The sequence below is a fragment of the Mycobacterium sp. DL440 genome (assembly GCF_011745145.1).
Taxonomy (GTDB): Bacteria; Actinomycetota; Actinomycetes; order Mycobacteriales; family Mycobacteriaceae; genus Mycobacterium.
The window spans coordinates 229338-340649 of sequence record NZ_CP050191.1; the positions used below are offsets into that span (position 1 = coordinate 229338).

General features: G+C 66.1%; 119 protein-coding genes and 4 pseudogenes (2 of these 123 running past the window's edge). 90 read left to right on the forward strand and 33 right to left on the reverse strand.

Annotated features, from left to right (window positions below; genetic code table 11):
• The 3 genes in view from HBE63_RS01075 to HBE63_RS01085 are tightly spaced (at most 14 nt apart) and all read left to right on the forward strand, a layout consistent with a single transcriptional unit that may run on beyond the window.
• Positions 1 to 1744: the 3' portion of an NEW3 domain-containing protein gene (locus HBE63_RS01075; RefSeq protein WP_166902541.1), read on the forward strand. Its footprint begins 2405 nt before the window's first position; the window shows 1744 of its 4149 coding nt (coding positions 2406-4149); the start codon falls outside the window, past its left edge; the stop codon is at positions 1742 to 1744.
• Positions 1741 to 2358, forward strand: a complete 618-nt coding sequence (locus tag HBE63_RS01080; protein WP_166902543.1) for a malonyl CoA-ACP transacylase — start codon at positions 1741 to 1743, stop codon at positions 2356 to 2358. The genes HBE63_RS01075 and HBE63_RS01080 overlap by 4 nt, the downstream gene beginning before the upstream one ends.
• A gap of 14 nt (positions 2359 to 2372) precedes the next feature.
• Positions 2373 to 3278: an ROK family protein gene (locus HBE63_RS01085; RefSeq protein ID WP_166902545.1), complete on the forward strand. Its 906-nt coding sequence runs from the start codon at positions 2373 to 2375 to the stop codon at positions 3276 to 3278.
• On the opposite strand, the gene HBE63_RS01090 is transcribed toward HBE63_RS01085, so the two are convergent.
• Positions 3179 to 3613, reverse strand: a complete 435-nt coding sequence (locus HBE63_RS01090; protein WP_166902547.1) for a helix-turn-helix domain-containing protein — start codon at positions 3611 to 3613, stop codon at positions 3179 to 3181. The genes HBE63_RS01085 and HBE63_RS01090 overlap by 100 nt on opposite strands.
• Before the next feature lie 76 nt (positions 3614 to 3689).
• On the opposite strand from HBE63_RS01090, the gene HBE63_RS01095 reads away from it, so the two are divergent.
• The 13 genes from HBE63_RS01095 (at position 3690) to HBE63_RS01155 (ending at position 22058) form a co-directional block, all read left to right on the forward strand.
• Complete coding sequence (locus HBE63_RS01095) at positions 3690 to 4130, forward strand: DUF1772 domain-containing protein (RefSeq protein ID WP_166902549.1); 441 nt, start codon at positions 3690 to 3692, stop codon at positions 4128 to 4130.
• A 284-nt stretch (positions 4131 to 4414) separates the two neighbouring features.
• Positions 4415 to 4942, forward strand: coding sequence for a 50S ribosomal protein L10 (gene rplJ / locus HBE63_RS01100; protein ID WP_166902551.1), 528 nt, complete (start codon positions 4415 to 4417; stop codon positions 4940 to 4942).
• A gap of 84 nt (positions 4943 to 5026) precedes the next feature.
• The gene (gene rplL / locus HBE63_RS01105) at positions 5027 to 5413 is read left to right on the forward strand and encodes a 50S ribosomal protein L7/L12 (protein ID WP_166902552.1); all 387 of its coding nucleotides are present in this window, start codon (positions 5027 to 5029) and stop codon (positions 5411 to 5413) included.
• Between the two features lie 202 nt (positions 5414 to 5615).
• Positions 5616 to 6701 (forward strand): ABC transporter ATP-binding protein, encoded by a 1086-nt coding sequence (locus HBE63_RS01110; RefSeq protein WP_166902554.1) that lies wholly within the window; start codon positions 5616 to 5618, stop codon positions 6699 to 6701.
• Between the two features lie 69 nt (positions 6702 to 6770).
• Positions 6771 to 7868, forward strand: coding sequence for a hypothetical protein (locus HBE63_RS01115; protein WP_166902556.1), 1098 nt, complete (start codon positions 6771 to 6773; stop codon positions 7866 to 7868).
• A gap of 414 nt (positions 7869 to 8282) precedes the next feature.
• Entirely contained in the window at positions 8283 to 11783 is a 3501-nt protein-coding gene (locus tag HBE63_RS01120) for a DNA-directed RNA polymerase subunit beta (protein ID WP_166902558.1), read from the forward strand.
• A gap of 36 nt (positions 11784 to 11819) precedes the next feature.
• Positions 11820 to 15773: a DNA-directed RNA polymerase subunit beta' gene (locus tag HBE63_RS01125; RefSeq protein WP_166902560.1), complete on the forward strand. Its 3954-nt coding sequence runs from the start codon at positions 11820 to 11822 to the stop codon at positions 15771 to 15773.
• A 132-nt stretch (positions 15774 to 15905) separates the two neighbouring features.
• A complete protein-coding gene (locus HBE63_RS01130) occupies positions 15906 to 16658 on the forward strand; it encodes a deoxyribonuclease IV (RefSeq protein ID WP_166902562.1) in 753 nt (250 codons plus the stop codon).
• 67 nt (positions 16659 to 16725) lie between these two features.
• Entirely contained in the window at positions 16726 to 17847 is a 1122-nt protein-coding gene (locus HBE63_RS01135) for a phosphatase PAP2 family protein (RefSeq protein ID WP_166902563.1), read from the forward strand.
• Positions 17848 to 17914: 67 nt separating this feature from the next.
• Positions 17915 to 19543 (forward strand): acyl-CoA dehydrogenase family protein, encoded by a 1629-nt coding sequence (locus tag HBE63_RS01140; RefSeq protein WP_166902565.1) that lies wholly within the window; start codon positions 17915 to 17917, stop codon positions 19541 to 19543.
• Between the two features lie 100 nt (positions 19544 to 19643).
• Complete coding sequence (locus HBE63_RS01145; protein WP_166902567.1) at positions 19644 to 20564, forward strand: crotonase/enoyl-CoA hydratase family protein; 921 nt, start codon at positions 19644 to 19646, stop codon at positions 20562 to 20564.
• Between the two features lies 1 nt (position 20565).
• A complete protein-coding gene (locus HBE63_RS01150) occupies positions 20566 to 21297 on the forward strand; it encodes a PaaX family transcriptional regulator C-terminal domain-containing protein (RefSeq protein WP_243858426.1) in 732 nt (243 codons plus the stop codon).
• The gene (locus HBE63_RS01155; RefSeq protein WP_166902569.1) at positions 21294 to 22058 is read left to right on the forward strand and encodes a crotonase/enoyl-CoA hydratase family protein; all 765 of its coding nucleotides are present in this window, start codon (positions 21294 to 21296) and stop codon (positions 22056 to 22058) included. Before HBE63_RS01150 ends, HBE63_RS01155 begins: the two co-directional genes overlap by 4 nt.
• A 79-nt stretch (positions 22059 to 22137) precedes the next feature.
• On the opposite strand, the gene HBE63_RS01160 is transcribed toward HBE63_RS01155, so the two are convergent.
• From HBE63_RS01160 to HBE63_RS01175, 4 genes are all read right to left on the reverse strand, one after another.
• Positions 22138 to 23487, reverse strand: coding sequence for a hypothetical protein (locus HBE63_RS01160; RefSeq protein WP_208301273.1), 1350 nt, complete (start codon positions 23485 to 23487; stop codon positions 22138 to 22140).
• 528 nt (positions 23488 to 24015) lie between these two features.
• Positions 24016 to 24450, reverse strand: coding sequence for a MarR family winged helix-turn-helix transcriptional regulator (locus tag HBE63_RS01165; RefSeq protein ID WP_166902572.1), 435 nt, complete (start codon positions 24448 to 24450; stop codon positions 24016 to 24018).
• Between the two features lie 120 nt (positions 24451 to 24570).
• Positions 24571 to 24987, reverse strand: a complete 417-nt coding sequence (locus HBE63_RS01170; RefSeq protein WP_208301274.1) for a DUF3060 domain-containing protein — start codon at positions 24985 to 24987, stop codon at positions 24571 to 24573.
• Positions 24988 to 25019: 32 nt separating this feature from the next.
• Positions 25020 to 25397 carry a DUF3060 domain-containing protein gene (locus tag HBE63_RS01175; RefSeq protein ID WP_166902574.1) on the reverse strand — a complete coding sequence of 126 codons (378 nt, stop codon included), beginning with the start codon at positions 25395 to 25397 and terminating at the stop codon, positions 25020 to 25022.
• Positions 25398 to 25528: 131 nt separating this feature from the next.
• Between HBE63_RS01175 and HBE63_RS01180 the strand changes: the two genes are divergently transcribed.
• From HBE63_RS01180 to HBE63_RS01225, 11 genes and pseudogenes are all read left to right on the forward strand, one after another.
• Positions 25529 to 26107: a DUF3558 domain-containing protein gene (locus tag HBE63_RS01180; RefSeq protein WP_166902576.1), complete on the forward strand. Its 579-nt coding sequence runs from the start codon at positions 25529 to 25531 to the stop codon at positions 26105 to 26107.
• Between the two features lie 53 nt (positions 26108 to 26160).
• Positions 26161 to 26640 carry a DUF3558 domain-containing protein gene (locus HBE63_RS01185; protein WP_371814867.1) on the forward strand — a complete coding sequence of 160 codons (480 nt, stop codon included), beginning with the start codon at positions 26161 to 26163 and terminating at the stop codon, positions 26638 to 26640.
• A gap of 79 nt (positions 26641 to 26719) precedes the next feature.
• The gene (locus HBE63_RS01190; RefSeq protein ID WP_243858428.1) at positions 26720 to 27343 is read left to right on the forward strand and encodes a TetR/AcrR family transcriptional regulator; all 624 of its coding nucleotides are present in this window, start codon (positions 26720 to 26722) and stop codon (positions 27341 to 27343) included.
• Between the two features lie 271 nt (positions 27344 to 27614).
• Positions 27615 to 27989, forward strand: coding sequence for a 30S ribosomal protein S12 (rpsL, locus tag HBE63_RS01195; protein ID WP_003881867.1), 375 nt, complete (start codon positions 27615 to 27617; stop codon positions 27987 to 27989).
• A complete protein-coding gene (gene rpsG, locus HBE63_RS01200; protein WP_155916076.1) occupies positions 27989 to 28459 on the forward strand; it encodes a 30S ribosomal protein S7 in 471 nt (156 codons plus the stop codon). The genes rpsL and rpsG overlap by 1 nt, the downstream gene beginning before the upstream one ends.
• 87 nt (positions 28460 to 28546) lie before the next feature.
• The gene (fusA, locus tag HBE63_RS01205; RefSeq protein WP_166902578.1) at positions 28547 to 30649 is read left to right on the forward strand and encodes an elongation factor G; all 2103 of its coding nucleotides are present in this window, start codon (positions 28547 to 28549) and stop codon (positions 30647 to 30649) included.
• An 87-nt stretch (positions 30650 to 30736) separates the two neighbouring features.
• A complete protein-coding gene (gene tuf / locus HBE63_RS01210; protein WP_166902580.1) occupies positions 30737 to 31927 on the forward strand; it encodes an elongation factor Tu in 1191 nt (396 codons plus the stop codon).
• Between the two features lie 145 nt (positions 31928 to 32072).
• Entirely contained in the window at positions 32073 to 32918 is an 846-nt protein-coding gene (locus HBE63_RS01215; protein WP_166902582.1) for a cutinase family protein, read from the forward strand.
• A 56-nt stretch (positions 32919 to 32974) separates the two neighbouring features.
• The gene (locus HBE63_RS01220; protein WP_166902584.1) at positions 32975 to 33814 is read left to right on the forward strand and encodes an SHOCT domain-containing protein; all 840 of its coding nucleotides are present in this window, start codon (positions 32975 to 32977) and stop codon (positions 33812 to 33814) included.
• Positions 33811 to 33903, forward strand: a pseudogene (locus HBE63_RS31235) (arginine deiminase family protein); the annotation flags it as partial. The gene HBE63_RS01220 and the pseudogene HBE63_RS31235, both read left to right, overlap by 4 nt.
• A gap of 65 nt (positions 33904 to 33968) precedes the next feature.
• Positions 33969 to 34823, forward strand: a complete 855-nt coding sequence (locus HBE63_RS01225) for a mycofactocin-coupled SDR family oxidoreductase (RefSeq protein ID WP_166902586.1) — start codon at positions 33969 to 33971, stop codon at positions 34821 to 34823.
• 14 nt (positions 34824 to 34837) lie between these two features.
• Here HBE63_RS01225 and HBE63_RS01230 read toward each other — a convergent pair whose 3' ends face one another.
• From HBE63_RS01230 to ddaH, 4 genes and pseudogenes are all read right to left on the reverse strand, one after another.
• Positions 34838 to 35719 (reverse strand): universal stress protein, encoded by an 882-nt coding sequence (locus tag HBE63_RS01230; RefSeq protein WP_166902587.1) that lies wholly within the window; start codon positions 35717 to 35719, stop codon positions 34838 to 34840.
• A pseudogene (locus HBE63_RS01235) lies at positions 35716 to 37224 on the reverse strand (amino acid permease). The gene HBE63_RS01230 and the pseudogene HBE63_RS01235 overlap by 4 nt, the downstream one beginning before the upstream one ends.
• A gap of 27 nt (positions 37225 to 37251) precedes the next feature.
• Positions 37252 to 38502 carry an ornithine--oxo-acid transaminase gene (gene rocD, locus HBE63_RS01240; protein ID WP_166902589.1) on the reverse strand — a complete coding sequence of 417 codons (1251 nt, stop codon included), beginning with the start codon at positions 38500 to 38502 and terminating at the stop codon, positions 37252 to 37254.
• Positions 38499 to 39386 (reverse strand): dimethylargininase, encoded by an 888-nt coding sequence (gene ddaH / locus HBE63_RS01245; protein WP_166902591.1) that lies wholly within the window; start codon positions 39384 to 39386, stop codon positions 38499 to 38501. The genes rocD and ddaH overlap by 4 nt, the downstream gene beginning before the upstream one ends.
• Before the next feature lie 113 nt (positions 39387 to 39499).
• Here ddaH and HBE63_RS01250 point away from each other — a divergent pair, with 113 nt between their 5' ends.
• Complete coding sequence (locus HBE63_RS01250; protein WP_166902593.1) at positions 39500 to 39946, forward strand: Lrp/AsnC family transcriptional regulator; 447 nt, start codon at positions 39500 to 39502, stop codon at positions 39944 to 39946.
• A 55-nt stretch (positions 39947 to 40001) separates the two neighbouring features.
• Positions 40002 to 41204, forward strand: a complete 1203-nt coding sequence (locus tag HBE63_RS01255) for an NAD(P)/FAD-dependent oxidoreductase (protein WP_371814869.1) — start codon at positions 40002 to 40004, stop codon at positions 41202 to 41204.
• Between the two features lie 73 nt (positions 41205 to 41277).
• Here HBE63_RS01255 and HBE63_RS01260 read toward each other — a convergent pair whose 3' ends face one another.
• From HBE63_RS01260 to mftR, 3 genes are all read right to left on the reverse strand, one after another.
• Positions 41278 to 42558 carry a VOC family protein gene (locus HBE63_RS01260; RefSeq protein ID WP_208301276.1) on the reverse strand — a complete coding sequence of 427 codons (1281 nt, stop codon included), beginning with the start codon at positions 42556 to 42558 and terminating at the stop codon, positions 41278 to 41280.
• Positions 42555 to 43070 carry an RNA polymerase sigma factor gene (locus HBE63_RS01265; RefSeq protein WP_166902595.1) on the reverse strand — a complete coding sequence of 172 codons (516 nt, stop codon included), beginning with the start codon at positions 43068 to 43070 and terminating at the stop codon, positions 42555 to 42557. Before HBE63_RS01265 ends, HBE63_RS01260 begins: the two co-directional genes overlap by 4 nt.
• Before the next feature lie 89 nt (positions 43071 to 43159).
• The gene (gene mftR, locus HBE63_RS01270) at positions 43160 to 43765 is read right to left on the reverse strand and encodes a mycofactocin system transcriptional regulator (RefSeq protein ID WP_166902597.1); all 606 of its coding nucleotides are present in this window, start codon (positions 43763 to 43765) and stop codon (positions 43160 to 43162) included.
• A 105-nt stretch (positions 43766 to 43870) separates the two neighbouring features.
• Between mftR and mftA the strand changes: the two genes are divergently transcribed.
• From mftA to mftG, 7 genes are all read left to right on the forward strand, one after another.
• Positions 43871 to 43966, forward strand: a complete 96-nt coding sequence (gene mftA, locus HBE63_RS01275) for a mycofactocin precursor MftA (protein WP_166902599.1) — start codon at positions 43871 to 43873, stop codon at positions 43964 to 43966.
• Positions 43967 to 43968: 2 nt separating this feature from the next.
• Positions 43969 to 44283, forward strand: a complete 315-nt coding sequence (gene mftB, locus HBE63_RS01280; RefSeq protein ID WP_166902601.1) for a mycofactocin biosynthesis chaperone MftB — start codon at positions 43969 to 43971, stop codon at positions 44281 to 44283.
• Between the two features lie 14 nt (positions 44284 to 44297).
• On the forward strand, positions 44298 to 45482 hold the full coding sequence (gene mftC, locus HBE63_RS01285; protein WP_208301388.1) for a mycofactocin radical SAM maturase: 1185 nt from the start codon (positions 44298 to 44300) through the stop codon (positions 45480 to 45482).
• Between the two features lie 3 nt (positions 45483 to 45485).
• Positions 45486 to 46676 (forward strand): pre-mycofactocin synthase MftD, encoded by a 1191-nt coding sequence (gene mftD / locus HBE63_RS01290; protein WP_166902604.1) that lies wholly within the window; start codon positions 45486 to 45488, stop codon positions 46674 to 46676.
• Positions 46677 to 46809: 133 nt separating this feature from the next.
• Positions 46810 to 47553, forward strand: a complete 744-nt coding sequence (gene mftE / locus HBE63_RS01295) for a mycofactocin biosynthesis peptidyl-dipeptidase MftE (RefSeq protein WP_166902606.1) — start codon at positions 46810 to 46812, stop codon at positions 47551 to 47553.
• Positions 47550 to 48962, forward strand: a complete 1413-nt coding sequence (gene mftF / locus HBE63_RS01300) for a mycofactocin biosynthesis glycosyltransferase MftF (RefSeq protein ID WP_166902608.1) — start codon at positions 47550 to 47552, stop codon at positions 48960 to 48962. The genes mftE and mftF overlap by 4 nt, the downstream gene beginning before the upstream one ends.
• 6 nt (positions 48963 to 48968) lie before the next feature.
• Positions 48969 to 50387, forward strand: a complete 1419-nt coding sequence (gene mftG, locus HBE63_RS01305; protein ID WP_166902610.1) for a mycofactocin system GMC family oxidoreductase MftG — start codon at positions 48969 to 48971, stop codon at positions 50385 to 50387.
• On the opposite strand, the gene HBE63_RS01310 is transcribed toward mftG, so the two are convergent.
• A complete protein-coding gene (locus HBE63_RS01310) occupies positions 50317 to 51948 on the reverse strand; it encodes an MFS transporter (RefSeq protein WP_166902612.1) in 1632 nt (543 codons plus the stop codon). The two genes, mftG and HBE63_RS01310, sit on opposite strands and share 71 nt — an antisense overlap.
• Before the next feature lie 85 nt (positions 51949 to 52033).
• Here HBE63_RS01310 and HBE63_RS01315 point away from each other — a divergent pair, with 85 nt between their 5' ends.
• Positions 52034 to 52663, forward strand: a complete 630-nt coding sequence (locus tag HBE63_RS01315; protein WP_166902613.1) for a TetR/AcrR family transcriptional regulator — start codon at positions 52034 to 52036, stop codon at positions 52661 to 52663.
• Here HBE63_RS01315 and HBE63_RS01320 read toward each other — a convergent pair.
• Positions 52648 to 53901: a cytochrome P450 gene (locus HBE63_RS01320; RefSeq protein ID WP_166902615.1), complete on the reverse strand. Its 1254-nt coding sequence runs from the start codon at positions 53899 to 53901 to the stop codon at positions 52648 to 52650. The genes HBE63_RS01315 and HBE63_RS01320 overlap by 16 nt on opposite strands.
• A gap of 108 nt (positions 53902 to 54009) precedes the next feature.
• Here HBE63_RS01320 and HBE63_RS01325 point away from each other — a divergent pair, with 108 nt between their 5' ends.
• Positions 54010 to 55635 carry a carboxylesterase/lipase family protein gene (locus tag HBE63_RS01325; RefSeq protein ID WP_166902617.1) on the forward strand — a complete coding sequence of 542 codons (1626 nt, stop codon included), beginning with the start codon at positions 54010 to 54012 and terminating at the stop codon, positions 55633 to 55635.
• 5 nt (positions 55636 to 55640) lie between these two features.
• Positions 55641 to 55994, forward strand: a complete 354-nt coding sequence (locus HBE63_RS01330) for a nuclear transport factor 2 family protein (RefSeq protein ID WP_166902619.1) — start codon at positions 55641 to 55643, stop codon at positions 55992 to 55994.
• Between the two features lie 15 nt (positions 55995 to 56009).
• Here the strand turns inward: HBE63_RS01330 and HBE63_RS01335 are convergent, their stop codons facing one another.
• A complete protein-coding gene (locus HBE63_RS01335) occupies positions 56010 to 56483 on the reverse strand; it encodes a hotdog fold domain-containing protein (RefSeq protein ID WP_166902621.1) in 474 nt (157 codons plus the stop codon).
• 571 nt (positions 56484 to 57054) lie between these two features.
• Between HBE63_RS01335 and rpsJ the strand changes: the two genes are divergently transcribed.
• The 11 genes and pseudogenes from rpsJ (at position 57055) to rpsQ (ending at position 62396) form a co-directional block, all read left to right on the forward strand.
• The gene (rpsJ, locus tag HBE63_RS01340) at positions 57055 to 57360 is read left to right on the forward strand and encodes a 30S ribosomal protein S10 (RefSeq protein WP_003925843.1); all 306 of its coding nucleotides are present in this window, start codon (positions 57055 to 57057) and stop codon (positions 57358 to 57360) included.
• Positions 57361 to 57374: 14 nt separating this feature from the next.
• Positions 57375 to 58025, forward strand: a complete 651-nt coding sequence (rplC, locus tag HBE63_RS01345; protein ID WP_166902623.1) for a 50S ribosomal protein L3 — start codon at positions 57375 to 57377, stop codon at positions 58023 to 58025.
• Positions 58025 to 58681, forward strand: coding sequence for a 50S ribosomal protein L4 (rplD, locus tag HBE63_RS01350; protein ID WP_166902625.1), 657 nt, complete (start codon positions 58025 to 58027; stop codon positions 58679 to 58681). The genes rplC and rplD overlap by 1 nt, the downstream gene beginning before the upstream one ends.
• Positions 58681 to 58983 (forward strand): 50S ribosomal protein L23, encoded by a 303-nt coding sequence (rplW, locus tag HBE63_RS01355; protein ID WP_044516131.1) that lies wholly within the window; start codon positions 58681 to 58683, stop codon positions 58981 to 58983. Before rplD ends, rplW begins: the two co-directional genes overlap by 1 nt.
• A gap of 28 nt (positions 58984 to 59011) precedes the next feature.
• Positions 59012 to 59848: a 50S ribosomal protein L2 gene (rplB, locus tag HBE63_RS01360; RefSeq protein ID WP_166902628.1), complete on the forward strand. Its 837-nt coding sequence runs from the start codon at positions 59012 to 59014 to the stop codon at positions 59846 to 59848.
• Between the two features lie 21 nt (positions 59849 to 59869).
• Positions 59870 to 60151 carry a 30S ribosomal protein S19 gene (gene rpsS / locus HBE63_RS01365; protein WP_044516135.1) on the forward strand — a complete coding sequence of 94 codons (282 nt, stop codon included), beginning with the start codon at positions 59870 to 59872 and terminating at the stop codon, positions 60149 to 60151.
• Positions 60148 to 60597: pseudogene (gene rplV, locus HBE63_RS01370) on the forward strand (50S ribosomal protein L22); the annotation flags it as partial. The gene rpsS and the pseudogene rplV, both read left to right, overlap by 4 nt.
• A 14-nt stretch (positions 60598 to 60611) precedes the next feature.
• A complete protein-coding gene (gene rpsC, locus HBE63_RS01375; protein WP_166902631.1) occupies positions 60612 to 61448 on the forward strand; it encodes a 30S ribosomal protein S3 in 837 nt (278 codons plus the stop codon).
• A gap of 2 nt (positions 61449 to 61450) precedes the next feature.
• On the forward strand, positions 61451 to 61867 hold the full coding sequence (gene rplP, locus HBE63_RS01380; RefSeq protein ID WP_036441254.1) for a 50S ribosomal protein L16: 417 nt from the start codon (positions 61451 to 61453) through the stop codon (positions 61865 to 61867).
• Positions 61867 to 62100: a 50S ribosomal protein L29 gene (gene rpmC / locus HBE63_RS01385; protein WP_166902633.1), complete on the forward strand. Its 234-nt coding sequence runs from the start codon at positions 61867 to 61869 to the stop codon at positions 62098 to 62100. The genes rplP and rpmC overlap by 1 nt, the downstream gene beginning before the upstream one ends.
• A complete protein-coding gene (gene rpsQ, locus HBE63_RS01390; protein ID WP_055109976.1) occupies positions 62100 to 62396 on the forward strand; it encodes a 30S ribosomal protein S17 in 297 nt (98 codons plus the stop codon). The genes rpmC and rpsQ overlap by 1 nt, the downstream gene beginning before the upstream one ends.
• 102 nt (positions 62397 to 62498) lie before the next feature.
• Here rpsQ and HBE63_RS01395 read toward each other — a convergent pair.
• Positions 62499 to 62627 (reverse strand): annotated as a pseudogene (locus tag HBE63_RS01395) (fasciclin domain-containing protein); the annotation flags it as partial.
• Positions 62628 to 62719: 92 nt separating this feature from the next.
• Here HBE63_RS01395 and HBE63_RS01400 point away from each other — a divergent pair.
• From HBE63_RS01400 to HBE63_RS01415, 4 genes are all read left to right on the forward strand, one after another.
• Positions 62720 to 63136 carry an anti-sigma factor gene (locus HBE63_RS01400; protein WP_371814870.1) on the forward strand — a complete coding sequence of 139 codons (417 nt, stop codon included), beginning with the start codon at positions 62720 to 62722 and terminating at the stop codon, positions 63134 to 63136.
• A gap of 157 nt (positions 63137 to 63293) precedes the next feature.
• Complete coding sequence (locus HBE63_RS01405) at positions 63294 to 63818, forward strand: NUDIX domain-containing protein (RefSeq protein WP_166902637.1); 525 nt, start codon at positions 63294 to 63296, stop codon at positions 63816 to 63818.
• Between the two features lie 50 nt (positions 63819 to 63868).
• Positions 63869 to 65293 carry an FAD-binding oxidoreductase gene (locus HBE63_RS01410; protein WP_166902639.1) on the forward strand — a complete coding sequence of 475 codons (1425 nt, stop codon included), beginning with the start codon at positions 63869 to 63871 and terminating at the stop codon, positions 65291 to 65293.
• A gap of 75 nt (positions 65294 to 65368) precedes the next feature.
• Positions 65369 to 66118, forward strand: a complete 750-nt coding sequence (locus HBE63_RS01415; protein WP_166902641.1) for a TetR/AcrR family transcriptional regulator — start codon at positions 65369 to 65371, stop codon at positions 66116 to 66118.
• Between the two features lie 10 nt (positions 66119 to 66128).
• On the opposite strand, the gene HBE63_RS01420 is transcribed toward HBE63_RS01415, so the two are convergent.
• The gene (locus HBE63_RS01420) at positions 66129 to 66830 is read right to left on the reverse strand and encodes a TetR/AcrR family transcriptional regulator (RefSeq protein WP_166902643.1); all 702 of its coding nucleotides are present in this window, start codon (positions 66828 to 66830) and stop codon (positions 66129 to 66131) included.
• 54 nt (positions 66831 to 66884) lie between these two features.
• On the opposite strand from HBE63_RS01420, the gene HBE63_RS01425 reads away from it, so the two are divergent.
• The 14 genes from HBE63_RS01425 (at position 66885) to rplO (ending at position 76038) form a co-directional block, all read left to right on the forward strand.
• On the forward strand, positions 66885 to 67562 hold the full coding sequence (locus HBE63_RS01425; protein ID WP_166902645.1) for a DUF2306 domain-containing protein: 678 nt from the start codon (positions 66885 to 66887) through the stop codon (positions 67560 to 67562).
• A gap of 76 nt (positions 67563 to 67638) precedes the next feature.
• A complete protein-coding gene (locus tag HBE63_RS01430) occupies positions 67639 to 69990 on the forward strand; it encodes an arylsulfatase (protein ID WP_166902647.1) in 2352 nt (783 codons plus the stop codon).
• Positions 69991 to 69993: 3 nt separating this feature from the next.
• A complete protein-coding gene (locus tag HBE63_RS31240) occupies positions 69994 to 70692 on the forward strand; it encodes a hypothetical protein (RefSeq protein WP_243858430.1) in 699 nt (232 codons plus the stop codon).
• Between the two features lie 35 nt (positions 70693 to 70727).
• Complete coding sequence (locus HBE63_RS01440; protein ID WP_166902650.1) at positions 70728 to 71633, forward strand: formylglycine-generating enzyme family protein; 906 nt, start codon at positions 70728 to 70730, stop codon at positions 71631 to 71633.
• 186 nt (positions 71634 to 71819) lie between these two features.
• Positions 71820 to 72188 carry a 50S ribosomal protein L14 gene (rplN, locus tag HBE63_RS01445; protein WP_166902652.1) on the forward strand — a complete coding sequence of 123 codons (369 nt, stop codon included), beginning with the start codon at positions 71820 to 71822 and terminating at the stop codon, positions 72186 to 72188.
• Complete coding sequence (gene rplX, locus HBE63_RS01450; protein ID WP_163664178.1) at positions 72189 to 72506, forward strand: 50S ribosomal protein L24; 318 nt, start codon at positions 72189 to 72191, stop codon at positions 72504 to 72506.
• Entirely contained in the window at positions 72506 to 73069 is a 564-nt protein-coding gene (gene rplE / locus HBE63_RS01455) for a 50S ribosomal protein L5 (protein ID WP_166902654.1), read from the forward strand. Before rplX ends, rplE begins: the two co-directional genes overlap by 1 nt.
• Before the next feature lie 4 nt (positions 73070 to 73073).
• Positions 73074 to 73259, forward strand: coding sequence for a type Z 30S ribosomal protein S14 (locus tag HBE63_RS01460; protein WP_003892855.1), 186 nt, complete (start codon positions 73074 to 73076; stop codon positions 73257 to 73259).
• Between the two features lie 106 nt (positions 73260 to 73365).
• Positions 73366 to 73764, forward strand: a complete 399-nt coding sequence (gene rpsH / locus HBE63_RS01465; RefSeq protein WP_166902656.1) for a 30S ribosomal protein S8 — start codon at positions 73366 to 73368, stop codon at positions 73762 to 73764.
• A gap of 13 nt (positions 73765 to 73777) precedes the next feature.
• Positions 73778 to 74317 carry a 50S ribosomal protein L6 gene (gene rplF / locus HBE63_RS01470; RefSeq protein WP_163664170.1) on the forward strand — a complete coding sequence of 180 codons (540 nt, stop codon included), beginning with the start codon at positions 73778 to 73780 and terminating at the stop codon, positions 74315 to 74317.
• Between the two features lie 3 nt (positions 74318 to 74320).
• Entirely contained in the window at positions 74321 to 74731 is a 411-nt protein-coding gene (gene rplR / locus HBE63_RS01475) for a 50S ribosomal protein L18 (protein ID WP_371814871.1), read from the forward strand.
• A gap of 25 nt (positions 74732 to 74756) precedes the next feature.
• A complete protein-coding gene (gene rpsE / locus HBE63_RS01480) occupies positions 74757 to 75413 on the forward strand; it encodes a 30S ribosomal protein S5 (protein ID WP_084621991.1) in 657 nt (218 codons plus the stop codon).
• Positions 75414 to 75415: 2 nt separating this feature from the next.
• Positions 75416 to 75598 (forward strand): 50S ribosomal protein L30, encoded by a 183-nt coding sequence (rpmD, locus tag HBE63_RS01485; protein ID WP_166902658.1) that lies wholly within the window; start codon positions 75416 to 75418, stop codon positions 75596 to 75598.
• Positions 75595 to 76038 (forward strand): 50S ribosomal protein L15, encoded by a 444-nt coding sequence (rplO, locus tag HBE63_RS01490; RefSeq protein WP_166902660.1) that lies wholly within the window; start codon positions 75595 to 75597, stop codon positions 76036 to 76038. Before rpmD ends, rplO begins: the two co-directional genes overlap by 4 nt.
• Positions 76039 to 76123: 85 nt before the next feature.
• On the opposite strand, the gene HBE63_RS01495 is transcribed toward rplO, so the two are convergent.
• A complete protein-coding gene (locus HBE63_RS01495) occupies positions 76124 to 77047 on the reverse strand; it encodes an LLM class flavin-dependent oxidoreductase (RefSeq protein WP_166902662.1) in 924 nt (307 codons plus the stop codon).
• Between the two features lie 84 nt (positions 77048 to 77131).
• On the opposite strand from HBE63_RS01495, the gene sppA reads away from it, so the two are divergent.
• Entirely contained in the window at positions 77132 to 78916 is a 1785-nt protein-coding gene (gene sppA / locus HBE63_RS01500; protein WP_166902664.1) for a signal peptide peptidase SppA, read from the forward strand.
• 207 nt (positions 78917 to 79123) lie between these two features.
• Positions 79124 to 80551, forward strand: coding sequence for an MFS transporter (locus tag HBE63_RS01505; protein ID WP_166902666.1), 1428 nt, complete (start codon positions 79124 to 79126; stop codon positions 80549 to 80551).
• Here the strand turns inward: HBE63_RS01505 and HBE63_RS01510 are convergent.
• The 3 genes from HBE63_RS01510 to HBE63_RS01520 are packed head-to-tail and all read right to left on the reverse strand — an operon-like array spanning position 80537 to position 82672.
• A complete protein-coding gene (locus tag HBE63_RS01510; protein ID WP_166902668.1) occupies positions 80537 to 81193 on the reverse strand; it encodes a GntR family transcriptional regulator in 657 nt (218 codons plus the stop codon). The two genes, HBE63_RS01505 and HBE63_RS01510, sit on opposite strands and share 15 nt — an antisense overlap.
• A complete protein-coding gene (locus tag HBE63_RS01515; RefSeq protein WP_166902670.1) occupies positions 81190 to 81909 on the reverse strand; it encodes a maleate cis-trans isomerase in 720 nt (239 codons plus the stop codon). The genes HBE63_RS01510 and HBE63_RS01515 overlap by 4 nt, the downstream gene beginning before the upstream one ends.
• A 25-nt stretch (positions 81910 to 81934) precedes the next feature.
• Positions 81935 to 82672, reverse strand: coding sequence for an Asp/Glu racemase (locus tag HBE63_RS01520; protein WP_243858432.1), 738 nt, complete (start codon positions 82670 to 82672; stop codon positions 81935 to 81937).
• A 79-nt stretch (positions 82673 to 82751) separates the two neighbouring features.
• Here HBE63_RS01520 and HBE63_RS01525 point away from each other — a divergent pair, with 79 nt between their 5' ends.
• From HBE63_RS01525 to HBE63_RS01535, 3 genes are read left to right on the forward strand one after another with little or no spacing between them, the layout of a single operon-like run.
• The gene (locus HBE63_RS01525; protein ID WP_243858434.1) at positions 82752 to 83735 is read left to right on the forward strand and encodes a D-2-hydroxyacid dehydrogenase; all 984 of its coding nucleotides are present in this window, start codon (positions 82752 to 82754) and stop codon (positions 83733 to 83735) included.
• Positions 83736 to 83782: 47 nt separating this feature from the next.
• Complete coding sequence (locus HBE63_RS01530; protein ID WP_243858810.1) at positions 83783 to 85141, forward strand: amidase; 1359 nt, start codon at positions 83783 to 83785, stop codon at positions 85139 to 85141.
• Positions 85138 to 85635, forward strand: a complete 498-nt coding sequence (locus tag HBE63_RS01535) for a DUF3830 family protein (RefSeq protein ID WP_166902672.1) — start codon at positions 85138 to 85140, stop codon at positions 85633 to 85635. Before HBE63_RS01530 ends, HBE63_RS01535 begins: the two co-directional genes overlap by 4 nt.
• 3 nt (positions 85636 to 85638) lie before the next feature.
• Here the strand turns inward: HBE63_RS01535 and HBE63_RS01540 are convergent, their stop codons facing one another.
• The 4 genes from HBE63_RS01540 to HBE63_RS01555 are packed head-to-tail and all read right to left on the reverse strand — an operon-like array spanning position 85639 to position 89325.
• Entirely contained in the window at positions 85639 to 86562 is a 924-nt protein-coding gene (locus tag HBE63_RS01540; RefSeq protein ID WP_166902674.1) for a class I SAM-dependent methyltransferase, read from the reverse strand.
• 20 nt (positions 86563 to 86582) lie between these two features.
• The gene (locus HBE63_RS01545) at positions 86583 to 87488 is read right to left on the reverse strand and encodes a class I SAM-dependent methyltransferase (protein ID WP_166902676.1); all 906 of its coding nucleotides are present in this window, start codon (positions 87486 to 87488) and stop codon (positions 86583 to 86585) included.
• Between the two features lie 7 nt (positions 87489 to 87495).
• The gene (locus tag HBE63_RS01550) at positions 87496 to 88398 is read right to left on the reverse strand and encodes a class I SAM-dependent methyltransferase (RefSeq protein WP_166902678.1); all 903 of its coding nucleotides are present in this window, start codon (positions 88396 to 88398) and stop codon (positions 87496 to 87498) included.
• Positions 88399 to 88410: 12 nt separating this feature from the next.
• Positions 88411 to 89325 carry a class I SAM-dependent methyltransferase gene (locus tag HBE63_RS01555; RefSeq protein ID WP_166902679.1) on the reverse strand — a complete coding sequence of 305 codons (915 nt, stop codon included), beginning with the start codon at positions 89323 to 89325 and terminating at the stop codon, positions 88411 to 88413.
• Between the two features lie 310 nt (positions 89326 to 89635).
• Between HBE63_RS01555 and secY the strand changes: the two genes are divergently transcribed.
• The 5 genes from secY (at position 89636) to HBE63_RS01580 (ending at position 93671) form a co-directional block, all read left to right on the forward strand.
• The gene (secY, locus tag HBE63_RS01560) at positions 89636 to 90961 is read left to right on the forward strand and encodes a preprotein translocase subunit SecY (protein ID WP_166902681.1); all 1326 of its coding nucleotides are present in this window, start codon (positions 89636 to 89638) and stop codon (positions 90959 to 90961) included.
• Positions 90958 to 91503, forward strand: a complete 546-nt coding sequence (locus HBE63_RS01565; RefSeq protein ID WP_166902683.1) for an adenylate kinase — start codon at positions 90958 to 90960, stop codon at positions 91501 to 91503. Before secY ends, HBE63_RS01565 begins: the two co-directional genes overlap by 4 nt.
• Positions 91500 to 92297, forward strand: coding sequence for a type I methionyl aminopeptidase (gene map / locus HBE63_RS01570; protein WP_166902685.1), 798 nt, complete (start codon positions 91500 to 91502; stop codon positions 92295 to 92297). Before HBE63_RS01565 ends, map begins: the two co-directional genes overlap by 4 nt.
• Before the next feature lie 115 nt (positions 92298 to 92412).
• Positions 92413 to 92940 carry a sigma-70 family RNA polymerase sigma factor gene (locus HBE63_RS01575; protein ID WP_166902687.1) on the forward strand — a complete coding sequence of 176 codons (528 nt, stop codon included), beginning with the start codon at positions 92413 to 92415 and terminating at the stop codon, positions 92938 to 92940.
• Positions 92937 to 93671, forward strand: a complete 735-nt coding sequence (locus HBE63_RS01580; RefSeq protein ID WP_166902689.1) for an anti-sigma factor — start codon at positions 92937 to 92939, stop codon at positions 93669 to 93671. The genes HBE63_RS01575 and HBE63_RS01580 overlap by 4 nt, the downstream gene beginning before the upstream one ends.
• Positions 93672 to 93752: 81 nt before the next feature.
• Here HBE63_RS01580 and HBE63_RS01585 read toward each other — a convergent pair whose 3' ends face one another.
• Positions 93753 to 94403: a class I SAM-dependent methyltransferase gene (locus tag HBE63_RS01585; protein WP_166902691.1), complete on the reverse strand. Its 651-nt coding sequence runs from the start codon at positions 94401 to 94403 to the stop codon at positions 93753 to 93755.
• A 149-nt stretch (positions 94404 to 94552) separates the two neighbouring features.
• Between HBE63_RS01585 and HBE63_RS01590 the strand changes: the two genes are divergently transcribed.
• The 6 genes from HBE63_RS01590 (at position 94553) to HBE63_RS01615 (ending at position 100105) form a co-directional block, all read left to right on the forward strand.
• A complete protein-coding gene (locus HBE63_RS01590; protein ID WP_166902693.1) occupies positions 94553 to 96304 on the forward strand; it encodes a thiamine pyrophosphate-binding protein in 1752 nt (583 codons plus the stop codon).
• Positions 96285 to 96965: an SRPBCC family protein gene (locus HBE63_RS01595; protein WP_166902695.1), complete on the forward strand. Its 681-nt coding sequence runs from the start codon at positions 96285 to 96287 to the stop codon at positions 96963 to 96965. The genes HBE63_RS01590 and HBE63_RS01595 overlap by 20 nt, the downstream gene beginning before the upstream one ends.
• Positions 96966 to 96974: 9 nt before the next feature.
• A complete protein-coding gene (locus HBE63_RS01600) occupies positions 96975 to 98012 on the forward strand; it encodes a 3-oxoacyl-ACP synthase III family protein (RefSeq protein ID WP_166902697.1) in 1038 nt (345 codons plus the stop codon).
• Entirely contained in the window at positions 98012 to 99043 is a 1032-nt protein-coding gene (locus HBE63_RS01605; protein WP_166902699.1) for a histidinol-phosphate transaminase, read from the forward strand. Before HBE63_RS01600 ends, HBE63_RS01605 begins: the two co-directional genes overlap by 1 nt.
• 57 nt (positions 99044 to 99100) lie before the next feature.
• Entirely contained in the window at positions 99101 to 99604 is a 504-nt protein-coding gene (locus HBE63_RS01610; protein ID WP_166902700.1) for a MarR family winged helix-turn-helix transcriptional regulator, read from the forward strand.
• A gap of 63 nt (positions 99605 to 99667) precedes the next feature.
• The gene (locus HBE63_RS01615) at positions 99668 to 100105 is read left to right on the forward strand and encodes a hypothetical protein (RefSeq protein ID WP_166902702.1); all 438 of its coding nucleotides are present in this window, start codon (positions 99668 to 99670) and stop codon (positions 100103 to 100105) included.
• A gap of 5 nt (positions 100106 to 100110) precedes the next feature.
• Here HBE63_RS01615 and HBE63_RS01620 read toward each other — a convergent pair whose 3' ends face one another.
• Positions 100111 to 100494: a nitroreductase family deazaflavin-dependent oxidoreductase gene (locus HBE63_RS01620; RefSeq protein WP_166902704.1), complete on the reverse strand. Its 384-nt coding sequence runs from the start codon at positions 100492 to 100494 to the stop codon at positions 100111 to 100113.
• 86 nt (positions 100495 to 100580) lie between these two features.
• Between HBE63_RS01620 and HBE63_RS01625 the strand changes: the two genes are divergently transcribed.
• A complete protein-coding gene (locus tag HBE63_RS01625) occupies positions 100581 to 101162 on the forward strand; it encodes a TetR/AcrR family transcriptional regulator (protein WP_166902706.1) in 582 nt (193 codons plus the stop codon).
• 12 nt (positions 101163 to 101174) lie between these two features.
• Here HBE63_RS01625 and HBE63_RS01630 read toward each other — a convergent pair whose 3' ends face one another.
• Positions 101175 to 102407, reverse strand: coding sequence for a GAF domain-containing sensor histidine kinase (locus HBE63_RS01630; protein WP_166902708.1), 1233 nt, complete (start codon positions 102405 to 102407; stop codon positions 101175 to 101177).
• Positions 102404 to 103066 carry a response regulator transcription factor gene (locus tag HBE63_RS01635; protein ID WP_166902710.1) on the reverse strand — a complete coding sequence of 221 codons (663 nt, stop codon included), beginning with the start codon at positions 103064 to 103066 and terminating at the stop codon, positions 102404 to 102406. The genes HBE63_RS01630 and HBE63_RS01635 overlap by 4 nt, the downstream gene beginning before the upstream one ends.
• Before the next feature lie 115 nt (positions 103067 to 103181).
• On the opposite strand from HBE63_RS01635, the gene HBE63_RS01640 reads away from it, so the two are divergent.
• Positions 103182 to 103979: an HAD family hydrolase gene (locus HBE63_RS01640; RefSeq protein ID WP_208301278.1), complete on the forward strand. Its 798-nt coding sequence runs from the start codon at positions 103182 to 103184 to the stop codon at positions 103977 to 103979.
• 89 nt (positions 103980 to 104068) lie between these two features.
• Here HBE63_RS01640 and mmsB read toward each other — a convergent pair whose 3' ends face one another.
• From mmsB to HBE63_RS01660, 4 genes are all read right to left on the reverse strand, one after another.
• Positions 104069 to 104941, reverse strand: a complete 873-nt coding sequence (gene mmsB, locus HBE63_RS01645; protein ID WP_166902712.1) for a 3-hydroxyisobutyrate dehydrogenase — start codon at positions 104939 to 104941, stop codon at positions 104069 to 104071.
• A 10-nt stretch (positions 104942 to 104951) separates the two neighbouring features.
• Positions 104952 to 106097, reverse strand: a complete 1146-nt coding sequence (locus tag HBE63_RS01650; RefSeq protein ID WP_371815071.1) for an isobutyryl-CoA dehydrogenase — start codon at positions 106095 to 106097, stop codon at positions 104952 to 104954.
• Between the two features lie 58 nt (positions 106098 to 106155).
• Positions 106156 to 107676: a CoA-acylating methylmalonate-semialdehyde dehydrogenase gene (locus HBE63_RS01655; RefSeq protein ID WP_166902714.1), complete on the reverse strand. Its 1521-nt coding sequence runs from the start codon at positions 107674 to 107676 to the stop codon at positions 106156 to 106158.
• Between the two features lie 155 nt (positions 107677 to 107831).
• Positions 107832 to 108290, reverse strand: a complete 459-nt coding sequence (locus HBE63_RS01660; protein ID WP_208301390.1) for a GbsR/MarR family transcriptional regulator — start codon at positions 108288 to 108290, stop codon at positions 107832 to 107834.
• Between the two features lie 138 nt (positions 108291 to 108428).
• Here HBE63_RS01660 and HBE63_RS01665 point away from each other — a divergent pair, with 138 nt between their 5' ends.
• The 4 genes from HBE63_RS01665 to HBE63_RS01680 all read left to right on the forward strand — a co-directional run.
• A complete protein-coding gene (locus HBE63_RS01665) occupies positions 108429 to 109301 on the forward strand; it encodes an ABC transporter ATP-binding protein (protein ID WP_166902716.1) in 873 nt (290 codons plus the stop codon).
• Positions 109298 to 110011 carry an ABC transporter permease gene (locus HBE63_RS01670; RefSeq protein WP_166902719.1) on the forward strand — a complete coding sequence of 238 codons (714 nt, stop codon included), beginning with the start codon at positions 109298 to 109300 and terminating at the stop codon, positions 110009 to 110011. The genes HBE63_RS01665 and HBE63_RS01670 overlap by 4 nt, the downstream gene beginning before the upstream one ends.
• Positions 110008 to 110766, forward strand: a complete 759-nt coding sequence (locus HBE63_RS01675) for an ABC transporter permease (RefSeq protein ID WP_166902721.1) — start codon at positions 110008 to 110010, stop codon at positions 110764 to 110766. Before HBE63_RS01670 ends, HBE63_RS01675 begins: the two co-directional genes overlap by 4 nt.
• Positions 110767 to 111019: 253 nt before the next feature.
• On the forward strand, positions 111020 to 111312 hold the 5' end (the start) of the coding sequence (locus HBE63_RS01680; RefSeq protein ID WP_166902723.1) for a hypothetical protein. Its footprint extends 901 nt past the window's final position; only the first 293 of its 1194 coding nucleotides appear in the window; the start codon lies at positions 111020 to 111022; its stop codon lies beyond the right edge, outside the window.

Below are 111312 nucleotides of genomic sequence, written 5' to 3' on the forward strand. Positions count from 1 at the left end.
CAAACCCCGCTACGGCGACCTCACCGTGGACTCCAACCTGCCCGACACCCGGTTTGCGCTCGGCGGGCCCGATGAAAACCCCTTCACTGCAGCCGTTCTCGCCGAGGCTGACATCGCCTACACCGACGAGTTCAAACGCCAGATCGACGCAACGGGAACGGCCCGCGTCTGGGTGCCCGCCGCCGCCCCGTTGACCGAACAGTGGGTGCCAGGTGCCGATCTGCGTGGGGTGCGAACCTTGCCGGTCCTGATTCTGGCCGGCGACCTCGACACGGTGGTCGATGACCTGGGTGACGCCGAGATCGTCGTCACCCAGCACGCCCCCGCGGTGGTCGAGCCGTTCGATGCCCGCACCGTCGCATTGCTGAATCGTGGTGTGCCGAGCTTCGCCATCGAGCCCGACGGCACCTTGCACACGTCACTGATGCGGTCCTGCACCGGCTGGCCGTCGGGCACCTGGATCGACCCGCCGCGCCGTACTGCACCGGACGGGTCCAACTTCCAATTGCAGCACTGGACACACACATTCGACTATGCACTGGTCACCGGTACCGGTGATTGGCGGGCCGCGGGTGTCGCACCCAGCGCCGCGGAGTTCAACCGGCCGCTGCAATCGGTGGTGGTCGATTCGGCCGCCGGCGGCGGACTGCCGCCGTGGGGATCGCTACTGGAGATCGAGCCGGCGGGCACCGTGCAACTGGGCGCGCTCAAGGCCACCGGGAATCCGCTCGCCTCGGGCAGCGTCCGCAGTGCCGATCCGGCCGACGGGGTCACCGCGCGCCTGGTCGAGATCACCGGCGGCGCTGCCGAGGTCACCATCCGCTCCGGGCTGCGCGCGGTCTCCACTGCCGTGAACCTGAATCTGCTGGAAGAGCCGGCGCCGGAGCAGCCCTCGCATCTGAGCTTGCACGGCTACCAGATCGCCACCGTATCCACTCAGCTCAACCTGCCGAAAGTGTTGCGTGGCGAGCACCAGCGGTTGGCGCCCGAAGCTGAGGCAGCACAGCCGCTCTACGCCCGGTACTGGCTGCACAATCGCGGTCCGGCACCGCTGGGCGGCCTGCCTGCCGTCGCGTACCTGCATCCGGAAAGCATTGCCGGGCAACCTGATGACGAGGTGGGGGTGCGGCTGACCGCGGCCAGTGACTGCACCGACGCCGCACTGCACGGCCGGGTCCGACTGTATGGCCCGCCGGGCTGGGACGTGCGGCCCGCAGAGCTGCCCTTTGTCCTTCCACCTGGCGAGCATCTGGAAACCGATGTGGTGTTGGGCATCCCGGCCGGGGCCGCACCCGGGCTGTACCCGTTGCGCGCCGAGCTTGCGGTGACGGGCAGCGGATCGGATGCGCTGCCGCCGTCATGGCGTCAGGTGGTCGAGGACGTCTGCATCGTCACGATCGGTGAACCCGGCGGTGACACCGGAGCCCAGGTGCTCAAGCTGGTGTCCGAGCCGGCGGCCGTCGATGTCAAGGCCGGTGAGACCGCTCGACTGTCGGTGGAGGTCGGCACCGACGCGCTCGCCGGCCTGAGTGCCGAGGCACACCTGATCAGCCCATGGGGAACCTGGGAGTGGATGGGACCGGCCGCACTCGGCGTCGAGGTGCCCGCGGCGGGTACCGCCGAGATCTGGTTCGACGTCTCGCCGCCATCGTGGGTCGAACCGGGGCAGTGGTGGGCGTTGATCCGGGTGGGTTGCGCCGGGCGGCTGGTCTATTCGCCGGCGGTGAAGGTGACGGTCCGATGAACCCGGTGACATATGCGGCACGGGTGGCCGGAAAACCGGTGTCGATCAAGGAGATCGACGAGCGGGAGGCCGCGCTGCGGGCGGGGAACCGGGCCTCGGCGCTGCCACGCCCCGGAACCAGCGAGGGGCGTCAATTGCGCCGCTGGCTCACCCAGTTGGTGGTCGCCGAACGGGTGGTGGAGGGCGAGGCCGCCGCGCGAGGATTGTCGGGACTCGGCGCACCCGGTCAGGACGAGGTGCTGCCCGACACCGCGGCCAGGCTGGAGATCGGCAGCGTCGCCGCCGCCACGTTGGGTACCCCGCTGGCCCGTGCGGTGTTCGCGGAGGTGACTGCTGCGGTTGATGTTTCAGAGGCGGAGGTGTCTGCCTACCACGCACGGAATCCACTGCGGTTCGCGCTGACACCGGGAGGCTCGCACGGCTGGCATGGCCGCCCGGTCGCCCCGTCGCTGGATCAGGTGCGCTACCGGATAGCCGCGCACCTGCGGGCGGCCGCGCGCAGGCAGGCGTTCCGGCGGTGGCTCGACGCGCGGTGCGCCGCCCTGGTGGAACTTGCACCCGGGTACGAGCATCCCGGGGACCCCCGTCAACCGGACAACACGCACAAGCATTAGAGGTAGGACCTTGCATGGCGCGGACAACACTGACGATGGCGGTCGATATCGGCGGCACCAAGATTGCCGTCGGCCTCGTCGATCCCGAGGGCCGGCTGGTGCATCGGGCCCAACTGCCGACCCCCGACGGTGACGCCGAGACGGTATGGGCCGTCGTCGAAAAACTGCTCGGCGAGACCCTGCAGACCGCGGACGGCGCCGCGACCGCTGTCGGCGTCGCCTCGGCCGGACCGATCGACCTGCCCAACGGCACGGTCAGCCCGATCAATATCACCGAGTGGCAACACTTTCCGATCGTCGATCGGGTTGCCGACGCCACCCGGTTGCCGGTCCGGCTCGGCGGCGACGGGCTGTGCATGGCGCTCGGCGAGCAGTGGTGCGGTGCGGGCCGGAGCGCGCAGTTCCTGCTCGGCATGGTGGTGTCGACCGGGGTCGGTGGTGGCTTGGTGCTCGACGGCGCGCCCTATGACGGCCGCACCGGCAACGCCGGGCATGTCGGCCATGTCGTCGTCGCCCCCGACGGCGGTGAGCTCTGTACGTGCGGCGGGCACGGCTGCGTCGAGACCATCGCGTCGGGACCCAGCATGGTGCGGTGGGCGCGGCGGCAGGGGTGGGACGGTACCGACGCCAAGGCGCTCGGGGAGGCGGCGACTCAGGGAGATGAGTTGGCCATCAAGGCATTTCAGCGAGGCGCACGGGCGGTGGCGGCGACGATCGCCTCGGTGGGCGCGGTCTGCGACCTGGACCTGGTGGTGGTCGGCGGGGGAGTCGCCAAGTCCGGGGCGTTGTTGTTCGACCCCCTGCGCGCGGCGCTTGCCGACTATGCCGGGCTGGAGTTCCTGCGGGGACTGCGGGTGGTCCCGGCCGAACTCGGTGGGGATGCCGGCCTGGTGGGTGCGGCGGCCCTGGCGCGCGGCTGACGCTTCTGCTTCTGGATCTCCATGTGGGTGCGACCCCATTCGCACAACGCGCCCAGCACCGGCGCCAGCGTCATGCCGTACTCGGAGATCGAATAGTGCACGCACGGCGGCACCGTGCCCGCGTCATGGCGATCGATGATCCCGGCGCCGACCAGATCGTGCAGATGCCGGATGAGCATCCGCTCGGTGATGTCGGGAATGCTGCGGCGCAGATCGGCGGTGCGCATCGGCCCGTCGGACAACCGCCACAGGATGGTGCCCTTCCAGCGCCCGTCGATGACCGACAAGGTCGCGTCGATCGGGCACTCGCCGACCTCTTTCTTGGAAACCGCCATGCCTGAACCCTCCGCCGATGCTGACTAATTTGTCAGTACCTTGTTTTTTGTCAGCATACTGACCAGCCTGGATGGCATGGAAGAAATCGTGCAGATTCTCGCCGTGATCGTCATCGGCCCGCTTCTCGGCGTCGAGTTCGGGGTCGCCGCGTTCACCAACCCGATCCTGCAGCGACTGCCCGACGCCGCCTACCGGCAGGCCCGCGGCACCGGCAGCCGGATTCTCGGCACGGCGATGCCGTTCTGGTACTGCGGTGCGGTGGCGCTGCTGATCGCCGCCACAGTGTGGAGCCCAGGACCGTTGCTCATCACGGCCGTGGTGCTGATGGGGCTGGTCATGCTCTTGTCTCTCACCACACTGGTGCCGATCAACAACCGCGTCGCGGCGGGATTCGGCGATGACGAGGACCCTGATCAGTTCCATGAGCTGGCCCGACGCTGGGACCGGCTGCACTGGCTGCGGGTGGCGTTACTGGCGGCGGCGTTCGTGCTGCTGGTGGTCGCCGGCGCACACTGACGCGGCTCGCGGTGCAAGGTTGCGGCACGTTTTGGCTGATCGGTGGGTGCTCGGCTACTCTGGTCGAGTTCCACCGAAGACCGTCGGTCACCGAGCAATCGGTTGAAGGTTCCGGGAGTACCCCGGGCGGCCCACGCAGGAGGACGAGGCTGGACCAGTTTTCGTGCTGGGTATATCTGCGCCCCGACCTTTATGCGTCGGGGCGTTCGTCATTTCCGGACCTGCTCGTTGACCGGATGGCGGTTCGAGGCGGGACGCCCGATACCCACCACAAGGAGGCATGCATGGCCAAGGCTGATAAGGCCACGGCGGTTGCCGACATTGCTGAGCAGTTCAAGGCGTCGACGGCCACCGTCGTCACCGAGTACCGCGGGCTGACTGTGGCGAACCTGGCTGAGCTGCGCCGTTCTCTCGGCGACTCCGCCACGTACACCGTCGCCAAGAACACTCTGGTGAAGCGCGCCGCGTCTGAAGCCGGCATTGAAGGTCTCGACGAGCTGTTCGCCGGTCCCACGGCGATCGCGTTCGTCAATGGTGAGCCCGTTGACGCCGCCAAGGCGATCAAGAAGTTCGCCAAGGACAACAAGGCGCTCGTCATCAAGGGCGGCTACATGGACGGCAAGGCGCTGTCCGTGTCCGAGGTCGAGAAGATCGCCGACCTCGAGTCGCGCGAGGTGCTGCTCGCCAAGCTGGCAGGTGCCATGAAGGGCAACCTGTCCAAGGCCGCAGGCCTGTTCAACGCGCCTGCTTCTCAGGTGGCCCGCCTCGCCGCGGCGCTGCAGGAGAAGAAAGCCGCCAGCGAAGCTGCCTAGCAGCTGCGTCGCTTGAACTGTCGCTCAACCGCAACCGCACAAACCACCCAACATCTGTAAGAAAAATCAGGAAGGACCATAAACATGGCCAAGCTGTCCACCGACGAACTGCTCGACGCTTTCAAGGAAATGACCCTGCTGGAGCTCTCTGAGTTCGTGAAGCAGTTCGAAGAGGTCTTCGAGGTCACCGCCGCCGCTCCGGTCGCCGTTGCCGCCGCCGGTGCCGCCCCGGCCGCCGCCGAGGCCGCCGAGGAGCAGTCGGAGTTCGACGTCATCCTCGAGGGTGCCGGCGAGAAGAAGATCGGCGTCATCAAGGTCGTCCGCGAGATCGTCTCCGGCCTGGGCCTGAAGGAAGCCAAGGATCTGGTCGACGGCGCTCCCAAGCCGCTGCTGGAGAAGGTCGCCAAGGAGGCCGCCGAGGACGCCAAGGCCAAGCTCGAGGCCGCCGGCGCCAGCGTCACCGTCAAGTAGTCCACACCTGGACCGCAGGAACCCCCGAATCCCAACGGATTCGGGGGTTCTTTGCTTGGATGAGCACGATTGGTTCGGTTGGAGCCCGGGTACTCCCGAATATTGGGAGACACGCATGTGTGGGCCATGCCCCGTGCGCTATGGTGACTCAAGCCACAGGCCGCAGCAGGTGGTGGGGTGAGCCGTAGGCGGAAGGATCTTTATGGGCGTCCAGATCGATGTGACGGGGCTGAGCAAATCTTTCGGATCGTCAAAGATTTGGGAAGACGTCACGTTGACGGTTCCCGAGGGCGAGGTCAGCGTGTTGCTGGGCCCGTCGGGTACCGGTAAATCGGTGTTCCTGAAGTCCCTGATCGGCCTGCTGCGCCCGGAGCGTGGCTCGATCGTCATCGACGGCACCAACATCCTGGAGTGCTCGGCCAAGGAGCTCTACGAGATCCGCACCCTGTTCGGTGTGCTGTTCCAGGACGGCGCCCTGTTCGGCTCGATGAACATCTATGACAACACCGCCTTCCCGCTGCGCGAGCACACCAAGAAGAGCGAGAGCGAAATCCGCAACATCGTCATGGAGAAGCTCGACCTGGTGGGTATGCCCAATGACGGGCACAAGTTCCCCGGTGAGATCTCCGGCGGTATGCGCAAGCGTGCCGGCCTGGCCCGCGCCCTGGTGCTCGACCCGAAGATCATCCTCTGCGACGAGCCGGACTCCGGTCTGGACCCGGTCCGTACCGCGTACCTGTCGCAGCTGCTGATCGACATCAACGCGCAGATCGACGCCACAGTGCTGATCGTGACGCACAACATCAACATCGCCCGGACCGTCCCCGACAACATCGGCATGCTGTTCCGCAAGCAGCTGGTCATGTTCGGCCCCCGCGAGGTGCTGCTGACCAGTGAGGAGCCGGTGGTCAAGCAGTTCCTCAACGGTCGCCGGATCGGGCCGATCGGTATGTCGGAGGAGAAGGACGAGGCCACTGCGGCCGCTGAGCAGGCCATGATGGAGGCCGGCCAGCACGACGGTGGTGTCGAGGAGATCGAGGGTGTGCCGCCGCAGCTGATGGCGACTCCTGGTATGCCCGAACGCAAGGCTGTGGGCCGGCGCCAGGCCCGTGTGCGGGAGATCCTGCACACCCTGCCGCCCGCCGCGCAGGCCGCGATCCTGGACGACCTGGAGGGCACCCACAAGTACGCGGCGCACGAGTTCGGCGACGAGCCCACCGCGCGCCACCAGCGCCCGGTCGAGGACGACGCCCCGACCGGAGTCATCGAGGTTCCTCACCAGAGCTGAGTTTTTCCAACAAGTCAGGCCGGGCCCCAGGGTCCGGCCTGACTTGTGTCGTGAGAGAACAGGAGCCGAATGCACGCGCAGCGCGGTCAGCCCACCCGATTCGAGGAATTGGGCGGTAGCGTCACCCGGGCGCACGGCGTCGCGCACCGGCACATGACCAACCAACTGGCGCGCGCCGAATACCTCTCCAAACACTGGCTGTGGGTCGTTTTGGCCCTGGTGGTCGTGGTCGTCCCCGTCCTCGTCGTTCTGTCCGCCCACATACCGTTCTCGGGCGAGAATCTCCCTTATCTCCTGTACGGCCTGGTGTTCGCCGTCGCCATGGGTGTCGGGATCTTCACCGTGTTCGGGTTCGGCCTGCTCGTTCTCGCAGGACCCCGGAGTTGGGCGCTCAAGCTGCCTGCCGGCACCGCCATGTGGGCCGAGTTCAGGCCAGAGGCCATCGGTATCGGCTGGTCGGAGCACTTCAATGCGCTCTACCTCGACCAGGTGCTTCAGATCCGGCGTGTTGACTCGGTCCTCGTGGTGCAGGGCGTCGGTGACATCGAACTGCTGATCCCCGACGAACTCGTACCGCCGGACATCGCCGCCACATTGCTGTCCACCTTCAAAGGGCCTCGTCGGGTGGTTCCGTCGTATCCGGAGGCGACGCCCGGTGCCAGGCAGCGGACGGGTCCCGACCGGGTGACCCGCACCAGGGACATTGCCGACGCCGGTTTGGCCGACCAACTGGGCGCCGCGGTCAAGCGCAGTGTCGTGACGCGGTTGGCGCTCGCACTCGCGATCCTCGTACCGCTGGTGGTGCTCGGCTATTCGTACGTCGAGGACGGGGAGCTGACCGCGTCTTCGGTGCTCCGCGCCGCTGTGCTGTTGGTCGCGGCCGTCGGTGCACTCACGTACGTGGTGTACTTCGCGACGCCGGCGAAATTCCGTCAGTTGGTGCCGCCCGGAGCGCCGATCGCCGCCGAGTTCGGTCCGCAGCAGATCGGGGTGCGTCTCGGAGGCCATCTGCAGATCCTGAAGCTGGCCGGTATCGAGCGCATCTGGCACGCTGACCACGTATTTCACGTCTCGGCGCGGGGTTTGGGAACAGGCCTGGTCATCCCGGAGCGGTTGGTTCCGGCGGATGTCGCATCAGGGCTGTTCGCTCAATTCGGCGCGGCGTGACCCGCGGCCAAGATAACGCCCGTTCAACCGTTGCGCGAGCTGCGGACCCGGGGCAGAGTTGGGCGCATCAAACCGCGCGTCACCTCTTGACGGAAGGCCATGGACAAGCCAATCTGTTGGGCAGCATGTGTGAAGGGTTTAGTGGACGCCAGCCAGCGCCGGGTGACCCAATTCATGCAGTGGATGTGTGGTGGTTGAGGAATGCGCCGTCTTGCGCTATCGTTGGACGTTGCGCTGGCTGCACCCTGCCCACCCTCACCTGATCTGCACATAATGTTCTAGCCTGAGCGTTGCTCAGCATCTAGTCCTGTGCCGTGCGTATGGGGTTCTGGACAGGCCAAAGCCAGCCGAACCGACGCAGAATCGCGGCCCAGAAGGACTGGCTCTTGCTGGCCTTTTCAAAAGTCGCATGAGGTGCTGGAAGGATGCATCTTGGCAGTCTCTAGCCAGAGCACAGCGAACGCTAACACCAATAACTCCGTCCCAGGAGCACCGAACCGAGTTTCATTTGCCAAGCTCCGTGAACCACTTGAGGTTCCGGGGCTACTCGACGTTCAGACCGACTCCTTCGACTGGCTCGTCGGAGCGGACGGATGGCGGCAGAAGGCTGTCGATCGCGGTGAGACCGCCCCTAAGGGCGGCCTCGAGGAGGTGCTCGAAGAGCTCTCGCCGATCGAGGATTTCTCGGGCTCGATGTCGCTGAGCTTCTCTGATCCGCGCTTTGACGAGGTCAAGGCGCCGGTGGACGAGTGCAAAGACAAGGACATGACGTACGCGGCTCCGCTGTTCGTCACGGCCGAGTTCATCAACAACAACACCGGTGAGATCAAGAGCCAGACGGTCTTCATGGGTGACTTCCCGATGATGACCGAGAAGGGCACCTTCATCATCAACGGCACCGAGCGTGTCGTGGTGTCCCAGCTCGTGCGTTCTCCCGGTGTGTACTTCGACGACAGCATCGACAAGTCCACCGAGAAGACGCTGCACAGCGTCAAGGTGATCCCCGGCCGCGGTGCGTGGCTGGAGTTCGATGTCGACAAGCGCGACACCGTCGGTGTCCGCATCGACCGCAAGCGTCGTCAGCCCGTCACCGTCCTCCTGAAGGCACTGGGCTGGACGAACGAGCAGATCGTGGAGCGCTTCGGCTTCTCCGAGATCATGATGGGCACCCTCGAGAAGGACAGCACCGCCGGTCCCGACGAGGCGCTGCTGGACATCTACCGCAAGCTGCGTCCGGGCGAGCCGCCGACCAAGGAGTCTGCGCAGACCCTGCTGGAGAACCTGTTCTTCAAGGAGAAGCGCTACGACCTGGCCCGCGTGGGTCGCTACAAGGTCAACAAGAAGCTGGGCCTGAACGCCGGCCAGCCGATCACGTCGTCGACTCTGACCGAGGAAGACGTCGTCGCCACCATCGAGTACCTGGTGCGCCTGCACGAGGGCCAGACCACGATGACCGTCCCCGGCGGCGTCGAGGTTCCGGTCGAGGTGGACGACATCGACCACTTCGGCAACCGTCGTCTGCGCACCGTGGGTGAGCTGATCCAGAACCAGATCCGGGTCGGCCTGTCGCGTATGGAGCGCGTCGTGCGTGAGCGCATGACCACCCAGGACGTCGAGGCGATCACGCCGCAGACCCTGATCAACATCCGTCCCGTCGTGGCGGCGATCAAGGAGTTCTTCGGCACCAGCCAGCTGTCGCAGTTCATGGACCAGAACAACCCGCTGTCGGGTCTGACCCACAAGCGTCGTCTCTCGGCGCTGGGCCCCGGCGGTCTGTCCCGTGAGCGTGCCGGCCTTGAGGTCCGCGACGTGCACCCCAGCCACTACGGCCGGATGTGCCCGATCGAGACCCCTGAGGGTCCGAACATCGGTCTGATCGGCTCGCTGTCGGTGTACGCCCGGGTCAATCCGTTCGGCTTCATCGAGACGCCCTACCGCAAGGTTGTCGACGGGGTCGTTTCCGACCAGATCGACTATCTGACCGCCGACGAGGAGGACCGCCACGTCGTGGCGCAGGCCAACTCGCCGATCGACGCGGATGGTCGTTTCACCGAAGAGCGCGTGATGGTGCGTCGTAAGGGTGGCGAGGTCGAGAACGTGGCCCCGTCCGACGTCGACTACATGGACGTCTCGCCGCGCCAGATGGTGTCTGTCGCGACCGCGATGATCCCGTTCCTCGAGCACGACGACGCCAACCGTGCCCTGATGGGTGCCAACATGCAGCGCCAGGCGGTTCCGCTGGTGCGTAGCGAGGCCCCGCTGGTCGGCACCGGCATGGAGCTGCGCGCCGCGATCGACGCCGGCGATGTCATCGTCACGGAGAAGGCGGGCGTCGTCGAGGAGGTCTCGGCCGACTACATCACCGTGATGGCCGACGACGGCACCCGGCACACCTACCGGATGCGCAAGTTCGCCCGCTCCAACCACGGCACGTGCGCCAACCAGCGCCCGATCGTGGACGCCGGGCAGCGTGTCGAGTCCGGCCAGGTTCTCGCCGACGGACCGTGCACCGAGAACGGTGAGATGGCCCTGGGTAAGAACCTGCTCGTGGCGATCATGCCGTGGGAGGGCCACAACTACGAAGACGCGATCATCCTCTCCAACCGCCTGGTCGAAGAGGACGTGCTCACCTCGATTCACATCGAAGAGCACGAGATCGATGCCCGCGACACCAAGCTGGGCGCCGAGGAGATCACCCGGGACATCCCGAACGTCTCCGATGAGGTGCTGGCCGATCTCGACGAGCGCGGCATCATCCGCATCGGTGCCGAGGTCCGCGACGGCGACATCCTGGTCGGCAAGGTCACCCCGAAGGGCGAGACCGAGCTGACCCCGGAGGAGCGTCTGCTGCGTGCCATCTTCGGTGAGAAGGCCCGTGAGGTCCGCGACACCTCGCTGAAGGTGCCGCACGGCGAGTCCGGCAAGGTCATCGGCATCCGTGTGTTCTCGCGTGAGGACGACGACGAGCTGCCCGCCGGTGTCAACGAGCTGGTCCGCGTCTACGTGGCCCAGAAGCGCAAGATCTCCGACGGCGACAAGCTCGCCGGACGCCACGGCAACAAGGGCGTCATCGGCAAGATCCTGCCCGTTGAGGACATGCCGTTCATGCCCGATGGCACCCCGGTGGACATCATCCTGAACACCCACGGTGTGCCGCGTCGTATGAACATCGGCCAGATCTTGGAAACCCACCTCGGGTGGGTGGCCAAGGCCGGCTGGAACATCGAGGGTGCACCCGACTGGGCAGGCAATCTGCCCGAGGGCATGCTGTCGGCTCCGTCCGACAGCATCGTTTCCACCCCGGTGTTCGATGGTGCTCAGGAGAAGGAGCTGGAGGGCCTGCTCGGCTCGACGCTGCCCAACCGCGACGGTGACGTCATGGTCAACGCGCAGGGCAAGTCCGAGCTGTTCGACGGCCGCAGTGGCGAACCGTTCCCGTACCCGGTGACGGTCGGCTACATGTACATCCTCAAGCTGCACCACCTGGTGGACGACAAGATCCACGCCCGCTCCACCGGCCCGTACTCGATGATCACCCAGCAGCCGCTCGGTGGTAAGGCCCAGTTCGGTGGCCAGCGATTCGGTGAAATGGAATGTTGGGCCATGCAGGCCTACGGTGCCGCCTACACCCTGCAGGAGCTGCTGACGATCAAGTCCGACGACACCGTCGGCCGGGTCAAGGTGTACGAGGCCATCGTGAAGGGCGAGAACATCCCCGAACCCGGTATTCCGGAGTCGTTCAAGGTGCTTCTCAAGGAGCTGCAGTCGCTGTGCCTCAACGTTGAGGTGCTCTCCAGCGACGGCGCGGCGATCGAGATGCGTGACGGCGATGACGAGGACTTGGAGCGTGCTGCTGCAAACCTCGGTATCAACCTGTCACGCAACGAGTCCGCCTCTGTCGAAGATCTCGCCTGAGTTGTTTTCTAGTCCCGAAAGGGGAAAGGGAGTTACGTGCTAGACGTCAACTTCTTCGATGAACTCCGCATCGGTCTCGCGACCGCGGACGACATCCGCAACTGGTCCTTCGGTGAGGTCAAGAAGCCGGAGACCATCAACTACCGCACGCTCAAGCCTGAGAAGGACGGCCTGTTCTGCGAGAAGATCTTCGGACCGACTCGCGACTGGGAGTGCTACTGCGGCAAGTACAAGCGCGTCCGCTTCAAGGGCATCATCTGTGAGCGCTGCGGCGTCGAGGTGACCCGCGCCAAGGTGCGCCGTGAGCGGATGGGCCACATCGAGCTGGCCGCGCCCGTCACGCACATCTGGTACTTCAAGGGTGTTCCGTCCCGGTTGGGCTACCTGCTCGACCTGGCCCCGAAGGATCTGGAAAAGATCATCTACTTCGCGGCCTACGTGATCACCGCGGTCGACGACGAGATGCGCCACAACGAGCTGTCCACGCTCGAGGCCGAAATGGCCGTCGAGCGCAAGGCCGTCGAGGATCAGCGTGATTCCGACCTGGAGGCCCGGGCCCAGAAGCTCGAAGCCGACCTGGCCGAGCTCGAAGCCGAGGGTGCCAAGTCCGACGTGCGCCGCAAGGTGCGTGACGGCGGCGAGCGTGAGATGCGTCAGCTCCGTGACCGGACCCAGCGTGAGCTGGACCGGCTCGACGAGATCTGGACCACCTTCACCAAGCTGGCCCCCAAGCAGCTCATCGTGGACGAGGTGCTGTACCGCGAGCTGCAGGACCGCTACGGCGAGTACTTCAACGGTGCCATGGGCGCGGAGTCGATCAAGAAGCTCATCGAGACCTTCGACATCGAGGCCGAGGCCGAGAACCTGCGCGAGACCATCCGCAGCGGCAAGGGTCAGAAGAAGCTGCGTGCGCTCAAGCGCCTGAAGGTCGTCGCGGCCTTCCAGATGTCCGGCAACTCCCCGCTGGGCATGGTGCTCGACGCCGTCCCGGTGATCCCGCCGGAGCTTCGTCCGATGGTTCAGCTCGACGGTGGCCGTTTCGCCACCTCCGACCTGAACGACCTGTACCGCCGCGTGATCAACCGCAACAACCGGCTCAAGCGACTGATCGACCTCGGCGCGCCCGAGATCATCGTCAACAACGAGAAGCGCATGCTTCAGGAGTCGGTGGACGCGCTGTTCGACAACGGCCGTCGTGGCCGGCCCGTCACCGGGCCGGGCAACCGTCCGCTCAAGTCGCTGTCCGATCTGCTCAAGGGCAAGCAGGGCCGCTTCCGCCAGAACCTGCTGGGTAAGCGCGTCGACTACTCGGGTCGTTCGGTCATCGTGGTCGGCCCGCAGCTCAAGCTGCACCAGTGCGGTCTGCCCAAGCTGATGGCTCTCGAGCTGTTCAAGCCGTTCGTGATGAAGCGTCTGGTCGACCTGAACCACGCGCAGAACATCAAGAGCGCCAAGCGCATGGTGGAGCGTCAGCGTCCCCAGGTGTGGGATGTCCTCGAAGAGGTCATCGCCGAGCATCCGGTGCTGCTGAACCGTGCACCTACGCTGCACCGCCTGGGTATCCAGGCCTTCGAGCCGCAGCTGGTGGAAGGCAAGGCCATCCAGCTGCACCCGCTGGTGTGTGAGGCGTTCAACGCCGACTTCGACGGTGACCAGATGGCCGTGCACCTGCCGCTGTCGGCAGAGGCTCAGGCCGAGGCTCGCATCCTGATGCTGTCCTCGAACAACATCCTGTCCCCGGCGTCGGGCAAGCCGCTGGCCATGCCGCGTCTGGACATGGTGACCGGTCTGTACTTCCTGACCACCGAGGTCGCCGGCGACACCGGCGAGTACGTGGCCGCCGCCAAGGACCGTCCGGAGCACGGCGTGTACAGCAGCCCGGCCGAGGCCATCATGGCGCTCGACCGCGGTGCCCTGTCGGTGCGCGCCAAGATCAAGGTGCGGCTGACGGACGCCCGTCCGCCGGCCGAGCTCGAGGCCGAGCTGTTCGAGAACGGCTGGAAGCCCGGCGACGCCTGGATCGCGGAGACCACGCTGGGCCGGGTGCTGTTCAACGAGTTGCTGCCGAAGGCCTACCCCTTCGTCAACGAGCAGATGCACAAGAAGGTCCAGGCCCGGATCATCAACGACCTGGCCGAGCGTTTCCCGATGATCGTGGTGGCGCAGACCGTCGACAAGCTCAAGGACGCCGGCTTCCACTGGGCCACCCGTTCGGGTGTCACGGTCGCGATGGCCGACGTTCTGGTGCCGCCGCAGAAGCAGGAGATCCTGGAGCGGCACGAGGCCGAGGCCGAGGCGATCGAGCGCAAGTACCAGCGCGGTGCGCTGAACCACAACGAGCGCAACGAGTCGTTGGTCAAGATCTGGCAGGACGCCACCGAAGAGGTGGGTAAGGCGATGGAGGAGTACTACCCGGCCGACAACCCGATCATCACGATCGTGAAGTCCGGCGCCACGGGTAACCTCACCCAGACCCGCACCCTGGCCGGCATGAAGGGTCTGGTGACCAACCCGAAGGGCGAGTTCATCCCGCGCCCGATCAAGTCCTCGTTCCGTGAGGGCCTGACGGTGTTGGAGTACTTCATCAACACCCACGGTGCTCGTAAGGGTCTGGCCGACACCGCTCTGCGTACCGCCGACTCGGGTTACCTGACCCGTCGTCTGGTGGACGTGTCGCAGGACGTCATCGTCCGCGAGACCGACTGCGAGACCGAGCGCGGCATCGTCGTCACGCTGGCCGAGCGCGGACCCGACGGTTCGCTGATCCGCGATGCGCACGTCGAGACCTCGGCGTTCGCCCGCACCCTGGCCACCGACGCGGTGGACGAGAAGGGCAATGTCGTCATCGAGCGCGGCCATGACCTGGGTGACCCGGCCATCGACGCACTGCTGGCTGCCGGCGTCGCCCAGGTGAAGGTCCGCTCCGTGCTGACCTGCGCCTCGGCCTCCGGTGTGTGTGCCAAGTGCTACGGCCGTTCGATGGCCACCGGCAAGCTGGTCGACATCGGCGAGGCCGTCGGCATCGTCGCCGCCCAGTCCATCGGTGAGCCCGGTACCCAGCTGACCATGCGTACCTTCCACCAGGGTGGTGTTACCGGTGGCGCCGACATCGTCGGTGGTCTGCCTCGTGTGCAGGAGCTGTTCGAGGCCCGTATTCCGCGGAACAAGGCGCCCATCGCCGACGTCGCGGGCCGGGTCCGGCTGGAGGAGAGCGACAAGTTCTTCAAGATCACCATCGTTCCTGACGATGGTGGCGAGGAAGTTGTCTACGAGAAGCTCTCCAAGCGTCAGCGGCTGCGCGTGCTCACCCACGAGGACGGCTCCGAAGGCGTGCTGTCCGACGGTGACCACGTCGAGGTCGGCGACCAACTGATGGAAGGCTCCGCCGATCCGCACGAGGTGCTGCGTGTCCAGGGCCCCCGCGAGGTGCAGATCCACCTCGTCAAGGAGGTCCAGGAGGTCTACCGGGCCCAGGGCGTGTCGATCCACGACAAGCACATCGAGGTCATCGTCCGCCAGATGCTGCGTCGCGTCACGATCATCGATTCGGGTGCGACGGAGTTCCTGCCCGGTTCGCTGACCGAGCGTGCCGAGTTCGAGACCGCGAACCGTCGCGTCGTGGCCGAGGGCGGCGAGCCTGCGGCCGGACGTCCGGTGCTGATGGGTATCACCAAGGCATCGCTGGCCACCGATTCGTGGCTGTCGGCGGCATCGTTCCAGGAGACCACTCGCGTGCTGACCGATGCGGCGATCAACTGCCGCAGCGACAAGCTGCAGGGTCTGAAGGAGAACGTGATCATCGGCAAGCTGATCCCGGCCGGTACCGGCATCGCCCGTTACCGCGACATCCAGGTTCAGCCGACCGAAGAGGCCCGCGCTGCGGCGTACACGATCCCGTCCTACGAGGATCAGTACTACAGCCCGGACTTCGGTGCGGCCACCGGTGCTGCGGTGCCGCTGGACGATTACGGATACTCGGACTACCGCTAGTTAGTCACGGAAAAGCCCCCGCTTCGGCGGGGGCTTTTCCGTGCGCTGGATTTGGTGGCCCATGTGAGCGAGCCCGGTTTGTCACGCTGGCGTGACAAGAAGGTGTCACCGAGCCCGCCTAAACTTGGCGGCGTGCTCATCGGTTCGCATGTAGACAACACCGACCCATTGGCAGCGGCCGCTGCGGACGGCGCCGACGTGGTGCAGTTCTTCCTCGGAAACCCGCAGAGTTGGAAGAAGCCCAAGCCCCGCGAGGACGCCGACATCCTCAAGGCGTCGACGGTGCCGTTGTACGTCCACGCGCCGTACCTGATCAACGTGGCCTCGGCGAACAACCGCGTCCGGATCCCGTCACGCAAGATCCTGCAGGACACGTGCGACGCCGCAGCCGAGATCGGTGCCACCGCGGTGATCGTGCACGGCGGGCATGCCGATGACAACGACATGGAGGCCGGGTTCGAGCGCTGGGTCAAGGCCCTCGATGCACTGAACACCGATGTGTCGGTGTACCTGGAGAACACCGCCGGCGGCGATCACGCCATGGCACGGCATTTCGACACGATCAGCCGGTTGTGGGATCACATCGGGGACAAAGGAATTGGCTTCTGCCTCGACACGTGCCATGCCTGGGCGGCGGGGGAGGCGCTGATCGATGCGGTCGAGCGCATCAAGGCCATCACCGGGCGGATAGACCTGGTGCACTGCAACGATTCGCGCGACGCGGCCGGCTCGGGCGCCGACCGACACGCCAATTTCGGTGCCGGGCAGATCGATCCGCAGTTGCTGGCGGCGGTGGTCAAGGCGGCCGATGCGCCGGTGATCTGTGAGACGTCCGAAGCGGGACGCAAAGACGACATCGCATTCCTTCGCGAGCACGCCGGCTGACACCCGTTCGGCGACCTGAACCGTTTTCAACGGCATCATGACGCAACGGTGAACTAACGTCACCTCTGTGACCGCGGTTGATGACTCGGTAACCGAAGAAGCTCCCGCGCAATGGGGTGCTACCACTCGTGCTCGTCGACTGCGCATTCTGCGGTACAGCGCGATCGCGGTGTGGGCGGCGGTGGTCATCTACCGCACCGCCACTGACGGCTTTGCGTTCAACCGGGAATTGTTGCTGCTCTACATCGCGACCGGTCTGCTGGCCGCCAGCATCGGGCAGGGGCGACGGATGCTCTACGTCATCCGCGACTGGTTGCCGTTCGCTGTGGTGCTGGCCGCTTACGACCTGAGCCGCGGGGCGGCCACCCTCGTCGGCCGGCCGACCTTGTGGCACTGGCAGGTCGACGCGGATCGGTGGATGTTCTTCGGCACGGTGCCCACGGTGTGGCTGCAGGAACGGCTGAAACTGCTCCACCCGCCGTGGTGGGAAGTGGTGATCAGCACGGTGTACATGTCGTTCTTCATCCTTCCCTACGTGGTGGCAGGTGTGCTGTGGCTGCGCGACCGCGAAGAGTGGAAGCGGTTCGTGCGTTTGTTCGTCGGACTCTCGTTCGCGGCATTGGTCATCTATGCGCTGCTGCCTGCCGCGCCGCCGTGGGCCGCGGCGCGGTGCGATGCCGATGACGTCGACGGCGGCCCGGCCGGCCCTGGGTGCATGTTCCGGTCGGCGCGTGAAGCCGTCGACGGAGGACTCCTCGGCGCCATGGACACCAGTCAGACCGGCGCGCACGAGTGGATCGAACGGATCGTCACGCGCGGCTGGGGCAAGCTCAATCTGCACACCGCGACGGCATTGATCGACCAGGGGCAGGCCAGCGTGAACCTCGTCGCGGCCATCCCGTCCCTGCACGCCGGCCTGACCGCTGCGGTCGCGGTGTTCCTGTGGAACCGGGTGAACCGCGGATGGCGGCCGTTCTTGGTGGCCTATCCGCTCATCATGGCCTTCACGCTGGTCTACACCGCTGAGCACTATGTGGTCGACATCCTGCTCGGCTGGGTCTTGGCGGGTGTGGTGCTGTTCGCGCTCAATCGCTATGACGCGCGCAAGGCGCGGTCCGCTGAGGTCGATGAGCGGCCCCGCGACAGCGACGACCTGTCGACTCCAGTCGCTGAACTCGACCCGGCCTGAGCCCACCCATCACAAGGACCCCATTACAACTATTGTGCAGTTGTCGGAAATTTGTAACACTGGATGCATGGCTGATACGCATGTCGTCACCAATCAGGTCCCCGTGCTGGAGGGTTACAACCCCGCCACCTCGCCGGTGCTCGCCGAGGCGCTCATCCGCGAAGGTGGGGAGTGGGGTATCGACGAGGTCCACGAACTCGGCGCGATCAACGGCAGCGCCCAGGCTCAGCGCTGGGGCGAGCTGGCGGACCGCAACCAGCCGGTGCTGCACACCCACGATCGCTACGGTCACCGGATCGACGAGGTCGAATACGACCCGGCCTATCACGAGCTGATGAATGTGGCCGTCGCCCACGGCCTGCACGGTGCCCCGTGGGCTGACGACCGTGCGGGCTCGCATGTGGTGCGTGCCGCCAAGACCTCGGTGTGGACCGTCGAACCCGGGCATGTCTGCCCGATTTCGATGACCTACGCCGTGGTGCCTGCGCTCCGATTCAACCCGGAGCTGTCCGCGATCTACGAGCCGCTGCTGACCAGCCGGGTGTATGACCCGGAACTCAAGGTCGCGACGACGAAAGCCGGTATCACGGCGGGCATGTCGATGACCGAGAAGCAGGGTGGTTCCGACGTTCGCGCCGGCACCACCGAGGCCACCCCCAACGGTGACGGCACCTACTCGCTGCGTGGCCACAAGTGGTTCACCTCGGCCCCGATGGGTGACATCTTCCTGGTACTCGCCCAGGCTCCTGGCGGCCTGAGCTGTTTCTTCCTGCCGCGCATCCTGCCCGACGGCAGCCGTAACCGGATGTTCCTGCAGCGGCTCAAGGACAAGCTCGGCAATCATGCCAACGCCTCCAGTGAGGTCGAGTACGACGGCGCCACCGCCTGGCTGGTCGGCGAGGAGGGTCGCGGCGTGCCGACCATCATCGAGATGGTCAACCTCACCCGGCTGGACTGCACGCTGGGCAGCGCGACCAGCATGCGCAGCGGCCTGAGCCGCGCCGTGCACCACGCTCAGCACCGGAAGGCGTTCGGCGCCTATCTGATCGATCAGCCGCTGATGCGCAATGTGCTGGCTGACCTGGCCGTGGAGGCCGAGGCGGCGACCATGCTGGCGATGCGGATGGCCGGTGCCACCGACAAGGCCGTGCGCGGCGACGAGCGCGAGTCGCTGTTGCGCCGCATCGGCTTGGCCGCCGGGAAATACTGGGTGTGCAAGCGGGCCACCCCGCATGCCGCCGAGGCCATGGAATGCCTGGGCGGCAACGGTTACGTCGAGGAATCCGGCATGCCCCGGCTGTACCGCGAGGCCCCGCTGATGGGCATCTGGGAAGGCTCGGGCAATGTCAGCGCGCTGGATACCTTGCGCGCCATGGCAACCCGGCCCGAGAGCGTCGAGGTTCTCTTCGACGAACTGTCCAAGACGGCCGGGCAGGATCCCCGGCTGGACCGCCACGTCACCACCCTGCAGAACGATCTGCAGGACCTGGAGACCATCACCTACCGGGGCCGCAAGGTCGCCGAGGACATCTCGCTGGCCCTGCAGGGCGCGCTGCTGGTGCGTCATGGTCACCCGGCCGTGGCCGAGGCGTTCCTGGCCAGCCGGCTCGGCGGGCAGTGGGGCCAGGCTTTCGGCACGTTGCCGACCGGCTTGGACCTGGCACCGATCCTCGAGCGGGCACTGGTCAAAGGATGACCTTTTCCATGGCGAGCAGACACAAACCCGCACAATTTCAGGCAATTCAGTACGGGTTTGCGTCTGCTCGCGGGGGAATTCGCCGGGGAGGGGTGAGCGCATGACCGTCGACTTCGACAATCTCAAGACCATGACCTATGAGGTCACCGACCGGATAGCCCGAATCACGTTCAACCGTCCCGAAAAAGGCAACTCGATCGTCGCCGACACCCCGCTGGAACTGCAGGCCCTGGTCGAGCGTGCGGACCTGGACCCGAATGTCCACGTGATCCTGGTATCCGGTCGCGGCGAGGGCTTCTGCGCCGGATTCGACCTGTCGGCCTACGCCGACGGAACCGGCGAGGCCGGGGGAGGCCGCTACGACGGCACCGTGCTGTCCGGGAAAACCCAGGCGATCAACCATCTTCCGGACCAACCGTGGGATCCGATGGTGGACTATCAGATGATGAGCCGGTTCGTTCGCGGCTTCTCCAGCCTGATGCATGCCGACAAGCCGACAGTGGTCAAGATCCATGGCTACTGCGTGGCCGGTGGCACCGATATTGCGCTGCACGCCGATCAGGTGATCACTGCCGCCGACGCCAAGATCGGCTACCCGCCGATGCGGGTATGGGGTGTTCCGGCGGCTGGTCTGTGGGCGCACCGACTGGGGGATCAGCGCGCCAAACGCCTTCTGTTCACCGGGGACTGCATCACCGGCGCGCAGGCCGCCGAATGGGGTCTGGCCGTCGAGGCGCCTGAGCCTCAGGATTTGGACGATCGAGTCGAGCGTCTGCTTGCACGTATCGCGGCCATGCCGGTCAACCAGCTCATCATGGCCAAGCTGGCCTGCAATTCCGCGTTGCTGCAGCAGGGTGTGTCGACCAGCCGGATGGTCAGCACGGTGTTCGACGGCATCGCGCGGCACACCCCCGAGGGGCACGCATTCGTCGCCGACGCGCAAGAGCACGGCTTCCGCGAAGCGGTGCGCCACCGTGACGAGCCGATGGGTGACTACGGGCGCAGGTCTTCCGGGGTCTGAGATGGTCGTGCTCAAACGGATGGCGGCTCGCTCGGTGGTGTTGAGCGTGCTGCTCGGCGCGCATCCGGCGTGGGCGAGTGCGGCCGAGCTGATCAGGCTGACGGCGGATTTCGACATCAAAGAACCGACGCTGCGGGTGGCGCTGACTCGCATGGTCAGTGCCGGTGACCTGGTTCGCTCCGAGGACGGCTACCGGCTGTCGGACCGGCTGTTGACCCGTCAGCGCCGCCAGGACGACGCGATCGATCCGCAGTTGCGTGAGTATGACGGTCAATGGCTGACACTGGTCATCACCAGCGTCGGTACTGATGCGCGTACCCGGGCATCGCTCCGGAATGCCCTGCAGCAGTACCGGTTCGGTGAACTGCGCGAGGGTGTGTGGATGCGCCCGGACAATCTCGATCAGGCCTTGCCGCAGGAGATCACCGACCGGGTGCGGGTTCTGCACACCCGGGACGACGATCCGGCCGGTCTGGCCGCCGCGCTGTGGGACCTTCCGGGCTGGCGGCGCACCGGCGAGCAGTTGTTGGACGAGATGGCCGACGCGGCCGACGTTCCGGGGCGGTTCGTCGCGGCCGCGGGCATTGTGCGTCACCTTCTTTCGGACCCGGTTCTGCCCGACGAGCTGCAGCCGCGTAGTTGGCCGGGTGCCGATTTGCGTAAGGCCTACAACGACTTCGCGGCCGAACTCGTTGATCGGCGCGATCAGAACGAACTCATGGAGGCAACGTGACCAAAGCTGTCCGGGTTGAACGCAACGGTGCGGTGACCACGGTCATCATCGACCGCCCGCACGCCCGTAATGCGGTCGACGGGCCCACCGCCGCGGCCCTGTTCGCCGCGTTCGAGCAGTTCGACGCGGACGACGACGCCGCGGTGGCGGTGTTGACCGGCGCCAACGGCACGTTCTGTGCCGGCGCCGATCTCAAAGCCTTTGGTACGCCCGAGATGAACCGGCTGGACTCTGTCGGGCCCGGGCCGATGGGACCGAGCCGAATGGTGTTGTCCAAGCCGGTGATCGCCGCGATCAGCGGCCACGCGGTGGCCGGCGGTTTGGAACTGGCGTTGTGGTGTGACCTGCGGGTGGTCGAGGAGGACGCCGTGCTGGGCGTGTTCTGCCGCCGGTGGGGAGTGCCCCTGATCGACGGCGGCACCGTGCGGCTGCCCCGGCTGATCGGGCAGAGCCGCGCCATGGACCTGATCCTGACCGGGCGTGCCGTCGACGCCGCCGAAGCCCACGCGATCGGCCTGGCCAACCGGGTGGTGCCGACCGGGCAGGCCCGCGCGGCGGCCGAGGAGCTCGCCGTCGAGCTTTCCCGGCTTCCTCAGCAATGTATGCGTGCCGACCGCCTCTCGGCACTGCATCAGTGGGGCGAATCCGAGCAGACGGCAATGGAATTCGAATTCGCCAGCATCGAGCGCGTCAAACACGAAGCCGCTCACGGAGCGGGACGGTTCGCCCGAGGCGCCGGCCGGCACGGCGCGAGCGCGTAAGCCTCACCGACTGCAGGCACGGCGCTCGGCTGGGATGTCCCCGCCGAGCGCCGTTCGCGCCGTTGCGCGGGTCAGCCGGCTACTTGCTGTGATCACCACCGGCACGGTGCTTGGCGCCGCCGCTGCGTGCTTTGGTGCCGTGCTTGGCCGTGTCGCGTTGCGCCTTCGCCACGTTCTTCACCGTCCCGACCACCCGCTTGGCCGATCTGCTGGTATTCCGTTCTGTCCGAGTGTTCTTCGTGCCTGAGGTATCCGATGCAGCCGACGTGTCGGCCGGCTCGGCTTCGGCCTCAGTACCGGCTGGGGTACCTGCTGCGGGGGTATCCACGACCGGTCGCTGCGGTGTGACGGACAGTGTGACGGTCTTGACGGCCGCGGCGGTGGAGTCCGCGATGCGGCCGACGGCGCGGGTGAGGTCGGCAGCGGGATCGCCCAGCTCCCGGGTGGCGGCCAGCGCCTTGCCGTTGACCATCGGTGTGTCCGCGGCTACGTCAGCGGTCACATCGGTTGGTGTAGTCGGCTCGTCCACCTCGGTGGTCGCTGGAACCTCCGGAACGCTCGGCTTTTGCCAGCCGATGGCTGTCGCGATCGTCTGCGGCAAGGTCACCAGGAGGCTCTGGACCAGGCCGCGGTTGAACACCGCATCTGCCGCGGTGAGCAGGCCGGATGTCCCTGCCGCGATACCGTTGTAGTACCCATTCAGAACTGCGCCGGTGAGCACAGCGGGAGTGTTGACGAGCGCATTGAGGGCCGCGGCCGGATCGCCGGCCTCGGCGGCGTCGAGAATGTTTTGGGCACTGTCTCCCAACACATTGATCACGCTCTCCACCGGATTCAGTACGCCGAGGCCCAGGGGCATCAGCAGATCAGGCACCGCAGAGAGGGCGTTCAGGAGGTTGCGGCCCATACCCAAGGGGATCTGCATCGTATTGATCAGTGGGTTGGCAAAAGCAAAGAGACGGAACACGACATTGCTGAGAACGCTTGCCGCGCCGGCGACATTGCCCGCCGCGAGATAGTCGACGGCCTGGTTGACGAAGAACTTCAGCCGGTAGTCCTCAGCCGACGTGAAGAACTGGATGTAGCTCATGGCAGCTGCGTCGAGCGAGGTCGCGAGTAGCTGTCCGTTGGCCATTTGATTGGCGATGACCTGCTGCAGGATCGGAAATGGGTTGGCGGCCATTTCTCCGCCGATTTGCGCCACATTCTCGAAGGCAGGCTCGAAGACATTCATCCATGCCGTGATGGGGTCGACGGCGAATGGGTTCTCGAGTTCGTCGGCGAGTGCGGTGAGTTGGACCGACGCCGATGAGACATGAGGTGTCGCGACCGTGGCGTCGGGCAGCGGTGAAGTGACCGGGCTGATCGGACCCACCGCGATGGCGCCGGCGCCGGCCAACGCGATGCCGGCGGTGAGGGTCGATCGCATGGCTGAGTGCATTGAGATTCCATTTCTCTCACGTGATTTTGAATGCATCTGAAGGTACCGGAGGCATCGCCGATAGTTGCTCTTTGAAGAAAACTGACCGCCGGTCGATGCTCGGCCACCGGTCATCGGCAATTCAGGGTTCGGGTAAAGGGCGTGCTCTCTGGCTGCTCCGCGCGTAAATAGCAAACTAAGTGAAGTGTAAAAATATTTTGATACGCAAGTAGTTTGAGAGAAACTGAAACTTGTTCATCGGGCCGGTCCACGGGCCGGTGGATCGATCGAAAAGGTGGAATATCCGGTTTTTTGGGGCGTTGGCGGCTCGTCATTGGGGGGTCGATCTATGAAGGACAGTCGTCGGAGTTGGCGATCGAGTGTCCTGGTCCACAGCAACTCGGTCGTGATGCGCTGGCCTACGCCGCAGATTGGGCACGGGCGATGCGAGGTTCGAGCCTTGTTGCGGCGGTGCCGTGGACTCTCCGACATACTTCGATGGACCAGAAGAATGAATTCAGTCGGCGTAGCAGTGGATCAGCGAAGGGCGGTGTTGATGCGCCGGCAACAATCACCCAGCGACGTCATCTGAGTGCGCGACAGCTGATTCAGGTAAAGCTCGCGAACGGCTCGTGCGTAGGTGCGCATGGCGTTCTGTAGGTGTGCGCGACCAGCGTGGGTAATGGTGGCGTGTACCGACCGCCGGTCGTGCTGATCGGTCGTACGGGTGATCAGCCTGCGTGATTCCATACGTCGGACCCGCGCGGTGGCGCGGCTGGGAATCAGCGCCAGGGACCGGGCAAGGTCGCCCATTCGAGCGGATCCACATTCTGACTTGGTCAGCAATTCGAGCAACAGGACATCGACCAGTGCGAGATCGTGCTCGTCCATCAGCGTTTGGTCCACGTTCTGGCAAAGCTGAGTCGATGAATCGAGGAAGCGCTGCCAGCACTCTTGCTCGCTATCCTCCACAGCGGATGATGCTAACAATCCGCGGCGCTCGAGAAGGTCGGTTTCCGTCAGAATGCCTTCAGGCGCAACACATTCGTCGTGCGAAAAGTTCTGACAGGCAACGACTCTGAGACAGAGTGGCTAACCCTTGTTGACCTTGTTGTTGCTGCCGGTGTTGGTGACCTTCGGGTCGCCCGCGGCGTAGCTGACCGTGTTGTTGAGCCCGATGATGGTGAGCCCCTTGTCGATCCGCTCGAAGGTGATCTTGTTGTCGGATCCGCCGATGTTCACGTTGGCGCAGGTGCCCTTGACGGTCAGCGTGTTGTTGGTGCCGCCCACTGTGAGCGATTTGCCGTCGGCGCAGTCGATGTCGGTCGTGGTGCCGACCGACATGTAGTTGATGGTGTTGCCGACCTCGACGTTGACGCCGGACGATCCCGCCGTGGCGCTCGGGGTATTGGTGTCCGAGCTCTCGGATCCACAGGCCGCCAGGGCGAGCGCGGCGGCAGCGGCGCCGATTCCGAGGATCAGCTGGGTGTGGGGGAAACGGATGAGCACGGGTCTATCTCTGCTTTCTTCCTCAGACTTCGTCAGGCGGGGACGCGGCTGATCTGGTTGACCATCGCCAGTTCGCGGCCGCGGTCGACGATTATCGGGTCGCCGTTCTTGAAGAACACCGTCTGGTCCCAGCCGTACACCGTGATGTCGTTGATGACGTTGTCGGCGACGATCACATTGGAGGTCCCCTGCACCGTGATCGCCCAGCAGGTACCCATCGCATTGACCCGGTTGTTGGACCCGTTGACCAACAGCGTGGCGTTGTTGCAGTCCACGGTTTGTTCGGTGCTCTGGCCGGTGATGGTGGTGTCACCGTTCTTGGCCGCCGCGCCGGGTGCGCCGACGGTCAGCGTCAGCGGCAACGTGAGGGCGCCCGCAGCCACTACCCGGCCTACAACTTTCCAACTCACGGTGAGTCCCCTTCCGATCCGCTGCGAGAAGAGTACGTGGCGCACTTGCGGTAACGGCAAGGGTTGGCCACTTTGACGGGCGGTTGCCGACAGGTCGCGTGTGGTGTCGGTGCTGGGTACCGTGTTCAGCAATGCGTCGGTGTGTTGTTCAGGCTGCTGCCGTGGCAGTCACAGCCGTGGTGACCGTCGCGGGGTGTTCGCGCACCATCGACGGGGCTGCCGAGCGCGCGTCGGCCGATACCGCCGATCCCGATCGCAGTTTCGGCTATGTCGACGACCGGTGCGGGCTGCTCGTCGACAGCACGATCCAGGAGATCCTGGCCGCCGACAACGTGGTGCGCCCGTACAGCGGGGCGGTCTGCCAGTACGTGTTGTCGCGTAAGGCCGGACCGGCGCCGACGGCAGGCCCACTCGCGATGCTCGACGTGATCTTCTCCTGGTTCGAGAAGGGGTCCCTGGAGCGGGAGCGGGCGGTGGCCCGCAGCCGTGATGCCGAGATCACCGACACTGTCGTCGAACGCCACCAGGCATTCCTCGCACGCCGCGATGTCACCGGCGCGGCCTGCTCGGCGACCGCTTCGGCCGGGTCGGGCGTCATCAGCTGGTGGGTGCAGTTCCGCGGTGCGGGCAATGGCGGACCGGCCGGCATGGGTGACCCGTGCCAGGACGCCAAGAAGCTGCTCTCGGCCACCCTTCAATCGGAACTCTGACCGTGGCGCACCATTGCCTCGCCGCGAGGTGTCTGGCCGGCTTCGCAGCCGGGGTGGCGTTGCTGACCGCGTGCGGGCCGACGGACACGTCGTCGGCCCCCGAGCCTGCGTCCCCCGGCAGCGGTTTCCACGGCGTGGACTGCAACGGCATCACCGATGCTGACATCGCCGATGCCGTCGGATCCTCGATGTTCACCAAGGCTGTGGTCAGCGACACCGGGTGCTTCTGGCAGGAGAACTCGGTACTGGGCACCTTCGGTGCCGGGATGGGTATCTCCACGTGGTGGTACCGGGGCAGTGACATGGACACCGAACGGACATTGGAGACCCGGGCCGGGCGCACCCTCACCGAGCTGTCGATCGACGGAAACAAGGGCTTTCGGGCGGCCGACGCGAATGTGTGCAGCATCTACGTGGCCAAGGGCGAGGACGTCATCACCTGGTCGATCCAGACGATGAATCCGGCCACGCTGCCTGACCTGTGTCAGGTCGTCGAGAAACTCGCCCGGCTCAGTCAGGGCCGGGTCAACTGATCTGCTCTGTCTGAGGGGCTACAGTTCACGGCGACCCCAACAGCGGCGTCAATCACATCGACTCGAAGGCAGTGCGTACATGTCAGCTCGGCCGGAGCCACAGGCGGCTGGCACACGACGTTCCCAGTCCCGGCCGGCGCGGACCACCAGGCTCAGCCGTGACGCCATTGTCAATGCGGCATTGACGTTTCTGGACCGTGAGGGCTGGGACGCGCTGACCATCAACGCACTGGCCAACCAGCTCGGTACGAAGGGTCCGTCGCTCTACAACCACGTGGACAGCCTGGACGACCTGCGACGGACGGTCCGCATGCGCGTGATCGACGACATCATCGAGATGCTCAACACCGTCGGTTCCGGCCGCACCCGTGACGATGCGGTGTCGGTGATGGCCAGTGCCTACCGCAGCTACGCCCACCACCATCCCGGTCGCTACTCCGCGTTCACCCGGATGCCGTTCGGCGGAGACGATCCGGAGTACTCGGCTGCCACCAGGGCCGCGGCCGGACCGGTCATCCAGGTGCTGACTTCCTATGGGCTGGAGGGCGAGGACGCCTTCTACGCCGCCCTGCAGTTCTGGTCTGCCCTACACGGCTTTGTACTGCTGGAAATGACTGGTGTGATGGACGACATCGACACCGATGCGGTGTTCACCGATATGCTGCGGCGGTTGGCCTCTGGTATGGGGCAACTGGGGTCGTAGCGTCTGACCTGGGAATAGGTCGTCGTGAGCGGGTTTGGTTCGGCGCGGCCAGCCCTGGTATCGTGGTAGATCGTGCCTGGCCGGAAGGCGCATGCGGCTTGAGTGTTTCGCAAGCGTGCCCGCACGCCGGGCCAATCTGCATGTCTAACACGCATCGGAATTCCACCGGTGTAAGCACATGTGACACGCCCGGGCGCGGGGTAAGCGGCCGGGGGATAACTGCAGTACAGAGACTTAGAACAGCAAAGAGCAACACAGAGAAAGCCGGTACATGCCAACCATCAACCAGCTGGTCCGCAAGGGTCGCCGCGACAAGGTCGCGAAGGTCAAGACCGCGGCCCTCAAGGGCAGCCCGCAGCGCCGTGGCGTGTGCACCCGCGTGTACACAACCACCCCGAAGAAGCCGAACTCGGCGCTTCGCAAGGTCGCGCGCGTCAAGCTGACCAGTGGGGTTGAGGTCACGGCCTACATCCCCGGTGAGGGTCACAACCTGCAGGAGCACTCGATGGTGCTGGTGCGTGGCGGTCGTGTGAAGGACCTTCCGGGTGTCCGTTACAAGATCATCCGCGGGTCGCTGGACACCCAGGGCGTCAAGAACCGCAAGCAGGCCCGTAGCCGCTACGGCGCCAAGAAGGAGAAGAGCTGATGCCGCGCAAGGGTCCCGCGCCGAAGCGTCCGTTGGTCAACGATCCGGTCTACGGGTCGCAGCTGGTCACCCAGCTGGTCAACAAGGTTCTGCTGGACGGCAAGAAATCACTGGCCGAGCGCATTGTCTACGGTGCGCTGGAGCAGGCTCGCGACAAGACCGGCACCGATCCGGTCGTCACTCTCAAGCGCGCTCTCGACAACGTCAAGCCCGCCCTCGAGGTGCGCAGCCGCCGCGTCGGTGGCGCCACCTACCAGGTTCCGGTCGAGGTCCGCCCCGAGCGCTCCACCACCCTGGCCCTGCGCTGGCTGGTCAGCTTCTCCAAGGCCCGTCGCGAGAAGACCATGGTCGAGCGCCTCGCCAACGAGATCATGGATGCGAGCAACGGCCTGGGTGCCGCTGTGAAGCGTCGCGAGGACACTCACAAGATGGCCGAAGCGAACCGAGCTTTCGCGCACTACCGCTGGTGATACCCGCGCCCGGCATCCAGCGTCGGGTGCCGGTCGGCGCGCAATCGAACACCTAATCAAGCAAGCGAAAGAGTTGGGAAGACTTCCGTGGCACAGGACGTGCTGACAGACCTGAACAAGGTCCGCAACATCGGCATCATGGCGCACATCGACGCCGGCAAGACGACGACGACCGAGCGCATCCTCTATTACACCGGCGTCAACTACAAGATCGGTGAGACGCACGACGGTGCCTCCACCACCGACTGGATGGAGCAGGAGCAGGAGCGTGGTATCACCATCACCTCCGCAGCCGTCACCTGCTTCTGGAACGACAACCAGATCAACATCATCGACACCCCGGGGCACGTCGACTTCACCGTTGAGGTGGAGCGTTCGCTCCGTGTTCTTGATGGCGCCGTTGCCGTCTTCGACGGCAAGGAGGGTGTTGAGCCCCAGTCCGAGCAGGTGTGGCGTCAGGCCGACAAGTACGACGTGCCGCGTATCTGCTTCGTCAACAAGATGGACAAGCTCGGCGCGGACTTCTACTTCACCGTGCAGACCATCAAGGACCGCCTCGGTGCCAAGCCGCTGGTGATCCAGCTGCCGATCGGTGCCGAGAACGACTTCGAGGGCATCGTCGACCTGGTCGAGATGCATGCCAAGGTGTGGCGCGGCGAGACCAAGCTCGGTGAGAGCTACGAGATCGTCGAGATCCCCGCGGATCTGGCCGACAAGGCCGCCGAATACCGCAGCGAATTGATGGATACCGTCGCCGAGACCGACGAGGCGCTTCTGGAGAAGTACCTCGGCGGTGAGGACCTCACCATCGAGGAGATCAAGGGCGCGATCCGCAAGCTGACCGTCAACAGCGAGCTGTACCCGGTGCTGTGTGGCAGTGCGTTCAAGAACAAGGGTGTGCAGCCGATGCTGGACGCCGTGATCGATTACCTTCCCTCGCCGCTGGATGTCGAGTCCGTCAAGGGCCACGTCCCCGGCAAGGAGGACGAAGAGATCCTGCGCAAGCCGTCGACCGACGAGCCGTTCGCCGCGCTGGCGTTCAAGATCGCCGTGCACCCCTTCTTCGGCAAGCTCACCTACGTTCGCGTGTACTCGGGCAAGGTGGAGTCCGGTGCGCAGGTCATCAACGCGACCAAGGGCAAGAAGGAGCGTCTGGGCAAGCTGTTCCAGATGCACGCCAACAAAGAAAACCCTGTGGAATCCGCCAGTGCCGGCCACATCTACGCCGTGATCGGCCTCAAGGACACCACGACCGGTGACACCCTGTGCGATCCGAACCAACAGGTCGTGCTGGAGTCGATGACGTTCCCCAACCCGGTCATCGAGGTGGCCATCGAGCCCAAGACCAAGAGTGACCAGGAAAAGCTCGGCACGGCCATCCAGAAGCTGGCCGAAGAGGACCCGACCTTCAAGGTGCACCTGGACCAGGAGACCGGCCAGACCGTCATCGGCGGGATGGGCGAGCTGCACCTGGACATCCTGGTGGACCGCATGCGCCGCGAGTTCAAGGTCGAGGCCAATGTCGGCAAGCCGCAGGTGGCCTACCGCGAGACCATCCGCCGCAAGGTGGAGAAGGTCGAGTTCACCCACAAGAAGCAGACGGGTGGCTCGGGTCAGTTCGCGAAGGTTCTGGTCAGCATCGAGCCCTTCGTGGGCGAGGACGGTGCCACCTACGAGTTTGACAACAAGGTCACCGGTGGCCGCATCCCGCGTGAGTACATCCCGTCGGTGGATGCCGGTGCGCAGGACGCCATGCAGTACGGCGTGCTGGCCGGTTACCCGTTGGTGAATCTCAAGCTGACGCTGCTCGACGGCGCCTACCACGAGGTCGACTCCTCGGAAATGGCGTTCAAGGTGGCGGGTTCGCAGGTGCTGAAGAAGGCTGCGCAGGCCGCACAGCCGACCATCCTCGAACCCATCATGGCTGTCGAGGTCACCACACCCGAGGATTACATGGGTGAGGTGATCGGCGACCTGAACTCCCGCCGTGGTCAGATCCAGGCCATGGAGGAGCGCAGCGGTGCGCGCGTCGTCAAGGCGCTGGTGCCGCTGTCGGAGATGTTCGGCTACGTCGGAGACCTTCGGTCGAAGACCCAGGGCCGGGCGAACTACTCCATGGTTTTCGACTCGTACGCCGAAGTTCCGGCGAACGTGTCGAAGGAGATCATCGCTAAGGCGACGGGTCAGTAAGCTCGTCGCGGCAAATGTCGCGGCACACAACTGAACACATCATCATTGCTTTAACCAAAGCACCAACAAGTCCAGGAGGACACCACAGTGGCGAAGGCGAAGTTCGAGCGGACGAAGCCGCACGTCAACATCGGGACCATCGGTCACGTTGACCACGGCAAGACCACGCTTACTGCAGCAATCACCAAGGTTCTGCACGACAAGTACCCGGCGTTGAACGAGTCGCGCGCATTCGACCAGATCGACAATGCGCCTGAAGAGCGTCAGCGCGGCATCACGATCAACATCTCCCACGTGGAGTACCAGACCGAGAAGCGGCACTACGCCCACGTGGACGCCCCCGGCCACGCGGACTACATCAAGAACATGATCACCGGTGCCGCCCAGATGGACGGCGCGATCCTGGTGGTCGCGGCCACCGATGGTCCGATGCCGCAGACTCGCGAGCACGTGCTGCTGGCCCGCCAGGTGGGTGTGCCCTACATCCTGGTCGCGCTGAACAAGGCCGACATGGTTGAGGACGAGGAGCTCATCGAGCTCGTCGAGATGGAGGTCCGCGAACTGCTGGCCGCCCAGGAATTCGACGAGGACGCCCCGGTCATCAAGGTGTCGGCGCTCAAGGCTCTCGAAGGCGACCCCAAGTGGGTCAAGTCGGTTGAGGACCTGATGGAGGCGGTCGACGAGTCGATCCCGGATCCGGTTCGCGAGACCGACAAGCCGTTCCTGATGCCCGTCGAGGACGTCTTCACCATCACCGGTCGTGGCACCGTGGTGACCGGTCGCGTCGAGCGTGGCGTGATCAACGTCAACGAAGAGGTCGAGATCGTCGGCATCAAGCCGACCACGACCAAGACCACCGTCACCGGTGTGGAGATGTTCCGCAAGCTGCTCGACCAGGGCCAGGCGGGCGACAACGTCGGTCTGCTGGTTCGTGGCATCAAGCGCGAGGACGTCGAGCGTGGCCAGGTCGTGGTCAAGCCCGGCACCACCACCCCGCACACCGAGTTCGAGGGCAGCGTCTACATCCTGTCCAAGGACGAGGGCGGCCGCCACACGCCGTTCTTCAACAACTACCGTCCGCAGTTCTACTTCCGCACCACGGATGTGACCGGCGTGGTTACCCTGCCCGAGGGCACCGAGATGGTGATGCCCGGTGACAACACCGACATCTCCGTTGTGCTGATCCAGCCCGTCGCCATGGACGAGGGCCTGCGCTTCGCGATCCGCGAGGGCGGCCGTACCGTCGGCGCCGGCCGCGTTACCAAGATCATCAAGTGATCTAAAGACGCAAACGAGAGCGGCGCTCACCTTCGGGTGGGCGCCGCTTTTGCTTTTCGGCGTGTTTGCTGAGCGTGGTGTAACGCCTGTGACAGCTGAGCCGATCTTTATTGCATAGGTGAGCTACGGGGTTGGGGGCACGAACATGACACGAGTGCGACGGATCTGGGCAGTGGCGTCGGCAGCGGTCCTGGCCGCCACGGCGGCCGGATTTGCGGCAGGCGCGGCACAGGCTGCGCCGGGTTGCCCGGACGTGCACTGGATCGGCGTCGCCGGTTCGGGTGAGCGTGACGATCCGACGGCTGATGCCGGTATGGGCCGGGTGGTCTACAACTCCCTGCGTGATCTGTCGGTGTGGGTGCAGCAGGACGGTCGGACGATGACGGCCGAAGCGGTGGCCTACCCAGCTGCACCGGTGCCCGCGGACGGCGATCTGCTGGGCTGGGGCGGCTTCATGAGCAGTGTCGACGCCGGGGTGGCGGCATTGGGGAATCAGTACGCGGCGTTCACCCAGCAGTGCCCGTCCAGCGAGGTCGTTCTGGCCGGCTATTCGCAGGGCGCGATGGTGGTCCACCGCAATCTGGCCGCGTTGGAGGGCAGCCCCAATCTGGCTGCTGCGCTGTTGGTCGCCGACGGTGACCGCTTGCCCGCCGATCCCACCGTCAACCTGGGTACGGCCACGGCGGCGAGCAGCACCACGAAGGGCGTCGCGCAGGACTGGCCGATCCTGGCCCACGCCCCCGCACCCCTGTCGCCGTCAGTCGGCAGTCGCACGATCAGCGTGTGCGATCGTGGCGATGCGGTCTGCGACTCCGACGAAGATGCCGATGAGGTGACCGCGACCGCGATCGCGGTGCACACCAGCTACGCCCGCTCGAGTGGCGGCGGGTATCGGTGGACCTGGCCGTTGTACCGGATGCTGGGCCCGTCGCCGATGCAGCAGCAGACCGTGCCGGTGGGCGGCGCGACGGATGGTGTCGTTCACTCCTGACCTGGGCGGTCCTGGGCGCTAATCTGATGGCGCCCAACCGACGACAGGAGCCTGCGATGGCCACATTCTGGCGGTACGTGCGCATACAGGCCTTCGTGTTGATGTGTGGCATCGTCGGCCCGATCTTTCTGGTCATCTACTTCGTCTCCGGAGCCGATCCGATGATGAAGTGGATGTTCTGGATGGGTCTGCTGATCACCGCCATCGACATCTTGATCGCGCTCGGGATCACGGCCGCCGGGTCGAAATCGGCGGCGCAGAACCAGAAACTCGAACAGGTGGGCGTATTGGCCCTGGCCCAGGTCACCGGTATCCACGAGACCAACACCCGCATCAACGAGCAGCCGTTGGTGAAGTTGGATCTGCAGATCTCGGGACCCGGCATCGCGCCGTTCGCCAGTCAGGACCGGGTGCTGGCCTCGGTGTCGCGGCTTCCGATGATCACCAACCGCAAATTGGTCGCGCTGGTCGACCCGACCACCAACGAGTACCGGATCGATTGGGAGAGAAGCAGTCTGGTCAGCGGTCTGATGCCGGCGACGTTCGCCCTCGCCGAGGAGAACAAGACCTACGACCTGACCGGTCAGTCCGGCCCGCTGATGGAGATCCTGCAGATCCTCAAGGCCAACGGCATCGGTATCAACAACATGGTCGACCTGCGGGGCAATCCTGCGGTGCGTGAGCAGGTCCAGGCCGTGGTGCGGCGAGCGACCGCACAGCAGGAAGCGTCGGCTACGCCGGCAACCACACCGGCTGCGGCGCCGGGGTCCTTCCTTGCGCCTCCGGCGCCCTCGACCGCGCAACGCCTTCAGGAACTGGAGACGCTGCGTGCGACGGGGGCCATCAGCGACGACGAGTACACGGCGAAACGACAGCAGATCATCGCCGATCTCTGATCACGATCGTCGGTGCTGAGCTGGGCCGCGGCCGAGGTGGCGGGTACTGCATGACCTGCCCGATCATCCGTGATCCCATTGAGTGGTAGGAGCCCAGGAACACGTTCTACTTCTGCTGTTAGCCTGTGGCCAGACTCACTGAAAGGACCCTGGCATGGCGGCAGGTAACGCAACACTGGAAGGTCGGGTGGCATTCGTCACCGGCGCTGCACGCGGCCAGGGCCGCGCGCACGCGGTGCGGTTGGCCAACGAGGGTGCCGACATCATCGCGATCGATGTCTGCCGCCCGGTCGACGCCACGATCACCTATCCGGCCGCGACATCGGAGGATCTGGCCGAAACCGTCGCCGCCGTGGAGGCCGCGGGCCGCAAAGTGCTGGCGCGTGAGGTCGACGTCCGCGATCTGGCCGCCCAGCAACAGGTGGTGGCTGACGGCGTCGAGCAGTTCGGCCGGCTCGACATCGTGGTCGCCAATGCCGGGGTGCTCAGCTGGGGACGGCTGTTCGAGATGTCGCCCGAGCAGTTCGACACCATCATCGACGTCAACCTCAACGGCACGTGGCGGACCATCCGGGCCGCGGTGCCCGCCATGATCGAGGCCGGCAACGGCGGCTCGATCATCATCGTCAGCTCCTCGGCCGGGCTCAAGGCCACGCCGGGCAACGGCCACTACTCTGCCTCGAAGCACGGACTGGTCGCGTTGACCAACGCCCTAGCACTTGAGGTGGGGGAGTTCGGAATTCGGGTCAACTCGATCCATCCGTACTCGATCGACACTCCGATGATCGAGCCGGAGGCAATGGCCGAGATCTTCGCCAAGTTCCCGAGCTATCTGCACAGTTTCGCCCCGATGCCGTATCACAAGGTGACCGACGGCAAGAACGAGGGACTCGCGGCGTTCATGGCGCCCGAGGAGGTTTCCGACGTGGTGGCGTTCCTGGCCGGTGACAACTCGGCCACCCTGTCGGGCAGCCAGATCGCTGTCGACCGAGGTGTGCTCAAGTACTGACGGTTCCGAGGCGGTCAGCCGGGGAGGACGAGAACCGGAACCGGGCTGTGCCGCAGGATCTTCGATCCATGTGAGCCCAGGAAAACCCGGGCCACCGTGCCGCCGGGCGAGGTTCCGATCGCCAGGATCTCACCCCCGAGCCAGTCGATGGCGTCGATCGCGTCGCGCCAGTCGTTGCCGGTGACGACTTGCAGATCCACCTCGTCGCGGATGACTCTGTCGTCCTTCAGGCGGATCAGCGCCTGTTGGGCCTGTTTCGCCGACTCCTGCAGGATCGCGTCCTCGGCGTGCAGCCCGACGGTCGGTGGGTACATGTTGCGTCCCCGTACTGCGAATGTGACCACCCGCATCGGGGTGTCCAGACGTCGGCTCAGGTCGGCCACCTGCTCAACCACGGCCACCGCTTCGGAGGAGCCGGGGTAAGCGCACGTGATACGCGCCAGTGCACCGGATTTCGGCCGCCGATAACCGCGCGGGCTGATCGCCAGCGGAACCGGGCAGGAGTGCAGCAGCCGATCGGCGGTCGAGCCCACCACCACCTGGCCCAGTTGGCCCTCCGACGCGGAGCCGAGGACGAGTAGTTCGGCGTCGAGAGCGCCGACGGCCTCGAGTAGTCCGCCGGAGACGGAGCGGTGCGCGAACTTGTGGAAGCTGACATCGAGACGCTGGTCCAGCGCGGTCACGTGCTGCCGTGCCTGCTCGGCCGAGGATGCTGCCAATTGTGCTGCGTACTCGGCGTATTCGGCGTCGACGCGGGCGGGTGACGGGTTGAGCCACGGACGCGGGACGACGGTGGCCACCGCCAGCGAGGTGTGCAGGGTCCGGGCTGCGCCGACCCCGAGGTGCAGTGCGGCCGCCCCACCTTTGCCGGCCAGATATCCGACGACGACGGTCATCGGGTTTCCCCGGCTCCGGGGGTGATCATCACGTCGTCCTCACCGGCTGCCGCCCCCGGTATGTAGCCGTCGCCACCGTCGTTGAGGGCGCTGTGATGTCGGCTCCACAGGAGATAGAACGCCAGGACGACGGCGACCCAGATGCTGAATCACAGCCAGGTGATGTGCGGCAGGCCGTAGAGGACGAACAGGCAGGCCAGCACTGAAAGGACCGGTGTCACCGGGTAGCCGGGAACCTTGAACGCGCGCGGGAGGTCCGGCTCACGCACCCGCAGGATGATCACGCCGATGGACACCACGATGAATGCCACCAGGGTGCCGATCGACACCAGATCCCACAGATAGTCCAGCGGCACCAACCCGGCGAGGGTGCCGGTCACCGCGGCCACGACGATGGTGTTGTTCACCGGAGTCATGGTGCGCGGGTTCACCTTTGCAAACATCGGCGGCAGCAGCCCGTCGCGTCCCATCGCGAACAGGATGCGGGTCTGGCCGTACATCACCACGAGCGTGACCGAGAAGATCGAGATGACCGCGCCCATGGCCAGGACGGTGCTGGCCCAGGTCTGGCCGTGCAGGATGTTGGTGAGCATCACCGACAGTCCGGCCTCGGATTGCGCATCGGAACCGAACTCGTCAGCGGATTGGGTGCCCAGACCGGCGAACGCGACCAGGATGTAGATGCTGGTGACGACGATCAGTGCGCCGAGAATTGCCCGCGGCATGGTCTTCTGCGGATTCTTCACCTCGTCGCCCGCGGTGGACACCGCGTCCAGGCCGATGAACGTGAAGAAGATGGTGCTGGCCGCGGCGGTGATGCCGGTGAATCCCTTGTCCCAGAATCCGGCGAAGTGATCGGTGGTGAACGCGGTGAGCGCGATGGCCACGAACATGCCGAGTACACACAGTTTCAGGATCACCATGACGGTGTTGACCGCGGCGGACTCGCTGGCACCGCGGATCAGCAGCAGTGCACACATGACGATCAGGACCGTCGCGGGCAGGTTGATGATGCCCGGGTCATCGCCCCACGGGGCCGCCGACAGGGCGTGCGGCAAGCGCCAACCGAACAGGTTCTCCAGCAGCTTGTTGAGGTAGCCACTCCAGCCGACCGCGGTGGCCGACATCGAGACACCGTATTCGAGTAGCAGGCAGGCGGCGACGCCCATCGCGATGAATTCGCCCATGGTGGTGTATGCGTAGGAGTAAGTGGAGCCCGAAACGGGTACGGTCGCAGCCATTTCTGCATAGCAGATCGCAGACAACCCGGCGGCGATACCGGCCACCATGAACGACACCAGTACTGCGGGACCGGCTTTGGGAACTGCCTGCTGCAGCACGATGAAGATGCCGGTGCCGACCGTGGCGCCGACACCGAACATGGTCAGCTGGAACGTACCGATACTTCGCCGGAGGTGGTCCGACGCGCCGTGGGCGACCGGTGCTCCGATGACCGGCCTGCGCCGCAACATCTGGCTGGTCAGGTTGTTGGCTGGGGCGGACATGGTGTCTCCTTGCTGCCGGTCAACCGATTATCGGCGCGCCTCGGCCAGGGTGTCGGCGAATTGGTCAACGGCCCAGTCGAGCTCGTGGGAGGTCACCACCAGAGGCGGGGCGAATCGCAGGGTCGAGCCGTGGGTGTCTTTCACCAGCACACCGCGTTCGGCCAATGCCAGACCGAATTGCTTGCCGGTGCCGAGGTCAGGGTCGATGTCCACTCCGGCCCACAGACCCATACCCCGCACGGCCGTCACCCCGCGCCCGGTCAGACCCCTCAGCCGTTCGTGTAGATGGGTACCGAGTTCGCTTGAGCGCAGCTGAAATTCGCCGCGACGCAACATGCCCACCACGGTGGTGCCGATGGCTGCCGCCAATGGATTGCCGCCGAAGGTGGAGCCGTGCTCGCCCGGGTGCAGCACGCCGAGGACATTGCGGTCGGCCACTACCGCGGACAGCGGCACCACACCACCGCCCAGAGCCTTGCCGAGCAGATACACGTCGGGAACCACATCCCAGTGTTCGCACGCGAAGGTGCGGCCGGTACGGGCCAGGCCGGACTGGATCTCGTCGGCGATCATCAGCACGTTGTTGCGGCTGCAGATGTCGCGGACCCGGGGCAGGTAGTCGGCGGGCGGGACGATGATGCCTGCCTCACCCTGGATGGGCTCGATCAGTACCGCCGCCGTGTTCTCATCGACCGCCTCGGCCAGTGCCCGATGGTCGCCGAAGGGCACCGAGCGGAATCCGGGTGTGTAGGGGCCGAAGCCGCGGCGCGCGGTGTCGTCGTCGGAGAAACTGATGATCGTGGTGGTACGACCATGGAAGTTGTTGTGCGCTACCACAATATTGGAGCTGTTGGACTTCACGCCTTTTACGTCCGTGGCCCATTTGCGGGCCACCTTGATACTGCTCTCCACGGCCTCGGCGCCGCTGTTCATCGGCAGCACCATGTCTTTGCCGCACAATTCGGCCAGCGCCTCGGCGAACGGGCCGAGTCGGTCGGAGTGAAAGGCTCGGCTCACCAGGGTCAACCGGTCCAGTTGGGCGTGTGCGGCGGCCATGACCTCGGGATTGCGGTGGCCGAAGTTGACCGCCGAATAGGCGGCCAGGCAATCGAGGTAGCGGCGGCCCGTCACATCGGTGATCCAGGCTCCTTCGGCGCTTTCGGCGACCACCGGCAGCGGTGAGTAGTTGTGGGCGACATAGCGATCGTCGAGCGCGATCGCGGCGGCAGTCTCGGGGTCCGGGGTGGCCTGGCTGTCCACACTGTCCACGATGGTCATCGATACCGCTCCAGCGTGCAGCATTTGACGGATCCGCCGCCTTTGAGGAGTTCGGACAGGTCGACGCCGATCGGCTCGAAGCCGGCCCGGCGCAGCTGGTCGGCGAATCCCGTGGCGGCGGCAGGCATCACGACGTGCCGGCCGTCGGACACCACATTGAGGCCGAGGACAAAGGCGTCGGCGGAGCCCGCTTCGATGGCGTCGCCGAACAGCTCGGTCAGACGCTTTCGGGCATCGGCGCTGAACGCCGGGGGGTAGTAGGCGATGGTCGAATCGTCGAGCACGGCCAACGCGGTGTCGAGGTGATAGAAGCGCGGGTCGACGAGTTCCAGGCTGATCACGTCCAGGCCGGTGGCGTCCGCGATCTCGGCATGGGCGCGCCGATCGGTGCGAAAACCGTATCCGGCCAACAGGATTGACCCGACGAGCAGCAGATCGCCCTGGCCCTCGTTGACATGGTCGGTGAACACCGTCCGGTAGCCGGCCGCGGTCATCCACTCGGCGTAGGCGTCCGCCTCGCCGGCGCGCTGCGGGTAGGCGAAGCGAGCCACCACGGCGGTGTCCCCGATCAGGAAACCGCCGTTGGCGGCGTAGACCATGTCGGGCAGACCGGTGCGCGGGGTCACCAGGTCGACGGTGTGGCCCAGGTCGGCGTACACCCGGCGCAGCGCGTCCCACTGCGACAGTGCGCGCGCGGTATCGACGGGGGCGGCGGTGTCCATCCAGGGGTTGATGGCGTATTCGACGGTGAAGTACTGCGGGGCGGTCATGGCGTAGTGGCGGTTGGTTGCGGTCCGCGCGGGTGGCACCGCGGTCCGTGCGGGCGCTACCGCCCCGCCCGTTTGGGGCACGGTGTCGTGCACGACTTCGTCGAAAATCGTCATGAATCGACGATATGAAGTGCGGCTGGCGCAATCAATCACTTCTTGTTGCGTGATATGCAGGGATATATTGCAGAAATTGTGTATTGACAGCGGTTTGTTGTGTGGAGGTCGATGTGGAACGTCTGGACGAGACCGACGAGCGGATTCTGGCCGAACTCACCGAGCACGCCAGGGCGACATTCGCCGAGATCGGGCAGCGGGTGAATCTGTCGGCGCCCGCGGTCAAGCGGCGGGTGGACCGCATGGTCGCCGACGGGGTGATCCGGGGCTTCACCACCGTGGTCGACCGCAATGTCCTCGGCTGGAACACCGAGGCATACGTGCAGGTGTACTGCCAGGGCACCATCGCCCCGGATCAGTTGCGCGCAGCCTGGATCGACATCCCCGAGGTGGTCAGTGCAGCAACGGTAACCGGCACCGCCGACGCCATCCTGCATGTGCTGGCGCGCGACATGCGCCACCTCGAGGAGGCGCTGGAACGCATCCGATCGACGGCGCGTATCGAACGCAGTGAGAGCATCGTGGTGCTCACGAACGTCATCGAGCGGGGTCGGTCCTGATGTGAGCCGGCGGCCTGCGCAAACATAGGGTGACGCACAACGCTTAACCGGGATCGTGTACAAACCCCACGTGACTACTTCAACGGGATCAGCGGCGGGCATCGTCATCGTCGGCGGCGGCTTGGCTGCGGCCCGGACGGCCGAACAGCTGCGCCGGTCGGAGTACGCCGGGCCCATCACCATCGTCAGCGACGAGGACCATCTGCCCTACGATCGGCCGCCGCTGTCCAAGGAAGTGCTGCGCGCCGAGACGGACGACGTCACCCTCAAGCCGGCCGAGTTCTACGCCGAGAACAACATCACGCTGCGGCTGGGCTCCGCAGCGCAGTCGGTGGACACCGCCGCCAAGACGCTGAAGCTGGCCGACGGCAGCGACGTCAACTACGACGAGCTGATCATCGCGACCGGGCTGGTGCCCAAGCGCATCCGCTCCTTCGGCGACCTGGCCGGAATCCACGTGCTGCGCAACTACGACGAGAGCATGGCGCTGCGGGAGCACGCCGGGAACGCCCGGCGCGCCGTGGTGGTCGGAGCCGGCTTCATCGGCTGCGAGGTGGCCGCGAGCCTGCGCAAGCTGGGTGTCGAGGTGGCGCTGGTGGAGCCGCAGCCGACACCGCTGGCCTCCGTGCTGGGTGAGCAGATCGGTGCGTTGGTGACCCGGTTGCATCAGGCTGAAGGCGTCGACGTGCGCTGCGGTGTCGGGGTGAGCGAAGTTCGCGGTGCCGACAAGGTCGAGCAGGTGGTGCTGGGTGACGGCACTGAGCTCGACGCTGATCTGGTGGTCGTCGGTATCGGTTCGCACCCGGCGGTCGAGTGGCTCGACGGCAGCGGTATCGAGCTCGAAAACGGCGTGGTGTGCGACGAGGTCGGCCGGTCCAGTGCCGCAGGCGTGTGGGCCATCGGCGATGTCGCGTCGTGGCGCGATCACGTGGGTGATCAAGCGCGCGTTGAGCATTGGAGCAACGTTGCCGATCAGGCGCGGGCCATGGTGCCGGCGATCCTGGGCCAGGAGGCCTCGCCCGTGGTGTCGGTGCCGTACTTCTGGAGCGATCAGTACGACGTCAAGATCCAGTGCCTGGGTGAGCCCGAGGCCGACGATGTCGTGCACGTGGTGGAGGACGACGGCCGCAAGTTCCTGGCCTACTACGAGCGCGACGGCGTCGTGGTCGGTGTGGTCGGCGGCGGCATGCCCGGCAAGGTGATGAAGGCCCGCGGCAAGATCGCCGCAGGCGCTCCCATCTCCGACGTCCTGGGCTGACTTTTCCTCGCGAGCAGACGCGCAGGTACCCGAAAACACGCGCGTTGGCGGGTACCTGCGCGTCTGCTGGCCGTCAGAACTGGCCGAGGTAGAACCGGCCGCCCTGGTCGTCGGTGCACTCGGCCATCAATCCGTACGGCTGTCGTGACGGCTGCTGCAGCACGGTGCCGCCGGCCTCGCTGACCCGGGTGACTGCGGCGTCGATATCGGCGACCGTCCACATCGGCACAGTGCTGGCCCTGGCGGCGCCGCCGGCCATCCCCGACATCGGCTGACTGCCCTGCACACCCCAGCCGTCGCTGACCCGGCCGGGTTCGAAGGTCCAGAAGAACACTCGGCTGTAGAACTCCTTGAACGCCGTCGAGTCGGGCACCTCGTAGGTGAGGTATGAAAGCTCGCCTGGCCCTGCACCATTCAGGTCTGGTCTGGGTGTACCCAGTGCGGGCAGGAACACCGCGAATGATGCGCCGTCCGGATCGCTGGCGCCCAGCACGGTACCGAAGTCGAACTCCTGCTCATCGTCGACCTGTCCGCCGCCGGCCAGGATCGCCTGGCGGGCCCCATCCAGATCGGTGACCGCGTAGCAGCAGAACAGTGTCGCCGGACCGGCGACGGCGAAGATGCCGATGGGCTGTCGGGTGTTGGTGACCGAGTGGGTGGCGGGGTCGTAGGTCCAGCCCAACACATGGCCGTAGAAGGTCGCGGCGCGCTCGGCGTCGGGGACCCACACTGAGACGTATCCGACGTCGCCGTGCTGGATGGGCACAGCGGCCCCGGTGACCGGCCCGGACAGCATCCAGCGATGGCCCGACGGGTCGATGATCGCGGCGTTGCGGGTGCCGTAGTTCTCGTACGGTTCCCGCTGGACGTGCGCGCCCAGTGTGCGGGCCCGCTCAAGTGTGGCGTCGGTGTCGGGGACATGCAGCATCAGGCTCACCGAGTTCGCTTGTGGTAACGGCGCTTTCAAGCCGAGCTCGGGATACTCGTCGGCCAGGTAGAACACGCCGCCGGCGACCGCGAGCTCGGCGTGGCCGATGCGGCCGTCGTCCATCACGATCGGCTCGCCGACCTGTTGGGCGCCCAGCGCGTCGATGTACCAGGCGATCGCGGCCCGGGCATCGGGCACGGCCAGGTATGCCAGCACGGCCGAGCGGGTGGGAGCTGGAGCAGCTGTGGGCTGGTTCAGCTCGGCGATAGCGGTTTCGGTTCCACTCATGTCAACTCCTTGGGTGCGGTCGGGAAGGGTGAGCGCCGATTCCAGCCGCGCGCGCAGGCGGGCTGCGAACGCCGGATCGGGGGAGACCGGTTGGTCGTCGCCGCTCAGCACGGCCAACGGATCGTGGCTGTTGATCACGACATCCCTCCCTCCGGTGTGGGGTACTGGGCTCTGAAGGCCCGGCGGGCCCGGACCAGCAGGGCCTCGGTGGCATGCACCGTGCGCCCGATCAGCGCGGCGCATTCACCCACCGAGCAGTCGTCGAGGTAGCGCAGTGCGAGCACGGTGCGGTGATGTTCGGGCAGGCGGGCCAAAACCGCTTCGGCGACAATGCGATCCAGTTCGGCGTCCCAGTTGTCGGCCGGATCCACCGGTTCGGGCAGTTCGGCTACCGGCACGGTGAAGCGGTCGTGCCGACGGCGGTAGTGGTCGGCGAGTTTGTGCCTGGCCACCCCGATCAGCCAGGGCACCGAGATCGGCGGCGGCGACGGTTTGCGGGCCGCGTCCATGGCGGCCAGGAACGTCTCCGACGTCAGGTCCTCGGCGGTTCCGCGGTCGCCGCAGCGGCGTACGAAGTAGCCGTACACCGCCGGCAGGGCCTCGTCGTAGCACCTCAGCAGCGCCCGCGAAGCGTCTGTTTCGGCGCTCACACCCTTATCGTCGCCGCCGGGCACCGAACTCCGACGGGGTTGTGTAAAGAATTTTCGCCGGAAGGTCATTTGCGCCGGTCAGCGGTTGGCTACCGCGGGGCCAGGGCCTCCACGCCGGGGCGTGCCACTTCGAAGGCCCGGGCGATGGCGTCTGCCAGCGCGACGGACTCATCGGCAAGCCAGTGCTCATAGGCCGACAGCGCGACGCCGAGCATCAGCCATCCGACGGTCTGCGGCATCAGGTCGCCGGGTGTCGTGCCGATGCGGTGTGCCACGTAGGTGGCAATGACCTCACGCCAGCCGGCATACATCGTCATCGAATATGCCTGCAGCCCCGCGGTTTCCAAGATGACACGCATGCGTCGGCGGTGTTGGGCCATCTCCTGGGCGTCGTAGGTGTTGAACGACAGCAGAGCTTGGCGCAGTGCTTCGGCCAGCGGGATCTCGGTGCTCAGTGCGTCGAGCAGGTCACGCAGGTGTTGCAGGTGGGCGTCGAAGTCTCCCCAGGGGATGGCGTTCTTGGAGGCGTAGTAGCGGAACAGTGTGCGTCGCGCGATGCCGGCGGCTTTGGCCACGTCGTCGACACTGACCTCGTCGAATCCGCGGGTGGCGAACAGCGCCAGCGCGACGTCGGTGATGTGGTCCTGCGTGGTGGACGGGCGCCGACCGACACGGGGCCCGGATGCCTGCCGCATAAACCCGCCCTTCCATTTGTGCACTCGATGCCATATTCTTGCGACTCAGGTCACAATTGTCGAGACCCACAGTTACTCCGAACAGTTGGAAGAAAGGTGCGATTCATGGATCAGAACCCGCAGGCTGAGACCGAAACCCAGCTCGCCACCGAGACGCTCGTCGAAGAGGTCTCGATCGACGGTATGTGCGGGGTTTACTGACGGTGTCCACACAGGCTGCCGATACGGCCGGGCGCACCGGCGTCGTATTCGACCCGAATGTCAGCTGGCGGTTACACCACCAGGTGGCGGTGCGGCCGGAGCCGTTCGGTGCCCTGCTGTATCACTTCGGAACCCGCAAGCTGTCGTTTCTGAAGAACCGGACGGTCGTCGAGGTGGTCAACTCACTGGCTGATCACCCCGACGCCCGGTCCGCGTGTCGCGCGGTCGGTATCGCCGACTCCGACCAAGGCCCTTACCTGCACGCGCTGAGTGTGCTGGTGTCCTCGAAGATGCTCATCCCTGGGAATCCACAATGACTTCTGTTGCGCCCGTGCGCACGCCCGTGCCAAGGCTCGTCGAGCAGTTCGAACACGGACTCGATGCCCCGATCTGCCTGACCTGGGAGCTCACCTACGCCTGCAATTTGGCGTGCGTGCACTGCCTGTCCTCGTCGGGTAAGCGCGATCCGCGCGAGCTGTCCACCGAGCAGTGCAAAGACATCATCGACGAGCTCGAACGCATGCAGGTGTTCTACGTGAACATCGGCGGCGGGGAACCGACTGTGCGCCCGGACTTCTGGGAACTGGTCGATTACGCAACCGAGCATCACGTCGGAGTCAAGTTCTCCACCAACGGGGTGCGCATCACGCCCGAGGTGGCCGCGAAACTCGCTGCCAGCGACTACGTCGACGTGCAGATCTCCCTGGATGGTGCCAACGCCGAGGTCAACGACGCGGTGCGCGGTAAGGGCTCGTTCGACATGGCGGTGCGCGCGCTGGAAAACCTTGCCGCCGCGGGCTTTTCCGATGCCAAGATCTCGGTGGTGGTCACCCGCCACAACGTCGACCAGCTCGACGAGTTCAAGGCGCTCGCCGACCGCTACGGTGCCACGCTGCGGATCACCCGGCTGCGCCCGTCGGGCCGCGGCGCCGATGTCTGGGACGAGTTGCACCCCACCCCGGACCAGCAGCGCCAGCTGTACAACTGGCTGGTCGCCCGCGGTGAGCGGGTGCTGACCGGTGACTCGTTCTTCCACCTGTCGGGGCTGGGCGAGCCCGGCGCACTGGCCGGGCTGAACCTGTGCGGCGCCGGCCGGGTGGTGTGCCTGATCGACCCGGTGGGCGATGTGTACGCCTGCCCGTTCGCCATCCACGACAAGTTCCTGGCCGGAAATATTCTGGAAGACACCGGTTTTGGGGCCGGCTTTCAGAATGTGTGGCAGAACTCCCCGCTCTTCCGCGAGCTTCGGGAGCCGCAGTCGGCCGGCGCCTGCAGTGGCTGCGGGCACTACGACGCCTGCCGCGGTGGCTGCATGGCAGCCAAGTTCTTCACCGGTCTGCCGATGGACGGGCCGGATCCCGAGTGCGTCGAAGGCTGGGGCGAAACGGCCCTGGCGACCGAGCGCGTCAAACCCAAGCCCAGCGGTGATCATTCCCGCGGTACCAAGCAGGGCCCGGTGGCACTGAAGTTGCTGACCACGCCGCCTGCCCGCATCTGTAACGAAAGTCCGGTGTAATCCATGGCCCGTGATACCTGGTTCGAGACCGTCGCCATCGCCCAGCAGCGTGCGAAGAAACGGCTCCCCAAGTCCGCCTACTCGTCTCTGATCTCTGCCAGCGAGAAGGGCGTGACGGTCTCCGACAACGTGGAGTCGTTCGCCGAGCTCGGTTTTGCCCCGCACGTCGTGGGCATGACCGAGAAGCGTGAGATGTCGACGACCGTCATGGGGCAAGACATTTCGATGCCCGTCATCATTTCGCCGACCGGTGTGCAGGCGATCGACCCCGACGGCGAGGTGGCGGTGGCCCGGGCTGCTGCGGCACGCGGCACGGCCATGGGGCTGTCGTCGTTTGCCAGCAAGCCGATGGAGGAAGTCACCGCCGTCAACGACAAGATCTTCTTCCAGATCTACTGGCTCGGGTCCCGCGATGAGATCGCCGAGCGCGTGCAGCGCGCCAAGGACGCCGGCGCCGTCGGGCTCATCGCCACGACCGACTACAGCTTCAGCCACGGTCGCGACTGGGGCAGCCCCAAGATCCCGGAGCGCATGGATCTCAAGACCATGATCAAGATGTCTCCGGAGGTGCTCACCAAGCCGCGCTGGCTGTGGAGCTTCGGCAAGCACCTGCGCCCGCCGGACCTGCGGGTGCCCAACCAGGGCCGGCGAGGCGAGCCGGGTCCGCCGTTCTTCGACGCCTACGGGCAGTGGATGGGCACGCCGCCTCCGACCTGGGAGGACATCGCTTGGCTGCGTGAACAGTGGGGCGGACCGTTCCTGCTGAAGGGCATGGTCCGCGTGGATGACGCCAAACGTGCTGTGGATGCTGGTGTTTCGGCGATCACAGTGTCCAACCACGGCGGTAACAACCTGGACGGCACCCCTGCGGCGATCCGTTGCCTGCCTGCCATCGCCGATGCGGTGGGCGACCAGGTCGAGGTTTTGCTGGACGGCGGGATCCGCCGCGGCAGCGACGTCGTCAAGGCCGTGGCGCTCGGCGCCCGGGCCGTCATGATCGGACGTGCCTATCTGTGGGGCCTGGCCGCCAACGGCCAGGCGGGTGTCGAGAACGTGCTGGACATCCTCAGCGGCGGCATCGACTCGGCGCTGCGCGGGTTGGGCAAGTCTTCGATCCACGACCTGACGCCGGACGACATCCTGGTTCCGGAGGGCTTCACCCGGACCCTCGGGGTCCCGCGCGCCGACTCCTGACGGTTGCCGGCGGCGCGTCGCGGTGCGGCGTGACAGGGGTGGCAGGAGAGACGTACGTGATGCTCATGGCCGCTGTCGGGAAAGCAAAGGCAAATCAATTGCTGCCTGTGCTCCAACAATTGGCGCACAGTAGGTGAATTCGGCCTACGATCGGCACGTGGCGTTCCCCAGCGGGCTCGGGAACTCAACGTCGAGACAGCTACGCAGCGTGTCGCCAATGTTGATCATCCCCGTGGGCTCTACCGAGCAACATGGTCCGCACCTGCCCCTGGACACCGACACGCGGATCGCCACCGCCGTCGCCCACGCGGTTCTCGAGCACGTCGGCGGCACGCCGGCCGGCGACTGGATGGTCGCGCCGCCCATCTACTACGGCGCCAGCGGTGAGCACGAGGGGTTCCCCGGCACGGTATCGATCGGTACCGCCGCATTGCAGTCGTTGCTGGTGGAGTACGGGCGTTCGGCGTCGAGCTGGGCCTCGCGACTCGTCTTCGTCAATGGTCACGGGGGCAATGTGGAGGCGCTGGCCGCCGCGGTGACCCTGTTGCGCCGGGAGGGCCGCGATGCCGGCTGGGTTCCGTGCCTCGCCACGGGCGCCGATGCGCACGCGGGCCATACCGAAACATCTGTATTGCTACATATTTCGCCCGCCGATGTCTGGCTCGATGAGCTGACTCCCGGGAACACCGCGCCACTGGCCGAGCTCATGCCGGCGATGCGGAGGGGCGGGATTGCGGCGGTCAGCGAAGTCGGGATACTGGGTGACCCGACTACTGCGACCGCTGCCGAGGGGGAGCGTATCTTTGCTGAGATGGTCAACGGCTGCGCTGGTCGGATACGGCGGTGGCAGCCGGGCCGGAACGGATTGCTGACATGACCGGACCGAGGCTGCCCGACGGTTTTGCCGTGCAGGTGGATCGCCGGGTCAAGGTGCTCGGGGCCGGCGCGGCCCTACTCGGCGGGTCGCCTACCCGGTTGCTGCAGCTGGCTCCCACGGCGCAGACCATGCTCAACGGCGGCCGTCTGGAGGTGCACGACGCGCAGAGCGCGCAACTGGCCCGGACTTTGCTCGACGCCACGGTCGCGCATCCCCGCCCGCCCAGCGGGCCGTCGCACCGTGACGTGACGGTCATTATTCCGGTGCGCGACAACGTATCCGGCCTGCATCGGCTGATCGCGGCGTTGCGGGGTCTGCGGGTGATCGTGGTCGACGACGGCTCGGCGGTTCCGGTCTCGCAATCAGAATTTGCCGAGATGCACTGCGATGTGCAGGTGCTCCGGCACTTCCGTAGCAACGGCCCGGCGGCCGCCCGCAACACGGGCCTGGCCGCGACGGAGACCGATTTCGTGGCGTTCCTCGACTCGGATGTGGTGCCGCGGCGGGGGTGGCTGGAGGCATTGCTCGGACACTTCTGCGACCCGGCGGTGGCGCTGGTGGCGCCGCGCATCGTCGGGCTGCACACCGCCGACAACGTCGTCGCCCGGTACGAGGCCGTGCGGTCGTCGTTGGATCTCGGGATGCGGGAGGCGCCGGTGGTGCCCTACGGCCCGGTGTCCTACGTACCGAGTGCGGCCATCATCTGCCGGCGCTCCGCGCTGACCGGGGTGGGCGGGTTCGACGAGACCATGCAGTCCGGTGAGGATGTCGATCTGTGCTGGCGCCTGGTCGAATCCGGGGCCCGCCTGCGGTACGAGCCGATCGCGCTGGTTGCTCACGACCACCGGACAGATCTGCGAGAGTGGTTCAACCGCAAGGCTTTCTATGGCACCTCGGCAGCGCCGTTGACCGCCCGGCATCCGGGCAAGACCGCCCCGGTGGTGATCTCCGGGTGGACGCTGATGGTGTGGCTGCTCCTGGCCATGGGGTCGTGTTTCGGATACCTCGGCTCGGTGGTGATCGCGATCTTCACCGGCCGGCGCATCGCACGGTCCCTCAGCACGGTCGATACCGAACCCACCGAGGTCGCGGCGGTGACCGCGCGAGGGCTGTGGTCGGCGGCTCTCCAGTTGTGCTCGGCGATTTGTCGGCACTACTGGCCGGTCGCCCTGGTCGCCGCCCTGATGTTCCGGCGGGCCAGACACGCGGTGCTGGTGGCCGCGGTGCTCGACGGCGTGGTCGACTGGGCGACCCGGCGCGGCAATGCCGACGACGACACCAAACCCGTCGGCCTGCTGACCCACATCCTGCTCAAGCGTCTGGACGATCTCGCCTACGGGATGGGACTGTGGACCGGTGTGGTGCGGGAACGTCAGCTGGGCGCGCTCAAGCCGCAGCTGCGGAGCTAACCCGAGTTGGAGTGCGACGTCCTGATCGTCGGTGCCGGAAGCGCCGGATCAATTCTGGCTGAACGGCTTTCCACCGATCCCAGCTGCCAGGTCACGGTCGTTGAGGCCGGCCCGGCGCCGAGTGATCCGCGGGTGGCGGCACAGATCACCGATGCCCTGCGGCTGCCGATCGGGGCGGCCAGCTCGGTGGTCCGTCACTATGCGTCGGTGTTGACCGACAACCCGCCCCGGCACACCGAGATCATCCGGGGATCGGTGGTGGGTGGTTCCGGGGCGGTCAACGGCGGCTACTTCTGCCGGGGGTTGCCCACCGACTTCGATCGGTGGGGCGTGCCGGGGTGGACCTGGGATGATGTGCTGCCGCACTTCCGTGCCATCGAGACCGACCTGGATTTCGACACCGCCGCGCATGGGGACGGTGGGCCGATAACCGTCCGTCGGGTACGTGAATTCGACGGTTGCACAGCATCATTCGTGGATGCGGCGACGAGTTCCGGATTCGGCTGGATCGATGACCTCAATGGCTCGGACGTTGCGGCGCCACTGCCGCCCGGCGTGGGTGCCGTTCCGCTGAACATCAACGGCGGCAACAGGGTTGGGCCGGGTGGTGCCTACCTGCAGCCCGCCCTGGGCCGGCCGAATCTCCGGCTGGTGACCGACACCCGCGTTGGCCGCGTGCTGTTCCGCGCGAATCGGACCGTCGGAGTGCGGTGCGACGACGGTACGGTTCTCAGTGCTGATCGAATTATCCTGTGTTCCGGAGCAATTGGATCGGCACACCTGCTGATGCTGTCCGGTATCGGGCCGCCGGCCGAGCTTGAGGCGCTCGGCATCGACGTGGTCTCCGGCCTGCCGGTCGGCATGCGCACCGTGGACCATCCGGAATGGGTGCTACCCGTCTCCTGGGCGCCGACTCACGACCTGCCACCGCTGGAGGCCGTGCTCACCACTGCCGATGGCATCGAGGTACGTCCGTACACCGCCGGCTTCGCGGCCATGGTGCATGGGCCCGGGCACGACCCCGCCGAACTTCCGCACCTCGGGGTGGCGCTGATGCGTCCGCACTCGCGGGGCCGGGTCCGGTTGGCGTCGGCCGACCCAAAGGTGGCGCCGGTGATCGAGCACCGCTATGACAGCGTGCCCGAGGATGTGGACGCACTGCGTCGAGGCGCCGAACTTGCTCGCGAATTGGTCAGTCAGACAGCTGAAGTCGGTGATGCGTCGTGGTCGACATCGCAGCACCTGGCCGGCACCGCGCCCATGGGGGCGGGGGCTGAGGCGGTACTGGATCCGACCTGCCGGGTGTTGGGGGTCGAGGGGCTGTGGGTGGTGGATGGGTCGATCATGCCGGCCATCACCAGCCGCGGCCCGCACGCGACCATTGCCATGATCGGTCATCGGGCTGCGGAGTTTCTCGCGACCTGAGCCGCCGGACGATCCGGAGCTGCTCACCGTCGCGGCCCGGCGCCCAGATCCCGACGAACACCGCCGCCACTGCCAGCACCATCGCCATCACGAGCAGGGCTGAGTTTGTCGCGTCCAGGAAGGCCTGCTTGGCGAGCCCGCTGACGGTCGCGCCCTGCGGACCCAGTTGCCCGGCCACGGTGAGTGCCTCGGCCAGCGAGCTGAGGATGGGATCGCGTATCTCGGCGGTTAGCCCGGTTAGCTTGGGCCCCAAGTGATTCTGGTACTGGGCGGCCAGGATGGACCCGGCCACCGCGATGCCCAAGGCGGCACCGACTTCCCGGGTGGTGTCGTTCACCGCGGACGCCACGCCCTGTTTCTCGTCGGGGACCGCGCCCATGATGGCCGATGTCGTTGGCGCAGTGCACAGACCGATGCCTGTGCTGATGATCAGCAGTGGCCAGGTGTAGTCGAGGTAACCGGAGTCGAGCTGAAGCAGTCGCATGCACAACAGACCCGCGGCGATCACCAGAAGCCCGATCGTCACGCACAGCCGCAAACCCAGCCGCGGCAGGTACAGGTGCGTGGTGGCACCGAGGAGAAGTACGGGAATCATCAATGGACACAGGGCGATTGCCGTCTGAATCGGGCTGTAACCCATGACCAGCTGGATGTATTGCATGCTGACGAAGAAGTAGCCGAAGTTCGCGAAGAACAGGAACGTCACGCCCACTGCGCCGGCGGCGAAGTCGGGTTTTCTGAACAGCCGGACATCGAGTAGCGGGTGCCGCCGTTTGAGTTGCACGAAGGCGAACGCAATTGCGAGGCCGATTCCGCCGGTCATGCAACCCCATACCATTGGGTGCGTCCATCCCCGCACCGGGGCTTCCACCACCCCGAGCACGAAGATCGCCACTGCCGCGGCGATCAGTGCCGCGCCGATCCAGTCCAGCGGTGCGGCGTCCTCATCCCGGGAGGAGGACACGGTGCAGGTCAGGGCGAACAACCCCACCCCGGCGAGGGCGAAGGTCGCGAAGATGGATTGCCAGGACCAGAAGTGCAGCAACCCGCCGGTGATCAGGAAGCCGAAGACGGCTCCCGATCCGACGACGCCGGCCCAGATCCCAACTGCCTTGTTGCGCTCGGACTTTGGAAACGCGGCGGTCAGCAGGGACAGGGTGGCCGGCATGATGAAGGCAGCGCCGGCCCCGGCCACGGCACGGGACGCGATCAGCTGGACCGGGTCGTCGAACAGCATGGGCGCCGCTGAGGCGAGGACGAAGACCGCGAGGCCGGTCAGTAGGGCGCCGCGCCTGCCGTAGCGGTCGCCGATCGCACCGGCGGGCAGCAGCAGGCAGGCCAGCACCAGGGTGTACCCGTCGATCACCCAGGTGAGTTGGGCTTGGGTGGCGGCGGTCTCGCGGGCGATGTCGGGCAGCGCGGCGTTCAGGGCGACCATCGATGCGATCACGATGGAGACGTCCATACAGGCCACGGCGAGCAGCCAGTACCGCTGCCGGATCGACAGATATGCCAGGCCCGCATCTATATCCTGGCCAGAATCGACGAGGGTGTCAGACATGCCGGGCACCTCCTGCATCGATGAAGTTTCGAGACTAACAGTCTTGGAGCGAGACGGTAAGTCTGTTTTCTGGAGGTGTTGGCGAATGACTGCCGAAAGCGGTGACCCGCGTCCGGCCCGATCCCGGGCCCGGTTGCTCGAGGCGGCGACGACGCTGTTGCGGTCAGGTGGTCCGAGTGCGGTGACGGTCGACGCGGTCACCAGGGCTGCGAATGTGGCCAGGGCGACGCTGTACCGGCACTTCCCGAGCGGAAATGACTTGCTCGCCGCGGCATTTCGGGCACTCATCCCGGCTGCGCCGATGCCGCCGGAGGACGGGCCGCTGCGTGACCGACTGATTGCGCTGGTTCAGGCGCAGGCCGACTCGATCGCCGAGGCGCCGATCAGCATCACCGCGATGTCATGGTTGGCGCTCGGCGGCGACATGGAACAGCTGCCGTGGCGGACGGACGACAGCGCCGAGGTGCGGACTCTGCGTGAGCGGGTGGCCGAGCAGTACGCGCTGCCGTTCGAGGCGATCTTCGACAGCCCCGAGGCTGTGGCTGAGCTCGGCGACGTCGATCGCACGCAGGCCGCCGCGCTGCTGCTGGGTCCGATTGTGTTGGGCAAGCTCAGCACGCTGTCGGAATTCGACTACACCGCCTGCGTGCGGGCCGCGGTGGATGGCTTCCTGGCCACCCACCGAAGGTCTGGGCAGGCTCAGCGCAGCGAGTAACGAACCGGCAGGTGCTTGAGCCCGCCGACGAACGTCGTCGCGGAAAGCTCTGGTGTTCCGGCCAATTCGATGGAGTCCAGTCGGCTCAGCAACTCGGTGAACAAGCTGTTCATCTCCATCCGGGCCAGTGCTGCACCCAGGCAGAAGTGCACGCCGTATCCGAAGGCCAGGTGCTTGTTCGGATCCCGCCCGACATCGAAGCGGTGCGGGTTGTCGAAGACTTCCTCGTCACGGTTGCCCGAAACGTAGGCCAGATAGACGGATTCACCCTTGGCGATCGGCACGCCGCGCACCGTGGTGTCGGCGGTGGCGGTCCGCATGAACTCCTTGACCGGGGTGGACCACCGGATCATCTCTTCGACCGCGGTGCCCATCAACTCGGGTTGTGCCCGCAGCCTGGTCAACTGGTCGGGATTCTCGATGAGCGCGTGGAGTCCGCCGGAGATCGCGTCCTTGGTGGTGTCGTGGCCGGCGCTGGCGACGATGACGTAGTACGACGCGGTGTCGACGTCGGACAGCGGTTCCCCGTCGATGGCGCCGTTGGCGATGGCCGATGCCAGGTCCTCGGTCGGGTTCGCGCGGCGCGACGCGGTGAGCGTCGAGAAGTAGGCGAAGAAGTCCATCAGGACGGCGAGCTGGTCCTCCAGCGAGCCGCCCTCACGCTTGTACTCGTCGTCGTCCCCGCCGAACATCTCCTGGGTGAGCATGTGCATGCGCGAGAAGTCCTCCTCGGGCAGGCCGAGCAGGGACATGATCACGTAGAGCGGGAAGTCGACGGCGATGGCGGTGACGAAATCGCACTCGGGCCCGATATCCCGCATCTTGTCGACATAACGTTTGGCGAGCTCGTCGACGCGAACCTTGAGTGCCCGCATTGCCTTGGGGCGGAACCAATCTGCGCCGATGGCCCGCACCTTGCGGTGGTGGGGATCGTCCATGTGGATCAGGGTGCGCAGGCCCATGCCGGCCTCGAGTTGCTGTTTGGCCAGATCGTCGGCGGCGGCGGTGGACAGGAGCGGCCGCGGCTCGCTGATGAAGAGCTCGTTGTCCCGTTCGACGGCCATGATGTCCGCGTGCCTGGTGATCGCCCAGAACGGCCGGTAGGGCCGGTTGTCCACCCAGGCCACCGGATTGTTGGCGCGCAAATGGGTCAGCGCGGAGTGCAGGCGTGCGTCGTCGGCGTAGGCCGTCGGATCGGCGAGCACCTTCGCGGCGTCATCCATCGTCGGCGCGCTCATTCAGACTCCTCAGTGCCGGGGATTTGACGGGTGTCAATTACCCACCATATGTGATCGGCGCCACGTAAGGGAGCTGATTTTGTCGATCGGCCCCGTACGCTCGCAGCCATGCGGTCTGGGCGTCGCGTCGTCGCGTTGCTGGCAGTGCTGGCGATGCTGGTGGGAGGCTGTGCACGTGGTGGCGGTCACGCGGCGACGCCCGGTCATCCGGCCGTTGATCCGCCGGGTCACCTGCAGGGGCGGGACCCGGCGATCGTCCAGACCACAGCCGGAACCCTGCGCGGCACAGTGGCATCCGACCACCGCCTGTTCGCCGGGCTGCCGTATGCCGCCGCCCCGGTGGGACCTATGCGGTTCTCCGCACCGGCGCCCGCACCGGGATGGCCGGGGGAGCGCGACGCCACCCGGCCTGGCCCGCGGTGCATCCAGGACCCCGATTCAGATCCCGAGCGCGGGGCCAACTCTGCCGAGGACTGCCTGAGTCTGAACGTCTGGACACCGCCGGTCTCGGATGAGTTGCGCCCCGTGATGGTGTGGATCCACGGCGGCGCGTTCGTGGGCGGCAGCAGCGATATCTACGATGCGGGGCGGCTGGCCGCGCATGGCGACATCGTGGTGGTGACGATCAATTACCGTCTCGGCACGCTGGGGTTCCTGGCGCACCCGGCGCTGGGGGCCGGTGGTGACATCGGCAACTACGGCCTGGCCGACCAGCAGGCGGCGCTGCGGTGGGTGCGCGACAACATCGCCGACTTCGGCGGCGATCCGGAAAAGGTCACCGTCGCCGGTGAATCCGCGGGTGGCATGTCGGTGTGCGATCACCTGGTGTCGCCGGGTTCAGCTGGATTGTTCCGAGCTGCGATCCTCATGAGCGCGCCGTGCCACGCGCAGGCCGACCTTGCCACGGCCACCCGCCGCTCCCTCGATTACGCGGCCGCTGTCGGATGCCCAGATCTCGCGGTGGCTGCCACCTGCCTGCGTGCACTGCCGGTGGACAGGCTGCGAAAACCGGTGTGGTACTTCAATATCGGCAGTGACGATCTGACCGGTCCGGTCACCGGATCGGCATTGGTTCCCCAGGCCCCGCTGGCGGCATTCGGATCTGACCGCGCAGACCCGGTGCCGGTGCTCATCGGCACCACCCGTGATGAGTTCACGCTTTTCGTGGCGTTGCGCTACCTCCGTCAGGGTCAGCGCTACGTCGCGGCGGACTACCCGCGGCTGCTGTCCGAGACCTTCGGCGCCGATGCTGCGGCGGTCGGCGCCTCCTACCCGATCGATCGGTACGGCGGTGTGGCACAGGCATATTCGGCGGCCGTCACCGACGGTGACTTTGCGTGTGTCTCGGAGCGGATGGCCGGTGAGCTGTCCCGGACCGGGCCGGTCTACGCCTACGAGTTCAACGATCGCTCCGCGCCGGCGCCGGAGGTCATGCGAACGCTGCCTTTCCCCATCGGGGCCAGTCACTCGCTGGAGCTTCGCTATCTGTTCGACGTCGGCGGGGCGCCCCCGCTGGACCCCGCGCAGCAACAGCTCTCGGACCAGATGATCGACTACTGGAGCGCTTTCGTGCGCACCGGTGATCCCGCGGTCGACGGTCAACCGGCCTGGCCTGGGTTCGATCCGGCGGCCGACGGCGCCCGAATGTCGTTGCAAGCCGACGGCAGTCGTGTCGACAATGGCTACGCACATGAGCATCAATGCCCGTTCTGGGCCGGGCTGAGGGAGAAGTGAACGCGATGGCGACACCGGACCCACATGCATTCGCCGAGGAATGGGTGAAGGCGTGGAACGCGCACGACGTGGAGGCGGTGCTGGCGCATTTCCACGACGACGTGATGTTCAGCTCGCCGGTCGCGGCGCGGGTGTTACCCGAGACCGGTGGCGTGGTGCGGGGCAAGGACGCGCTGCGCCACTACTGGACCACGGCGTTGGCCGCCTATCCCGATCTGCATTTCGAGGTGCTCGGCACCTACTGCGGCGAATCGGCACTGGTGATCCACTACCGCAATCAACTCGGCGGACTGGTCAACGAGGTGCTGCTGTTCGACGGTGCACTGGTGCGCGAGGGGCATGGCACCTATCTCGACTAGCGCACGCTCGATGGCCTAGGCCGGAGTGACCCAGGTGGTGATGTCGGCGTGCACCACCTCGACGCCGTGGCGGTCGGTGATGCTGACCGGCACCACGATGTCGGTGCCCTCGGCGATGGTGCCGAAATCCGGCGGGGTGAGCTCGGCCCTGGCCCGCAGCGACGTGGTGGCCTTGGCGAGGTACTGCACGTTCATCGCCTTGGGGATCCAGCGGTGCGTCGTCGGCACGGTGGCCTCCATCAGCATGCCCATCGCCATCTCGGCGGCATTGCACGACGCGATCGCGTGCACGGTGTGCAGGTGGTTGTAGACGTAGAACCACTTCGGCACGGTCACCTCGGCCAGGCCGGGCTCCATATGTACGACGTGGGGAAGGATCGACGCGAAATACGGCACCCGGGCCATGGCGGCGGCGGAGAACGCCCAGCTGCCGCCGGGGAGCGTCGACATTTTCTTCCAGGCTCGATACGTAGGGCTGGGCTGCGTCATGCGGCATACCTTACTCAGAAGTAAGTTCCGGGTACCGGGCGTACTCGGTCCGTGCGCCGGGGTGGGGGTCCCCGATCAACGGCACCCGTCGCGTGCGAAGCGCTGTGGTGGTCCGGAGCGAGATTTTCCGCCATGGCGCTACATACGCGGACCGTTTCCGACCTGCGGTGGCCGGGCCGGAAAACTACCGCCGGCCCCGTAAGTTGGACGCCGTTTCGCTCGGCCGCATCGACGGCCTCCGACCTGCTAGATCGTGGATTTGGAGCATGCTCGGATCTAAGGCATACTGTTCGGGTTGCCTTGCGCCGGGTATTCCTGGCCGGGCATCCGACCCGCGCCCCCACGGGCGCATCCGGTCCCAACACCAGATCGCGACTGATTTTCAGGGCGAGAAAGTGTGCGAGAAGGCGACACGCCCGACCGCGGGGGCCGGTGGACCACAGACAGGTAAACAGCGGCGGCAAATTCTCGGCGCACCCGCGCCGGGGCACCAGGCCCGACGGGTTTCGGTGGGTTTTCCCATCGAGATCTGATACGGCCGGCCGATGTACGAAGTAGAGGTAGGAGAAGCGTGGCGGGACAGAAGATCCGCATCAGGCTCAAGGCCTACGACCATGAGGCCATTGATGCCTCGGCGCGCAAGATCGTCGAGACGGTCACCCGTACCGGTGCCAGCGTGGTGGGCCCCGTGCCGTTGCCGACCGAGAAGAACATTTACTGCGTCATTCGGTCGCCGCACAAGTACAAGGACTCGCGGGAGCATTTCGAAATGCGCACCCACAAGCGCCTGATCGACATCCTCGACCCGACGCCGAAGACGGTTGACGCGCTCATGCGCATCGACCTGCCGGCCAGTGTCGACGTCAACATCCAGTAGGAGACCCGAGAAAAATGGCTAGAAAAGGCATTTTGGGCACCAAGCTGGGCATGACGCAGGTGTTCGACGAGAACAACAAAGTCGTCCCGGTGACGGTCGTCAAGGCCGGCCCCAACGTGGTGACCCTTATCCGTACCCCCGAGCGCGACGGCTACAGCGCCGTGCAGCTCGCCTATGGCGAGATCAGCCCGCGCAAGGTCAATAAGCCCGTCACCGGCCAGTACGCCGCCGCGGGTGTCAACCCGCGCCGCCACCTGGCTGAGCTCCGGGTCGACGAGGCTGCCGCCGCCGAGTACGAGGTGGGCCAGGAGCTGACCGCCGAGATCTTCGCCGACGGTGCTTTCGTCGACGTGACCGGCACCAGCAAGGGCAAGGGCTTCGCCGGCACCATGAAGCGTCACGGCTTCGCCGGCCAGGGTGCCAGCCACGGCGCCCAGGCAGTGCACCGTCGCCCCGGCTCCATCGGTGGCTGTGCCACCCCGGGCCGCGTGTTCAAGGGCACCCGGATGTCGGGCCGCATGGGCCACGACCGGGTGACCACGCAGAACCTCAAGGTTCACAAGGTCGATGCCGAGAACGGCGTGCTGTTGATCAAGGGCGCAATCCCCGGACGCAACGGTGGTCTGGTGGTTGTCCGCAGCGCAATCAAGCGAGGCGAGAAGTAATGACTCTCAAAATTGATGTGAAGACCCCGGCCGGAAAGACCGACGGTTCCGTCGAGCTGCCCGCCGCACTGTTCGACGTCGAGCCCAACATCGCTCTGATGCACCAGGTGGTCAACGCACAGTTGGCCGCCAAGCGCCAGGGCACGCACTCGACGAAGACCCGCGCCCAGGTCTCCGGTGGCGGCAAGAAGCCGTACCGGCAGAAGGGCACCGGCCGCGCTCGTCAGGGCTCGACCCGTGCGCCGCAGTTCACCGGTGGTGGCGTCGTGCACGGCCCGCAACCGCGCGACTACAGCCAGCGGACCCCGAAGAAGATGATCGCTGCTGCCCTGCGCGGTGCGCTGTCGGACCGGGCCCGCAATGAGCGCATCCACGCGATCACCGAACTGGTCGAAGGTCAGACCCCGTCAACCAAGAGCGCAAAGTCGTTCCTGGAAGCGATCACCGACCGCCGCAAGGTGCTCGTGATCATCGGCCGGACCGACGAAGTGGGCGCCCGCAGCGTTCGCAACCTGCCTGGTGTGCATGTGATCTCGCCGGATCAGCTGAACACCTACGACGTGCTCAATGCCGACGACCTGGTGTTCAGCGTCGAGGCGCTGAACGCGTACATCTCGGCGAGCACCAAGGACCAAAAAGAAGGAGCGTCGGTCTGATGGCAACGATTACAGACCCCCGCGACATCATCTTGGCCCCGGTCATCTCGGAGAAGTCGTACGGGCTGATCGAGGACAACGTGTACACGTTCGTCGTGCACCCGGACTCGAACAAGACGCAGATCAAGATCGCTATCGAGAAGATCTTCGACGTCAAGGTCAGTTCGGTGAACACCGCCAACCGGCAGGGCAAGCGCAAGCGCACCCGCTCGGGCTTCGGTAAGCGCAAGGACACCAAGCGTGCCATTGTCACCCTGGCCGCCGGCAGCAAGCCGATCGAACTGTTCGGAGCCCCGGCGTAACGCCGGGAACTAAGAGGATTTAACTGATATGGGAATTCGCAAGTACAAGCCGACGACCCCGGGTCGTCGCGGTTCGAGCGTCTCCGATTTCGCCGAGATCACTCGCTCGACTCCGGAGAAATCGCTGATTCGCCCGCTGCACGGCACCGGTGGGCGTAACGCCCACGGCCGCATCACCACCCGGCACAAGGGTGGCGGCCACAAGCGCGCCTACCGCCTCATCGACTTCCGTCGCCACGACAAGGACGGCGTCAACGCCAAGGTCGCTCACATCGAGTACGACCCGAACCGCACGGCGAACATCGCGCTGCTGCACTACCTGGACGGCGAGAAGCGCTACATCATCGCGCCCCAGGGCCTGAAGCAGGGCGACGTGATCGAGCAGGGGCCGAACGCCGACATCAAGCCGGGTAACAACCTGCCGCTGCGCAACATCCCCGCCGGTACCGTGATCCACGCTGTGGAGCTGCGGCCCGGTGGCGGTGCCAAGCTGGGCCGCTCGGCCGGTGTCAGCATCCAGTTGCTGGGTAAGGAAGGCACCTACGCCTCGCTGCGTATGCCGTCCGGTGAGATCCGTCGCGTCGACGTGCGCTGCCGCGCCACCGTCGGCGAGGTCGGCAACAAGGAGCAGGCCAACATCAACTGGGGTAAGGCCGGCCGTATGCGGTGGAAGGGCAAGCGCCCGACCGTCCGTGGTGTCGTGATGAACCCGGTTGACCACCCGCATGGTGGTGGTGAAGGCAAGACCTCCGGTGGCCGCCATCCGGTCAGCCCGTGGGGTAAGCCCGAGGGCCGTACCCGTAAGCCCAACAAGCCGAGCGACAAGCTCATCGTCCGTCGCCGGCGCACCGGCAAGAAGCGCTAGGCCGCGGAAGGAGTAGCAGCGATGCCTCGTAGTCTGAAAAAGGGTCCGTTCGTCGACGACCATCTTCTCAAGAAGGTCGACGTTCAGAACGACAAGAACACCAAGCAGGTCATCAAGACCTGGTCACGTCGGTCGACCATTCTCCCCGACTTCATCGGGCACACGTTTGCGGTGCATGACGGCCGCAAGCATGTCCCGGTGTTCGTCACCGAGGCGATGGTTGGGCACAAGCTCGGCGAATTCGCCCCGACGCGCACCTTCAAGGGTCACATCAAGGACGACCGGAAGAGCAAGCGGCGATGAGTACCACTGTCATTGAATACCCGTCCGCGCAGGCGAAGGCACGCTTCGTGCGCGTCTCGGCCAGCAAGGCGCGCCGCGTCATCGATCTGGTCCGCGGCAAGAGCGTCGAGGAAGCCCTCGACATCTTGCGGTGGGCGCCGCAGGGGGCCAGCGAGACGGTCGCCAAGGTGATCGCCAGCGCTGCCGCCAACGCGCAGAACAACGAGGGTCTGGACCCGACGACGCTGGTGGTTGCGACCATCACCGCCGACGAGGGCCCGACCGCCAAGCGCATCCGTCCGCGCGCCCAGGGGCGTGCGTTCCGGATTCGTAAGCGCACCAGCCACATCACCGTGATCGTGGAGAGCCGTCCGCCCAAGCAGAAGGGTGCGTCCGCCGCGTCGGCACGTAGCCGTCGTGCGCAGGGCAGCAAGGCCGCCGCCGTGAAGGGCACGGCCGAGACGAAGGGAGGCTCGGAGTAGTGGGCCAGAAGATCAATCCCCACGGTTTCCGGCTCGGTATCACGACCGAGTGGAAGTCCCGGTGGTACGCCGACAAGCAGTACAAGGACTACGTGAAGGAAGACGTCGCCATCCGGCGTCTGCTGGCCACTGGTCTTGAGCGCGCCGGCATCGCCGACGTGGAGATCGAACGGACTCGCGACAGAGTTCGAGTTGATATCCACACCGCGCGTCCCGGCATCGTCATCGGTCGCCGCGGCACCGAGGCCGACCGCATCCGCGCCGACCTGGAGAAGCTGACCAAGAAGCAGGTTCAGCTCAACATCCTCGAGGTGAAGAACCCTGAGTCGACGGCACAGCTCGTCGCCCAGGGTGTCGCCGAGCAGCTGAGCAACCGTGTGGCGTTCCGTCGCGCGATGCGCAAGGCGATCCAGTCGGCGATGCGTCAGCCCAACGTCAAGGGCATCCGGGTCCAGTGCTCGGGCCGCCTCGGCGGTGCCGAGATGAGCCGCTCGGAGTTCTACCGCGAGGGTCGGGTTCCGCTGCACACGCTGCGCGCGGACATCGACTACGGCCTGTACGAGGCCAAGACCACCTTCGGCCGGATCGGTGTGAAGGTGTGGATCTACAAGGGCGACATCGTCGGTGGCAAGCGTGAGCTGACCGCCGCCGCACCGGCCAGTGACCGGCCGCGTCGTGAGCGTCCGTCGGGTACCCGGCCGCGTCGTAGCGGTTCCTCGGGCACCACGGCGACGAGCACTGAGGCCGGCCGCGCTGCGACCGGAGATGCGCCCGCAGCTACTGAGGCCCCCGCCGCTGTCGAGGCTGCGCCGGCCGCTGAGAGCACGGAGAGCTAATCATGCTGATTCCCCGTAAGGTCAAGCACCGCAAGCAGCATCACCCGCGCCAGCGTGGCATCGCCAGCGGTGGCACGTCGGTGAGCTTCGGTGACTACGGCATCCAGGCCCTGGGCCACGCCTACATCACCAACCGGCAGATCGAGTCCGCTCGTATCGCCATCAACCGGCACATCAAGCGTGGCGGCAAGGTCTGGATCAACATCTTCCCGGACCGCCCGCTGACCAAGAAGCCCGCCGAGACCCGCATGGGTTCCGGTAAGGGTTCGCCGGAGTGGTGGATCGCCAACGTCAAGCCGGGACGCATTTTGTTCGAGATCAGCTACCCCGACGAGAAGATCGCCAAGGAAGCACTGACTCGCGCAATCCACAAGCTGCCGATCAAGGCACGCATCGTGAGTCGAGAGGAGCAGTTCTGATGGCAGTGGGAACTACGCCTGGTGAGCTGCGTGAACTGTCCGACACCGAGTTGACGGCAAAGCTGCGCGAGTCGAAGGAAGAGCTGTTCAACCTGCGCTTCCAGATGGCGACCGGTCAGCTGGCCAACAACCGTCGGCTGCGCATTGTGCGCCAGGAGATTGCACGGGTCTACACCGTGCTGCGTGAACGTGAGTTGGGTCTGGCTTCCGGGCCCGTTGGTGAGGATTCGTAATGGCAGAAACCAAGGGCCCCAAGCACACCCCGGCCACCGAGAAGCCGCGTGGCCGTCGTAAGACCGCCATCGGCTACGTGGTGAGCGACAAGATGCAGAAGACCATCGTGGTCGAGCTGGAAGATCGTAAGAGCCACCCGCTCTACGGCAAGATCATCCGGACCACCAAGAAGGTCAAGGCGCACGACGAGAACGGCGACGCCGGTATCGGCGACCGCGTCTCGTTGATGGAGACCCGTCCGACGTCGGCCACCAAGCGCTGGCGTCTGGTCGAGGTGCTCGAAAAGGCCAAGTAGCCTTCTCCGCGCGAGCAGACGTAAAACCCCCCATTTTCCAAGGAAAATGGGGGGTTTTACGTCTGCTCGGCTTGGGCGTCTGGCAGCCTTTTCTGCTCGCCCTCACATGGTCGGCGGCATCAGCACCTTGTCGATGAGATAGACGGTGGCATTGGCGGTGTGGACCCCGCCGCACACCACCGATGCGTCGTTGACTTTCAGTGCGTCACCCGACCCGGTCACCGTCGACGACGGCGATGCCCCCACCGGCGTCGCTGCGTCAACGGGCGCTTGCGGTTTCACGCGATCGTCACCGTGACCGCTTCCGTTGGCGCACAAGCTTGGTGGCCGCCGCCGCGGCCCTGGTCGTCGCCGCGGGCGGCTTCGGCGCGGGGTTGGTGCTGCGCCCGGTGAGTGCGCCGACCACCGCCGAGCAGGTGCTCTCGGCCGACGATGTCCGCACGGCGACCGGCCAACTCAGTGCCGGTGGTACCGCGACGTTCGTGTACTCCCGCGATGAGGGGACCGGCGTGCTGGTGATGAACAACGCCATCCCCCCTCCGGAAGGCATGGCCTACCAGATGTGGCTCATGACCGACCAAGGGCCGGAGTCGGCAGGGATGATGGAAACCATGGCGCCGTCGACTACGGCCATGGTCCACGATCTGGGGGATTCGACCGCGTTGGCGTTCACCATGGAACCCGACGGCGGGTCACCCCAGCCGACGGGGGAGATGGTGGCCCGGCTTTCGCTGACGTGAGGCGACACCCTGATCTCACCGGAAACTGCAAAGGCTGCACTCGAACTGGTCAACCAGAAGCTGGGGCCGCGACCGATCGTCGCCGTCCTGTGACTCCATAACGGGGCCAGCCAACCGTAGGGAAGCCATCAAACTCGCCGGCCGCTAATGTCGAGTCGTGGCTGATGAACAGGTGGCGGTGTACGACGCTGAAGGCAACGTCACCGGAACCGCTTCCCGCTCCCGCGTCTACGCCGAGGGGTTGTGGCATGCCAGTTCCGGCGTGCTGTTGCGTTCCACCGACGGCGCCCGCATCTACGTGCACCGCCGCACCACCACGAAAGCGGTGTTCGCCGGGATGCACGACTGTTTGGCCGGCGGCGTCGTCGACCCGGGGGAGACGTCGCGGCAGACCGCAACCCGGGAACTCGCCGAGGAACTCGGCGTCACCGATGTGCCGTTGAGGCCGTTGGCCTCGGCGGCCTGGGATGGGCAGTGGGCAGGAAAGCCGATGCGGTGTCACCTGTTCGCGTTCGAGGCGCGCTGGGACGGACCGATCCGTCACCAGCCCGAGGAGGTTGCCGACGGGTGGTGGTGGACTGACGACGAACTCGCTCGGCACGTGGCCGACCCGGACTGGCCGTTCGTGCCCGACACCCGGGTGTTGATGCCGCAACTCCTTATGTCAACACCCTTGAGCTAGTACTGCGGATCCGTCTTACTGGGTGGCACACAGCCATCCAGGAAGAAACCGTGCAAACTGTTTTCGAACGAACCATTCCCGCCAGCGGTCTCATCGAGCGTTCGCTGGCTACCACCGTCTTGCAGCCTTTCTGGCTCGATGATGCACCGGCTCAGCCCGGCCATCCGGTGTTGACGCGGGCATCGTCGCGGTACGACCTCGTGGTGGTCGGCGGCGGGTACACCGGTCTGTGGTCCGCCGTGTTGGCCAAGCAGCGTGACCCGGGCCTGCGGGTCGCTCTGCTCGAGGGGCAGACGCTCGGATGGGCCGCCTCGGGACGCAACGGCGGTTTCGTCGAAGCCTCACTCACTCACGGTGAGGAGAATGGACGCAGCCGATGGCCCAATGAGATTGACGTCCTCGACCGGCTGGGAATGGAGAACCTCGACGCCATCGAGAAGACTGTCGGCTCACTGGGTCTTGATTGTGATTTCGAGCGGACCGGCTCCATCGCCGTCGCGCTGGAGCCCTATCAGGCCGACGAGCTGGCCGCCGTCCCGGAGCGGCCGGGGCACCTGTACCTCGACCGGCAGGCCATGCGGGCGGAGGTCAATTCGCCCACCTATCTGGCCGGCAGGTGGGCGAAGGACAGTACCGCACTCGTGCATCCCGCCAAACTCGTCAACGAACTCGCCCGTGCCGCAGTTGATCTCGGGGTGGACATCTACGAACACAGCAAGGTGCTCGGCGCCGGGCCCGGCCGCCGCGGCGGGCCGGTGACCGTGCGCACCGAGCGCGCGTCCCTGCAGGCTGACCGAGTGGTACTGGCCACCAACGGGTTCCCGTCGTTGTTGAAGCGCTACCGGTACCACACGGTGCCGGTCTACGACTATGCGTTGATGACCGAACCGCTCACCGATGCCCAACTGGCCGAGATCGGCTGGGGTAACCGCCAGGGCATCAGTGACATGTCGAACCAGTTCCATTACTACCGGTTGTCCAAGGACAACCGCATCCTCTGGGGCGGGTATGACGCCGTCTACCACTACGGTGGCCAGATCCGGCCTCAGTACGAAGACCGCGATGTCACCTATCGGCGCCTTGCCAGTCATTTCTTCACGACGTTCCCGCAACTGGAAGACGTTGCGTTCACCCACCGTTGGGCGGGGATGATCGATACCTCGACGCGATTCTGCGCCTTCTTCGGGTCGGCGTGTGGGGACCGCGTCGGCTATGCCGCCGGGTTCACCGGGCTGGGTGTGGCGGCCACCCGTTTCGCCGCCGAGGTCATGCTCGACCGCTTCTCGGGCACACCGACGGCGCGGACCGAACTCGAGATGGTCAGGTCGATGCCGCTGCCGTTCCCGCCAGAGCCGTTGGCCTCGGCCGGAATTCAGGCGACCCGTTGGTCGCTCGACCGTGCCGACCATCACCAGGGACGTCGAAACGTCCTGCTGAAGGCACTTGACTCGGTCGGGCTGGGGTTCGATTCGTAGCGTTCCCGCGCACCGGGACGCGGCGACGCCGCACAATGAGGCAAGTGCGTTGACATAGTGCCGGAGGCAGTGCGGATGAGCCGACCATTGAAGTCCGAGTCGCCACGGCGACGCCGGCGGCAGACCAAACACGGCGTGGTCCTGTCCGAGCAACTCATTGTCGAGGCCGCACTGCGCGTGCTCCAGTACCACGGTGCCACTGGCCTGACGGTCCGCCGCCTCGGCACGGCCCTCGGCGCTGACCCGACCGCCCTGTACCGCTACTTTCGCGGCATCGAAGACGTGGTGCTCGCCATCACCGACGAACTCCTGCGGCGGGTGGTCGAGGGTTGGGAACCTACCGGGCGATGGCGGGACGACATGCGGGAACTCGGCCTGCGCGTGCACCGCGTCTATGTCGAGCACCCGCAGGCCGGGGTGCTGGCCGCGAGCCGGGTAACCGGAGGGCCGTACGAGATCCAGGTCATCGAAACGGCTCTGGGGCTGCTGCGGTCGGCCGGATTTCCTGAGCGCGAAGCCGTCGAGGTGTATCACGCCTTCATCGACCAGATGCTCGGCTTCGCCGCGCTGGATGCCGCCTTCGAAGCTCTGCCCGCCGAACATCGGGAACGCGACGACGGCAAGTGGCGCCACACGTACGCCCAATTGCCCGCCGAGACACACCCGAACATCGCCGCTACCAGCCGCCTGCTGGACGAGTCGATGCGGCGCAGTGGGTGTGAATCGGCCCTCGATCTCCTCCTCGACGGCATTGCCGCGCGACTGAATCGTGACAACCCGAATCAGTCCAGTCGTCACAGGGATGTGGACAGTCGGCGTCGTTGATAGTCGGGTGTCAGTGCGCCTGGGTTGCGATGCCGCCGATCAGTTGGTCCAGGCCGGAACGGAATTCGGTCAACGGGTCTTCGTCGGTCTGATCGAATGCCCCGGAGTCGAGGGCGGCCGCCAGTGCTGGGAACCGGGTCGGCTCCACCAGGCGGCGTAGCAGTCCGGGGTACTCGCGGTCGCTCACGTCACGGGCTTCGATGGCCAGCGCCGCCGAGCCTCGCGTGAAAACCAACACGGCGACGACGGCGGCGAGCTTCTCGCGTTCGGTCAGCCCGGTGCCGGACAGGGTGGCCAGGCCGGCGTCGAGCCAGGCGAGCTGACTGGGATCCGCGGGCAGCCCGGCCGACGCGGCCTGCAGGATCCACGGATGGCGGTGGTAGATGTTCCAAAGCTCCAGTGCCCAATTTGTCAGTGCACCAGTCCAATCCGCGCCCTCGGGCGCAGGCGGTGGCAGGCCGGGGCCGGCCGCGAGCATGAACGTCACCAGTTCGTCCTTGTTGGCCACGTGCCGGTACAGGGACATGGTGCCGCACCCGAGTTGCTCGGCCAGCCGTGCCATCGACAGGGCGGCGAGTCCGTCGGTGTCGGCGAGTTCGACGGCTTTCTTGACGATCGCCTCCCGGGTGAGTCCACGCGACCGGCGGGGCGCCGAGTCTTGCTGCCAGAGCAGGCGCAAGGCGCGGGGCAGTGGGGTATCGGGACCGGCCATCAACGCTCAGAGTAACCAGTGACATCTGGATGCGTATGACATACCCTTTTGCGTATGTCATACGCATCCAGGTGGTCCACTCGGCTCGTCCCGGCCCTCGCGGTCGTCGTCGTGGTGTTTCTGACGTATTCGCTCCCGCCGTACCTGACCGGCGGCACCCGGGTGCCGCCCACCTTCGGGCTGCACTATCCGCTGCTGGTCGCGCACGTTCTGCTGGCGAGCGTGGCGATGACGTGTGCCGTCGCGCAGATCTGGCCGGGGCTGCGGCGTCGTCACCCGGTGCTGCACCGTCGTACCGGGCGCGGCTACGTCGCGACAGCGATCCCGGCGGCGGTCTGCGCGATGGTGATCGGGGCGGCGACGCCGTTCGGGCCGATCCTGGCGGTCAGCAATGTGACGCTCGGAGCGCTGTGGCTCTGGTTCACCGTCGACGGCTTCGTCGCGGCGCGGCGAAGCCGATTCGGTGCGCATCGACGCCAGATGTTGCGCAGTGCGACGCTGGCACTGTCGATCATCACCAACCGGATCTGGGCTCCCGTGTTGTACCTGGGATTCGAGCCATTGCGCGACAGTGCTTTTGGCGGCAACGAGGAAAAGTACCTGTGGTTCGTCGCGGGGGTGGGCGGATGGCTGGGCTGGACGATTCCCCTTCTGCTGCTGCAGACGTGGCTGCGGCGGCAGTCGCGTGCCGGTTCGGGACCGGTATTGATGGCAACGTCAGTTCCCCGGTAAACCCCAGCGAGCAGGAGTAACCTCCACCGCGTTCAGCCCTACCGGTGCCGAATCGCCAAACCGGAGTGAGGTCGCCATGCCTACCGAGTTCAACGGCAAGATCGAATTGGATGTCCGGGATTCCGAATCGGACTGGGGGCCCTACGCGGCACCGACCGCGGTCGAGAATGCTCCGAATGTGCTGTACCTGGTGTGGGACGACACCGGCATCGCCACCTGGGACTGTTTCGGTGGCCTGGTGGACATGCCCGCGATGAGCCGGATCGCCGAACGCGGGGTACGGCTGTCGCAGTTCCACACCACGGCGCTGTGCTCGCCGACCCGCGCCTCACTGCTCACCGGTCGTAACGCCACCACGGTGGGGATGGCCACCATCGAGGAGTTCACCGACGGATTCCCCAACTGCAACGGGCGGATTCCGTTCGAGACCGCCCTGCTCTCGGAGGTGCTCGCCGAGAACGGTTACAACACCTACTGCGTGGGCAAGTGGCACCTGACCCCGTTGGAGGAGTCGAACCTCGCTGCCACCAAACGGCATTGGCCGTGTTCGCGTGGGTTCGAGCGGTTCTACGGATTCATGGGCGGCGAGACCGATCAGTGGTACCCGGACCTGGTGTACGACAACCATCCGGTCGATCCGCCGGCCACCCCCGAGGAGGGCTACCACCTTTCGCAGGACTTGGCCGACAAGACGATCGAGTTCATCCGGGACGCCAAGGTGATCGCCCCGGACAAACCCTGGTTCACCTATCTGTGCCCAGGTGCCGGTCACGCCCCGCACCACGTGTTCAAGGAGTGGGCCGACCGCTACGCGGGCCGGTTCGACATGGGCTATGAGGCCTACCGCGACATCGTGCTGCAGAACCAGAAGCGCCTGGGTATCGTGCCGCCCGATACCGAGCTGTCACCGGTCAACCCCTATGCGGATGTCAAGGGGCCCAACGGAGAACTGTGGCCCGCGCAGGACACCGTGCGGCCGTGGGACACCTTGAGCGACGATGAGAAGCGGCTGTTCGCCCGGATGGCCGAGGTGTTCGCCGGGTTCCTGTCCTACACCGACGCCCAGCTCGGCCGGGTGCTGGACTTCCTGGAAGAGACCGGCCAACTCGACAACACGATCATCGTGGTGATCTCCGACAACGGGGCCAGCGGCGAGGGCGGCCCGAACGGTTCGGTGAACGAGACCAAGTTCTTCAACGGCTACATCGACACCGCCGAGGAAGGGCTCAGGTTCCTCGACCGGCTGGGCTCGCCCGAGACCTACAACCACTACCCGATCGGTTGGGCGATGGCGTTCAACACGCCCTACAAGCTGTTCAAGCGCTACGCCTCGCATGAGGGCGGAATCGCCGACACTGCAATCATCTCCTGGCCCAACGGTATTGGCGCCCATGGTGCAGTACGCGACAATTACGTCAACGTCTGTGACATCACTCCGACCGTCTACGACCTGCTCGACATCACGCCGCCGGCGAGCGTGCGCGGCGTTCCGCAGAAGCCGCTGGACGGTATGAGTTTCAAAGTGGCGCTGGATAACCCGGATGCCCCCACGGGTAAGGAAACCCAGTTCTACACGATGCTCGGCACCCGCGGCATCTGGCACAAGGGCTGGTTCGCCAACACCGTGCACGCCGCCACCCCGTCGGGCTGGTCCCACTTCGACGCCGACCGCTGGGAGCTGTTCCACATCGAGTCGGATCGCAGTCAGTGCCATGATCTGGCCGACGAACAGCCGGACAAACTCGCCGAACTCACGGCGCTCTGGTTCAGTGAGGCCGACAAGTACGACGGGCTGCCCCTGGCCGATCTCAACATCCTCGAGACCATGACCCGCTGGCGGCCGTACCTGGCCGGTGAGCGGTCCAGCTATACCTACTATCCCAACAGCGCCGAAGTCGGTCTCGGCGCGGCCGCCGAACTACGCGGGCAGTCGTTCACCGTGCTCGCCGACGTCACGGTGGACGGGGACGACACCCAAGGTGTGTTGTTCAAGCAGGGCGGTGCACACGGCGGTCACGTCCTGTTCATCGCCGACCGAAGGCTGCACTACGTCTACAACTTCCTGGGCGAGCACGAGCAGTCGCTGATCTCACCCGATCCGATCCCGTTGGGGCGGCACGTCTTCGGTGTGCAATACCAGCGGACCGGCACCGTCGAGGGCAGCCATACCCCGCTCGGCGACACCACCTTGTACGTCGACGACGACGCGGTCGCCGAGCTGGCCGGGATGCAGACCCACCCCGGCATGTTCGCGCTCGCCGGAGGCGGAATCTGCATCGGCCGTAACACCGGATCGGCGGTGTCACAGCAATACCGGGCACCGTTCGCCTTCACCGGCGGCACCATCGGGCACGTCACCGTGGACCTGTCCGGCGAGCCGTATCAGGACCTCGAGCGCAGGCTCGCGGCCGCGTTCGCCAAGGACTGATCGATGAACCCGACGGCGATGGGTGTCGGTGCACTTGCCGTCGCCGCGATGGCGGGCTGCGGCAGTGGCGGCCCCGTCGGTAGCCCGGCTGCCCCCGCCACCACCGTGGCGGCCCCGGTCACGACCGTTCCGGCGGCAACGACCTCTTCGAGCCGGCCCGTACCCGAATTCGCCCTGCCCGCCTATGGCGTCGAACCGACGACCACGCGGGTACTGGCCGCCGGTGAAGTCACCTGCCCACCCCCGGATGGCCCGACCGTCGCGGTGCACAGTCCGGCGCCGCGCTCACCGACGCTCACCGTCGGGATCCCCCAAGGGTTCACCGAGGTGATACCGCATACGGAGGCGGTGCGACTGACCGGACCGGCCGGGATGACCGCCGAGATCACGCTCACCCCGACCACCCGGGACGCGCAGGGTGCCTTCGATCAGTACAGCGACGACCGCGTCGCGAAGTTCTCGATCAACAGCGTCAGCGTGTTGCCCGGTGACCTGTGCGGCTACAGCGGGCAGAAGCTGATGGGCATCCTGGCCGACCAGCCGGGCAGGGGCAGCCAATATGCCGACCGGATCGTTCACATCTGGACCGACAGCGGCGATTTCCTGGCCGCCGTGCGCGTCGAGGCGCCCAGCGGGACCAAGGGATTCGACCAGGCCAGTTCGGCGATGCTCACCGACTTCGGAATCACCATGCCGGGCTGAGCCGGCCGATGATCGGCCGCGACTAGCCTCGATTTGTGGCCACCGAACTCATCGAGCTTCCCGGCGGGACCTTCCGGATGGGTTCGACGGAGTTCTACCCCGAAGAGGCCCCGGTGCACACCGTGACCGTCGGCGCGTTCGCCATCGAGCAGCATCCGGTCACCACCGCCCAGTTCGGCGCATTCGTCGAGGCGACCGGCTACGTCACGATCGCCGAGCGGCCGATGGACCCCGCGCTGTATCCCGGCGTGGACGAGGCCGACCTGGTGCCCGGCGCCCTGGTGTTCAGGCCCGCCGACGGCCCCGTCGGCCTGCGGGACTGGCGCCAGTGGTGGGACTGGGCCCCCGGAGCCAACTGGCGCCGGCCCTTCGGCCCCGACCTCGACCCCGCCGCACCGGATCATCCCGTCGTGCAGGTCGCCTACCCGGACGCGGCGGCCTACGCGGCGTGGGCCGGACGGCGGCTGCCCACCGAAGCCGAGTGGGAGTACGCCGCGCGCGGGGGAGTCGAGGGCGTCTACGCCTGGGGCGACGAGCTCACCCCGGGCGGAGCGCTGATGGCCAACACCTGGCAGGGCCGGTTCCCGTATCGCAACGACGGTGCGCTGGGCTGGCGTGGTACCTCACCGGTCGGGAGCTTTCCGGCCAATGCGTTCGGCGTGGCCGACATGATCGGCAACGTGTGGGAGTGGACCACCACGCGGTTCTTCGGACCACATCGGCCGGACGCCGACGCGCCGGCGTGCTGCCCGCCGCGGGCCGGAGCCGCCCGGCCGGCGACTTCGGAACCAGCCGCCGATCCGATGGTGAACCAGGTGCTCAAGGGCGGTTCGCACCTGTGCGCGCCGGAGTACTGTCACCGCTACCGCCCGGCCGCGCGGTCGCCGCAGTCACAGGACAGCTCGACCACGCACATCGGGTTTCGCTGCGTGCTCAGCTGACAGCGCGATACCCGATCGGTAGCGATTTGGCGCATTCGCCGTGCTCACCTACTATGTAGGGGTTGCCTTGGGCAGACCTCGGTTGACTGCTGTTTAAGAGTCAGCCCTGCGTGCCCTTCGGTGACAAAGACCGCGCACGTCCAGGTCGGTATCTGGCGTGCATACAAATCCAGGTCAGGAGATCGAGTGATTCAGCAGGAATCGCGGTTGAAGGTCGCCGACAACACGGGTGCCAAGGAGATCTTGTGCATCCGCGTGCTTGGCGGCTCAGGGCGGCGTTACGCCGGCATCGGTGACGTCATCGTCGCGACCGTGAAAGACGCCATCCCCGGCGGCAACGTCAAGCGGGGCGACGTCGTCAAGGCAGTTATCGTGCGCACCGTCAAGGAGCGCCGCCGCGCCGACGGCAGCTACATCAAGTTCGACGAGAACGCGGCCGTCATCATCAAGGCCGACAACGACCCGCGCGGTACCCGCATCTTCGGGCCGGTCGGTCGCGAACTGCGCGAGAAGAAGTTCATGAAGATCGTCTCGCTGGCTCCGGAGGTTTTGTAAATGAAGGTCCACAAGGGCGACACCGTGCTGGTGGTCTCCGGTAAGGACAAGGGTGCCAAGGGCAAGGTCATCGAGGCCTTCCCGACCCGCGACAAGATTCTGGTCGAGGGTGTCAACCGGATCAAGAAGCACACCGCGCAGTCGCAGAACGAGCGCGGCGCATCGTCGGGGGGCATCGTCACCCAGGAAGCCGCCATCCACGTGTCCAACGTGATGGTGGTCGATTCCGACGGCAAGCCGACTCGTGTGGGTTACCGCGTCGATGAAGAGACCGGCAAGAAGGTCCGCATCGCCAAGACCAATGGCAAGGACATCTGATGACCGCACCAGAGAAGGTTCAGCCCCGCCTGAAGCAGCGCTACCGCGAAGAGATCCGCGAGTCGCTGCACAAGCAGTTCGAATTCGACAACGTCATGCAGATCCCGGGCGTGGTCAAGGTCGTCGTCAACATGGGTGTCGGCGACGCCGCCCGTGACGCCAAGCTGATCAACGGCGCGGTCGCCGACCTGGCCCTCATCACCGGCCAGAAGCCGGAGATCCGCAAGGCCCGCAAGTCCATCGCACAGTTCAAGCTGCGTGAGGGCATGCCCATCGGCGCACGCGTGACCCTGCGCGGCGACCGGATGTGGGAGTTCCTGGACCGGCTGATCTCCATCGCCCTGCCCCGTATCCGCGACTTCCGCGGCCTGAACGGCAAGCAGTTCGACGGCACCGGTAACTACACCTTCGGCCTCAACGAGCAGTCGATGTTCCACGAGATCGACGTGGATTCCATCGACCGCCCCCGCGGCATGGACATCACCGTCGTCACCTCGGCGACCAACGACGACGAAGGCCGTGCGCTGCTGAAGGCGCTGGGCTTCCCCTTCAAGGAGAACTGAGCACATGGCAAAGAAGGCGCTGGTCCACAAGGCCAACAAGAAGCCCAAGTTCGCGGTTCGCGCGTACACGCGGTGCAACAAGTGCGGTCGCCCGCACTCGGTCTACCGCAAGTTCGGGCTGTGCCGGATCTGCCTGCGCGAGATGGCGCACGCGGGTGAGCTGCCCGGCGTGCAGAAATCCAGCTGGTAACCCTTACCAGCCGCCGCGCGCGAGCGCAGCAGACCACAGACCAATCCAAACAGGTTGCGGAAGGCCCTGAACAGGGAACCGCCGCGAGGAAGGTGAGCCGGTTGTCATGACGATGACTGACCCGATCGCAGACTTTTTGACACGTCTGCGCAACGCCAATTCGGCGTACCACGATGAGGTGGCCCTGCCCCACTCGAAGATCAAGGCGAACATCGCCGAGATCCTCAAGAAAGAGGGCTACATCTCCGATTACCGCACCGAGGATGCCCGCGTCGGCAAGTCCCTGGTGGTGTCGCTCAAGTACGGCCCCAGCCGTGAGCGCAGCATCGCCGGCCTTCGCCGCGTGAGCAAGCCCGGTCTGCGGGTTTACGCAAAGTCCACCAATCTGCCTCGGGTGCTCGGCGGCCTGGGCGTGGCGATCATCTCCACGTCCTCGGGTCTGCTCACCGACCGTCAGGCGGCACGAAGCGGCGTGGGCGGCGAAGTCCTCGCCTACGTGTGGTGAGGGGATAGAAGACATGTCGCGTATTGGAAAGCAGCCGGTCCTGGTTCCCACCGGGGTCGATGTGACGATTGACGGCCGCAACGTCTCGGTCAAGGGCCCCAAGGGCACCCTGACCCTGGATGTCGCCGAGCCGATCACCGTCGAGCGCAACGACGACGGCGCCATCGTGGTCAGCCGTCCCGATGACGAGCGGCGCAGCCGCTCCCTGCATGGGCTCTCCCGCACCCTGGTGGCCAACCTGGTCACCGGCGTCACCGAGGGCTACACCCGCAAGATGGAGATCTTCGGCGTCGGCTACCGCGTGCAGCTCAAGGGTTCCAACCTGGAGTTCGCGCTCGGTTACAGCCACCCCGTGGTGATCGAGGCGCCCGAGGGCATCACGTTCGCCGTCGAGACGCCCACCAAGTTCTCGATCACAGGCATCGACAAGCAGAAGGTCGGTCAGATCTCCGCTGTCATCCGTCGCCTGCGCCGCCCCGATCCCTATAAGGGCAAGGGTGTGCGTTACGAGGGTGAGCAGATCCGCCGCAAGGTCGGAAAGACAGGTAAGTAAGTCATGGCTACAACTAAGACTGAAGCTGCCGCCGTCCGCAAGCCGGTGGGGCAGAACATCTCTGAGACCCGCCGCAACTCCCGGCTGCGTCGGCACGCCCGGTTGCGCAAGAAGGTCTCGGGCACCGCGCAGACCCCGCGGCTGGTGGTCAACCGCTCGGCACGGCACATCCACGTCCAGCTCATCGACGACCTGGAAGGCGCCACGCTGGCGGCTGCCTCGTCGATCGAGGCCGACGTGCGCGCCGTCGACGGTGACAAGAAGGCGCACAGCGTTCGGGTCGGTCAGCTGATCGCCGAGCGTGCCAAGGCTGCCGGCATCGACACCGTGGTGTTCGACCGTGGTGGCTACACCTATGGTGGCCGAATCGCCGCGCTGGCGGATGCCGCGCGCGAGGGCGGGCTGAAATTCTGATGACTGTCAACGAGAGGACTGCATGATGGCCGAGCAGGCAACTGGTGCCGGCGGCCCGGGCGCTTCCGACAACCGCGGTGGCCGTGGCCGCCGCGACGACCGCGGTGGCCGTGGTGGCCGCGACAGCGGCGAGAAGAGCAACTACATCGAGCGCGTGGTCACCATCAACCGCGTCTCCAAGGTGGTCAAGGGCGGTCGGCGCTTCAGCTTCACCGCGCTGGTCATCGTGGGTGACGGCAAGGGCATGGTCGGTGTCGGCTACGGCAAGGCCAAGGAAGTTCCGGCCGCCATCGCCAAGGGCGTCGAGGAGGCTCGCAAGAGCTTCTTCCGGGTTCCGCTGATCGGCGGCACCATCGTCCATCCGGTTCAGGGCGAGGCCGCTGCCGGTGTCGTGATGCTGCGTCCGGCCAGCCCCGGTACCGGTGTGATCGCCGGTGGTGCGGCTCGCGCGGTGCTGGAGTGTGCCGGCGTGCACGACATCCTGGCCAAGTCGCTGGGCAGCGACAACGCGATCAACGTGGTGCACGCCACCGTTGCCGCGCTGAAGATGATCCAGCGTCCCGAAGAGGTGGCGGCCCGTCGCGGTCTGCCCCTCGAGGACGTTGCGCCGGCCGGCATGCTGAAGGCCCGGCGCGAGAGCGAAGCGCTGGCTGCCGCAGCAGCGCGTGAGGGATCGGCATAACCATGGCAGAAGTCAAGATCACCCAGGTGCGCGGAACCATCGGCGCACGCTGGAAGCAGCGTGAAAGCCTGCGGACCCTGGGACTGAAGAAGATTCGTCAGTCCGTGGTTCGCGAGGACAACGCGCAGACCCGTGGCCTCATCAACGTGGTGCATCACCTCGTGGAAGTTGAGGAAGTCAAATGAGCGTTATCAAGTTGCACGACCTGAGGCCCGCCCCGGGCGAGAAGAAGGCCAAGACCCGCGTCGGTCGTGGTGAGGGCTCCAAGGGTAAGACCGCCGGTCGTGGTACCAAGGGCACCAAGGCCCGCAAGAACGTCCCCGCGACGTTCGAGGGTGGCCAGATGCCGATCCACATGCGGCTGCCGAAGCTCAAGGGCTTCAAGAACCGCTTCCGGACCTCCTACGAGGTCGTCAACGTCGGCGACATCACCAAGGCCTTCCCGCAGGGCGGCACCATCGGTGTCGACGAGCTGGTTGCCAAGGGCCTCGTTCGCAAGAACAGCCTGGTGAAGGTGCTCGGCGACGGCAAGCTGGCCGTCAAGGTCGACGTGACCGCCAACAAGTTCAGCGGTAGCGCCCGTGAGGCCATCACCGCTGCCGGCGGTTCGGCCACCGAGCTGTAATTGGCGGCTCGCCGCCGTGCTGTAATTTTCTCTGCGCGAGCAGACGTCAAAGCCCCCGCGTCGGCGGGGGCTTTTGCGTTGGCGGTCAGGTGAGCTGCGGGATCACATCGGCGGCCAGTCGCTCCAACTGATCGCAGTCCTCGGCGATGGTCGCGCCGGTGGGGTTGAGCACGATGGTCTGCGCGCCCGCATCGAGAACCTCGCGCAGGCCCCGCGCCACCTCGTCCGCGGTGCCGGCCACGGCTACCTCTCCCAGCCCGGAGCGGTCCCCGTAGATCCGCGCCAGTCCCGCGTCCACCCGCTGCCGCGCGCGGGCGCTGTCGTCGACGATCAGATAGACCCGCTTGCCGATCCGGAAGTTGTCCGGGTCCCTGCCCTGCTCGTCGAGCTCGCGGCGAACCGTGCGCACCGCCTCGGCGAAGGCCGCGGTGGTCGAGGAGCCGGCCCCGAGAAACGCGTCGCCATGACGCACCGCCCGCGCCAACGCCGTCGGTGCATTGGCCCCGAACCAGATCGGCGGGTGCGGACGCTGAACGGGTTTGGGGCTGATGGCCAGGTCATCGACATCGCGGAAGCGGCCGTGGAAGGTGATCCGGGGTTCATCCGACCAGGCGGCTTTCATCAACTCCAGACCCTCGGTGAAGCTGGAGATGAACGTCGAGGAGTCCACGCCGAAGGCCGGGAACTGCCGGAAACCCCCGCCGGGTGCCACCCCGACATCGAGGCGACCGTGGCTGAGCCGGTCCACTGCGGTGATCGCCGAAGCCAGCTGCAGCGGGTCGTGCAGCGAGGTGACCAGGACCGCCACCCCCAGTCGCAGCCTCGTGGTGGCTGCCGCGGCGTACGACAGCAGCTCCAGCGGGGCGATCGTCGGTGCCGGGCCCACGGTCTGCTCGATCGTCCAGCCGCCCTCGAATCCGAGTTCCTCGGCGCGGCCCAGATAAGCCTTGAAGCCCGTGTCGTCGAAACCGTCATGGTCGAGTTGCGGGAGCGAGATGGAAAACGTCACCCGTCTCACGGTACGACTGTGGCTCCGACGGGCGGCGACTTCTCGTCGACGCGCGCGGAATGCCCGGATCGGTAGGCTCGGTTCATGTTCGCCTTTCTCCCAGGGATTCCCGGCCAGGACGATCTCAAGATGTTGGTCCGGCGCTTTGACACTGCCCGGCACAACGGAGTTCCCAGCGGGTGTGTGCTGGAGTTGGACCTGACATCGCTGCCGCCGGAGGCCACCGGATTCGACCCGCTGGCCGTGATCGCGGGCGGCGGCCGCCCGCTGGTGTTGCGCCAGGCCGTCGCGGCGATCCATCGTGCTGCCGAGGACGATCGGGTTGCCGGGCTGATCGCGCGCGTGCAACTGCCCGCGGCCGCACCCGGCCCGGTGCAGGAACTGCGTGACGCCATCGCGGCATTCAGCGCTGTCAAGCCAACGCTGGCCTGGGCGGAGACCTACCCCGGCACGCTGTCCTACTACCTGGCGTCGGCATTCCGCGAGGTGTGGATGCAGCCGTCGGGCACGGTCGGTCTGGTCGGATTTGCCACCAACGCGACGTTCCTGCGCGATGCTCTCGACAAGGTGGGCATCGAGGCACAGTTCGTGGCGCGCGGCGAATACAAGTCCGCGGCAAACGTTTTCACGCAAGCCCGCTACACCGACGCGCAACGCGAGTCCGACGGCCGGATGATCGAGAGCCTGCAATCGCAGGTGTGGCAGGCCATCGCGGCATCGCGGCAACTGACCACGGACGCGCTCGACGCACTGGCCGACAGGGCGCCGGTGCTGCGCGAAGACGCGATCACCGCCGGTCTGGTAGACCGGATCGGGTTCCGTGACGAGGCCTATTCGCGGATCGGTGAACTGTCCGGCGGCCCGACCGAGGCCGGTGCGGATGCCGATAGTCATCCGGATGCCTTACCGCGACTTTACCTTTCGCGTTACGCGCGGACGTCTCCGAAGGTCCCTGCACCGCAGATCCCGGGCCGTAAGTCCAAGCCGACGGTTGCGGTGGTGACTCTGCACGGCTCGATTGTCAGCGGCCGCGGCGGGCCACAGATACTGCCACTGGGCAATTCGAGCGCCGGCGGCGACACCATCGCCGCGGCCCTGCGCGAGGCCGCCGCCGACGACGAGGTATCGGCGATCGTGCTGCGGGTGGACAGCCCGGGTGGCTCGGTCAGCGGGTCGGAAACCATTTGGCGCGAGGTGGTTCGCATCCGCGAGCGCGGCAAGCCCATTGTGGCCTCAATGGGTGCGGTTGCCGCGTCGGGCGGCTACTACGTATCGATGGCGGCCGACGAGATCGTGGCCAACGCCGGGACCATCACCGGATCCATCGGTGTGATCACCGGCAAGCTCGTCTCGCGCGAACTCAAGGACAAGCTGGGGGTCGGATCGGATTCCTTGCGTACCAACCTCAATGCCGATGCCTGGTCATCGAACGCGCCGTTCACCGACGATCAGCACACCCAGATCGAAGCCGAGACCGACCTGCTCTATGCCGATTTCATCTCGCGGGTGGCCGACGGTCGCAAGCTGTCGGTCGAGCAGGTCGACGAGGTGGCGCGCGGACGGATCTGGACCGGTGCCGACGCCAAGGACCGCGGCCTCGTCGACGAACTCGGAGGGCTGCGTACCGCGATCACCCGCGCCAAGGTCCTGGCCGGGCTGGATCCGGAGACCAAGGTGCGGGTGCTGAGCTATCCCGGCTCGTCCTGGTTGGACATGTTGCGGCCCAAGCCTTCCTCGCAGCCGGCCGCCGCGTCGCTACCGCAGGCCGTGGGCGCGCTCCTAGGTCAGTCGGTGGTCGGCGCGCTCGAAGGGGCCGAGCGATCCGTGACGGGTATCAGCGCGTTGTGGCTGGGCGGATACCGATTTTGACGCTGGCGATAGTTACGACGCGGTAGCGGGCCGCGCCTTGTCGGGCGCGGGGCTGTAACGTCAGATCTTGGCAACTGATGAATTGTCGACGAAACGACGGCCTGGCCCTGCGGTGTTCAACCCAGTCAGAGCAGCCGTAAAAGAATGCGCGGCGGGGAACGGTGTCGTCCGACACATGGAGGACTCGTGCCCGCGCATAAAAGCCCGATGAAGGGCTTTGGAGACAAACCGGAGATTGACCATCGCGAACCCGTCGAGAATCCGCCGGACCCCGGTGTCTTGAAACGGGCGATCGCCGCATCGGCGATCGGTAACGCCACCGAATGGTTCGACTACGGCATCTACGCCTACGGCGTGGGCTACATATCCGCTGCCATCTTCCCCGGAGACGCCCAACAGGCGACACTGCTGGCCCTCGCGACGTTCGCGGTGTCGTTCCTGGTTCGCCCGCTCGGCGGATTCGTCTGGGGGCCTCTCGGCGACCGACTCGGCCGCAAACACGTGCTGGCGATCACCATCGTGCTGATGGCGGGCGCGACGTTCTGCGCCGGGCTGATTCCGTCCTATGCCTCGATCGGGATCTGGGCCCCGGTGCTCATGGTCGGGCTGCGGATGATCCAGGGCTTCTCCACCGGAGGAGAGTACGGCGGCGCCGCGACATTCATGGCCGAGTACGCGCCATCGCGCCGGCGCGGTTTCCTCGGCAGTTTCCTGGAATTCGGCACCCTCGCGGGCTTTTCGATGGGTGCGCTGTTGATGCTCGGCTTCTCGGCACTGCTCTCCGATGACCAGATGGGGCAATGGGGGTGGCGGCTGCCATTCCTTGTGGCCGCCCCGCTCGGGCTGGTCGGTGTCTACCTACGTTCGAAGCTGGAGGACACTCCGATCTTCCGCGAACTCGAAACGACGGGGGAGCGGGAAGGTGGGCCCGCGTCTGAGTTCAAGGATCTGGTGGTCGAGTACTGGGGTCCCATCCTGCGATTGGGCGGTTTGGTCGTCGCGCTCAACGTGGTCAATTACACGCTGCTCACCTACATGCCGACGTACCTGGAACAGACGATCGGCTTGTCGAGCAGCCACGCCTTGGTCGTGCCCATCATCGGCATGCTGTCGATGATGGTGTTCCTGCCATTCGCCGGCCACATCTCCGACCGGGTGGGCCGCAAACCCATGTGGTGGTTCTCGCTGATCGGCCTGTTCATCGCCGGTATCCCGATGTTCCTGCTGATGTCGACGAACATGGTCGGTGCCATCATCGCGTTCGCGGTGCTGGGCCTGCTCTATGTGCCCCAGCTGTCGACGATCTCCGCGACTTTCCCGGCGATGTTCCCCACCCAGGTGCGTTACGCCGGCTTCGCCATCGCCTACAACGTGTCGACATCGCTGTTCGGCGGTACGGCTCCGGCGGTCAATGACTGGGTCGTGTCAAAAACCGGCGACCAGCTGGTGCCCGCCTATTACATGATGATTGCCTGCGTGGTCGGGATGATCGCGCTGATCAAGGTGCCCGAGACAGCCCGGTGCCCGCTCAACGGCACCGAGATACCCGGAACACCGGAAGCGCCGGCGCAGCTGGATTACGAGACCGAAACCGAGCCCGAGACCGGCACATCGTCAGCGTCACCCGGCCGGTAGCCGAGCGATCAACCGGTCGACGGCATCCTCCATGTGAGCCAGCATCAGCTTGTCGGTGAGTGCGACGTCGCCGGATCGGATGGCGCTGGCCAGTGCCTGATGCTCATTGACCCGGTCGGTGGAGGTGTCGTAGGTGTCGGCCAGCGCATGCACGCACATCCTGGTCTCGACCAGGAAGGTCTGGTGCAGACGGGAGAGCCTCGGGCTGGCTGCGAGTTCGACGAGCACCTCATGGAAACGCATGTCGGCTTCGCTGACCTCGTCCAGGTCCTTGGCCGCGGCCATCTCGTCGACCACGGCGAGTAACGCGTCTCCGGCGCTCGCATAGTCGCCCTGCAGGATCTGGCGGCTCGCGGTCCGCTCGATCGCCTCGCGCGCCAGGTACATGTCGCGGATCTCGGCGGAGTCCATGGTGTTGACGAACACGCCGCGGTTGCGGATCGCGATGAGCAGACCTTCCTGGGTGAGGCGCTGCATACCTTCCCGCAGGGGACCGCGGCTGACTCCGAATCCACGCGCCAACTCGGCTTCGCCGAGTTGGGTGCCCGGTACGAGTTCGCCGTATGCGATTGCCTGCCGGAGTTTTTCGGCGACGATGCTCGGCGTCGACTCCTGTTCGACGGGGGTGATGAAGTCGGTCACGGCCTCGCTCCGAACAGGCGGCCCAGCCCGGGCAGTGGCGGCACCGAGCCGATCAGCTGCAAGCCCTTCCAGACCGTGACCTGGTTCGCGGTGAGCACCGGTTTCCCGACGTCGGATTCCAGCTGGTCGATGAAAGCCATTGTGTGCATGGCGGTGTCGGGCACCAGCACGGCCTCGGCGTCGGGATGGTCGGCTGCCCGGACCATCGCGAGCACCTGGGCCTGCTGCAGCCGGCCCACCTCGGCCGCGGTGACGATGCCGTGGCTGCCCATCGATATCACGTCCACGCCGCCGCCCGCCAGGAATGCGACGAAGTGCGCCGCCACGTCCTCCGGATAGGACGCGGCCACCGCAACTCGGTGTATACCCAAGTGCTGCAATGCATCTACAAAGGCGATCGACGTGGAAGACGCTGGGACACCGGACGCGGTGGCTACGTCATCGGCCTGCCGTCGGGCACCGTCGCGGCCGAAGACGAAACTGCCGGAGGTACACGCCCACATCATCGAATCCGGACGTGCCGTCCCCAAGCGTGCGACACCGTCGGCCAGGCGTTCGGTCCGGCCGAGATCCAGGAGAGCATCGACGCGATGGGCGTCCTCACCGACGGAGGTGATCGCGACCGGCAGTCTGACCGTCGCCTGCAGGCGCGTTTCCAGCGCGCCGAAGTCGTCTTCGGCGCTGTGGCCGGGATACAGGATGCCCACCGTGGCCATGCAATCTCCCTTCTCCGGCACGCGTTCAGGCTTCCAGCAGCCGCTGACCGGCACCGACGGCCTTGCGGCCCGCCACGGCCAGCGCCGCCCACATCGTCACCTGGTTGGCGGTGACGACGGGCTTGTCGAGTTCACGCTCCAGGCGGGCGATCAGATCGTAGGTCGGCAGATTCGTACAACTGATGACGATCGCCTGCGCGTCGGAACAGTCTGTGGCACACACCAACTCGGCAGTCGTCTCGTAGGGCACCGCCCAGATCCGCGATGTCATACCCAGGCCTGCGGTGGCGGCCACCTCGATGCCGGCCTCCATGAGGTAACTGGTCAGCCCGCTGGTGAGGTCGGTGGTGTAAGGAGTGACGGTGGCGACGGTCCGCACACCCAGGTGCCGGAGGGCGGCGAGCATGGCGCCGCTGGTGGTCACCGCGGCAGGAGCTCCGGCGGCACGCATCGCCGCGACCAAGGCCGCCTCGCCGGCCATTCCCTTCACGAAGCTTCCCGCGGTACATGCATACGCCGTGACCAGTGGCGACACCGAGAGCACGTTCGCGGCACCGGCCTCGACCTGCTCGGGTTCGGAGACATGCACCGCCATATCGATGGTCACCGGGAGCGGGGCGTACCGCAACCGGGTGACGTAGAGGCTGACGTCATTGGGCACCCAGCGCCACAGTTCGCGGTCGAGGGCGAAGTCGTATGGCGTCACGACGCCTATCCCCACCTGCTGCAACGGTGGGGGAGGAACGACATCCTCGAGCGTCATGTCCATAGTGTGAGGCCGAGCGGGCAAACCGGCAACAGATTGTTGACAATCCTACGAAGACGTTCCTAGCCTCGGAACCGTGCCGCCCAAAGCTGCCCGACCCGTGATCGCGGTGCTGTGTGAGCACGAGACCGACCGGGTGCCGGGTTTGGCCGGGGTGGACGCGGAGTTCCGCTACTGCGAGGCCGACGGGCTGCGGCAGGCTGTCCAGGGTGCACAGGCGTTGCTGCTGTGGGACTACTTCTCCACCGCACTCCGTGAAGTCTGGACGCATGCGGATGCGTTGGAGTGGATTCACGTCGCGGCAGCCGGTGTCGACACATTGCTGTTCGACCAGTTGCGGGAATCCGATGTCGTGGTCACCAACGCCCGCGGCGTATTCGACCGTCCCATAGCCGAATACGTGCTCGGTGCGGTGCTGGCCCATGCCAAGGGGAGCCTGGCCAGCCTGGACTTCCAACGCCGGCATGAGTGGCACTACCGCGAGACCCGCAGCATCGCAGGAGCGCATGCGCTCGTGGTCGGGACGGGCGGCATCGGCCGCGAGATCGCGCGACTGCTGCGCGTGGCCGGGCTGTCCGTGCGCGGCGCCGGGCGCGTGGCCGCCGACGAGGACCAGGATTTCGGAACTATCGTTGCCGCCACCGACCTGGCTGCGGCGGTCGGCTGGTGCGATCACCTGGTGCTGGCCGCCCCACTCACTCCGGCGACGCGGGGTCTGGTCGACGCGACCGTGCTCAACGCGATGAAACCCGATGCGCACCTTGTCAATATCGCGCGGGGACCCATCGTCGACGAGGAAGCGCTACTCGCCGCGCTGACTGAACGCCGTATCGGCGGAGCCACCCTCGACGTGGTCAGCATCGAGCCGTTGCCCGCCGAACACCCGTTGTGGGACGCGCCGGGCGCCGTGATCACCGCGCACATGTCCGGCGACGTCGTCGGGTTCCGTGACACCCTGGCCGCTCAGTTCGCCGACAATGCGCGACGCTGGCTGGCCGGGGAGCCACTACTCAACGTGGTCGACAAGCTACTCGGTTACGTACCGGGGGATCCGACGTGACGATCCTGCAGGCGGTCGAGCTGCTCGATGCCTACCGCGCCAAGACGATGTCCCCGGTGGAGGCGACCGAGGCCGCCCTGTCGGCCATCGACCGCCACAACGACGCGGTCAACGCGTTCGTGCTCGTCGACTCCGATGGCGCGGTCGCCGCCGCACGCGAGTCTGAAAAGCGTTGGTATGACGGATGTCCGTTGGGTCCCGCCGATGGCATCCCGACGTCGATCAAGGATGCGCTCTGGACGCGGGGTTGGCCGACGCTGCGTGGCAGCTGGCTCATCGACGAGGCGGGTCCGTGGACCGAGGACGCGCCCAGCGTGGCGCGGCTGCGGGAATCCGGCGCGGTGCTCCTCGGCAAGACCACCACCCCTGAGTACTCGTGGAAAGGTGTCACCGATTCACCGCGCTACGGGGTGACGGGAAACCCGTGGGACCCCGCTGTGACCGCGGGCGGGTCGAGTGGCGGCAGTGCCGCGGCGGTGGCACTCGGGATGGGTGCGTGGTCGGTCGGCACCGACGGCGGTGGTTCGGTGCGCATCCCCGCGGCGTTCACCGGGACCGTCGCACTCAAGCCGACCTACGGTCTCATCCCGCTGTATCCGCCCAGCCCGTTCGGCACGCTCTCGCACGCCGGCCCGATGGCCCGGACGGTGGCCGACGTGGCCGCGCTGCTGGACGTGATCACCGGATTCGACGCGCGCGACTGGTCGGCAATGCCTTCTCCGCGTTCGCCTTTCAGGGCTGCCCTGGGCCATCCGATTGCCGGGTTGCGGGTCGCCTACTCGCCGAACCTCGGCTTCGGCGCCAACGACCCCGAGGTGGACATTGCGGTGCGGACAGCGGTGGAGGTACTCGTGGCGGCAGGGGCGCACGTCGAGGAGGTCGACCCGGGCTTCGCTGACCCGGTGCACGCCTTCCACGTGCTGTGGTTCTCCGGTGAGGCAAAGGTGTTGGAAGGCAAGCTGAATGGTTCAGAGGCCGGACGTGTCGACCCCGGCCTGCGACGCACGGCCGAAACCGGGGCGGCCTTCACCGCGTCGGACTACCTGGACGCGACCGCCGTCCGGATGAAGCTCGGAGAACTGATGGGCAGGTTCCACCAGGCCTACGACGTCCTGGTCACCCCGACCCTGCCGCTGGCCGCCTTCGCAGTGGGCCGGGACGTGCCCGATGGTTCGTCATCGCCGGACTGGACGAGTTGGACGCCGTACAGCTACCCGTTCAATCTGACCCAGCAGCCCGCACTTTCGGTGCCGTGCGGGTTCAGCTCAAGCGGCCTGCCCATCGGGCTGCAGATCGTCGGACCCCGACATGCGGATGCCCTGGTGCTCCGGGTGGGGGGCGTTTACCAGGGCGCGACGGACTGGCACCGCCGGGTGCCGGCGATGCTCACCGAGGAGGTTGTATGAGCCGATTGATCACCGTGTCGCTGGACAAGCGCGGAGTCAACTGCGTTGCCCGATTGCTCGACGAGGCGGCGCCGCGAACGTGTGCGGCCGTGTGGGATGCCCTCCCGCTGGCGGCGCAGGTATTTCACGGCAAGTACGCCCGCAACGAGATCTACACTCTGCTACCGGCGTTCGGTGCCGACCCCGGTAAGGAGAACACCACGGTCACCCCGATACCGGGCGATCTGTGCTGGTTCTCGTTCGACTCCGACGATCTGGGCAACCCCGCGTACGGATATGAGAACAGCACGGGCACCGGAACGACCGGTGCGATCGTCGACCTGGCGCTGTTCTACGGCCGCAACAACCTGCTGATCAACGGAGACCAGGGCTGGGTACCCGGCAACGTGTTCGGCGAGATCGTGGACGGACTCGAGGGCATGGCCGCCGCCTGCCAGGATCTGTGGATGGGCGGAGCCAGGGGCGAGACGTTGCGCTTCGCCAGGGCCACCTGAGCCTCAGCTCAAAGTGCCGCTGACGTAGACGATTTCGCCCATCGGATCGTTCTCGTCACGTTCGGGGACGGGCAGTCCGTGGCGGGCGAACAGCTCGGACCGGGCCACCCCGGACATCTTCCAGCCCTTGGCGCTCAGATAGTCTGCGGCCGAATGCCTTTCGCCGTGGTAGATCAGCGACGGCATGTCCATGTGCAAACCCATCTGACTGAACACCGCGGTGGCGGCCCGGGCCTTTTCCGGGTCGAAATCCTTGAGTCCAGGCACGAACTCGGTGGCTACCATGCTGCCGGGCGCGCTGAGCGCGGCGATGTTGTCGAACAGCCGGTCCTGCGCTTCGGGCGGCAGATAGATCAGCAGACCCTCGGCGCACCACGCGGTGGGGGAGCCCGGATCGAAACCCGCTGCCTTCAGCGCGGTCGGCCAGTCGTTACGTAGGTCGATCGGCACCGTGCGTCGTTCTGCCGTCGGCTCCGCGCCCAGATCCGCCAGCGTGCGAGTCTTGAACTCGATCACCTCGGGCTGGTCGATCTCGTAGACCACGGTGCCCTCGGGCCAGGGCAGCCGGTAGGCGCGCGAGTCCAGACCGGAGGCCAGGATCACCGCCTGCCGGATGCCCGCCTTTCCGGCTGCGGTGATGAAGAAGTCGTCGAAGAACCGCGTGCGCACGGCCATCTCGTCGATGTTGGAGCGGGCCCGTTCGGCCGCATCCGGTGCGAGCTGGGTCAGCGTATCCAGACTCAGCTCACCGTCGACCATCTTGGTGAACACCTCGATGCCCACTGCGCGCACCAACGGCGCAGCGAACGGATCGTCGATCAACCCGTGGGAATCCTGGCTGGCGATTGCCCGTCCGGTCGCCACCAGCGTTGCGGTGGCGCCGACGCTGGAGGCCAGATCCCAACTGTCGTCATCGGTACGTGCCATCGTGCGGCCTTCCTGGTCGTCTAGTTCGATGTCTTCAGGGTTGCCGACAGATAACCAGAATCCCCGGCGAGATCGGCGAACTCCTCGGGAAGGGTGAAACCGTTCGCTTCGTAGGCCGCCTGGGTGGACCGTACCGTCACATCCCACCCCTGCGTGGTGAGGTGGTCCCGCGCCGGAACGCGATCACCTGAATAGAACAAGTCCATCAGGTCCACATCGGATCCGACCTTCTTGGACCACTGGCTGACTCGCTGGGCCCAGTTCTGGGTCAGCTCGGCGGGGTCCATGTGCTCGGTGGCCAGCCGGCTGCCCGGGGCGCTGAGTGCGGTGATGTTGTCGAGCAACCGGTCCTGGGCTTCCGGCGGCAGGTAGATCAGCAGACCCTCGGCGATCCAGGCGGTCGGAGCTTGAGGGTCGAACCCGTTGGCGCGCAAGGCCGCCGGCCAGTCATCGCGCAGATCGATGGGTACGGCGTGGAGCTCGGCGGCCGGCGTGGCCCCGAGTCCGGTCAGGGTGTGGGACTTGAATTCCAGCACTGCGGGCTGGTCCACCTCGAACACCACGCTGCCGGCCGGCCAGTCCAGCCGGTAGCTGCGGGTGTCCAGCCCGGAGGCAAGGATGACCGCCTGGCGGATCCCGTCCCCGACTGCGGTGGTGAAGAAGTCGTCAAAAAATCGCGTGCGCACGGCGATCTGCTCGCACATCCGTTGCCGGTCGAGCATCGGGTCACCGTCCACGCACACCTCGCCGTCGGCGAGCCGGATGCTGTGCTCCAGGCCTACCGCGCGCACCAGCGCGTCGGCGAACGGATCGTTGATGAGGGGGTCGGGTTGCTTGGTGGCCAGGGCGCGGGAAGCCGCGACTCCGGTCGCGGTGGCCCCGACGCTGGTGGCCAGATCCCAGGTGTCGCCTTCGGTGCGTGTCATGGTGCTCCTAGTCTCGTATCGCGATGACAGCTTGCGAGTTACGTTGCGGCGCAGCGGCGTCTCCGGTGGGGAACTCGCGGCCGTAGTCGGCGAACAGCTCGGGCCGAGTCTGTGCCGTCACTGACCATCCGCTGCCGGACAGATACTCGACGACCGAGTTGCGCTCGCCGTCATACCAGAGGTTGGCCAGGTCGAGGTCCAGGCCGTGTTGACGCCACTGCTCGCTCATCGCGTTGCCGCGCTCGCGCAGGTTCGCCGCGATGTCGGGATGGAACTCGGTGGCCAGCCGGCTGCCCGGAGCGCTGAGCGCGGTGATGTTGTCGAACAACCGGTCCTGGGCATCAGGCGGCAGATAGGCCAGCAGTCCCTCGGCGCTCCACGCGCTCGGCGCCGTCGGATCGAAGCCGGCCGCTCGCAGCGCTGCCGGCCAGTCGTCGCGCAGATCGACGGCCACGGTGCGGCGTTCGGCCGTGGGGGTGGCCCCGATCTGCGTCATGGTGGCGGTCTTCGCGCCGATCACCTCGGGCTGGTCGATCTCGTAGACCACCGTGCCGTCCGGCCACGGCAGCCGGTACGCGCGGGAATCCAGGCCGGACGCCAGGATGACGGCCTGCCGGATGCCGGCCTCGCCCGCCACGGTAAAGAAGTCGTCGAAGAACTTCGTCCGCACCGCCATGATCCCGATCATCAACTCGGCGCCGGCCGCCAAATCACCGTCGAGGGCGATCTCACCGTCGACGAGCTTGGTGAAGAACTCCACCCCGACCGCGCGCACCAGGTTCGCGGCATACGGGTCGTTGATCAGCGGCTCGGGTTCGGCACTGGCGATCGCGCGAGCCGCGGCGACCATGGTCGCTGTCGCGCCCACGCTGGAGGCCAGATCCCAGCTGTCGGCATCAGACCGTGCCATCGCTCGCCTACCTCACTTCTCAGCGCTGATGTAGAGCACCGATGCCGCGTGGGCCTCATCCTCGACCGGAGGCAGGCCTGTGCGGACGAGCAGATCGTTGGACGAGATGCCGGTCGTCTTCCAGGAATGTCCTTCCAGATACGTTGTCACGTCGGCGCGGTCGCCGAGGAAGATCAGCTCGTTGAGGTCCATGTCCAGGCCGTGCGCGCGCCAACGGTCGGTGAACTCCTGCATCTTGGCCCGGATCGTCTCTTCGTCGTTGGACTCGGTGGCGGGCACACCTTCGACACCGAGGCGACTGCCGGGCGCGCTGAGCGCAGTGACCTGATCGAGCAAACGGTCCTGGGCATCACCGGGCAGGTAACCCAGCAATCCCTCGGCGATCCACGCCGTCGGCACCGACGGGTCGAAGCCGGCCTCGGCCAGCGCCGAGGGCCAGTCGAATCGCAGGTCGATGGCCACCGTGCGGCGGTCGGTCGTCGGCACCGCGCCCAGGCCCGCCAGGGTGGCGCTCTTGAACTCGATCACCTCGGGCTGGTCGACCTCGTAGACGACAGTGCCGTCCGGCCACGGCAGCCGGTAGGCGCGCGAGTCCAGGCCGGCCGCCAGGATGACCACCTGCCGGATACCGGTGCGGCACGCGTTGAGGAAGAAATCGTCGAAGAAGCGGGTGCGCGCGGCCATGCCGTTCGCGAAACGGATCAAGCCGGTGGCCCCCTCCTCGTCGAGTCCTTCGGTGGTGAAGTTCTCGTCGGCGAGTTGGGAGAAGAAGTCCATCCCGACGGCCCGCACGAGGGGAGCGGCGAAGGGGTCGTCGATCACCGGGTCATCGGAGTTGGTGGCCATCGCGCGCGCTGCCGCCACCATCGTCGCCGTGGCACCCACGCTGGAGGCGAGATCCCACGAGTCGTCAGCAGTCCGCGCCATGAATTCCCCTTTGTTCAGTGAAAATCAACCTGTTAGTTAGGTGATGTAATGAGCTGCCGCCGACTGTACGCTCCGATTCTGAAGACAGGCTCTGCTCCGCGACTGGGCCGAACCTGGGACCGATCGAGGAGGACGGCGGGTGCATGCAGGGGTCCTATCCGACGCAACTGTTACTCTCGTAGACTGATTTGACGACTGAGTCCGCAGGCTGCGCGCTTGCAGGGCGGTTGTATACGACTTGACCATCGACGCTGGCTCCACCAGCCCCATTGGCACGCCGCGCTTAAAGGTCGGCTGCGCAGGAGGAAGAGTGCTTTCGGCTTTCATCTCATCGCTGCGGACGGCCGACCTCAGACGCAAGATCCTTTTCACGTTGGGCTTGGTGATCCTGTACCGGGCCGGCGCGTCGATCCCGTCTCCGGGGGTTAACTACCCGAACGTCCAGAAGTGCATCGAGCAGGTCAGCGGCGGAGATTCGGCGCAGATCTACTCGTTGATCAACCTGTTCTCAGGTGGCGCACTGCTACAGCTGACGGTCTTCGCGGTGGGCGTCATGCCCTACATCACCGCCAGCATCATCGTTCAGCTGCTCGTCGTGGTGATCCCGCGTTTCGAGCAGCTGCAGAAGGAGGGCCAGGCCGGTCAGGCCAAGATGACGCAGTACACGCGTTATCTGTCGATCGCGCTGGCCGTCCTGCAGGCCACCAGCATCGTGGCGCTCGCCGCCAACGGCGGCCTGCTGCAGGGCTGCAGCCTCGACATCATCCAGGACAGCTCCATCTTCGGCCTGATCGTCATCGTGCTGGTGCTGACCGCAGGCGCGGCGCTGGTGATGTGGATGGGCGAGCTGATCACCGAGCGCGGTATCGGCAACGGCATGTCCCTGCTGATCTTCGCTGGCATCGCGGCCCGGATCCCGTCCGAAGGCCAGACCATCCTGGAGAGCCGCGGCGGGCTGGTGTTCACCGCTGTGGTCGCCGCGACTCTGGCCATCATCGTGGGCGTGGTGTTCGTCGAGCAGGGCCAGCGCCGCATCCCGGTCCAGTACGCCAAGCGCATGGTGGGCCGCAAGATGTACGGCGGCACCTCCACGTACCTGCCCCTCAAGGTGAACCAGGCCGGCGTCATCCCGGTGATCTTCGCGTCGTCGCTGATCTACATCCCGCACCTGATCACGCAGCTGATTCAGAGCGGCAGCTCCAACCCGGGCTCCGGATGGTGGGACAAGTTTGTCGCCGACTATCTGACGAATCCCGCCGACCCCGTTTACATCGCGCTCTACTTCGGCCTGATCATCTTCTTCACGTACTTCTACGTGTCGATCACCTTCAACCCCGACGAGCGCGCCGATGAGATGAAGAAGTTCGGCGGATTCATCCCGGGCATCCGGCCCGGCAAGCCGACCGCGGACTACCTGCGGTACGTGCTCAGCCGGATCACCCTGCCCGGCTCGATCTACCTGGGTGTGATTGCTGTTCTGCCCAACCTGTTCCTGCAGATCGGGAACACGGGCTCGGTACAGAATCTGCCTTTCGGCGGTACCGCGGTTCTCATCATGATCGGTGTCGGCTTGGATACCGTCAAACAGATCGAGAGCCAGCTGATGCAACGTAACTACGAAGGGTTCCTGAAGTGAGAGTCGTTCTACTCGGACCGCCCGGGGCGGGCAAAGGCACGCAGGCGGAAAAGCTGTCCGAGAAGCTCGGCATCCCGCAAATCTCGACCGGGGACCTTTTCCGCAAGAACATCGGCGATGGCACACCGCTCGGTCTGGAGGCCAAGCGCTACCTGGACGCCGGCGATCTGGTGCCGGCCGAGCTGACGAACCGCCTCGTCGAGGACCGTATCGATCAGGCAGATGCCGCCGACGGATTCATTCTCGACGGGTATCCGCGGTCGGTCGAGCAGGCCGGGGCGCTCAAGGACATGCTTGCCGCACGTAACCACAAGCTCGACGCGGTGGTGGAGTTCCAGGTGTCCGAGGATGAGCTGCTGACCCGGCTCAAGGGCCGTGGCCGCGCCGACGACACCGACGAGGTCATCCGCAACCGCATGAAGGTCTACCGCGACGAGACCGAGCCGCTGCTGCAGTACTACCGCGACGACCTGAAGACCGTGGATGCGGTGGGCGCCCTCGATGAGGTGTTCGCCCGCGCATTGCACGCACTGGGTAAGTGATCAGGTTGCCGGGGTTGCGCAGGCGCAAGGTCGTTGCGCAGCGCAGCGCCGGAGAGTTGGACGCGATGGCCGTGGCCGGGGCGCTCGTCGCCTCGGCGCTGCGGGCCGTTCGGGCGGCCGCCGCCCCCGGCGTGACCACACTCGAACTGGATCGGATCGCCGAATCCGTCATCCGTGACGGTGGCGGCACCCCGTCGTTCCTCGGCTACCACGGATTCCCGGCCAGTATCTGCGCATCGGTTAATGATCGTGTGGTGCACGGCATTCCGACCGCGGACGAAGTATTGGCCGCCGGCGATCTGGTGTCCATCGACTGCGGCGCGATTGTCGACGGTTGGCACGGCGACTCGGCCGTCACCTTCGGCGTCGGCGCGATCATCGCCGCCGACGAAGCCCTTTCTGCCGCAACCAAATCGGCCATGGAGGCCGGCATCGCCGCGATGCTGCCCGGAAACCGGCTGACCGACGTCTCGCACGCGATCGAGGTCGAGACCCATGCCGCCGAGGCCCGCCACGACCGCAAGTACGGGATCGTCGACGGCTACGGCGGCCACGGCATCGGCCGACAAATGCACATGGACCCGTTCCTGCCCAACGAAGGTTCGCCCGGGCGTGGTCCGTACCTGGAGCCTGGCTCGGTACTCGCGATCGAACCCATGCTCACCTTGGGCACCACCGAGACTTTGATCCTCGACGACGAGTGGACCGTCGTCACCGCCGACGGGACCCGCGCGGCGCACTGGGAGCACACCGTCGCCGTGACCGAAGACGGGCCCCGAATCCTCACTCAGTAATTAACGCCAGCAATCAATACTCGAATCGCACGCAGGTGCTGGTGTCAGCCCGCGCGCAAAGGTAGTAATTGAACCGGATCGCCTCCAACGTCGTATCACAGACGGAGGTACAGAAGTGGATGATCCGGAGGCCGCCATGATGCGGGTGCTCTACGACGAGCATGCTGCCGCTCTATGGCGCTACGCCCTGCGACTCACGGGTGACCGTGCCCGGGCCGAGGACGTGGTGCAGGAAACGCTGCTGCGTGCATGGCGTCATCCTGACGTGACCGCCGACACCGACCGATCGGCACGGGCATGGTTGTTTACGGTGGCGCGAAACATGATCATTGATGAACGCCGGAGTGCCCGTTTTCGGAACGAAACCGGGGTCTCCGACCCCGAACAGGTGGCAGATCATTCCAAGGCTGCCATCACCCCCGACCAAGTGGACAACGCGTTGGATCGAATCCTCCTGAGCACGGCATTGAGCCAACTTTCCGACGAACACCGGGCAGTGGTCCGCCGGGCGTACTACCAGGGCTGGACCACCGGGCAGATCGCCGATGATCTGCACATACCCGAGGGCACCGTGAAATCACGGCTGCACTATGCGGTACGTGCGTTGAGACTGAATTTGCAGGAGATGGGGGTGACACGATGACACAGTTCGGTGTGCCGCACGTTCCTGATCCGCCTGCGCTCGACAAGTACCGGACCTGGGATGCGGCCTATGTGCTGGGTTCGTTGGAAAGCAGCGAGCGACGCGAGTACGAGGCTCATCTGGAGGGCTGTGCGCAGTGCCGTTCCGCGGTGGCCGAGTTGACCGGTATGCCCGCTCTGCTGGCCATGCTCGAGCTCGACGACGTGCTTGCGCTCGAATCCGAACAGCCCGATCCGCCGCTGCGGCCCGAGGTGCTGCAGTCCGTGCTGGCCAGGGTCAGCTGGGGCCGGCGTCGTTCGCGCTGGGTGACCACGGCCGCCGTGGGCGTGGCCGCTGCCCTGCTGGCGCTGGGTGTGGTGGTCGGCGTTCGCCCCGAGGTGTTCGGCCTGCACAGCGGCTCCGAGCAGGAGAGCGCGCAGATGCTGGCGATGTCGAAGATGTCCGATACGCCGATCAACGCCAGCATCGCGATGACCGGTTACTCCTGGGGTACCCGCATCGACATGGCCTGCAGCTACGGGAGCTGGGGCAAACAGGACGCACCCCCGCAGAACCTCGGCATGGTGGTGATCGGCCGGGACGGCAGTCGCAACGAGGTCGCGACATGGCTCGGGTTGTCCGGCGCCACCGCGCTGCCCAGCGGCAACACCCAGATGCCGATGGCGGATATCGCTGCGGTGCAACTGGTTACGTCCCCCGAAGGCAAGGTGCTGCTCGAGAAGCAGCTCTGAGTCCCGTCACTTCTTCGCCGAAACCGCATTCCGGCAGATGACTACTCGCACTTCTCCGGCTGGAATGCGGTTTCGGCGAAGTTAGTCCGCGTGACCGGCATCTTTGTGGGCGCTCAGCAGGAAGCCGGACATCACGAGGTGGCCGGCACCGTCGCGCTCGACTCCGGGCGCTGATGCCGGACCGCCGGTGTCGTTGCCGTACAGCTTGGCCGGGCGGACGTCGTCCACGGTCCAATGCGTGGCGACGGTGTCGCGCAATTCCTCGGCGGTGAAGCCGTTGGGTCCGGTAGCGCCATCGGCGAAAGGCCTTGTCGCAAAGGCCAGGATGTAGAGCCGTGCATCCGGTGCCGATGCCCGGTGGATGGCCTGTATGTAGGCCTCGCGTCCGTCGATCGGTAGCGCGTGTAGCAGGCCGCTGTCGAGCACGGTGTTGAACCTGCCGTCGTAACCGGTGAAGGCGGTCATGTCGGCCTGCGCGAAACTCGCTGTGGTCAAACCACGTTGGGCTGCGCTGGCGGCCGCCGCTGCGATCGCCGTCGGGCTGGCATCCAGCCCGACAACGGTGTAGCCCTGCTCCGCCAGTGTCAGCGAGAGTGCGGCATGCCCGCACCCGGAGTCGAGAACCTCGCCGTGCACCTTGCCTTCCTCGATGAGTCGGGCAAGCTCGGGCTGCGGGGTGCCGATGCTCCACGGCGGTGGCGTTTCCTGACGATAGGCGTCGTCCCAATCCATGCCCTCCACTATGCCCAGTTCGGCGCCGAAACCGCATTCCGGCAGGTGGGTACTCGCACTTCTCCTGCCGGAATGCGGTTTCGGCGGGTTGATTGAACCGAACCTCGCCACCGGTCGTGTCACTGGCAGCGCACGGAAGTAGGTGACACATGGTCAAGGCGCACAGGGTGGTGGACCACATCGTCGGCTGTCTGGCGGCGAAGGGGATCTCGCACATCTTCGGCGTGGACGGTGCCAACATCGAGGACGTCTACGACGCGGCGTACTTCCGTGACGACATCACCGCGGTGCTGGCGAAACACGAATTCTCCGCTGCCACAATGGCAGATGGATACAGCCGCAGCGGCGCCGGGATCGGCGTGGTGGCGGCGACCTCTGGTGGCGGCTGCCTGAATACCGTGCCCGGCCTGGCCGAATCGCTGGCCAGTCGCGTTCCGGTGCTGGCCCTGATCGGCCAGGCACCGACAACACTCGACGGCCGCGGCGCCTTCCAGGACACCAGCGGGGACAACGGGAGCCTGGACGCGCATGCCCTTTTCTCGGCGGTCTCGGTGTACTGCCGCAGGGTGCTCACGCCCGCCGACATCCTCACCGCGCTTCCGGATGCGTTGGCCGCCGCACGCACCGGTGGACCCGCGGTGTTGTTGCTGCCCAAGAATATTCAGCAGGCGGAACTGGCGGAAGCCCGCGTGACCGATGGCCGTGGTAACCGGCGGGCCGGGGGCAACGGGTCCGGGCCAGAGGCGCGGCGCCATCCCGATCTTGCCGGGCTCGAGCAGGCACTGCGCCGCGTGGACCGCCCGATCACGATCATCGCCGGTGAGCAGGTCGCCCGCGACGACGCCCGCGCCGAACTGGAACGTCTGCGGGCCACGCTGCGTGCGCAGGTGGCCACGGTGCCCGACGCCAAAGACGTGGCGGGTACCCCGGGACTCGGCTCGTCCTCCGCGTTGGGGGTGGCCGGTGTGATGGGTCACCCCGGGGTGTCCGTTGCCGCAGCTCAGAGCGCGATGTGCCTGCTGGTCGGAACCCGCATGACGGTGACTGCGCGGGCGGGTCTCGACGAGGTACTGGGCAAGGTGGCGACCTACTCGATCGGCTCGCAGGTGCCATACCCGGCGTGCACGCACGTCCACTCCGACGACCTGCGCCAGTCGCTGACGCACCTGGCCCGGGCGCTGTCAGGTCCAGGCCGGCCGGTCCAGGTGCGCGTGCCGGATCTGGTGCCGCGCACCGAACTGAGGCCGCCCGCCTATCACGGTCCGGGAATCCGGTACCGCGACGCGATGGCGGCTCTCGACGCGGCCCTCACCGACGGCACCGACATCGTCGTCGACGCCGGCAACGTGGGAGCCTCGGCGATCCACTACCTGCCCGCCCGGCGTGACGGACGCTTCATGGTGGCGCTCGGCATGGGCGGCATGGGCTACAGCTTCGGCGCAGGGATCGGGATGACGTTTCACCGGGCCGCGGCGGGCGCCGCCCGGCGCACCGTGGTGATTGCCGGTGACGGCTCATTCTTCATGCACGGCATGGAGATTCACACAGCCATGCAGTACCGGCTGCCGATCACCTTCGTACTGTTCGACAATCATGCACACGCCATGTGCGTCACCCGCGAGCAGCTGTTCTATGAGGACCGTTACTCATACAACAGGTTCGGTCCGAGCCGACTCGGTACCGGTCTGGCTGCGATGTTTCCGGGTCTCACCGCCTACGACGTCACCGACGTCCGCCAACTGTCCCAAGCGCTGGGCATGGCCCTGGACAACGACGGACCTTCGGTGCTCAGCATCGAATGTTCGGCCGACGAAATACCGCCTTTCGCAGCGTTTCTCGCCACCGAGAGCGCCCCTTCCAATGCAGAGGAGAACAGATCTCATGTCGCTGCCCGCGCTTGAAGACATCACGGTTCACCGGGGCACCCGTACCCCGATGGACGGCCTCATCCGGATCGAGACCTCGCCCAAGGAGCAGGCCACTCCGATCATCATGGACATGATGCGGTCGGTCTACCCGCACGACCAGGTGTTCGGTCAGTACTGCACGGTCAACGACTACATCGAGTGCCCACCCGACGAGTTGTTCGACTACCTGTCCGACACCCGCTGCCTGGAGGAGTGGACCTACAGCCTGCGTGGATTCACCCCGACGGAGCAGCCCGGGCTGTGGCTGGCGCATGACCGGCTCGGCGCCGGGCCGTCGGGGCCGGGAAGCGCGATCTACACCCGTACCGTGGCGAACCGTGACGCCCTGACCGTCGACTATCACTGCGCCTGGGACCAGGGCAAGCACCTGTGGATGATCTATCTGATGCGCATCGTCGACGCACAGGTGGTCTTCGACAAGCCGGGTTCGGTTGTGCTGTGGACGAATTGCCATCACCCGTTCTACGACGAGAACCCCTACCCGGGGACCGCGCCCCCGGCGCGACCGGTCTGGGTGGGGGACTTCTGGGACATGTTCGGTCCCGGCCACCTGTTGGAATTGCGAAACCTCAAGGCAATCGCCGAATACCGGCACCGCAACGGCCTGCCGATCACCCCGGCCTGGATGAAGTGAGGTCCGGTGATGACCGAGAAAACCCCCATCAGCCTCATCGATGTGTCGACGTACCTGCCCGGTGACCCGATCAGTGCCGACTACTACGCGGGGTTCGCCGAAACCGACGAGCTGGCCGAGAATGTGATGTTCCGGGCGCCGCGGTTCCGTCATCACGTCGGGCCCGACGAAACCGCGATCGACATGGTGGAGCGCGCCGCCGCCGGGTTGATCGAACGGCACGGTGCCGACGTCATCACGGGTGCCGATGTGTTGATCACCCACACCCAGCTGCCCGACATGCCGTTCTACGGTGGCGGCGGCGGCATGGCGCACCGGCTGGGCATGAAGCCCAACTGGGTGATCGACCTGCACAACGGCGGCTGTGCCGCGTTCGTGCTGGGGCTCAAAGTAGCCCGCACCCTGTTGAATTCGGGGGAGGGCCGGACCGCGGTGATCGCCATCGCCCAGAACTCCGCAGGCCAGGTGTTCGATCAGGAGACCATCCGGCGTAAGGCGCAGGCGGCGGTCCCCGGCGACGGGGCCGCGGTCGGGGTGGTGACGCTGTCCGACCAGTCACCGATCCTCGACATCGAATGCCGCACCTACGGGGAGTACGCCGGGGATATGACAGTCGTCATGGACCCGCCGCGCAAATGGTGGCAGGCCGGCCCGGGGGAGGCCAGCATCGGGTTCACCGAGAGCAAGATCACCAAGGTGCTGGCCCGGGGCAACCGACAGGTTCCCGAGGTGTGCTATGCCGTCTGCGACCGGATTGGGGTGCAGCCCAAGGACATCGACCTGTTGGTGACCAATCAGCCCAACCGCGTGTTCCTGCGCAACTGGCGTGAGGCATTGGAGTTGCCGCCCGAGCGCCACCTCGACACTTTTGACGACTGCGGAAACCTTTTCGCCGCAGGCATTCCCGTTAATCTCGACTGGGCCGTCACCGACGGGCGGGTGAAGGCCGGCGACACCGTGCTGATGGCCGCCTTCGCCCACGCCGGTGACTTCGCCGGGGCCGCCGCCGTGCGGTGGGGCGGCCGCGACGACTCGAGGAACGTGTGATGGTGGCCCCGCGTACGGCCCTGCTCGACGCCGTCGGCGCGCTGCCGCAGGCGGTCAACCCGTTGGCGCTGTCGCTCAACGAATGCCCTTTTCCGCCATTGCCCGCGGTGCGTTCGGCATTGCGGGCGTGCGATGAGGCCGCCAACCGGTATCCGGAGTTCCTGCCGCAGCGGTTGCGTTCGCTGATCGCCGATCACGACGGGATCGCCGAGGAGCAGGTGATCGTCGGTGCCGGTGCGACCGGGGTCATCATGCAGGTGCTGCATGCGGTGACCAGTCCCGGCGACACCATGCTGATGGCGACACCCACCTTCGACGGCTATCCGATCTTCGCCCAGATGGCACGGTTGCGGACGGTCACCGTTCCGCTCGACGAACACGGCCGGCACGATCTCGACGCGATGGCCGAGGCCGCGAGCCAAGCCAGGGTGGTGGCGGTCTGCCGGCCGCACAACCCGACGGGCACCATCGAACCGGCCGTCGAGATCGAGCGATTCCTGACCCGGCTACCCGCGGACACCGTCGTTCTGCTGGATGAGGCGTACGTGGAGTTCCTGGCCGCCGCGCAGCGCATCGACGGACCGAGCCTGGTCGCCCGGTTCGGCAATGTCGTGGTGGTGCGCACCTTTTCGAAGGCCTACGGCCTGGCCGGGCTGCGGATCGGCTATGGGTTCTGCGCCCCCGATCTCGCACACGAGCTGTGGCGGATGCAGTTGCCGTTCGGGATCGGGCTCAGCGCCCAGGTGGCGGTCGCGGCTTCCTACGCTGCGGAAAGTCAACTGCGCCAGCGTATCCGGATGATCGCCTCGGAAAGGCGCTATCTGCAGATGCGGTTGCGGGCGCTCGGCGTCTACAGCGCCGACGGGCAGGCCAACTTTCTGTTCCTGCCCGGCCGGAACAGGCCGTGGCCGGAGGTGTTCGACGGTACCGGACTGCAATTGCGTCACTACACCGACGGCGGCGTGCGGATGACCATCGGATCACGGCAGTCCACCCGGGCAGTGTTGAGTGCGGTGACGGCTGCCGCCTGAACCACAGATTGCCCGGAGAATGCGCGGGGCGTGCGTGGTGATGCGGTAAGAAGAGGCGTGACCTCGCCACCAGACAAGCGTGACCCGATTGCGCAGGCCCGCGCGAACTGGGAGGCCGCCGGATGGGGTGAGGTGGCCGGCGGCATGGTCGCGGTGACGTCGGTGATGCGGGCCCATCAGATCCTGCTGGCCCGGGTGGAGACCGCGTTGCGGCCATACGACCTGAGCTTCTCGCGGTTCGAACTGCTGCGCTTGCTGTCCTTCAGCCGTGCCGGCGCGCTGCCGATCACCAAGGCTTCGGATCGCCTTCAGGTGCACGTCACCAGCGTCACGCACGCAATCCGGCGTCTGGAAGCCAACGGCCTGGTGGAACGCGTCCCGCACCCCACCGATGGGCGCACCACGCTGGTGCGCATCACCGAACTCGGGCGATCGACGGTCGAAGACGCCACGGTGACCTTGAACGAGCAGGTGTTCGCCGACGTCGGGATGTCGGAGGAGCAGTCACGAGCTCTGGTCGCGTCGATCGAGACCCTGCGCCGACACTCTGGTGATTTCTGACGCCGGTTTCTGGCCCACGCGCCTGACCCCCACTACCGTTGAACGCAATTGAGGGGAGTGCGGATGAACGCCAAGCGGGTGGGCGCGGCGCTCGGCGCCGTCGCTGTCGTGTTGATGGCTGCCTGCAGTACCACGACCACCGGGGTGGCCACCGCCCCCGATGACGTCACGCCGTTCACGGCGACGTCCAAGGCGCCCAAGCGAACTCCCGCCAAGAGCCCCAAACCGACTGCCGGGTCACCGCGTGGTTCGGCGGGGTTGCCGCCGGAAGCGTTCGCCGAGGTCCGCGCCGCGGGCATCCAGGGTTCGGACAATGCCATCGGGGATCAGTTGATGATGGCCTGCATCATGGGCGGCGGCAGCTTCAACAAGTCCAAGCAGGATGTCGTCAACGTGCTGACCCAGATGGGCAGCAAGCTCCCACCCGACGCGCTCATGACGATCGTGAATGTGGCACTCAAGTACGAGTGCCCCGAACTGGCCGGGAAACTCGGCGGTTAATCCAGCTAGTCCGCGAACTGGAGGCTGAGGAACTCCGGCGCCTTGATCACCCGGCGCAGCATGAAGCGGATGAACGCGGGCATGTCCTTGGCCTTGTCGTCGCGGTACACCTCGGGCGCGGTCAGCCGGTAGGTACGGCGCCGCGCTTCCAGTTCGCACCCGCCGGCGGCCAGCACATTGCGCACCCAGTCGGCCTGTGAGCCATAGGTCAGGGCGATGACGTAGCCGTGCTGTCGCCGGAACGCCCACAACGGCGTCCGGAAAGTCCGGCCGGACTTGCGGCCCCGGTGGATGACCACCGCCCATCCCGGCGCCCATGGGGCGATGAACCGGGTGAGCTTGTTCAGGCCGACTTTGTTGGCATGTGCGACCCATCGCGGAGCGGGCATCGGATAACTCCTCATTTGTGGAATTAATGATTCCGAGCGTAATCCCGGTCCCGGCAGGAAGTCAACGACTGTAGAATTCTGGAACTATGCCGCCACGTGGACGACGCCCGGGACAACCCGGAACCCGCGATGAGCTGGTGGCCACCGCGCGGCGGATGTTCGCCGAGGGGGGCTACGACAAGACCTCACTGCGCGACGTCGCGGCGGCAGCGGGGGTGGACCCGGCCCTGATCCGGCACTACTTCGGCAGTAAGGCCGACCTGTTCCGCGCCGCTGTCGGCTGGCCGTTCGACCCCGAACAGTTCAGCGGACGGCTGTTCGACGACGGACCTGCCGGCCTGGCCGAACGACTGACCGAGGCCTTCTTCGAGTTCTGGGAACATCCCGACACCCGCGCGCCCCTGTTGGCGATCCTGCGCGGCGCGGCCACCCATGAGGAATCTGCGGCCCTGGTCCGTCAGTTCATCGAGCAACGGCTGTACCCGCAGATCGCCAGCGCCCTGGGCGGCGCCGACGCCGAACTGCGGGTGGACCTGGCCATGGGCCAACTGTTGGGCATCGCCTATCTGCGCCACATCCTGCGAATCGAGCCGATCGCATCGCAATCGACCGAGGAGCTGATCGCCCGCGCCGTGCCGGCGGTCCGGGCCCACCTCCAGGGAAGCTGAGGACTCGGCCTCCTATGTGATCGCGGACGGCAACGGGATGGATGCGGTCACCGTGGTGCCGGCGCCCGGCCTCGACCGGATGTGCAGCCGGCCGCCGACGATCTCGGCCCGCTCGGCCATCGACAACAACCCGTAGCCGCCCATCTCGTCACTGCCCAACGGATGCTCGAAGGTGTCGAATCCCTTTCCGTCATCGACGATTTCGAGCCGGGCCACACCGTCGTCAACCGAGAAGGTGAGCCGGGCCCGGTCCGCCTCGGCGTGTTTGACCACGTTCTGCAGGCATTCCTGCGCGATGCGGTACAGCGCCAGCTCGATGTGGTCTGGCACCCGGGTCTCGGCGAGGTCGACGTCGATCGGGATCCGCGGGATCGAGCGGGCCAGGCTGGCCAGCCCGCCCGACAGGCCGAGATCGTCGAGCACCGGCGGGCGCAGCCCGCTGATCGCGGCCCTGGCCTCCTGCAGCGTCATCGCGACCAGTTCGCGTGCGGCCGCCAGCTGTTCGGCCACCGCCTGCGGGTCGACCGCGCGGGCCGCGGCGTCGAGCCGGTACGACAGCGTCACCAACCGCTGCGAGATGCCGTCGTGAATGTCACCGGCCAACCGGCGCCGCTCGATCTCCTGAGCCTGGATCACCTGCTCGACGAAATTCTCGTGCGCCCGTTCGCGCGCCACCAGCTGGCGGTGCAGGCGGGCCTGGTGCAACGCACCGGCGATGAGCCGGCCGATCACCAACAGCAACTCCACGTCGCGCGGTGTGAATTCACGGCGGTCCACGGTATGCACGTTGAGCACCCCGACCAGCCCGCCCGGCCCGGTCTCCATCGGGACCGACACCATCGAGGTGAAGTCACGCCCGCGCAGCGACTCGAAGGGCATGTAGCGGGGATCGGATTCCTTGTCGTGGCTGATCACCACGGGCTGACGGTGGCTGGCCACCCAACCCGAGATGCCCTGCCCGAGCGGGAGCCGGATCTTGCCGATCTCGGCGTCGAACGGAGGGGTGGCCCCGGCCAGCGTGAGGGCTCGCTCAGAATCGTCGAGCACGTGCACGAAGCACACATCGGTGGCGGTCGACGCAGTGATCATCCGGGCCGCCGCAGCGGCCAACGGCTCCACGCCCGGGCCACTCGACGCAGCGCGGATGAGCTCACGCAACAGCGCCAGTTCCCCTTCGGCGGTCAGCTCGATGGGGCCCGGCTCGGGGGTCCAGTCGCGCTCCGGCTTCTCTGGCTTTGCACTCATTGATAGATGCCCTCCCGCAGTGCGGTGGCCACCGCGCCGGCCCGGTCACTGACCCCCAGCTTGCGGTAGATGGCGCGCAGGTGGGTCTTCACGGTCTCCTCGCCGATCACCAGTTTGTTGGCGATCCCGCGGTTGGACAGGCCCGCGACCACAAAGGACAAGATCTCGCTCTCGCGCTGGGTCAGGCCCTGCCTGACACCGGGCCAGAACTCGTCGCGTTGCAGGCGGGCGGCGGTACCAGCTGCCCGTGCCGCCATCCCCGGATCGATCGCGGTCTGCCCGCTGTGGGCGAATTCGAGCTGACGTACCAGCTCGTCACTGCTGATGCTCTTGAGCAGATACCCGGACGCACCCACCCGTAGCGCCTGGAACAGGTATTGCTCATCGTCGTAGACCGACAGCATGACCACCTTGCGGCCCGGATCGCGTTCCCGCAGCACCCGGCACAGATCGAGCCCGCTGGAGCCCTCCATGCGCACGTCACACAGCACGATGTCGGGGTCCAGTGTCTCGATGACGCTCAGGGCCCGCTCGGCGCCCACGGCCTGGCCGACCACCTCGACCCGGTCGTTGAACGCAGCGAGCATGGCCTTGAGACCCTCGATGACCATTTCGTGATCGTCGACCAGCACAAGGCGCACTGGATTGGAGGGCGCCATGGCATCACCCTAAGGGTGGTTCCGGCATTACGAGGGCAGGGCAGATGAACACCAACTCCCTCAATCCCCCGTAGGGGGGACGCGCGACCGATGTGACGTGGGCCACTATCATGGGGTGACGTCAACACAAGAGAAGTCATGGCGGGCCGGGCGGTTCTGGTGGGACTGTTCGCAGCCTGATATGAGCGCCCATCCGCTGCGTGCGGTGATCCTGGACCTCGATGCGCTGTCGGATATCGACCTCGACGGCCATCGCGTCGTCTTCAACGCGGCCTTCGCCGCGCACGGTCTGCCCATCGAATGGGGTGTTGCGCGTTATCAGCAGCTGCTCGCGCTGCACGACGAGCGCCAGCGGGTCACCGCTGAGCTGCGCAAGCGGTGCGTGGGGCCCGACTGCGATGTGCTCACCGAAGTGCTCGCCGATGAGATCTGCATGACCAAGGACATGATGTTCGACGAGATGATCCTCGACGCCGGCCTGACGCCGCGGCCGGGTCTGGAGGATCTGATGAACGACGCGTTCCTGGCCGGGCTGCCGGTCGGGGTGGTAGCCGCAGGTCGTCGGCGCTGGGCCGAACCCCTGGTGCGCCAGCTGGTCGGGGAGGGCCTGGTGGAAACCGTCGTCACCACCGATGACGTGAGCGCACCCGGAGCCGAGCTGTACCGGCACGCCATGGCCGAGCTGGGCGTGGCAGGCCACGACGCATTGGCCATGGTGGGCTCGGCCGCGGGCCTGCGTGCCGCCAACACCGCCGGGATGGCCGGCGTGTTGATCGACCCCGACGCCGGTGCGGTTTCACCCGATGCGGTCGCGGTGCGGCCCGACTTCGCCGGCGCCGATGCGCTGCGCTTGCCGGCATGTCAGCGCCTGCACACTCAGTGGTGGGCGCAGCGCAGTCCTTCGGCTGCGTAGATTTTTCGCGCTGTCCGCCGCCGCGTTCGTAACCTGGTGGCGGCCAAACGCGAATTTCGCCGCCACCCGGTTACAAACGCGAGGAGGAATCAGTCGCGCAGCGTCTCGATGACCGCGCTGAAGTCCTTGCCCGCATTCGACTCAGCGAATTTCGCGTAGATCTCGGCCGCATGCGTGCCCAGCGGGGCCGACGACCCGGTGGATTCCACCGCCGCCATCGCCAGGCCGAGGTCCTTGTTCATCAGCGCGGTGGCGAACCCCGGCTTGAAATCGTTGTTGGCCGGGGAGGTCGGAACCGGGCCGGGCACCGGGCAATTCGTGTGAACGGCCCAGCAATTGCCGGTCGCGCCGGTGATCACGTCGAACAGTGCCTGCTTGTCCAGGCCGAGATGCTCGGCCAGCACGAACGCCTCGCCGACGGCGATCTGCTGCACGGCCAGCACCATGTTGTTGCACACCTTGGCGGCCTGGCCGGCACCGGTGGTGCCGCAGTGAATGATCTTGCCCGCCATGGGTTCCAGCACGGCGCGGCCACGCTCGACCGCTTCGTCTTCACCGCCGACCATGAACGCCAGCGTGCCGGCCACCGCGCCCTTGACCCCACCGGACACCGGGGCGTCGAGCTGGGCGAAGCCGTGCTCGAGGGCGACCTTGTGCACCTCACGGGCGTCGTCGACCGAGATCGTCGAGCTGTCGATGAACAGGGCCCCCGCGGCGGCCGCGGGCAGCACCTCGGCGTAACAGCTCTTCACCAACGCGCCGTTGGGCAGCATGGTGATCACCACGTCGGCACCGGTGACCGCCTCGCCGCCGGTATCGAACATGTTGACGCCGTGGGCCTTTGCCGCCTCCTGCGCGGCGGGAACCGGGTCGAAGCCGCGCACGGTGTGCCCGGCCGTCACCAGGTTGGCGGCCATCGGCCCGCCCATGTGGCCCAGCCCCAAGAACGCGATCGTGCTCACTCAAGTCTCCCTATCCGGTGGCGCGGGTCCGAGTCGATTCCGCTCGACCGATCACCACGCGCATGATTTCGTTGGTGCCCTCAAGGATGCGGTGCACCCGCAGATCCCGGACGATTTTCTCCAGACCGTACTCACGCAGATAGCCGTAGCCGCCGTGCAACTGCAGTGCCTGATCGGCAATGTCATAGCAGGTGTCGGTGACATACCGCTTGGCCATCGCGCACAACGTCACCTTGTCGGGGTGGTTGGCGTCCAGTGCAGACGCCGCTCGCCACAACATGTTTCGGGACGTCTCCAGGCCTGTGGCCATGTCGGCGAGCGTGAACCGAATGGTCGGCTCGTCGAGCAGGGCACCGCCGAAGGCCTTGCGGTCGGCCAGGTAGCTCAGCGTCTTGTCGTAGGCGGCCTGCGCGCCGCCCAGCGAGCAGGCGGCGATATTGATCCGCCCGCCGTTCAGACCGTTCATCGCGATCCCGAACCCGGTGCCCTCGGTGCCACCGAGCAGGGCCTCGGCCGGAACCCGAACCCCCTCGAAGATCACCTGGGCGGTGGGCTGGGCGTTCCAGCCCATCTTCTGTTCCTGCGCACCGAAACTCAGCCCCGGAGCATCCTTTTCGACCACGAACGCCGAGATGCCCTTCGGGCCTTCGGCGCCGGTTCTGGCCATCACTACATACACATCGGAGCTGCCGGCCCCGGAGATGAACTGTTTGACGCCGTCGAGCACCCAGTCGTCACCATCGCGCACTGCCCTGGTCCGCAATGCGGCCGCGTCCGAACCGGCACCCGGTTCGGTCAGGCAGTAGCTGGCGATGGCTTCCATCGAGGCCAGCCTCGGCACCCAGGTCTTGCGTTGCTCCTCGGTGCCGAAGCTGTCCACCATCCACGTGCACATGTTGTGGATGGACAGGAACGCCGCCAGGGTCGGGTCAGCGGCGGCGAGCTGTTCGAAGATGCGCACTGCATCCAGTCGGCGCAGCCCGCTGCCACCGGCGTCCTCACCGCAGTAGATGGCGCCCATGCCGAGTTCGGCCGCCTCGCGCAGTACGTCGGTGGGGAAGTGATGGGTCTCGTCCCATTCCAACGCGTATGGCGCGATGCGTTTTTCGGCGAACGCAGCCGCCGTGTCGGTGATGACACGGTCGTCCTCGCTCAGGCTGTACGGGTCGTGCACGTTCACCGTCTGTTCTTCTCCTCGTGCCAGCGATCGTCAGCTACTTGAACGTCGGGATGACGAACTCGGCGCCGTCCTTGATGCCAGAGGGCCACCGCTCGGTGACGGTCTTGACCTTGGTGTAGAACTGGATCGACGCCGTCCCATACTGGTTCAGGTCGCCGAAGCCGGACCGCTTCCAGCCGCCGAAGCTGTGGTAGGACACCGGAACCGGGATCGGCACGTTGACGCCCACCATGCCGACCTGGACCCGCGAGACGAAGTCACGCGCGGTGTCGCCGTCACGGGTGAACACCGCCACGCCGTTGCCGTACTCGTGTTCCGACGGCAGCCGGAGGGCCTCCTCGTAGTCATGCGCGCGCACGATGCACAGCACCGGGCCGAAGATCTCGTCGGTGTAGATCGACATGTCGGAGGTGACATGGTCGAACAGGGTGGGTCCGATGAAGTAGCCCTTGGAGAGGTCGGCGTCACCGAAGGTCAGATCGTTGGCGGCGCGTTCACGGCCGTCGACCACGAGTTCGGCACCAGACTCCACTCCCTGGGCGATGTAGCTCTTGGCGCGTTCGAGGGCGGCGCCGGTGACCATCGGGCCGTAGTCGGCTTTGGGGTCCAGGCTATGCCCGACCCGCAGCTCGTTGATGCGCTCGACCAGCCTGTTGCGCAGTCGGTTCGCGGTTTCCTCGCCGACCGGGACCGCAACGCTGATCGCCATGCAGCGCTCGCCGGCGCTGCCGTAGCCGGCGCCGATGAGCGCGTCGACGGCCTGGTCCAGATCGGCGTCAGGCATCACGATCATGTGGTTCTTGGCGCCACCGAAGCACTGCGCCCGCTTGCCGTTGGCCGCCGCACCCGAATAGATGTACTGCGCGATGTCCGAGCTGCCGACGAAGCCAATGGCCTTGATGTCCGGATGCTCGATGATGGCGTCGACGGACTCCTTGTCGCCGTTGACCACCTGCAGCACGCCCGGGGGCAGTCCGGCCTCGATGAACAGCTCGGCCAGCCGCAGCGGAACCGAGGGATCCCGCTCGGAAGGCTTGAGGATCAGTGCATTTCCACAAGCCAGCGCCGGGCCGGCCTTCCACAGCGGGATCATCGCCGGGAAGTTGAACGGGGTGATGCCGGCGACCACGCCCAGGGGCTGGCGGATCGAGTACACATCGATGCCGGTGCCTGCGCCCTCGGTGAACTCGCCCTTGAGCAGGTGGGGGACGCCGACCGCGAACTCGATGACCTCGATGCCGCGCTGGATGTCGCCGAGCGAGTCGGCGACGGTCTTGCCGTGTTCGATGGAGAGCAGCTCGGCCAGTTCATCGGCGTTCTGATTCACCAGTTCGATGAACTTCATCAGCACCCGGGCGCGACGCTGCGGGTTGTAGGCAGCCCATTCTTTCTGGGCCTCGACGGCGCCGGCGACGGCGGTGTCGACATCGGCGGCCGTGGCCAGGGCCACCTGCGCCTGCACCTCGCCGGTGCTGGGATTGAGCACATCGGCGGTACGGGTCGACCCGGCAGTGGTGCGCTGGCCGTTGATGAAGTGGGGAATCTGTGTAGTCATGGCGTTCCGTCCAGGATTGTGCGCAGTAGTGGCAACTCGGGGCTTACCCGAGATACTTGCATATCCTAGTAATTGGCCGGAGCCTTTGGCAAGGGTTGTGCAACCGACCCGCCCGATACCGACGAGATGCGGCGATATCTTCGGGCCGTCTACCGTCAGGTCGGTTTGCTTCCCTGACTCTTCTGTTGCTGCCAGCGATCCAGCAGGGTGGGGATCTCGGCCATCAGAAACGCGTAGAAGTCGCGCATCTGAGTCAGTCGGTGGTGAGCCGGGCCGTTGTCGTCGGTGGCGGTGATCCCGGCGTCGGCGGCCGCTTGCATGGCCGCGATCGTCTCGTTCTGGCTGGTGAACAGAACCGCCCACGCGTCGTCACGTAACCGGAAGTGATCGCGCCGGCTTGTTGGGGCGGGCACCCGCTCGGCCAGGCCGACAGACGTCAGCATCTTCAGCGAACCCGAGATCGACCCGGCGCTGGCGTGCAGGGTGTCGGCCAACTCGGCCATCGTGACGCTGGGTTGTTCGGAGAACAGCAGGGTGGCGAGCACGCGTGCGGGCATCCGCTGCATGCCGTGACTGCTGAGTACCAAGGCCAACTGCTCGGCTCCATGCTGCAGATCTGTGGACTTCGGCACCGTGAATCCCCCTTGCCAAGAATGATCTTCAATTATTTCTGAAAGTTTAGTACAGTCGTGGCTGGTGTTCCGGGAAGTCTGGTCGGAGATGTGGTTTTCGTCTGCACGGAAAGGGCACTGATGCGTACTACGACCGAAGTCATCGACGTTCGGGGGTTGACCTTCACCTATCCCAAGGCTGCCGAACCGGCCGTGCGTGGCATGGACTTCAGCGTCGCGCAGGGGGAGATTTTCGGGTTCCTCGGGCCCAGTGGTGCCGGGAAATCCACCACGCAGAAGCTGCTCATCGGGCTGCTTCGCGGGCATGGTGGCCAGGCCACGGTGTGGGGCCGCGACCCGGTGGACTGGGGGCCGGACTACTACCAGCGCGTCGGTGTGTCCTTCGAGCTGCCCAACCACTATCACAAGCTCACCGGCCTGGAGAACCTCCGGTTTTTCGGTTCCCTGTACGACGGCCCGACAGCCGACCCGATGGAGCTACTCGAAGCCGTCGGTCTGGGCGATGCCGCCAACGCCCGAGTTTCCAAGTACTCCAAGGGAATGCAGATGCGGTTGACGTTCGCGCGGTCGCTGATCAACAACCCAGAGGTGCTGTTCCTCGATGAGCCCACCTCGGGGCTCGACCCCGTCACCGCCCGCAAGGTCAAGGACATCATCCTGGACCTGAAGGCGCGTGGCCGCACGATCTTCCTGACCACCCATGACATGTCCACCGCTGACGAACTGTGCGACCGGGTGGCCTTCGTCGTCGACGGCGCGATCGTCGCGCTCGACACCCCGGCCGAACTCAAAATCGCCCGCAGCCAACGCCGAGTTCGGTTGCAGTACCGCACCCCCGGCGGGCTCGCCACTTCCGAGTACGGGATGGACGGTTTGGCCGACGATCCGGGATTCCATGCGATTCTGCGCGATCACCACGTCGAGACGATCCACAGTCGCGAAGCCAGCCTCAACGACGTCTTCGTCGAGGTCACCGGGCGGCGGTTGTCATGACCCGGCTGATCACCGCGATCCGGCTGGAACTGACCGTCGCGGCCCGGCAGAAGTTCCTGCACGCGGGTGTGTTCTCCGGTCTCGTCTGGTTGGCGGTGCTGCTGCCGATGCCCCGCGACCTGCGCCCGGTCATGGAACCCTATGTGCTCGCCGGTGACATCGCGATCATCGGGTTCTTCTTCATCGGCGGCTCGGTGTTCTTCGAGAAGCAGGAACGGACACTCGGCGCCATCATCTCCACCCCGCTGCGGTTCTGGGAATATTTGACAGCCAAACTCTGTGTGCTGTTGGCCATCTCGTTGTTCGTGGCGATCGTGGTGTCAACCATCGCCGACGGCTTCACCTACCATCCGGTGCCGCTGGTTCTCGGAGTTCTACTCGGCACGCTGCTGATGCTGCTGGTCGGGTTCATCACGTCGCTACCGTTCGCCTCCGTCACCGACTGGTTTCTCGCCGCCACCATCCCGCTGGCGATCATGCTGGTGCCGCCGCTGATCTACTACTCGGGGCTGTGGCCCAACCCGGCGATGTACCTCGTGCCGACCCAGGGGCCGCTGCTGCTCTTGGGTGTGGCGTTCGACCAGGTGGCATTGACGAACTGGCTGCTGCTCTATTCGGTGCTGTATCCCGTTCTGTCGCTGATCGTTCTGTGGTGGGCCGCCCACGTGCTGTTCGGCCGCTACGTCGTCGAAAGGTCGGGTGTGCTGTGACTGCAATACTGGGTTCCGGCACGGGCAGGGCTCTGGCTGCATTCGGCCGCAACGATATTCGTGGCACCTACCGTGATCCGCTGCTGGTGATGGTCGTGCTCGCACCTGTGATCTGGACCGGCGGCGTGGCTCTCCTGACGCCCAAGGTCACCGAGATGCTCGCGCAGCGTTACGACTTCGACCTCGTGCCGTATTACCCGCTGGTGCTCACCGCGTTTCTCCTGTTGACCAGCATCATCATCGCCGGGGGACTGGGCGCGTTCCTGATACTCGACGAGGTCGACGCCGGCACCATGGCCGCACTGCGCGTGACGCCGGTCCCGATGTCGACGTTCTTCGGGTATCGCGCGGGCACGGTCATGGTGGTCACCACGGTCTATGTGATCGCGACACTGTCATTCAGCGGGATTCTGGAACCGGGGCTGGCCGGGGCCCTGATCCCGATCGGGTTGGTCGCCGGATTGTCGGCTGTGGTGACGCTGCTGCTCATTGTCACCTTGGCGGGCAACAAGATTCAGGGCATTGCGATGCTGCGCGCGCTGGGCATGCTGATAGCGGGGCTGCCGTGCCTGCCCTGGTTCATCGACTCGCCATGGAACCTGGCCTTCGGTGTGCTGCCGCCGTATTGGGCGGCCAAGGCGTTCTGGGTCGCCAGCACGCATGGGACCTGGTGGCCATATCTGGTGGGCGGTGTATTCTACAACCTCGCGATCGCCTGGCCGTTGTTCCGTCGCTTCCTCACCAAAAGCAGCTGACGGTGGAGTTCGCTGGTACCGGGTCGCCGTCTCGCCCCGGGCGTACCGCGATAACCGCTGATCGAACACGGGTTTCTCGCCGTAGGCAGTCGTTGTGGAAGGTACTTCCTCACCCGCGATCCGCATGTCAAGAGTTTGCCGCGACAATAATTGGAACGTGTTGCAGAATGTGAATGCGTCTCAGCGTTCTCTCAGATATGTTCACGCGGCCAGCGACAGCGGGCATTCCTCGGATGAACAGAAGGAGACCGAGTTGAGACTCGCTCTGCGGCCGTACGCAACGGCCGGCATCGCCTTGGTCGGCGCCGGCGTTATCGCGGTGGCGCCGGTGACGGCCCCGCCACCTGAAATGCAAACGCACGCGGTGCAACTCAGCGCCACCGCCGTCGACGATCCCATCGCGGTATTCACCCCCGTCTTCGACAAGGCGGCCACCTACCTTCAGCAGGCCATTCAGGCGGAGTTCGACGACCCATTCCCGATCGTCGACGGGTTGATCGGGAAGGCGTCGGCCGATGCTCAAACCCTGAGCGCGATCGCAGCCGT

Bases quoted from the DNA above. Each gene is read 5' to 3' on its own strand.
- HBE63_RS01190 (WP_243858428.1), top strand. From the start codon at position 26,720: ATGTCAGCTCGGCCGGAGCCACAGGCGGCTGGCACACGACGTTCCCAG.
- HBE63_RS01615 (WP_166902702.1), top strand. From the start codon at position 99,668: ATGAACGCCAAGCGGGTGGGCGCGGCGCTCGGCGCCGTCGCTGTCGTG.
- HBE63_RS01215 (WP_166902582.1), top strand. From the start codon at position 32,073: ATGACACGAGTGCGACGGATCTGGGCAGTGGCGTCGGCAGCGGTCCTG.
- rplR (WP_371814871.1), top strand. From the start codon at position 74,321: ATGGCTACAACTAAGACTGAAGCTGCCGCCGTCCGCAAGCCGGTGGGG.
- rpsL (WP_003881867.1), top strand. From the start codon at position 27,615: ATGCCAACCATCAACCAGCTGGTCCGCAAGGGTCGCCGCGACAAGGTC.
- mftA (WP_166902599.1), top strand. From the start codon at position 43,871: ATGGATCAGAACCCGCAGGCTGAGACCGAAACCCAGCTCGCCACCGAG.
- HBE63_RS01230 (WP_166902587.1), bottom strand. From the start codon at position 35,719: ATGACCGTCGTCGTCGGATATCTGGCCGGCAAAGGTGGGGCGGCCGCA.
- HBE63_RS01590 (WP_166902693.1), top strand. From the start codon at position 94,553: ATGGTCAAGGCGCACAGGGTGGTGGACCACATCGTCGGCTGTCTGGCG.
- HBE63_RS01585 (WP_166902691.1), bottom strand. From the start codon at position 94,403: ATGGATTGGGACGACGCCTATCGTCAGGAAACGCCACCGCCGTGGAGC.
- HBE63_RS01600 (WP_166902697.1), top strand. From the start codon at position 96,975: ATGACCGAGAAAACCCCCATCAGCCTCATCGATGTGTCGACGTACCTG.
- HBE63_RS01540 (WP_166902674.1), bottom strand. From the start codon at position 86,562: ATGGCACGTACCGATGACGACAGTTGGGATCTGGCCTCCAGCGTCGGC.
- mftD (WP_166902604.1), top strand. From the start codon at position 45,486: ATGGCCCGTGATACCTGGTTCGAGACCGTCGCCATCGCCCAGCAGCGT.
- sppA (WP_166902664.1), top strand. From the start codon at position 77,132: ATGTTCGCCTTTCTCCCAGGGATTCCCGGCCAGGACGATCTCAAGATG.
- HBE63_RS01090 (WP_166902547.1), bottom strand. From the start codon at position 3,613: ATGGCGGTTTCCAAGAAAGAGGTCGGCGAGTGCCCGATCGACGCGACC.
- rpsG (WP_155916076.1), top strand. From the start codon at position 27,989: ATGCCGCGCAAGGGTCCCGCGCCGAAGCGTCCGTTGGTCAACGATCCG.
- rplC (WP_166902623.1), top strand. From the start codon at position 57,375: ATGGCTAGAAAAGGCATTTTGGGCACCAAGCTGGGCATGACGCAGGTG.
- HBE63_RS01115 (WP_166902556.1), top strand. From the start codon at position 6,771: ATGCACGCGCAGCGCGGTCAGCCCACCCGATTCGAGGAATTGGGCGGT.
- rplL (WP_166902552.1), top strand. From the start codon at position 5,027: ATGGCCAAGCTGTCCACCGACGAACTGCTCGACGCTTTCAAGGAAATG.
- rpsS (WP_044516135.1), top strand. From the start codon at position 59,870: ATGCCTCGTAGTCTGAAAAAGGGTCCGTTCGTCGACGACCATCTTCTC.
- HBE63_RS01420 (WP_166902643.1), bottom strand. From the start codon at position 66,830: ATGGCCGGTCCCGATACCCCACTGCCCCGCGCCTTGCGCCTGCTCTGG.
- HBE63_RS01625 (WP_166902706.1), top strand. From the start codon at position 100,581: ATGCCGCCACGTGGACGACGCCCGGGACAACCCGGAACCCGCGATGAG.
- HBE63_RS01655 (WP_166902714.1), bottom strand. From the start codon at position 107,676: ATGACTACACAGATTCCCCACTTCATCAACGGCCAGCGCACCACTGCC.
- HBE63_RS31240 (WP_243858430.1), top strand. From the start codon at position 69,994: ATGAACCCGACGGCGATGGGTGTCGGTGCACTTGCCGTCGCCGCGATG.
- HBE63_RS01605 (WP_166902699.1), top strand. From the start codon at position 98,012: ATGGTGGCCCCGCGTACGGCCCTGCTCGACGCCGTCGGCGCGCTGCCG.
- HBE63_RS01620 (WP_166902704.1), bottom strand. From the start codon at position 100,494: ATGCCCGCTCCGCGATGGGTCGCACATGCCAACAAAGTCGGCCTGAAC.
- HBE63_RS01520 (WP_243858432.1), bottom strand. From the start codon at position 82,672: ATGACGCTCGAGGATGTCGTTCCTCCCCCACCGTTGCAGCAGGTGGGG.
- HBE63_RS01325 (WP_166902617.1), top strand. From the start codon at position 54,010: ATGCGGTCTGGGCGTCGCGTCGTCGCGTTGCTGGCAGTGCTGGCGATG.
- rpmD (WP_166902658.1), top strand. From the start codon at position 75,416: ATGGCAGAAGTCAAGATCACCCAGGTGCGCGGAACCATCGGCGCACGC.
- HBE63_RS01095 (WP_166902549.1), top strand. From the start codon at position 3,690: ATGGAAGAAATCGTGCAGATTCTCGCCGTGATCGTCATCGGCCCGCTT.
- HBE63_RS01630 (WP_166902708.1), bottom strand. From the start codon at position 102,407: ATGAGTGCAAAGCCAGAGAAGCCGGAGCGCGACTGGACCCCCGAGCCG.
- rplO (WP_166902660.1), top strand. From the start codon at position 75,595: ATGAGCGTTATCAAGTTGCACGACCTGAGGCCCGCCCCGGGCGAGAAG.
- HBE63_RS01595 (WP_166902695.1), top strand. From the start codon at position 96,285: ATGTCGCTGCCCGCGCTTGAAGACATCACGGTTCACCGGGGCACCCGT.
- HBE63_RS01545 (WP_166902676.1), bottom strand. From the start codon at position 87,488: ATGACACGCACCGAAGGCGACACCTGGGATCTGGCCACCAGCGTCGGG.
- HBE63_RS01505 (WP_166902666.1), top strand. From the start codon at position 79,124: ATGAAGGGCTTTGGAGACAAACCGGAGATTGACCATCGCGAACCCGTC.
- HBE63_RS01180 (WP_166902576.1), top strand. From the start codon at position 25,529: ATGCGTCGGTGTGTTGTTCAGGCTGCTGCCGTGGCAGTCACAGCCGTG.
- rpsH (WP_166902656.1), top strand. From the start codon at position 73,366: ATGACGATGACTGACCCGATCGCAGACTTTTTGACACGTCTGCGCAAC.
- HBE63_RS01220 (WP_166902584.1), top strand. From the start codon at position 32,975: ATGGCCACATTCTGGCGGTACGTGCGCATACAGGCCTTCGTGTTGATG.
- HBE63_RS01670 (WP_166902719.1), top strand. From the start codon at position 109,298: ATGACCCGGCTGATCACCGCGATCCGGCTGGAACTGACCGTCGCGGCC.
- rocD (WP_166902589.1), bottom strand. From the start codon at position 38,502: ATGACCATCGTGGACAGTGTGGACAGCCAGGCCACCCCGGACCCCGAG.
- HBE63_RS01460 (WP_003892855.1), top strand. From the start codon at position 73,074: ATGGCAAAGAAGGCGCTGGTCCACAAGGCCAACAAGAAGCCCAAGTTC.
- rpsQ (WP_055109976.1), top strand. From the start codon at position 62,100: ATGGCAGAAACCAAGGGCCCCAAGCACACCCCGGCCACCGAGAAGCCG.
- HBE63_RS01335 (WP_166902621.1), bottom strand. From the start codon at position 56,483: ATGACGCAGCCCAGCCCTACGTATCGAGCCTGGAAGAAAATGTCGACG.
- HBE63_RS01550 (WP_166902678.1), bottom strand. From the start codon at position 88,398: ATGGCACGGTCTGATGCCGACAGCTGGGATCTGGCCTCCAGCGTGGGC.
- HBE63_RS01515 (WP_166902670.1), bottom strand. From the start codon at position 81,909: ATGGCCACGGTGGGCATCCTGTATCCCGGCCACAGCGCCGAAGACGAC.
- HBE63_RS01110 (WP_166902554.1), top strand. From the start codon at position 5,616: ATGGGCGTCCAGATCGATGTGACGGGGCTGAGCAAATCTTTCGGATCG.
- HBE63_RS01555 (WP_166902679.1), bottom strand. From the start codon at position 89,325: ATGGCGCGGACTGCTGACGACTCGTGGGATCTCGCCTCCAGCGTGGGT.
- HBE63_RS01150 (WP_243858426.1), top strand. From the start codon at position 20,566: ATGGTCGTGCTCAAACGGATGGCGGCTCGCTCGGTGGTGTTGAGCGTG.
- mftR (WP_166902597.1), bottom strand. From the start codon at position 43,765: ATGCGGCAGGCATCCGGGCCCCGTGTCGGTCGGCGCCCGTCCACCACG.
- rplW (WP_044516131.1), top strand. From the start codon at position 58,681: ATGGCAACGATTACAGACCCCCGCGACATCATCTTGGCCCCGGTCATC.
- rplB (WP_166902628.1), top strand. From the start codon at position 59,012: ATGGGAATTCGCAAGTACAAGCCGACGACCCCGGGTCGTCGCGGTTCG.
- ddaH (WP_166902591.1), bottom strand. From the start codon at position 39,386: ATGACGATTTTCGACGAAGTCGTGCACGACACCGTGCCCCAAACGGGC.
- HBE63_RS01665 (WP_166902716.1), top strand. From the start codon at position 108,429: ATGCGTACTACGACCGAAGTCATCGACGTTCGGGGGTTGACCTTCACC.
- HBE63_RS01530 (WP_243858810.1), top strand. From the start codon at position 83,783: ATGTCCCCGGTGGAGGCGACCGAGGCCGCCCTGTCGGCCATCGACCGC.
- HBE63_RS01145 (WP_166902567.1), top strand. From the start codon at position 19,644: ATGACCGTCGACTTCGACAATCTCAAGACCATGACCTATGAGGTCACC.
- mftF (WP_166902608.1), top strand. From the start codon at position 47,550: ATGACCGGACCGAGGCTGCCCGACGGTTTTGCCGTGCAGGTGGATCGC.
- HBE63_RS01535 (WP_166902672.1), top strand. From the start codon at position 85,138: ATGAGCCGATTGATCACCGTGTCGCTGGACAAGCGCGGAGTCAACTGC.
- HBE63_RS01140 (WP_166902565.1), top strand. From the start codon at position 17,915: ATGGCTGATACGCATGTCGTCACCAATCAGGTCCCCGTGCTGGAGGGT.
- rpmC (WP_166902633.1), top strand. From the start codon at position 61,867: ATGGCAGTGGGAACTACGCCTGGTGAGCTGCGTGAACTGTCCGACACC.
- rplE (WP_166902654.1), top strand. From the start codon at position 72,506: ATGACCGCACCAGAGAAGGTTCAGCCCCGCCTGAAGCAGCGCTACCGC.
- HBE63_RS01225 (WP_166902586.1), top strand. From the start codon at position 33,969: ATGGCGGCAGGTAACGCAACACTGGAAGGTCGGGTGGCATTCGTCACC.
- HBE63_RS01160 (WP_208301273.1), bottom strand. From the start codon at position 23,487: ATGCGATCGACCCTCACCGCCGGCATCGCGTTGGCCGGCGCCGGCGCC.
- HBE63_RS01085 (WP_166902545.1), top strand. From the start codon at position 2,373: ATGGCGCGGACAACACTGACGATGGCGGTCGATATCGGCGGCACCAAG.
- HBE63_RS01330 (WP_166902619.1), top strand. From the start codon at position 55,641: ATGGCGACACCGGACCCACATGCATTCGCCGAGGAATGGGTGAAGGCG.
- HBE63_RS01310 (WP_166902612.1), bottom strand. From the start codon at position 51,948: ATGTCTGACACCCTCGTCGATTCTGGCCAGGATATAGATGCGGGCCTG.
- HBE63_RS01080 (WP_166902543.1), top strand. From the start codon at position 1,741: ATGAACCCGGTGACATATGCGGCACGGGTGGCCGGAAAACCGGTGTCG.
- rplD (WP_166902625.1), top strand. From the start codon at position 58,025: ATGACTCTCAAAATTGATGTGAAGACCCCGGCCGGAAAGACCGACGGT.
- HBE63_RS01320 (WP_166902615.1), bottom strand. From the start codon at position 53,901: ATGAGCGCGCCGACGATGGATGACGCCGCGAAGGTGCTCGCCGATCCG.
- rplF (WP_163664170.1), top strand. From the start codon at position 73,778: ATGTCGCGTATTGGAAAGCAGCCGGTCCTGGTTCCCACCGGGGTCGAT.
- HBE63_RS01315 (WP_166902613.1), top strand. From the start codon at position 52,034: ATGACTGCCGAAAGCGGTGACCCGCGTCCGGCCCGATCCCGGGCCCGG.
- HBE63_RS01580 (WP_166902689.1), top strand. From the start codon at position 92,937: ATGACACAGTTCGGTGTGCCGCACGTTCCTGATCCGCCTGCGCTCGAC.
- rpsE (WP_084621991.1), top strand. From the start codon at position 74,757: ATGGCCGAGCAGGCAACTGGTGCCGGCGGCCCGGGCGCTTCCGACAAC.
- HBE63_RS01430 (WP_166902647.1), top strand. From the start codon at position 67,639: ATGCCTACCGAGTTCAACGGCAAGATCGAATTGGATGTCCGGGATTCC.
- rplX (WP_163664178.1), top strand. From the start codon at position 72,189: ATGAAGGTCCACAAGGGCGACACCGTGCTGGTGGTCTCCGGTAAGGAC.
- HBE63_RS01425 (WP_166902645.1), top strand. From the start codon at position 66,885: ATGTCATACGCATCCAGGTGGTCCACTCGGCTCGTCCCGGCCCTCGCG.
- HBE63_RS01635 (WP_166902710.1), bottom strand. From the start codon at position 103,066: ATGGCGCCCTCCAATCCAGTGCGCCTTGTGCTGGTCGACGATCACGAA.
- HBE63_RS01415 (WP_166902641.1), top strand. From the start codon at position 65,369: ATGAGCCGACCATTGAAGTCCGAGTCGCCACGGCGACGCCGGCGGCAG.
- rplJ (WP_166902551.1), top strand. From the start codon at position 4,415: ATGGCCAAGGCTGATAAGGCCACGGCGGTTGCCGACATTGCTGAGCAG.
- rplP (WP_036441254.1), top strand. From the start codon at position 61,451: ATGCTGATTCCCCGTAAGGTCAAGCACCGCAAGCAGCATCACCCGCGC.